Source organism: Nocardiopsis kunsanensis DSM 44524 (genome assembly GCF_000340965.1).
Classification (GTDB): Bacteria; Actinomycetota; Actinomycetes; order Streptosporangiales; family Streptosporangiaceae; genus Nocardiopsis; species Nocardiopsis kunsanensis.
In genome coordinates this window covers 1-113,845 of sequence record NZ_ANAY01000006.1, presented here as the reverse complement: position 1 = coordinate 113,845, position 113,845 = coordinate 1, and the positions used below count along the sequence as shown (strand labels likewise).

Here is a 113,845-nt window from a genome sequence, read left to right as displayed (position 1 = left end):
CGAGTTCCCCTGTGCTGACGGGGCGTCCGTTCAGTTCCATCGCCGAGCCATGATGTCACCTCGGCGCCTGCGCCGGAGCGGGTCCCACCCACACACGGCCTGTACCGGCCACCGAGGAGGGGCGTTGCGCTCCGGGACGGAGCGGTCCGCGACGAACACCCTTACCGGGGACCGCGCTTCCGGGCCCGCACGGGCCCACGGAGCCCGCACGGCCCCGCGCACACGGTGAGGCGGCGGGGGTGGTTGAGAACCGGCCCCGCCCGTTCCTTACCCTGGTGCCCTCGGACACGGAAACGGAAAAGCCCCGCCCACCCGGGCCGGAGACCGAGGAGCACGATGCCGCGAATCGACCTCAACGCCGATCTGGGGGAAGGGTTCGGACGCTGGGAACTGGGTGACGACCGAACCCTGCTCACCATGGTGACCAGCGCAAACGTCGCCTGCGGGTTCCACGCCGGTGACCCCACCGTGCTGCGCGGTGCCACCGCGGGCGCCGCCGAACACGGGGTGGCCGTCGGAGCCCAGGTCGGCTACCGTGACCTGGCCGGGTTCGGCCGCCGCTTCATCGACGTGTCCCCGAACGAACTCACCGACGAGATCGTCTACCAGCTCGGTGCCCTGAGCGCGTTCACGCATCTGGCCGGGGACCGGGTCCGCTACCTCAAACCGCACGGAGCCCTCTACAACGCGATCGTGCACCACACCGGACAGGCGCGCGCCGTCGTCGAGGCCGTGCGTTCCTACGACCCCGAACTGCCTGTGCTCGGGCTGCCCGGATCGGAGTTCCTGCGGCTGGCCGAGGACGCCGGCCTGCGTGTGTTCCGGGAGGCCTTCGCCGACCGTGCCTACACCCCCGAGGGCACCCTCGTCCCACGCCGTGAGGAGGGCGCGCTCCTGCACGAACCCGCCGAGATCGCCGACCGGTGCCTGCGCATCGCCCACGGGGAGACCGTGCACGCCGTCGACGGCACCGAACTGCGCCTGGACGCCGATTCCCTGTGCGTGCACGGCGACACCCCCGGAGCCGTCGAGGTCGCCCGTACCGTCGCCGCACGTCTGAGCGAGGAGGGCGTACAACTGCGCGCCTTCACCCGGACGGACCAGCGATGAGCGCGACCGACCGCTTCCACCCCCGGATCCTGCCGTGCGCCGACCGTGGACTCCTGCTCGAGGTCGCCGATCTGGACGAGGTCCTTGCGCTCCACGCCGCTCTGACCGCCCACACCCCGCCCGGGGTGACCGACGTCGTGCCCGCCGCCCGCACCGTGCTGCTGCGCCTGGCCCCCGACGCCGACCCCGGCCGGGTCACCGCTGCCCTCGACGGGCTGCGGCGCCCCTCCGCCGCCGGGACGGCCAGCGGCGAGACCCTGACCGTCCCGGTGCACTACGACGGTGAGGACCTCGACGACATCGCCGCACTCACCGGGCTCGGCGCCCGCGAGGTCGTGGACGCACACACCGCGGCGGTGTGGACCGTCGCCTTCTGCGGCTTCTCCCCGGGGTTCGGCTACCTGGTCGGCGGCGACCCCCGGCTCCACGTGCCCCGGCGACGTGAACCCCGCACCCGGGTACCCGGCGGCGCCGTCGCCCTCGCCGGGGAGTTCACCGGCGTCTATCCCCGTGTCTCACCCGGCGGATGGCAGCTCCTGGGCCGCACCGACCTGCGCACGTGGGACCCCGACCGCGATCCGCCGGGCCTGCTGCGGCCCGGGGTACGGGTCCGGTTCGAGGAGGCTCCGTGAGCACGCTCGAGGTACTGGCCACAGGGCCCCTGGCCACGGTCCAGGACCGCGGCCGCAGCGGTCGTGCCGCCCTCGGGGTGAGCCCTTCCGGCGCCGCCGACGCCGATTCCCACGCTCTCGCCAACCGGCTCGTGGCCAACCCGCCCGATGCCGCCACTTTCGAGTCCACCCTGGGCGGGCTGCACCTGCGCGCCCACGGCGCGGTCACCCTGGCCGTCACCGGGGCTCCCGCGCCCCTCCGGACGGACGGGCGCACCGTCGCCCCCAACTGCGTCCTGCGTCTGCCCGACGGTGCCGAACTCGCCCTGGGCACCCCGGACCGGGGACTGCGCACCTACGTGGCCGTGCGCGGAGGGCTCGACGTCCCGCCCGTCCTCGGGTCGCGCAGCACCGACGTGCTCTCGGGACTGGGGCCCGGAACCCTCGCCCCCGGGGCCCGGCTGCCGGTCGGCCCCGCACCCGAAGGGTGGCCCTGCACCGACCAGGCCCCCGTCGGCGAGATCGGCGCATCCGACGTGGTGTTGCGTGCCGTGCCCGGTCCACGCGCGGACTGGTTCACCGACGCCGCACTCGAGGCCCTGTTCACCGGCGGCTTCGAGGTCACCCCGCGCAGTGACCGGGTAGGCGCGCGCCTGTCCGGTCCGGTCCTGGAGCGGGTGGGTGAGGGGGAACTGCCCAGCGAGGGCATGGTCGCCGGTGCCCTGCAGGTACCGCCGGGGGGAGAGCCCGTGCTGTTCCTCGCGGACCACCCCGCCACCGGCGGATACCCCGTCATCGCCGTGGTCCCCGCCGCTGACCTTCCCGCGGCGGCCCAGGCGCGGCCCGGAACGCGGGTGCGGTTCCGCCCCGCGTAGAAGCACATGCGGCCACAGAATTCCGAATGTCCGTACCGTGTCCGCGCCCACTGTGGGAAGCTGGGCCGAAACCCACGGACACGGGGGAGAGGATGGTCGGCGGCCGGAACCGCTGCTCGCGCCGCGACCCGGGCCCGCCCCCGGTACCACGGCCCGTGCGGTCACTCTGCAGCCGGAGAGGCGATCCACCCCTGAGGCAGAATGGCCGGACAGCCACAAGAAGGAAGGCCTGCGTCGTGAGCCCCCACCCTCCGACCCCAGCAGGGCTCTGGCCCGTCCCGGACCCCGTCCCCGAACCCATCCGGGTCCTGGTCGTCGACGACCACGCCCTGTTCCGCCGCGGGCTGGTCTCCGTCCTGGGCGACGAGAAGGACATCGACGTCGTCGGAGAGGCCGGCGACGGCCAGGAGGCGGTCCGCCTGGCCGGAGAGCTGCACCCCGACGTCGTGCTCATGGACGTCATGATGCCGCACTCCTCGGGCATCGACGCCTGCCAGGAGATCCGTGACTCCGTGCCCCGGACACGGTTCATCATGCTCACCATGAGCGACGAGGAGTCCGACCTCTTCGACGCCCTCAAGGCCGGGGCCACCGGCTACCTCCTCAAGGAGATCGGGGTCGACGGGATCGCCGGTGCGGTGCGCTCCATCGCCGGTGGCCATTCCTTCGTGAACCCGTCCATGGCGACCCGCCTCATCGGGGAATTCGCCGAGCTGGCCAAGCAGGAGAGCCGCGCGGCGCCCGTCTCGGTACCGAACCTGACCCCGAGGGAGACCGAGGTCCTGCGGTTGCTGGCGCACTCGTTGAACAACCGGGAGATCGGGTCGCGGCTCTTCATCACCGAGAACACCGTGAAGAACCACGTGCGCAACGTCCTGGAGAAACTCCAGGTGCACTCGCGTACCGAGGCCGCCATTTACGCGGTCCGGGCCGACCTCACCTGAACAGGCCCCGGCAGGGCCCTCACACGGACCTCCTCCACACAGCTCCCGGCCCTCGCCGCACCCCGCGTTGCACGGAGCAAGGGCGGCCCCGGCCGTCGTGGGTGCTCCGGTGGGTCGAGTACTGCGGGCCGGTGTCGGTTCCGGTGAGAGCACTGCCGACGGGCCCGGGTCAGGCCGGTTCGCGGGCGCCCAGGCGACCGTCGCGCATCTCCAGCACCTGCTTCGCAGACCCCAGGAACTCCGTGTCGTGCGTGACCAGCAGCGTCGCCACGCCGAACGTCCGCGTCGCCTCGCTCAACAGATCCATGACACGGCCCCCGCGCTCCTGGTCCAGGGCGGCCGTCGGCTCGTCCACCAGGAGCGCGTCCGGACGGGCCGCCAGCGCACGGGCGATGTTGACCCGCTGGCGCTCACCCCCGGAGAGCTGGTGCGGGCGCCGGTGCGCCTTGCCCTCGAGCCCCACCGACGCCAGGGTCTCCAGTGCCGTTCTCCGGGCCTCGTGCAGCGGCCGCGACCGCATGTGCTCGGTCACCACGAGCTGCTCGGCCGCGGTCAGCGCACCGATCAGGTTCGGCTGCTGGAAGACGATCCCGATCCGGTTCAGCCGCAGCTGCGCCAACTCACGCGGGCGCATCCCGAGAGTGTCGGTGCCCCCGACCACGACCCGGCCCGAATCGGGACGGATCAGGGTCGCGGCCACCGCCAGCAGGCTCGACTTGCCCGAGCCGGACGGCCCCACGACCGCCGCCATCTCACCGGGCTCCACACGTACCGAGACCTCGTCCAGCGCCCTCACGACACCGTCGCCGTCGGGATAGGTCAGGTTCACGTCGGTCAGTTCCAGACTCATCGCACGCCTCCCAGGGCGATCAGCGGGTCGACAGAGGTGACCCGGCGCACGGCCAACGCGGCGCCGAGCATGCCCAGGACGATCAGTGCCGCCACCGGCACGATCGTCGTACTCGCGGTCAGGGAGAACGGAAGGACCCCTGCGGCCAGGGCTCCCACCCCGACACCGACGGCGCCGCCGAGCGCGGCACCGGCCGTGAGCACGATCAGCGCCTGGGCGAGCGCGTCGCGCAGCAGGTATCCGGTCGAGCCGCCCAACGCCTTGAGGATCGCCACGTCCCCGCTGCGCTGGATCGTCCACACCGTCAGGAATGCGCCCACGACCAGCGCGGAGATCGCGTACAGGAACCCCTGCATCGCCACCAGCGAGCTGTTCTCCGACGAGAACGACCCGATGGCGCTCATGCTGTCCGCCAGGGTGGCGGAGACCGTCCCCGCTTCGGTGTCGGAGGCCTCCGCCGCCTGCTCGCCGGCCCCGCCGGAGGCGATCACGCTCGCGACCGGTGCGTGGGCGCCCTCGGCGTGGCGTACCCGCGGGTCGATCCCGCGCCAGGTCCGCACGTCGGTCCAGACCGCGGGCGTGTGGCTGTAGTACTCGTCGGACACCACCGCGGCGACCTCCAACTCCCGGCCGTTCACCGCGACGGGACTGCCCTCGCTCAGGTCGTGGTCCTCGGCGAGCTCCTCACCCACCGCCAGGTACTCGCCCCGGGGCAGTTCCTCCGGGGCGAGCCGTCCCTCGGGCACCACACCGAACAGCGCCACGGCGGTGGACTCGTCCTCGGGCGTCTCCATCCTGGTCCGGGTGATGCCGACCGGCTCGGCCCAGCCGGAGGGGTCCGACCAGGTGTCGAGCTGGTCCCGGGTCACGGTGCTGTCGTCGTAGGACTCCTCGACCTCGCCACCACCGGAGGTCCCGAAGGCCACACGGTCGGCCGGCAGATTGCGTACCGCCGACGTGGACTGGTCCGCCAGGCCCGCGGTCAACCCGGACAACAGCACGATCAGCAGCGTGATGAGGGCGACGACGGAGCCCATGAGCGCGAACCGCCCCTTGGCGAAGCGGATGTCACGAAGGGCGACGAACACGTTGGCCCTCCTCTCTCGAAGAACATCGGATCGTCCCCAGATTCGGCCGCCGGCCCCCTTTCCCGCATCGGGGGAACGGTGCGCCGTGCGGAGCGGAAGGTTGTGCGCGAAGGTCCACCGAACGGTTGATGCCCGACCCCGGGAACACGTCGTACGCTGCCCTGATGCGCTACGGAGATCCGCCCGGCGTCGACACCGTCCTGTGGGTGCTGCGCCTGTTGCTGCACGCGAGCTTCTTGTTCCTGCTCGCGTTCGGCCTCACGCAGTACGTGCTGACCGAGGTCGGTGCCCCGGTTCCCGACCATCCGCGCTGGGCACACTGGGCCATCGTGGTCGGAGGGGTCCTGCTCGGTCTGGTCTACGCGTCCGGGGCCGTGTTCGCCCGAACCGGCACACCCCGTCCGCGTGTCCTGGTGTGGCTGGCGGCGGTGACGGTGCTGTGGGCACTGCTGGCCTCGGCCGGGCCGGAGTTCGTGTGGTTGGCGTTCCCGCTGTTCTTCCTGCACCTGAACCTGTTGCGCGGCGCCCACTCCGTCGTCGCGGTCGTGGCTGTCACCGCTTCCGTCGTGGCCGGGCAGGTCCTGCACTTCGGCGACCTCACCGTCGGCATGGTGCTGGGGCCCAGCCTCGGGGCCGTCTTCGCCGTCGCGATCGCCATCGGCTACCGGGCACTGCGCCACCAGAACGAGCAGCGCCTCGAACTCATCGACACCCTGACCCGCACCCGCGACGAACTCGCCGCGTCCCAACGCCGCACCGGGATCCTCGACGAACGCCAGCGTCTGTCCCGCGAGATCCACGACACCCTCGCCCAGGGACTGTCCAGCATCGTGCTGTTGCTGCGCTCGGCGGAGAACGCCCTGCCCGGCGAACCGGACCTGGCGGCCACCCGCGTCGCCGAAGCACGCGAGAGCGCCTCCACCAACCTGGAGGAGGCCCGACGGTTCGTCCGCGACCTCGCTCCGCCCTCCCTCGCCGGAGGGGACCTGCCGCAGGCCCTGCGCCGCCTGTGCGAACGCGAACGCGGCGTCGACTGCCGCTTCCGGACGGACGGTGAGCCCGTGCGGCTGCCCTCCGAGTACGACGTCGCCCTGTTGCGCGCTGCCCAGGCCAGCATCGGGAACGTCGCCGCGCACGCCCGTGCCGACACCGCTGTGGTCACCCTCGGCTACCTCGACGACCAGGTCACCCTGGACGTCTACGACGACGGGGCCGGGTTCCGGCCCGAGGAGGTGCACGCCCGACCCGACGGCACCGGGTACGGGTTGTCGGCCCTGCGCGAGCGGGTCACCGCTCTCGGCGGCCGCCTCGACGTGGAGTCCGCTCCAGGGGAAGGGACCGCCGTCGCCGTCCGTCTGCCGCTGACCCGTGAGGAGCCGTCGTGACCGAGAACCCGCTGCGGATCCTCCTGGTGGACGACCATCCCGTCGTCCGCCACGGGCTCAAGGCGATGTTCGCCGAGCAACCCGGTATGGAAGTGGTCGCCGAGGCCGCCGACGGGAGCGCCGCTCTCGACGTGCTCGGATCCGGAACGCAGGTCGACGTGGTGCTCATGGACCTGCGTATGGGGGAGGGCATGGACGGGGTGAACGCGACCCGCCGGATCGTGGGTCTGTCTTCACCGCCGCCCGTGCTCGTGCTGACCACCTACGACACCGATGCCGACATCCTGGCCGCCGTGGAGGCCGGGGCGACCGGATACATGCTCAAGGACGCCCCGCCCGAGCAGCTGTGCGCGGCCGTGCGTTCGGCCGCGCAGGGACAGACCGCGCTCGCCCCCGACGTGGCCAACCGGCTCATGGACCGGTTGCGCTCTCCCCGACCGGTGTTGAGCGGCCGTGAACTGGAGATCCTCGGACTGTTGGCGCGCGGGATGTCCAACCGGGCGATCTCGCGGGAACTCTTCATCAGCGAGGCCACGGTCAAGACCCACCTGGTGCACGTCTTCGACAAGCTGGGGGTGGACAACCGGACGGCCGCCATCACCACGGCGCTGCAGCGGGGCATCATCCGCGTCGAGTGAGCCCGCCCCGGGCCCGTACATGAGCGGTGCCGGCGGCCCTCCCGGGCCCTGCCTGCCGGCGGGCGCGACTACTGCGCGGTGTGGACGCCGAAGGTGCGGCGGTAGCGGCCGGGGGAGACACCGAGCTCGGCGTGCATGTGCTGACGCAGCGACGCACCCGTCCCGAACCCCGTCCGGCGGGCGATGTCGTCGACGGTCAGGCGCGTGCCCTCCAACAGCTCCCGTGCCCGGTCCAACCGGCGCGCGGTCAGCCACCGGCCGGGGGAGACCCCCGTCTCTTCCCGGAACCGGCGCGTGAAGGTCCGCACGCTCATCGACGCCACCGCCGCCATCTGCGCCAGGGTCGGCCGTTGCCCCAGGTGCTCGACCGCCCATGCCCGCGCCGCACCGGTCCGTGTCCCCTCGGGCTCGGGTACGGGACGGCGTACGTACTGGGCCTGTCCGCCGTCGCGGTGGGGCGGCACCACCGTTCCCCGCGCGACCTCGTTGGCCACCGCCGCCCCGTGGTCGGTGCGGATCATGTGCAGGCTCAGATCGATACCGGAGGCCACCCCCGCGGCGGTCAGGACCCGGCCGTTGTCGGTGTAGAGCACATCGGGGTCCAGTTCGATGTGCGGGTACATGGCCCGGAAGAACCCCGTGGACCGCCAGTGTGTGGTCACCCGGCATCCGTCCAACCACCCGAGCGCCGCCAGCACGAACGCAGCCGAACAGATCGAGGCCACCCGCGTACCGGGGCGCACCCGCCCCAGCGCCTCGGCCAGCTCCGGGGCGAGCGGGTCGTGCGGACGCTCCACGTAGTCCTCCTGAGCCGCCGGTACCAGGACCGTGTCGGCCTCGACCAGGGGGTCGGGGCCGTGCGGGACCGTGAACCCGAGGTCGGTGTCGGTCCGCACCGGACCCGGGGCGAGCGCACACGTGGCCACCTCGTACAGAGCTCGGCCCCCGGCGTCCCGAGCCTGACCGAACAGCCGGTGCACGATCCCGGTCTCGATCGGCAGGGCACCGTCGCGAACGAACACGGCCACCTTGTGCGGCGCGGTCCCTCCGAAAACACTCATGGCCGGATCCTTTCACACGTTGGCATTCCGGCCACTGTTCCGCGTCCGGTCCCACGGCGGAAGCTGGACCCATGAACACCCCTGACGCACCCGCCATCGCCCGAACGCCCCGCACCGGAACCGGACGCCGCGCCCACCGCGCCTGGTGGGTGGCGGCCGTCGCCCTCCTGGTCGTGGTCGGAGGGGCGGTCCTCACCGCCGCGGCCGGCCTGCTCGTGGAGCCCCTCCACACCGAGTACGCCTGGTCGCGCTCCTCGATCGCCCTGGCCTCGTCGGTCAACATGGTCCTCTACGGGCTCGTCGCCCCCTTCGCCGCCGCGCTCATGGACCGCTTCGGCCTGCACCGTATCGCCGTGGCCGCCCTCGCCCTGGTCGCCACGGGCACGCTCCTGACCACCGTGATGTCCAGCCCGTGGCAGTTCACCCTCTACTGGGGGCTCCTCGTCGGGGCCGGGACCGGTGCGGTGGCCATGACCTTCGCCGCTGCCGTCGCCCAGCGCTGGTTCGTGGCCCGCCGCGGGCTCGTCCTCGGGACACTGACCGGGGCGAGCGCCTTCGGGCAGATGGCCTTCCTCCCCGCGGTGGCGTGGACCGTGGACCACCAGGGCTGGCGCCCCGCCCTGGTCACCCTCGCCCTGACCGTCTTCGTCCTGGCAGCGCTGGCCGCACTCGTCCTGCGCGATCACCCCGCCGACGTCGGACTGCGTCCCTACGGCGCCGACCCGGCCGGCCCCGTGCACCGCCCCGAGCCTGCCCCGGGCGCCGCCCGCCGTACCGTCGCCGTCCTCGCCGGGGCCCTGCGTGGTCGCCGCTTCGCCCTGCTCGCCGGGGTGTTCATGGTCTGCGGGGCCTCCACCAACGGGCTCATGTGGACCCATTTCGTGCCCGCAGCGCAGGACCACGGGATGGCCGTCACCGTCGCCGCCGCGCTCGTCTCCGGCGTCGGGGTGTTCTCCCTGCTGGGCACGGTCGTCTCCGGCTGGCTCACCGACCGCGTCGACCCCCGGTGGCTGCTCGCCGGATACTTCGCCGGGCGTGCGCTGCTGCTGGCCGTGCTGCCGACCCTCCTCGGCCCGCACCCCGGCCCCGGCCTCATGGCCTTCGTCGTCGCCTTCGGGCTGTTGGACGTGGCCACCGTCCCTCCGGTCATCATGCTCTGCAACCGGTACTTCGGCGATGACGGAGCCATCGTGTTCGGCTGGGTCAACGCCACCCACCAGCTCGGTGCGGGCGCAGCCGCCGCCCTGGGCGGTACGATCCGCGACACCACCGGCGGATACGGCCCGCTGTGGCTGTTCGCCGCGCTGCTGTGCGGGCTCGCGGTCGCCATGGTCCACCGCCTGCCCGCCCGGGAGGACGGGCAGGGGCCGAGTTCCCGTGCGCCGCAGTAGGATCATCGCCCCACCCCAGCGCCCAGGACGAGGAGCCTCCGTTGAGCAGCGACCGCACCCAGGCCTTCGAAGGCCTCACCGACGCCTACCGGCGTTTCCGCCCCGGCTATCCCCGGGAGCTCCTCGACCGTCTGCGCGAGCACGTACGCGAGGGTGCCCGGCGTCGGCCCGAACCGTGGCTGCTGTTGGACGCGGGGTCGGGCACCGGGATCTCCACCCGTACCCTGCGTCACCTCTTCGGTGCCGGCCCCCGCGTGGTCGGTGTCGAACCGGGCAGGGACATGATCGGCACGGCCCGTGCTGCGGACGAGGGCGTGGAGTACGTGGCCGGACGCGCCGAACACCTGCCCTTCGCCGACGCCTCCGCCTCCCTCGTGCTGGCCGCGCAGGCCGTGCACTGGTTCGACCGGCCCGCCTTCTACACCGAGGCCGTTCGTGTCCTGGCCCCCGGCGGCACCGTCGCCGTCCTCAACAACGACCGCGACCACCGGGCCAGTGCCTATCTCGACGCCTACGAGGGGCTCATGGAGGAGCACGGCGACCACTACCGGCGCGACTACCGCGAGTTCGACACCGTCGCCGAGATGTCCGCGCTGCCCGGTCTGGAAGGGGCCGATCCGGCCACCGCGACCTGGGAACGTGAACTCGACACCGACCAGGTCCTGGGCGCGGCCCTGTCCTCCAGCAAGATGGCTGCCGTCGTGCGGAACCTGGGAGAGGAGCGCACGCGCGAGGCCATCACCGCCCTGGTCCGGGAGCACTTCCCCGACGGACGCGTCCGCATCCCCTACGTCACCAGGCTCTTCACCGCGCGCCGCACCGACGATCGAGGCCCGCTCGCTCACCATGTTTGAGGTGTTTTGCGTGGTTTGTCGCTTCCGTTGGGGCTAACCCGGGACACGTTCGGGAAGACTCCCGCCGCACCGGCCCCGTCAAGCCGGGCCGCAACCGAGCAGGGAAACCACGGCCGACCAGGGGGAGTACGCCACATGCCGCAGCTCATCGTTCTCGGGGTGCAGGACCGCGACACCGCCGACCGCGCACTCGAGATCGGCGCCGAACTCGACAAACGCGAACTCCTCCACCTGTCCGACGCCGCCTACGCCTACCAGGACGGCAAGGGACGCCCCCGCATCCACCAGACCGTCAACACCACCGGCATGGGTGCGGCCGGCGGCGCACTGTGGGGCACCCTCATCGGCCTCATCTTCCTCAACCCGGTTCTGGGGCTGGCGGTCGGCGCGGCCACCGGGGCGGTCGCCGGGAAGCTCACCGACATCGGTATCGACGACGACATGATCCGCCAGATCGGGTCCGAGCTCGAGGGCGGCAGGTGCGCGGTCTTCCTCCTCGCCGACGTCGAGACCGCCGACCGGGTGGTGGAGGCTTTCAAACCCCTGGATCCCACCGTCATCCAGACCAACCTGTCCAAGGAGAACGAGGAGGAACTCGTCGAAGCCCTGCGTTCCTGAACCCCGGCGGAGCGGCCGTGGTCCCGCACGCGCACCGGCCGCTCCTTCCCACCTGGTCCGGCCGACCACGCGTGCGGGGCCGGGTAACACGTCCGAGCACCGGGAGGGTGAGATGACCGGAGCCGACATCGGCCCGACCCACGCGCACACTCGCGCCCCCGACGAAGACTTCCTGGACGACGACTTCGCCGATGCCTACCGCGGTCTGCTGGGCCGACTCGTGCCCGGGAAGGTCTACGACGCCGTGGGCCGGGTGGTCTGGAACACCGACACCTACGCCTTCCTGGACGGCCCTTCCCCGGACAGTGTCCACCCCGGCCTGTGGCGGCAGGCGAAACTGTCCGCACACCAGGGATTGTTCGAGGTCACCGACGGCGTGTACCAGATCCGCGGCCTGGACCTGTCGAACATGACCCTGATCGAGGGCGACGAGGGCGTGGTGGTCGTGGACCCGCTGATGTCCACCGAGACCGCCGCGGCCGGGCTGGGCCTGTACCGCGAGTACCGGGGCGACCGTGCCGTGAGCGCCGTCGTCTACACGCACTCGCACGTGGACCACTTCGGCGGAGTGGGCGGGGTCGTCGACGGTGACGTGCCGATCCTGGCCCCGTCCGGGTTCATGGCCCACGCCATCACCGAGAACGTGCACGCGGGCCCGGCCATGGCGCGGCGCAGTGTCTTCCAGACCGGAGCACAGCTGCCCGTGGGGCCCACAGGGCACATCGGTGTCGGACTGGGGCTGGGGGCCTCCTCGGGGACGGTCACCCTCATCGCCCCCAACCGCACCATCACCCGCACCGGGCAGGAAGAGGTCGTCGACGGGGTCCGGCTCGTCTTCCAACTGACACCAGGCACCGAGGCGCCCTCGGAGATGAACTTCCTGCTGCCCGACCACCGCGCCCTGTGCATGGCCGAGAACGCCACCCACACCCTGCACAACATCCTCACCCTGCGCGGGGCCATGGTCCGCGACGCCCGCGTGTGGTCCAGCTACCTCGACGAGTCGGTCCATCTGTTCGCCCACGACGTCGACGTGCTCTTCGCTTCCCACCACTGGCCCACCTGGGGTACGGAGAACATCGTCGCCTTCCTCAGCGAACAGCGCGACCTCTATGCCTACCTGCACGACCAGACCCTGCGCATGATGAACCAGGGCATGGTGGGCTCCGAGATCGCCGAGAACTTCCGGATGCCGCCCAACCTGGAACGGCGCCGCCACACCCGTGGCTACTACGGTTCGGTCAGCCACAACGTCAAGGCCATCTACCAGAGCTACATGGGCTGGTTCGACGGCAACCCCGCCCACCTGTGGGAACACCCGCCCGAGGCGAACGCCCGCCGATACGTCGACTGCATGGGCGGCACGGACGAGGTCGTACGCAAGGCCGAACGCTACCGCGACGAGGGCGACGCCCGCTTCGCCGTCACCCTGCTCAACCACGTGGTCTTCGCCGACCCCGACCACCGGCAGGCCCGCGAGACCCTCGCCGACCTCTACGAACAGTTGGGATGGGGAGCGGAGTGCGGCCCCTGGCGCAACTTCTACCTCCAAGGCGCCGCCGAGCTGCGGGGGCGTACCCCCGAACCGCCCGCGAGCGCCGGTCTCATGGGGGTCTCACGCGGGTTGCCGGTCGCCCAGTTCTTCGAGGCCCTGGCCATCCGCGTCGACGGGCCCCGCGCCTGGAACGAGGCGTTCGCGATCGACTGGGTCCTGACCGACCAGGGCGCGACCTACCGCACCCGGCTCTCCAACGGGGCACTCACCATCACCGAGAACCCGCGTTCGGGAAGCGCCGAACTCACGGTCACACTGACCCGACCCGAACTCCCGGGCCTGCTCGTGGGCCGCCTCGACCTCGCCGACATGCGGGCCGAGGGGGAGACGGGGTTGCTCGGACGCCTCCTGGGCCTGCTCGACCCGCCCGACTACGGGTTCCCGATCGTCACCCCCTGAGCCGCTCACGACGCTCGAACACCCCGCGAGGAAGACGTACCGCGGCGGATGCACCGTGCAGCACGGGCCGGTCCCGCGCCATGCACACCGGGCCCGGCCTCAACGCCCCCGTCGGCGCTCCATCGTGACGATGTCCCGCCAGGTGCCGTGGTGTTCGCCCACACGCTCCAGGACCCCGAGCGTGCGGAACCCCGCAGCCCGGTGCAGGGTCAGGCTCGCCCGGTTCTCCGGGAAGATCGACGTGCGCAGTGTCCACAGTCCGCCCCGGTCGGCCTCGGCCACCTGGTGCCGTAGCAGCGCCCGGGCCACCCCCAGCCCCCGTGCCTTCTCCGCCACGTACACCGACGTCTCCACGACCCCGGCGTACACCGGCCGCCCCGATGTGGGTGCCGCCGCGGCCCAGCCGGCCACCTCGCCGTCGGCCTCGGCCACCCACCGGTGCCCGCGCAGCCACTTGTCCTCCAGCGCCCCGGCGTCGGGGACCCGGGTCTCGAAGGTAGCATCCCCGGTCGCGATGCCCTCGGCGTAGATCTGCCGCACCCGCTCCAGGTCCCCCGGTTCCATCGCGCGCAGGCGCACACCCGCGGCTACGGGCGCGGCCGGGGTGCCCAGGGGGACCTCCAGCAGCCCCAGCGTCGTGTCGACCGGGTTCGGGAAGGACCACCGCCCCTCACGTGCCACTCGCACGAGCCCTTCCGGGCTCCGCGTGACCAGACCGGCCGAGGCGAGCACATCCACGTGTTCCTCCACCGCTGTCGGTGCGATCCCCAGCACTTCGACGAGCGCACCCGAGGTGAGTCCTCCGGTCTCCATGGCCAGGGCGTGCAGGAGACGGAGACGGTCGGGGTCGGCCAGGGCAGCGAAACGGGCAGCGTGGGCGGAGGCCGCCCCGGGGGACAGCCGGGCGGTACGGGACTTCGCGGACATCCGAACATTCTGGCTGATCATCCGGTGTCCCACACCCGCGCAAGGATGTGGCACCTCCCACCGTCCTCCACACCCTCTGGTACGCCCGGAATCGCCACCGAACCCCGTACGTTGTGCTGTGACGGGGGCATCCCGTATGCCGATCGGTGCCCCCGGCCCCAGAACCTGGTAGAAGGAGCCGACCATGGCGCGCATCCTGTTCGTGATGACCGGTGCGGACCACTGGACACTCGACGACGGGACACAGCACCCCACGGGTTTCTGGGCGGAGGAGTTCGTCGCCCCGTACCAGATCTTCGTCGACGCCGGACACGAGGTCGAGGTGGCCACCCCCGACGGTGTCGTCCCCACGGTCGACCGTGCCAGCCTGGCGGCCGACGCCAACGGCGGCCAGGACAACGCCGACGCACTCGAACGGGCCGTCGAACAGAACACGGCCCTCCACGCCCCGAGCCGCCTGGAGGAGGTCGACCCCTCCGCCTACTCCGCCGTGTTCTACCCCGGAGGCCACGGCCCCATGGAAGACCTCGCCGACAACGCCGACTCCGCGCGGGTCCTGACCTACGCGGTGGACTCCGGGACCCCGCTGGGCGTGCTCTGCCACGCACCGGCCGCCCTCCTCGCCCCCCGGCGCGATGACGGCAGCCACGTCTTCTTGGGGTACCGCCTCACGTCCTTCACCAACGAGGAGGAGAAACAGGTCGGGCTCGCCGACAAGGCCGCCTGGCTCCTCCAGGACCGCCTGGAGGGCATCGGTGCCGACTTCACCGCAGGTGCCCCCTGGCAGCCGCACGTGGTCCACGACCGCACCCTCTTCACCGGACAGAACCCGGCGTCCTCGACCGCGCTCGCCGCCGAGGTGAGCCGTGCCCTGACCTGATCCGCGCCGGGACGGCACCGCCGCTCCCGCGCCTTCCCTGCGACCCCGCGGCGGCGTGTGCAACCGCGGCCCATTCAGACACGGAAAGGACCACCATGCCCACATCCCGGGAAGTCCACCTCGTCGCCCGACCGGTCGGCGAGCCCGAACCGACCGACTTCTCCCTCGTGGAGACCTCTGTCGATGAGCCCGGACCCGGCCAGGTACTGGTCCGCAACGACTGGGTCTCGGTCGACCCGTACATGCGCGGCCGGATGAACGACGTCAAGTCCTACGTGCCGCCGTTCCAGCTGAACGAGCCCATGGACGGCGGCGCCGTCGGCACGGTGGTCTCCTCCGGCTCCGACGACGTGCCCGTAGGGACCTCCGTGTCCCACATGGCCGGGTGGCGCGAGTACGCCCTCCTGCCCATCAAGGCGGTGCGTACCGTCGACACCTCCATCGCGCCCGCCCAGGCCTACCTGGGCGCACTCGGTATGGTCGGCCTGACCGCCTACGCCGGACTCACCGAGATCGCGAACCTGCGGGAGGGCGACACCGTGTTCGTCTCCGGCGCGGCCGGGGCGGTCGGCAGCCTGGCCGGCCAGATCGCCCGGCAGCTCGGCGCGAAGAGGGTCGTCGGTTCGGCCGGGGGACCGGAGAAGAAGCGCCGCCTCATCGAGGAGTTCGGCTTCGACGCGGCCATCGACTACCGCGAGGGGGAACTCACCCGCCGACTCGCCGAGGCCGCCCCCGACGGTGTCGACGTCTACTTCGACAACGTCGGCAGCGACCACCTGCAGGCCGCCCTCAACGTCATGAACGACTTCGGCCGTGTGGCCCTGTGCGGGGCGGTCGCGTCCTACAACGCCACCGAGCCCGTTCCCGGGCCGAGCAACCTCTTCCTCGCGGTCGGCAAGCGTCTGAACCTGCGCGGCTTCATCGTCGGCGACCACAACCACCTGGCGGAGGAATACGCTCGCCGGGCGGCCGGTTGGCTCGCCGAGGGAAAACTTCACACCGAGGAGACCGTCGTGGACGGGATCGAGAACTCCGTCCAGGCGTTCCTCGACATGATGCGCGGTGCCAACACCGGCAAGATGCTGGTACGGCTCCCGCAGTAAGAGACGGAAAGGCAACCTTTGCAGCACGTCACGCTGAACAACGGTCTCCGCATGCCGCAACTGGGGTTCGGTGTCTGGCAGGTGGCCGACGACCAGGCCCACGCCTCGGTCGCGGCCGCCCTGGAAGCCGGCTACCGCAGTATCGACACCGCCAGGGCCTACGACAACGAACGCGGTACGGGCAGGGCCATCGCCGAGTCCGGCCTGGCCCGTGAGGACGTCTTCCTCACCACCAAGCTGTGGAACGACGCACACGGCTACGACGAGGCCCTGCGTGCCTTCGACGAGAGCCTCGAGCGTCTGGGCACCGACTACGTCGACCTGTACCTGATCCACTGGCCCGTGCCGGAGCAGGACAAGTACGTCGACTCCTGGCGTGCCCTGGAGCGTATCTACGCCGACGGCCGCGCCAAGGCGATCGGTGTCTCCAACTTCACCCAGCAGAACCTCGACAAGCTCCTCCAGGAGGCCGGGGTCGTCCCCGTGCTCAACCAGATCGAGCTGCACCCCCGCTTCAACCAGGCCGCGATGCGCAAGGTCAACGCCGACCACAGGCTGCTCACCGAGGCCTGGAGCCCCTTGGGCCAGGGCAAGGGGCTGCTCGAGGACCAGACCCTGCGAGGCCTGGGCGACAAGCACGGCAAGACCCCTGCCCAGGTCGTCCTCCGGTGGCACCTGCAGGTCGGCAACGTCGCCATTCCCAAGTCCGTGACCCCGTCCCGGATCAAGGAGAACTTCGACGTGTTCGACTTCGAACTCGACGCCGAGGACGTCGAACGCATCAACGCGATGGACAACGGCGGCCGTATCGGCCCCGACCCCGCCGAGATGAACTTCGTCGGCTAGGCCGCAGCCTGACGGGGTGTGATCCCCTGGACCGTGCCGGCCGGGACCGGAGTCCCGGCCGGCACCCCGAGGGGGCGTTCCACCACCCGTGGGCAACGGGGGAGGGAGCGCCCCCTCCTGCTGTCCGGGGCCGTGCGCGGCACCCCCGTCCCGGACATGCGGCACCGGCCGGAAAGTCTCGGCACCCCCGTCGGATGGCCGGTAACGGACGCTGTCCGGACACCCGGAACAGGGTGAACCCGCTCCCCACGGGACACGCCGTCAGGGGTAGACCGGAGAGTGTGCACCCCGGTCGGTGACGGAGCCGCGACGGTCCCGGACCCGAGTGGCAATGGACCGTGCTGAGGCGTACAGTCCCTTCTTGGTGCGCCGGGAAACATGGCCGGTGATCACCGAACTCTTCCTACGCGAAAAGCCGGATCCATGACCGTCGTCCCTCTTCGCGCCGCGCGTGTCTACCGTTCCGAGAACGCCGAGCGGTCCGTGCACGCCTGGTGCCACGAAGCCCTGAACCAGTGGCCCGAACTCGGGCCCCTCCCTCCCATCGAGACCCGGTTGGGAAGGACCCAGGCCTTCAGCGCGGCCGGTGGCCCCGGAACCCCGGTGCTGGTGCTCTCCGGCACCAACTTCAACGCCGCCGCGACCGTGCCCGCGGCAAGGGTCCTGTCCGAGGACCGTCCGGTGCACCTGGTCGACCTCCCGGGCCAACCCGGCCTGAGCTGCGGCCGCCGCTCCGTGGGCGACCGCGCCGACTCCTACGCCGCCTGGATGGACGAACTCCTCCCGCAGATCACCGACCGGCCCGTGATCATCCTGGGCCACTCCCGCGGTGCCGCCATAACCCTGGCCTCCGCCCCCTCGCCCCTGGTGGCGGGGGTGGTACTGGTCAACCCCGCCGGGTTGACCGCGGCCGGCCTCTCCTCGGGGGCGATGAAGGCGACCCTGTCGTGGAGGATGCACCCCAACGAACACACCAGTGAGCGCCTGGTGGAGTTCCTCAGCGGACGGGGGCCCGACCCCGAGCGCGCGGAATGCACCTCCGAGACGGAGTGGCTCACGCTCGTGGCACGCCACTGCCGCACAGGTTCCACACCCAGCCCGCTGAACGCCGAGTCCTTCCACGCGTGGGCCGGCCACCGGGTCGTGGTGGCCACCGGCTCGCACGACCCGTTCTTCTCACCCGCCCGACTGCACGGGCCCGCCCGCCGGTTCCTCGACACCGACGTACGGGTCATCGAGGACACGGGGCACTTGTCCCTGTACGAACGCCCCGACCGTGTGGCCGAGATCCTCCGGGAGTTCGACCACTGAGGGCCGACCCGCCCGAACGCCGCGCACAGCAACGGCCCCCGGAGGGTCTACTGCGCAACCGCACCTACGCGAAGCTCCGGCGCACCGGTCCCGCGTGAGCCGGGCGAACGCCGAACAACCGCGTGGCGTTGCCGGAGAGGCTTCTGCGACGATGCCCCCATGAGCAGCGCCGAAACCGACGACACCCGTTTCCTCACCGACCTGGCCGACCGGCTGTACGCCCTGCCCGGCGTCGAGGCCGTCACCCTCGGCGGCTCACGGGCCGAGGGCACCCACCGCGCCGACAGCGACTGGGACCTGGCCCTCTACTACCGCTCCGGTTTCGACCCGCAGGACCTGAGCGACATCGGCTGGGACGGTAAGGTCTCCGGGATCGGCGAGTGGGACGGGGTCTTCAACGGCGGGGCCTGGCTGCGTGTGCACGGGCGCCCCGTGGACGTGCACTACCGGGACCTCGGTGTCGTCGAGCACGAGATCGCCGAAGCGGAACAGGGCCGCTTCCGTGTCGAACCGCTGATGTTCCACCTCGTGGGGATCCCCACCTACCTGCTGCTCGCCGAACTCGCCCTCGGACAGGTGCTGCACGGAGAGCTGCCCCGGCCCGGTTACCCGGAGGCCCTGCGCGCTGAGGCGCCCGGGGTGTGGCGGGGCTTCGCCGCCGCCAACCTCTCCTACGCCGAACACAACCACGCACCGTACGGACGGGTGACCCAGTGCGCCGGGCTCCTGGCCCAGGCGGCCGCGCAGGCCGCACACGGGGTCTGCGCCGCACGGGGGGAATGGGTCACCAACGACAAGACCCTGCTGTCCAAGGCCGGTCTGGAGGAGATGGACCTGATCATCGCGGGGATGACCGGGAACCCCGACGATCTGCGCGCCGCCGTCGCCGAGGCCAACCGGCTCGTGGCCACGGCCTGAGCCGCACGGCAACGGGGGAAGGGCCCACGTACGGGGTCAGGCCCGCGGGTTGCGGCGCAGGAAGTCGTCGGCGATCTCGTCGAAGGTCACCCAACGCACCCCCTCGTGGCCGCTGATGTACTCGATGAGGCGCTCGTGCATGAGCAGGTTCTGCGGGCGCCCCGACACGTCCGGGTGCACCGTCATCGGGAACACCGCGTGGTCGTACTCGCGGTGGACCCAGTCGAACTGGTCCCGCCACTGCTGTTCCAGGTCGCGCGGGTTCACGTACCCGTGGCTGTTCGGGTTGGCCTTGATGAACATCATCGGGGGCAGGTCGTCGAGCTCCCACGAGGCCGGGATCTCCACCAGGTCGGACTCCTCACCCCGCACCAACGGGTGCATCCAGTCCTCGGCCGGACGGTCGTAGTCGATCTTGGTCCACCGGTCGCCGACCCGTACGTAGTAGCACTGGAAGTCGTGGTGCATCAGCGAATGGTCGTACTTGAGGCCGCGCGTGATGAGCAACTGGTTGGTGACGTCGGAGAACTCCCACCACGGGGCCACGTACCCCGTGGGTTTGCAGCCCGTGCGCTGCTCGATCAGTGCGATGCAGTGGTCGAGGACATCGGCCTCCTGCTGGGCGCTCATCGCGAGCGGGTTCTCGTGGCTGTACCCGTGCACCCCGATCTCGTGGCCCGCGCGGAAACACGCCTCGAACTCCTCCGGGAAGGTCTCCACCGAGTGCCCCGGCCAGAACCACGTCGCGGTGATACCCGTGCGCTTGAACAGCTCCAGCATGCGCGGCACGGCGACCTCGCCGGCGAACATGCCCCGGGAGATGTCGCAGGGGGAGTCCTCACCCCCGTAGGAGCCCAGCCACCCGCCGACGGCGTCGACGTCCACGCCGTACGCAACCAGGATCTCCTTGGCCATGTTCTCCACCCACTTCGGTCGATGCTCGGGGATCGCGTGCATCATGTCCCCGGTTCCACGGTGGATCAAGGACCGAAACGGCCGCGGAATCAGCCGCGCTCGGGTACCGCACCCACCGCCGCCAGCCACGTCCGGCAGCGCTCGGTCACCCCGGAGGCACTGTCGGTGTGCGTCAGTGCGGCCGCCAGCAACAGGCGCGCCTGCCACGGTGACAGGTCGCCCATCAGTACGGCGCCCGCCCGCATCAGCTCCGCCCCGCCCTCGGCGTACAGGCCCGAGACCGGTCCCGAGCCCACCCGGCTCGCCAACCCCACCGGCACGCCCGAATCGAGCAGCTCCACACACGTCCGAGTCGTCTCCGGAGTCGGGTTTCCCGCCCCGAAACCGGCCACGACCACACCCCGCGCGCCGGCCGTCACCGACGCGCGCAGAGCCGTGGCGTCGGCACCCAGGTACTGAGCGACCACGTCCACCCGCGGCGGTTCCAGGTCCGGGCGCATCAGGGTCGGCACCTTCGGCGCCTGGGCATACAACCGGACCCCGTCGGCGTCCACCGCCGCCACCGGGGCGCGCCCGGGAGCACGGAACGCCTTCAGACCCAGAGTGTCCACCTTCCGTGTGCCCACCGCTGGCAGCACGTCCCCGTCGAAGACGACATTGACCCCCGTGCCGTCCGAACGCGGATCACCCACCCAGCGCAGGGCGGCGGCGAGGTTGCGGGGGCCGTCCGGGGCCGGATCGTCGTAGGGGCGCTGTGCTCCGGTGAAAGCGACCGGGACCGGGGAGTCGTGGGTGAGGGCCAGCAGGAAGGCGGCCTCCTCCATCGTGTCGGTGCCGTGGGTGACGACGACCCCGTCCACCTCCCGGGCCGCTTCGCGCACGGCCCGTGCCAGGGCCAGGACGTCGCCGACGCTCTCCGCGAAGCTGACCAGCCGGTGCACCTCGCGCGTCTGCACGCGGACCCCGCCGAACCCCCACACACGCTCGGCCGCGGAGAGGAGGTCGTCGGCACCGACCCCGACCGCGAGCCCTTGCTCGCCCGCGGTGGTGGCGATGGTGCCGCCGGTACTCAACAGGGCCAGAGTGCGCACGAGGACCTCCAAGTGATGGGTGTGGTCGGACCTTCGCATCTTCCGTGCGTTACCCGCTCGGGTCAAGGAACGGGTCCCGCTCCGTGCACCGGTTGGGACATCCCGACGCGGGGCATAAAAGTTAGTGAGTGCTCACTCACCAAGGAGGTTCCACGTTGTCCCCCGAGAACCGAACACCGCGCACCGACCTCCGTGTCGTCCTGATCGCCACGGCCGTCCTGTTCGTCGAACTCGCCGCCACCTAAGGAAGCCTCGCCGGAGAACCGCTCGACCTTCTCACGGGCTGGAGCACGACACGGGAGGTGGACCCCTTCGCGTTCGCCGCCGTCGTGACCGGCTGCGCGGCCCTGTACTGGTGCCGCGCGCGACCGGTCGCAGCCCTGGCGGTCTCCACAGCGGCCTTCGTGTTCTTCCTCTGGCGCGACCATGAACTCGGTTTGTTTCTGGCCCCGATGGCCGCCCTGTACGCGACAGCGGTGCACGGGGCGCCCCGTGCTTGGCCCCTGGCCGCGGTCGTGGCCGGGGTCGGTGCCTCCCTGCTGTGGGTCCACCGCCGGGTCGCGGAGGTGGCCGAACCCGGGGCCGCCCTCCTGGCGTGGGTAGCCTTCCCGACCGTGATACTGGTGTTCCTCGCCGGGTCGTATGCGGTCGGGGAGCTGGTGCGCTGCCACCGTGAGCTCGCCGCGGGCCCGGTTCCCGAATGTCGCTAGGAGCCCACCGCCGATGCCGGACCAGCAGTACACGCGCCGCCGTGGGAACGCTGAGACCACCCGCGCCCTTCTCCTCGACACTGCGGCCGACCTCATGCGGCGGATCGGCCTGCTCCACACGACCACCAAGCGCATCGCCTCGGAGGCGGGTTACTCCGAGGCGACGCTCTACAAACACTTCCCCGGCAAGGCCGAACTCGTGTTGGCGGTGCTGCGCCACCGGTTCCCGCCCTTCGTGGATGACCTGGCCGCCTTGTCCGACCGGGCGGGCAGGGGCCCGGTCGCGCAGAACCTGACCGGGGTGGTGGTCGGTGCCGTCCCCTTCTTCCGCCACGGTGCGCCGGTGTTGGGCTCACTGTTCGCCGAACCCGAACTGTTGCGCCGACACTGGGAGGAGATGGAGTCCCACGGCGCGGGTCCCCTCAATGTCAACCGTGCCGTGGCTTCGTACCTGCGGAACGAGCGCGGTCTCGGGCGGGTCCCGGCCCGCATCGATCCGGAGGCGGTGGCCTCCCTCCTGATCGGCGCCTGCTTCCAACGCGGGTTCTTCGAGGCGTTCTCCGGTGGCCGGCAGACTTTCCCGCCGTTGGAACAGCACGCGGTCGAGCTTGTGGCCGTCACGGGCCTGATCCCCGGCAAGTCCTGACCTCCGCGCAGGAACGTGGATGCTCGAACGCGAGGGCTCCTCCACCGCCACCACGACATGTTTCCTCATCGAGGCCCGCAGACCCTGATGTGCGGCCCGGGAAACGGCCCGGACCGCTCACGGTCGGGCCGCGCTCAGGCCTTGCCCTCCACGCGCTGGACCACCTCGTACCCCCACACCTCGCTGTCGCTCGCGGCCGGCTTCGGCTTGTCGCCGCCCCCGTGCGCGGACCCCTTCCCTCCCTCGGAGTGGCTGCGCTCGAAGTCCTGGCCGTTCACCCAGTTCTGGAAGTCCTCCTCGGACCGCCAGCGGGTGTAGACCAGGTACTTGTCGTTGCCCTCGACCGGGCGCAGGAGCTGGAACTCCTCGAACCCGGGCTGGTTCTCCACCATGCCCCCACGCTTGGCGAAACGCTCCTCCAGCGTGGCGCCGGCGCCCTCGGGAACGGTCAGGACGTTGAACTTGACGACGCTCACACGCGTCACCTCCACGGTCGTGTACGGCTCTTGCGACCAACCTAGAAGACAGGACGCGGAGGCCCCGCCTGCCCCACCCGAATACGGCCGGGCGATCCCTGGAGAGCACGGGACGGATGCCCGGATGCGTTGACCGAGGGCTTCTTTGTCCCTATGTTCCGGAGGGTGCCCCCTTCGCCGGTCCGCTTCTGGTTCGCCTCCGGTCTCCTCCTGCCCGGCACGGTGACGCTCGCCCTGGCCACCGTCGACGTCCACGCGGTGGCCGGCTCCGTCCCGTGGCCCGTCCACCTGGTCTGGATCTGGGCACTGTGCAGCGTCCTGGCCCTGCCCCTGGTGCGCCTGCACGAGATGGAACACCGCCGGGCCGGTGATGTCGCCCGGGACGGGTGCGACTGTGCGCACCGTTCCGACGGCCACGCCGCCCCACCGGCGGCTTCGCTGCGGGAGCGGGCCCTCGCCTCCGACTCTCCGGGCGCCTCTTCCGGGGGCCGGTCCGACCGGGGCCGAGCCACCTCCGTGCGTTTGCTGTCCCGCGTCCCGGCCCCCGGATGCGCGCGCCGCATTCTGGCCACGGTCGCCCTCGTGGTCACCGTGGTGGCCCTCGTACCGCTCTGGTGGGCGCCGGTGAGCCCCGCCGTGGGACCCGGGAACCCCCGGTTCATGGAATTCTCGCCCTACGGCTTCGCACTGGGCGCCACCGCCGTCGCCCTCGCCCTGTGCCTGTTCGCGGTCTCCCCGACCGCGTTCCGCGGGTCCCGCCGCTCCTGGGCAGCCGGCGCCGGGGCCGGTCTCGTCCTGGGGGCCGCGGCCGTGGCCCTGTCCATCCTGGTCACCGTCCTCCTCCCGCTCGACGCCACCACCGCCCCCTCGGACGAGGGCGACCACGACCTCGGCACCGGTCTGCCCGCCACCGTCGACGGCCTCGGATGGCGCTGGTCCACCCCCGACGGTGGTCCGGTCCTGGAGGTCGCCCCCGCACACACCGGGGTCCTCGTCCGTTCCGCCGGAGGGGTCGCCCTGCTGGACGGCGGCACCGGGGAGGAGCGTTGGCACTACCGCAGGTCCGGGGAGCAGGCCGTCGACATGCAGACCTCGCCCGGCGCCGACAACGTCATGCTCACCTACCCCGCCCGCGACATCGACGGCAGCCATGTCCAACGTCTCGTCGTGCTCGATGCGGACACCGGACAAGAGATCGGCGAGTACCGCAGTCCGAGCACGGCCGAGCCAGGGAAATACCAGTACCAAGGTGACCTCGCCCCGCTCGTGCACCGCGACGTGCTCACCACCCTGCGCAGCGAGGAAGGCCGCACGACCGTGGCCGGGTACGTGCCCGGGACCGGGCGCGAACGCTGGACCTACGAACCCATGGGCGACTGCTCCCGCCGCGGCCAGGACATCACCCGCCACGAGATCGTCGTCCTCCTCGAGTGCGACATGGACATCATGACCGGCGAGCGCGGGGGACGCGGTTCCGTCCGTACCCTGCACGGCCTCGTCCCCAGCACCGGGACCTGGCTGTGGCACACCGACGTGAACATGAGCTCGCCCAGCGACGAGGTGTGGGTCCACACCTCCGACGACGGCCACCTGTTCGCGTTCGCGTGGGCCTCCGAGGACGGGTCGGACAGCGGCAACGTCCTCTTCGGCCGCAACGGTGAGGTCGTGGCGCGCGACCTGCCGGGGTTCGGTGGCCCCACCGGGCACGAGGGAACCTGGAACTTCACCACCGACGGTTACCTGACCTGGGACGAGGACGGTGGCTCCGGCACCTACACCTGGCGGGGCCTGGACGGGGGCGAGCGGACCGCCTCGGCGGAACGGACCCCCGCGTCCGAGGACGAGCGAAAGGAACGCATCCGCCCCGTCCCGCTCGAGGACTCCCTGGTCACGGCCGTTCCCCGGGCTACGAAGGGCGAGTCCGAGACCGTCACCCTGACCGTGCGCCCCTGGGCCGAGGGGGAGGAGCCGGTCGAGGACTCGGCGGCCACCAAGGTCCACATCACCCTGGAACCCGCGTCCGGGGACGTGCCCGAGGACCAGATGGAGTCGTGGGTGTCCCTGCACGGGATCCGGGACGGGGTCGTTCTCGCCCGCCCCGGGAGCAGCGAGGTCGTCGGCATCGTCTGAGCCGGGGCGGAAGGGCCGGCCCGAGGGAGGCACTCAGCCCAGCACCACGTTCCCGGACTGGTCGACGTGCCAACCGGGGTTGTGCGCGACCTCCCACACGACACCGTTGGGGTCCTCGACGAACGCGTGGTGCACACCGCCGAACCCGCCGTACTCCGGAGCGCGCAGTACCCGGCCCCCGGCCTGCACCATGGCCTCGACCGTCCACGCGACTTCTTCCGGCCCCTCGACGTTGTGCGCCAGGGTCACCCCGGACACCGCGGCGCTGGTGGACATCGCCGGGCCCGCCGCTTCCGTGCCCGAGTCCTGCGTCCCGGCCAGATCGCGGTCGAACTTCACCGAGTCGAACAGACCGAGCACCGTCCCCGGAGCCACCTGGAAGAACAGGATCTCGCCCGGTACGTCGGCGAGCGGCTCCCAACCCAGACCGTCCCGGTAGAAGCGGCGGGCCGCGTCCAGGTCGGTCGTCGAGAGCGTCACGAAGTGGATCTGCTGCCTCATGGGGTCTCCGGGGCGGAACGGCGGACGTGTGTGCTCGCCCGCATTCTCACCCGGACCGCCCGGGTCCTGCCCCGGGCCACACCGGGGCCGACCGGATCGGGTCACCCGGCCGGTTCACAGCCCGTGCTTGCGCGCCACGATCCGCAGCATCAACGAACGCGGGAGCAGACGGCGCAGTGCGAACACCACCGGCGCGTTGCTCCCCACCGCGTACAACGGCCGCGGAGTGGGCGCGTCGATCGCCCGCAGCACCGTCCCCGCGACCCGCTCCGCAGAGATCCCCTCCGACTCGTTGGAGTTGAGTGCGCTCAGCATCGTCCGGTACTCCTCACGGAACGGGGAGCCCTCCCGCAGGTACTGTGTGCGCCGCTCGCTGATCCCGGTGTTGATCGAGCCCGGCTCGACCGTGCTCACCCCCACCCCGTAGGGGGAGACCTCCCGGCGCAGGGCGTTCGCGAACCCCTTGACCGCGGCCTTGGAGGCGACGTACGAGGAACGGTAGGCCAGCGGGAAACTTGCCAGCATCGACCCGACCACGACCACACGCCCGTACCCGCGCTCACGCATCCCCGGCAACACCAGCTGGGTGAGTCGCACCGCCCCGAACACGTTGATGCGGAACAACCGTTCCACCGCCTCGCCCGGGAGCTCCTCGAACGGCCCGCTCTGGCTCTCCCCGGCGTTGTTGACCAGGACGTCGACGGCGCCCACGTGTTCGGCACAGGCATCCACCGAGGCGTCGTCGGCCAGGTCCAGGGCCACGTACTCCACACCGGGAACCGGGTCGGTGATCGTCGCGGGGTCACGGCTGGTACCGACGACCCGGTAGCCCCGTTCGGCGAGGGCGGCGGTCACCGCGCGCCCGATACCCGAGGAGGCACCGGTGACCAGGGCGGTACGGGCAGATGGCTGGGACATGGGGTTCCTTCCGACGGGGACCACGGGGGCGAGGTGCTCGCGCCGGCACCGCGCACATGATCGCACGCTGCGCTGTCCTGTTCCTCGCCCCGGGGCGGCCCGGCGCCCCTCATGGAGAAGGGGGTGCTGCCCCGGGGGCGGTGCCCGTGCGTGCCCGGGTGCGGACGTGCCCCGTGTGCTCTGCACCGTGCCGGTTCCGGGACGGCGACCGGGGGAGGCCGGTCACTGCCGCTGCGGGTCGAACATGTCGATCGGCAGGTCGGTACGGCCGTGCTCGGCCAGATCCGCCAGCGCTGCGCCCACCGCCGAGGCGAACTTGAACCCGTGACCGGAGAACCCTCCGGCCAGTACCAGTCCGGGCAGCTCGGCACGGTGGCCGATGAGGAAGTCCTCGTCCGGGGTCATCGTGTACATGCACGCGGACATACGCTCGGGCGTCGTTGCGACCCCGTCCAACCGCGCGGCCAGGAGCCCCAACCTGGCTCCGTCCGCGGTGTCCGGCGCGCGCGGTCCCGTGTCCGGGTCGACCGGCTCGCCCCACTGGGCTCCCGGGAACCGTGCGCCGGGTGCCTCGGAGTGCACCCCGATCTTGACGGTGCGGCCGTCCAGACTCGGGAACCCGAACCAGAGTGTTCCGTCGGCTTCGTCGCGAGCGAAGACCTGGCCGCCGGTGTGCGGCTCGGGGGCACCGGTGATCGGGAACCAGCCCAGGACCCGGCGCTCCACCCGGATCCCCAGGTCCGGGAGCTGGGGAAGGAGCCGCGTGGTCCACGAACCCGCCGCGACCACGACCCGGCGTGCCCGGATCTCGGTTCCGCCCATCCACACGGTCGGCTGTTCGGGGTCGGGCACGATCCGGGTCACCGGTGCCTCGGTCAGGACCCGGGCCCCGGCTTCCCCCGCGAGACGGACGGCGGCCCCGATGGCGGCTTCCGGGAGCAGGACCCCGCCTTCCTGTTCGACGACGGCCTCCTCGCCCGGGGCGAACCGGTGGTGGGGGAAGCGTGCCTGTGCCTGTTCGGGGGACAGGTGCTCGTGCTCCAGGGCGTGGTGGGAGGCGGCCGTGAGCGCACCCGAGACGGCCCCCGAGTCCGGGGCCCCTGCCATGAGCGCCCCGGTACGCAGCAGCAGCTCTTGCCCCGAGGCCTGCTCCAGATCGGCCCACCGCTCCCAGGCCGCGCGGACGAACGGCACGTACTCGGCGCCCTCGACGTAGGCGGTACGGATGATGCGCGACTCACCGTGGCTGGAACCCCGGTCGTGCCCGGGGACGAACTGCTCCACCCCTACGGTCGGCACGCCCCGGCGCGCCAGGTGCCACAAGGCCTGCGACCCCATGGCGCCGAGCCCCACCACGACCGTGTCGGTCCGCAACGTCTCTCCCACGACCGTCTCCCTTCCATGCACCCCACCGGACACGAAAAACGGCGGGCCGACCCATCGTCGCAGGAAGGCCCGCCCGTGGAGACACGGGGACACCGTGGTCGTGCCGTGGGGTCAGCGCTTCGGCCCCAGCCAGGAGCACGGGCGGGGCTCACCGCGCGCCTGGCCCGGGTCCATGAGAAGTGACAGGCCCGTGCCGAACATCCACACGTCCTTGGCCACCGCGAGACCCGTGTCGCTGGGCCGGACGCTGTTGGGGCGCCGCATCCCGGGGGTGCGCAGGTACATGCCCAGGAGCGAGGCGCTGAACGCGGTCAGCCCGGCGGCGGCGATCTTCGTGGGCACGATCGGCAGCAGGAGAGCGGTACCCAGGGCGATCTCCGACGCCGACACCAGCTTGACGAAGGGCTTGGGCGCGATCTTGTCGAGGAACGGGTAGGCACTGACGGCCATGCCGTGCATGCCCTGGGCGGATTCCTCGTCGACAGCGCGCTTGTCCAGGCCCGAGCTGAGGATGAAGGCCCCCGTGGCGATGCGGGCCGGCATGTGGTGCGGTTCGACGGGCGGTCGTCTCATGGTGTTGCTCCCCCTGGGTCCTTGCTTCCGGCACCTGTGATGCTACTCAGGGTGACGGTTTTGCGGGGGTGCGACCTGCCGTGGGGCGACGGGGCGCGGTCGTGGGGTGTGGCCCGTGCCTGTGGTGGGTGTGCGCGCACGGTGCGATGCGGGTTCCTCACCCGTGGGGGCGCACCGTGCGGCGCGGGAAGGCCGCCGGGCCCGCTCGTGCGGACCCGGGAAGTGCGGGGGCTGCCGGTCAGTTGTCGCCGAGCAGCTCGTCCCTCGCGGCGTCGACGGCGGTGCCGCCGGGGTCCTCGACAGCGTCCGTGGCGGTCTCGACGCCGTCCTGGAGTCCTTCCGTGCTCTCCTGTACGCCTTCCATCGCTTCCTGGCCGTAGGACTGGGTGACGTCCTGAGCGAGCTCGCCCACCTCGCCGCCCAGGAGTCCCTTGAACCACTCGATCGCTTCGCCGATCATCGGCACTCCGTTCGGTTCCGTGTCCGGTGTGTGTCGCGTCCAGCCTGCAGTCTCTTCCCTCCCCGGATAAGGCCTGTGTAAAGGGCGGGAGGGCATGAAGGGGCCCCCGGTGCGGAGGGCACCGGGGGCCGGAGGGGGTGAAGGAGAAACGGCCCTCGTCGGCGGGGAGGGGCCGTCTCCGACAGGGGGTGCGGAGAGTTACGGAGCCGTTGTCCGCCTTCGAGAACCATCCTGCACCATCGGAGGGCCCGGTGAGGCGGAAACGGAGAATCTCGCCGAAGAATCTTCCGAAGACGCTGGAGAATGTCGCGCCATTGGGGAAAATTCGGCACTCGTCACCCTTTGCCTGTTATGTGACGGCCAACGGTGTACGCAAGTACACACGGTGCCGAGTGCGGGCATTGGGAGGGGAGAGTGCTGGCGGGTGGGCTCGGGGCGCCGGGGCGGGCGGGCAGGTACTGTGCCTTTGGTCACCCGAAGTGGCGTAGATCCTTATCCTTCCTTTAAGGTCGGGTAAATCGGAAATATCTGATGACCTGGTCACGAATCACCTTCAGGTGTCTCCCCGCACGCACGAAAGGGACCGTCGCAATGCACCGCTCCGCCGTCATCGCCTCTGCCGCTGTGGCCGTACTGGCGTTGACCGCCTGTGGTGCCCCGTCCGAGAACGAGGCGGACTCCGCGGACGGCGAGGACACACTGGTCGTCGGCGCGACCGCCGTCCCGGCCGGGGAGATCCTGGAGTTCATCGACGAGGAGCTCGCCGCAGAGGCCGGACTCTCCCTGGAGATCCAGGAGTTCTCCGACTACATCGCGCCCAACACCGCCCTTGCCGAGGGGCAGCTCGACGCGAACCTCTACCAGCACGAGCCCTACCTACTGGACTTCAACGAGGGCAACGACACCGACCTCACCGCCGTGCAGGAGGCCTACCTGCCGCCGCTGGGACTCTACTCCGAGCAGGTCGACTCGGTGGACCGGCTCGAGGACGGCGCCGAGGTCGCGCTGCCCAACGACCCCACCAACGAGTTCCGCGCACTCGTGCTGCTGGAGGAGAGCGGCCTCATCACCCTGGCCGACGGGACCGAGGAGGCCGACTTCTCGCTCTCCGACATCGAGGACAACCCCAAGGACCTGGACTTCCACGAGGTCGAGGCGCCCCAGCTACCGCGTTCACTCGGTGACGTGGACGCCGCGATCGTCAACAACAACTACGCGCAGGAGGCCGGGCTCGACTTCGAAGAGGACTCCATCCTCCTGGAAGAGGTCGAGGGAAACGACTACGTCAACGTCCTCGCGGCCCGCACCGAGAACGCCGACGACCCGCGCATCGACACCCTCGGCGACCTCCTGCTCGACGAGGAGACCCTCGAGTTCATCGAGGAGGAGTACCAGGGCAGCATCATCCCCGCCGAGGGCGACTGACCCCTCCGACCCCCGACCCCCACAGGCCGCCCCGTCCGCCCCCGCGACGGGGCGGTCCTGTGTCCGGGCGGGCCGGACCCGCCGACCTGCGCCCGCGTGGCGGACCCGGCCCGCCGCGGTCAGTCGAGCACCCCGCGGCGGTAGGCCTCGGCGACAGCGGCCGCCCGCTCCCGCACCCCGAGCTTGTCGTACACGTGCTGCAGGTGCGTCTTCACACTGGCCTCGCTGATGAACAGCCGGGAGGCGACCGCCCGGTTGGACGCACCGTCCGCGACCAGCTCCAGCACCTCCCGTTCACGGCGGCTCAGCAGCTGCCCCGAAGGTGTACGTACGCGCCCCATCAGATGGGAAGCGGCCGCGGGGGACAGCACCGACTCGCCCCGGTACACGGCCAGCACCCCGCGCACCAGCTCGTCGGGGGCGGCGTCCTTGAGCAGGTACCCGTGGGCCCCCGCCTCCACCGCGGGCAGGACGTCACGTTCACTGTCGAACGTGGTCAGTACCAGGACCCGCACGTGCGGGTCCCGCTCGCCCAGCTCGGTGATGGCACGCACCCCGGACATCCGGGGCATGCGCAGGTCCATGAGTACGACATCGACCTCATGGCCGCGCACGAGGTCGAGCACCTCCTGCCCGTCCGCAGCCTCGGCCACCACCTCGATGCCGTCCTCGGTCGAGAAGGTCCCGCGCAGACCGTCGCGCACGACCGGGTGGTCGTCGGCGATCAACAACCGGATCACGGCCCCACCTCCGGACCCGTGTCCGGGACCACCGGAACACTGGCGCTCACGGCCGTCCCCCTGCCGTCCTCGCTCTCGATCTCCACACTGCCTCCTATGCTCCGGATCCGCTGGCGCATACTGCTGAGCCCGAATCCGCCCGAGCGTCCCCGCGCCATGCCACGCCCGTCGTCACGCACGTCCAGCAGCACCACCTCGTCCAGGTAGGACAGGGTCACGACCGCCCGAGAGGCCTGCGCGTGCCGGGCGACATTGGTGAGGGCCTCCTGTGCCACCCGGAACAGGGCAGCCTCGATCGCCGGGCTCAACGCGACCGGATCGCCGGTGACCTCCGACGACACCCGGGTCCCGTGGGTCTCACCCCAACGGCGGACCAACTCCGCCAACGCGCTGGGCAGGTGCCCCTCGCTCAACTGCTGCGGACGCAGCGCCTCCACCGAACGCCGCGCCTCGGTCAGACTCTCCTTGGCCAGGGCCAGTGCGCGCTCCAGGTGGGTGGCGGCCGTCCCGGGGGTCCCCCACGTGCGCTGGGTCGCCTGGATCTGGGTGATGATGCCGGTCAGGCCCTGCGCGAGGGTGTCGTGGATCTCGCGTGCCATCCGCCCGCGCTCCTCCGCGATCCCGGCCTGGCGCACCTGGGTGAGCACCCGGGCGTGCAGGTCCGCGTTCTCGGCCAGAGCCTGCTCCAGCCGCTCGACCATCTGCCGGTGTTCCAGGTTCCTGCGGGCACCCATCTGACCCGCGACCAGACCCGCGCCGATCCCCAGTGTCTGGACGGCCACCACACCACCGAACAGGATCGTGTGCTGGAGCAGGGGCATGCCCGGGTCGGTCCCCGGAAGGCCCATCGTGCTCGAGTGCAGCACCAGGCTGGTCGCACCGACCGCCGCGAACGCCCACGCGGTCGGCAACAGCATCGCGTGGACGAACCCGGTGATCGTGAAGATCAGGAACAACTCGTCGTGCGCCAGCATGACCGAGCAGATCAGCAACAGGCCGCAGACGTGGACCAGGGCCGACCACCGGAACGGGAGCACGCCGGACACCCCGATGGTGACGGCCACACGGTGCCCGAACAGCAGCCAGAGAGCGGCCACCAGACCCAGCACCACCGTGGTGGTGTGCTCTGCGGCGGACTGCCCCGGCAGGGCCAGGACAGCGACCAACGAGGCCGTGAGGAGGACCCAGGGGACCACCACCAGGAACCTGCCCCACAGGGTCTGCCACGCCTCCGAGCCCTCAGCGTTCTCCGCACGGTCCCCGGTGGTGGTCATGGGCTCTCTACTCCCAACGGAACAGGCGGGCCGCCGCGGCTGCGGCGAGCACGGTGATACCCGCCATGACCGCCAGCTGTACCGCGTGCGGATTCGTGCTGTCGACCCGGCCCCACCACGCGTCCATGAGCAACTGAACGCCCGGCGGGGTGAACTCGCCCATGCGCACCAACACCTCCGGAAGGAGGAACCGCGGTAGGAACAACCCTCCGACCAGCATCACCACCAGGTACAGCAGCGTCGCCACCCCGTTGGCCGCACGTGCGCTCGGCACGACGGCGGCCACGAGCATGCCCGACGCGACCAAGGAAGCCGAACCGGTGACGAGGGCGACCGCGAACAGCAGGGGCCGCTGCGGGAGGCCGATGTCCAGGACCAGCCAGGAGGCCACCACCAGAACCAGGGACGACAGCGCCATCGTGGCCAACACGATGATCAACTGGGCGACCAGCAGGACCCCCGGGTGGACCGGGGTGGTCGACAACCGCCGCAGGACACCGTTCTCCCTGTAGGTGCCGATGACCGCCGGAAGGTGCGAGACCCCGACGAGGCACAGACCCAGGACCAGGGCGGTGGGTGCCCAGAAGTCGATGAAGCGCATCCCGCCGAAGTCGGGGGAGGGTTCACGCAGCGCCGGGATCGCCGCCATCCCGAACAGGACCACGCTCGGCATCGCCACCCCCAGCACGAGGGTCAGCGGTTCGCGCAGGAACAGCCGGACCTCGACGGCCAGCACACTGCGCAGCACGGCCGGGAGCGGCGGACGGCCCGGCGCCCCGGCCCTCTCGGTGGTGCTCACAGCAGATCCCCTCCTCCGGTCAGGGAGACGAAGGCGTCCTCGAGGGTCGCGCGGCCGCCGCCCCGCTCGTGTGAGGCCCGGGCCACCAGCCTCTCGGGTGTGTCCAGCGCCGCGACCCGGCCCCGGTCCACGACCGCGACCCGGTCGCACAGCCGCTCGGCCTCGTCCATGAAATGGGAGACGAGCACGATCGTGACCCCGCTGTCGCGCACGCGCTCCACCAGCTTCCAGGTCTCCCGGCGCGCACGCGGGTCCAACCCGGTGGTGAGCTCGTCCAGCACCGCGACACGGGGCCGCCCCACCAGGGCCAGGGCGATGGACAACCGTTGCTGCTGACCACCCGAGAGCGTCCGGTACTGGGCGCCGGCACGGTCGGTGATGTCCAGCATCGACAGGAGCTCCCCGACATCGGCCGGGTGCTGGTGGAAGGACGCGTACATGCGCAGAGCCTCGACCACCCGGATCCGGTCCGGCAGCCGCGCCTCCTGCAGCTGGATCCCGAGTACGCGCCGCAGCCGTGTGCGGTCGGTCGACGGGTCCAGCCCCAGGACCCGCAGGCGGCCCCGGTCGGGTTCCCGCACACCGGAGACACATTCCACGGTCGTGGTCTTGCCGGCACCGTTGGGCCCCAGGACCCCGAAGATCTCACCCTCGTCCACGGAGAAGGACACGTCCTCGACCGCGACCTTCTCCCCGTACCGCTTGCGCAGGTTCGCCACTTCGATGATTGCCATGGAACCCAGCGTGTGCCGGGAGCGGTCTCCGGCGGATCCCCTGGACAGCGGTGGATCCGGTGGATGCCGGCATCCACCGATCGGTGGATGCGCGCGCCCGGCCGGGCGGGTCCGTCCCGGCCGGGCGGTCGGTCAGGCGCGCTCCTCGGCGTCGGGACGCGGAGACAGGTCGTCCTCGGCCGTACCGGGCCCGTCCTCACGGTGGCGCCGGGAGAGCAGGTAGCCCAGTCCGAGGGTGATGGCGACACCGATCGCGGTGTACCAGGTGAACCCGACCAGATCCGGTGCGAAGAGGAACAGCGACGACATCGTCGCGACCGCGACGGCGAAGGAGACCACCGCATCCGTCTGCCGGGCCCTCGGTACCCACATCCCGAGGAAGAACGCGCCCAACAGCCCGCCGTAGGTCAGGCTCGCCACCGAGAGTCCGAGCTCCACCACGGGGTTGTCGGTGCCGGTGAACATCGCCGCCGCACCGATGAAGACCAGGCCCCAGCCGAGGGTGAACAGGCGGCTCATGCGCAGCGCACCGGCCTCGTCGAGGGAGCGGCGGGAGAACCGCTGGTACAGGTCGGACATGGTCGAGGACGACAGCGCCGACAGGGACGACGACAGGGTACTCATCGCCGCGGCCATGATCCCGGCGAGCATGAGCCCGGCGATCCCGACCGGCATCCCGTCGACGATGAAGGTCGGGAACAGCTCGTCGGAGTTGGCCAGGCCCATCTGGTCGACGGTCCGCTGCTCGTAGTAGGAGTACAGCGCCAGCCCCACGGTCAGGAACAGCGCGAACTGGAGGAAGACCACGACCCCGCTCATGACGAGGGCGAGCTGGGCGTCGCGCAGGCTCTTGCACCCGAGCAGGCGCTGCACGATCAGCTGGTCGGCGCCGTGGGAGGCCATGGACAGCAGGGCGCCGCCCACCAGCGCGGTGACGGTGGCGTAGGGGGAGGAGACGGGGTCGGAGGTGAAGTCCAGGAACTGGGTCTTGCCGGCCTCCTGCGCAACGCTCCAGAAGTTGACGTCCAGGCTCTGCACGATCACGGCCAGGGCGACGATCCCGCCGATCATGTAGACGCTCATCTGCAGTACGTCGACCCACACCACGGCCTTGATGCCGCCCACGAGCGTGTACAGGATCGTCGCGACACCGAGCAGCGCCACGATCGTGAAGTAGGACATCTCCAGCCCGAAGGCGTCGAGCACGATCTTCATCGGGATCGCGGCGGCGAAGAGGCGTACACCGTCGGCCAGCAGCCGGGTGAACAGGAACGTCACCGATGCGGTGCCCTGCATACCGCGCCCGAACCGCACCCCGAGGTAGGCGTAGGCGGTGGTCATGTCCCCGCTGTAGTAGCGGGGCAGCAGCACGAAGGCCACCACGAGCCGGCCGATGAAGTACCCGATCGCGACCTGCAGGAACGTGACGTTGTCCAGGAACGCGATACCTGGTGTGCTGATCACCGTCAGCGCGCTGGTCTCGGTGGCAACAACCGAAAGGCACACCGCCCACCAGGGCATCTGTCGGCTGCCGATGAAGTAGTCGCGGACCGTGCGTTGCTTGCCCGAGAGCCACAGCCCGAGCCAGGCCGAGGCCAACAGGTAGACGACGATGACCGCAAGGTCGATGGTGTGCACGCGGTGACCTCCGTGGCCGGTAGGGGGTGGGGAATCACCAGTCCGGGCCGACGACCTCCAGGTGCCGGGGGACGATGGTGGCGGGTTCGGGCAGGCGCAGCGGACCGGAACCCGGGGTGATGCGCCCGGCCGCGGTGGCCCGGCGCGCCCCCGTGCAGGAGGGGAGCGCTCCGGGGAGCCCGTGCCAGGTGAGGAAACCCAGCAGTGCGAACAGGTAGGCCTCCTTGGCGTCGCCGTCCAACCCCAGGTCCTCGGCGGGAACCGACCGTGCGGGGTGCAGGAGCTCGGCCAGGCGCGCGGACAGCACCGGGTTGCGTGCCCCGCCCCCGGACACGTGCACCTCGGTGACGGCGAACGGTTCGAGCGCGTCGGCCACGGTGCGGGCGGTCAGCTCGACCAGGGTCGCCAGGAGGTCGGGAGCCTCCACCGGCCCGTGCGCGGCGGTGTGCGCGTCCAGGACGGCGTCGAGGTAGGGGGCACCGAACAGCTCCAACCCCGTGGACTTGGGTGGGGCGAGCCCGTAGTAGGGGTCGGCCAGGAGACGGGCGAGCAGGTCGGGGTCGACCCGCCCCGCGGCGGCGATCCGCCCGTCGAGGTCCAGGTCGGTGCGGCCCTCGGTCACACGGCGGACGGCGGCGTCCATGAGGGCGTTGCCGGGGCCGGTGTCGAACGCTGTGGGCACCCCGGTGGAGGGCACGACCGTGGCGTTGGCGATACCGCCGATGTTGAGGGCCGCGGCCGACCCGCCCCGGCCGGTCAACAGGAGCGTGTCGAGCACTGCCGCCAGCGGGGCGCCCTGGCCCCCGGCGGCCACGTCGGCGGTGCGCAGGTCGGAGACCACGGGCAGTCCGGTGGCCTCGGCGATCCACGCGGGCTGGCCCAGCTGCAGGGTTCCGTGCACGGACGATCCCTCCACCCAGTGGAAGAGGGTCTGTCCGTGGGAGGCGATCAGCTCGGCCCGGCCACCGGCCAGGTCGGCGGCGGCCTCCCGTGCGGCCCCGGCGAACTCCTGGCCGATGCCGGTGTCGATCCGGCACACGGTCTCCACGGTCGTGGACCCCGGCGGGAGGGCGGAGCGCAGTTCCTCGCGGAGAGGAGCGGAGTAGGGGACGGTGCGGTGCCCGAGCGGCCGCAACCGGACGAGGTCCCCGTCGAGGGCGAATTGGCCGGCCGCGACGTCGATGCCGTCGGTGGAGGTGCCCGAGGACAGACCCAGCACTCGCACGCAGAACCCCCTCCGTCAAGAACAAACATCTACGGAGCCCACTTCGGCAAGAACGTTCGTCCAGGAATATCCCGCGCCTGGATGTCCACGCAACCCCCGGAGAGAGCCGTTCCGCACCCGTGCGGTACCGGACCCGGGAGCACGGCCCCGCCCGGACCGTTCCGCCGGCAGACCGACCACAGGAGCGACCGCTTCGGGGCGGACACGTGCGAGTGGCCCCGGCCGTAGGTGCGTGCGGCCTCACCGGCGAAGTGGTTCCCCGGTGCTCGTCCGCGGCCCCCGGGACCACCGCGATCCGGGCCCTGGGGGCCTCCGGGGCCTCCGGGGCCTCCGAGGAGCGGCGTGAGGGCTCAGACGAAGGGCAGCACCGAGCACACCGTCACCACCCCCAGGCCCAGGGCCATGTAGCGGTAGTTCTTGTACCAGGGTGTGCCCGCCAGCTCCTGCGACTCCTGGCGCCAGTTCTGCCGGCTCCAGGTGACGGCCTCGAGCTTCTCCGTCGGCGGGGCCGGGGTACTGAGCGAGATGGCCACGAAGACCAGCAGGCTCAGCAGGAACATGATGCCCGTCCCGTACAGGAACTGGAGGTTGCCCACACCCAGGAGCTCGAAGACCAGGAAGGCGGCCAGCCCGACCGGCACCATCGCCAGCGTCCACACACCCGCGGCCGTGGAGGCCCGCCTCCAGAACAGCCCGCCGAGCAGGACCACCACCAGCGGCATCGTCACGTACCCCAGGAAGGACTGGAAGTAGGCCACGATACCCGAGAACGTGGTGATCACCGGCGCCCACAGAGCGGCCACCACCAGGAAACCACCCACGAGGAACCGGCCGATGCTCAACAGCTGGCGTTCGGTGAACCTGTGGTTGCGGGTCTTGACGAAGTCGTTGACCACCAGGCTCGCGGCACCGTTCAGGACCGAGTCCAGGGTGGACATCAGGGCGAAGACCAGAGCGGCGACCACGAGCCCGCGCAGACCCACCGGGGCGAAGTCGAACACCAGCGCGGGCCAGACCAGGTCGCTGTTGGGGACCTCGGCAGGGTCGTAGAGGCCCCGGGCGAGCACCCCGGGGAAGATCAGGATCACCAGGACCGGGAGCTGCAGAGCCCCCGCGAACAGGGCACCCCAGCGTCCGTGGTCGATGTTCTTGGCTGCCAGGACACGTTGGACGACGATGTGGTTGGCCACCCACACGTAGAAGGAGAGCCAGATCGCACCGGTGAAGATACCGGGCCAGGGAACGAGGTCGTCGTCCGGCGGCGGGGCGACGGTGAAGCCCCCCTCCGGTGCGAGCTCGGGCAGGGTCGACCAGTCGTAGCCGAACTCGGCGAAGACCATGACGAACAGCGCGGACCCGGCGGCGAACAGCACCACGCCTTGGATGGTGTCGGTGATCATCACCGACTTCAGGCCGCCGATGAGCACGTACCCGCCGCCCAGCACGGCGATGATGACGATGTGCACGCCCAGAGGCACCTCGGGGAACAGCAGGGACATCACCAGCGATCCGGCGAACATCGCGCCCGCACTGTCGAGGAACATGGCCGTGACCACGGTGAAACCCGAGAAGGCGTAGCGGGCACGGCGGTCGTACCGGCGCTCCAGGAACTCCGGGACGGTGGTGATCCGCGACTGCAGGTAGAAGGGCAGGATCAGCAGCGCGAACACCAGCAGGACCAGCGTGGCCATCCACTCGAAGTTCCACACCTGGATGCCGCTCTCGAACCCGGCGCCCGCCAGGCCGAGGTATTGGGTGCCGCTGAACTGGGTCGCGTACAGGGAGAACCCGACCACGGGCCAGACCATGCTCCGGCTCGCGAGGAAGTAGCTCTCGGAACCTTCCTGTCCGCGGCCGACCCAGAGGGCGACAGCGATCACGGCGATCACGAAGACCACGAGGACGGTCAGGTCGATGGGGCCGAGGGTGAAGTCGGGCATCGCTGCTCACCCCTGTTCCGGGTCGATGGTGCGCTCGGCGGTCCCGTGCCGGCCGTCCCTGACCACCAGGACCGAGCAGTGCGCATCACGCGCCAGGGGCAGGGAGAGATCGCCCAGGACCAGCCGGTCGGCCGATCGCGCCCCGCGTACCCCGACGACGATGAGCCCGGCCCGTAGTTCCTCGGAGACCCGTAGGACCGACCGTTCCGGTCGCCGCGTGAGCCTGAGTTCGGTGTGGACGGACGGGATTCCCCGTTCGGCCAGCTCCTCGCGCCGCCTCCGGAGGAACGCCTCACCCTGGCTGTTGAGCCGTTCCTCCTGCGCGGGTACCGCGGTGACCCCGGTGACGCTGGGGGAGCGGACCTTGACGTGGACCAGGGCCAGGCGGGATCCGGTGGCCTCCGTCAACCGGGCCGCGGTGGCCACGGCCCGGTCGGACTCGGGCGAGCCGTCGTCGGCCACCAGGACCAGGGTGGGGAAGGAAACCATCAGCGGACTCCGCTCACGAGTACTGTCCGGAACCGGCCCGGCCTGCGGTGGTGTGTTGTGTCCGCTGGTGTCGGGCCCTCCTATTCAGTCCCAGAAGTCGGCGCCGTGTTCGAGTTTCCTCACGGAGTGTCATCGAAGAACTGTGGTTCGGGCCGTCCCTTCACGGCTGCGGCGCTCGAGGTGCGGGGACCGGGGAACGGGGAACGGGGTGCACGGATGGCGGAGCGGACGGTACTGGGGATCTGCGGAAGCCTGCGCAGAGGTTCCTACAACGCCGCGCTGTTGGACCTGGTGGAAGAGGTCTCCGGCGGCGTCCGTGTGGTCGGGGCCGATCTCGCCGGACGCCTGCCCCTGTTCGATCCCGACATGGAGAACGACGAGACGGCCTGGCCCGAGGAAGTGCGTGAGTTCCGCGCATGCGCAGCGGAGGCCGAGGGTGTGGTCATCGCGACCCCGGAGTATGCGCACGGCCCGGCCGGGATCACCAAGAACGCGCTGGACTGGCTCGTGGGTTCGGGTGGGTTGATGGGGCGCCCGACCCTGCTGGCCAGTGCTTCGCCCGGTCAGGCCGGAGGGATGCGTGCACACACCCCGCTCATGCCGACGCTGACGTTGCTGGGCGCGATCCTGGTGGACTGTGCCGTGGTCTCGCGTGCGGGCACACGCACGGACGCGTCGGGGCGTTTCACCGAACCTGCGGTCGTCGGCCGTGTGCGGTTGGCGGTCGGTGAGCTGGAGGAGGCGTTGGGACACGCAGCGCACAAGCGCGCGCCCGGGGTGCTGTGAGCCGACTCACGAGTGCGTACCTGACCACCGGATTGTATGTGCATGCAGGATCGTGCATACTTATATTCATGTCCAAGGTACTCACCTCTCTGCCTGTCGGTGAACGTGTCGGCATCGCCTTCTCCGGCGGCCTCGACACCTCGGTGGCGGTCGCGTGGATGCGCGAGAAGGGCGCCGTCCCCTGCACCTACACCGCCGACATCGGCCAGTACGACGAAACCGATATGCCCTCGGTGGCCGAACGCGCCAACGACTACGGCGCGGAGGTCGCGCGACTGGTCGACGGGCGCGCCGCCCTGGTGGAAGAGGGCCTTGCCGCCCTGGCCTGCGGGGCGTTCCACATCCGCTCCGGCGGGCGTTCCTACTTCAACACCACGCCGCTCGGGCGCGCGGTCACCGGGACCCTCCTGGTGCGCGCCATGCTCGAGGACGACGTGCAGATCTGGGGCGACGGCTCCACCTTCAAGGGCAACGACATCGAGCGGTTCTACCGCTACGGCCTGCTCGCCAACCCCGGCCTGCGCATCTACAAGCCCTGGCTCGACGCGGACTTCGTCAGCGAGCTCGGCGGCCGCAAGGAGATGTCGGAGTGGCTGGTCGAGCGCGGCCTGCCCTACCGCGACAGCACCGAGAAGGCCTACTCCACCGACGCCAACATCTGGGGCGCCACCCACGAGGCCAAGTCCCTGGAGCACCTCGACACCGGCATCGAGATCGTCGACCCCATCATGGGCGTGCGTTTCTGGGACCCCGAGGTCGAGATCCCGACCGAGGACGTCACCATCGGTTTCCAGCAGGGCCGTCCGGTAACCATCAACGGCAAGAGCTTCGACTCCGCCGTCGACCTGGTCCTGGAGGCCAACACCATCGGCGGCCGCCACGGTCTGGGCATGTCCGACCAGATCGAGAACCGCATCATCGAGGCCAAGAGCCGCGGCATCTACGAGGCCCCCGGCATGGCGCTGCTGCACACCGCCTACGAGCGCCTGGTCAACGCCATCCACAACGAGGACACCATCGAGGCCTACCACACCGACGGCCGCCGTCTGGGCCGCCTCATGTACGAGGGACGCTGGCTGGAGCCGCAGGCCCTGATGATGCGCGAGTCCCTGCAGCGCTGGGTCGGCGCTGCCGTCACCGGTGAGGTCACGTTGCGCCTGCGCCGCGGTGAGGACTACTCGATCATGGACACCACCGGGCCCGCGTTCAGCTACCACCCGGACAAGCTGTCCATGGAGCGCACCGAGGACTCCGCGTTCGGCCCCATCGACCGCATCGGTCAGCTCACCATGCGCAACCTGGACATCGCCGACTCCCGCTCCAAGCTGGAGGACTACTCCCGCCTCGGCCTGGTCGGCGACTCCACGCAGCCCAACACCGTCGGCGCGGCCCAGGCCGCCTCGACGGGCCTCATCGGCGCGATGTCCGAGGGCGGCGCCGAGGCCATCGCCTCGCGCGGCCAGGGTTCGGACGACAGCGACATGCTCGACCACGTGGCTCTGGAGTCCGGCAACGACTGAGGACCAGGGCCTTCTCGACAGCCGACGGGCCGCCCCGCCCGGGGAACCCCGGACGGGGCGGCCCGTTCCGTAGCCGACCCTGTGGTGGCGCTCAGGGCCGAGATCCCAGCTAGAGCCAGACCGCCGTGTCGATCTCCAGGTCGTAGAACTCGTGTGCGCCCTCGCGCGCGTCCAGGCCCCACCCGGCACGCATCCGCTGCGGCAGCAGGAGTCCGTCGACCTCCTGCTCCCCGCTGAACACGACCGTGAACCGGTGGAAGTCGTACCCGTGCCCGTCCGGGTCGCCCCACCGCGGCAGCGCGATCCACTCCAGCCGGCCCTTGGGGCTCACCCGGATCGTGATCCGGTGGACCACGCCGTCGACGACCACCTCGGCGTGTGCGGTGTCGTCGTCGACATCGTCCCAGTGCACCTGCGGCAGCAGCGCCGCGGCCGGGGTGAGAGCCAGATCCGCGGCCAGCCGCCCCGCCGTGCTCCGGGCGACGTCCTGGTCCTCGACGGAGAGCACCGGTACCAAACCACCGGCAGACCACCGCAGCCGCCCGGTACCGGCGTGGTAGAGGTCGAAACCGTGCAGCGGCACCGGGCCCGTCCGTACGGCACCCGCCCACACGTACCCGCGGGCCGCACTGAGCAGCTGTCGGGCGCGCACCCGGCGCCAACCCCCCAACCAGACACGGCCGTGCATGGTCAGCACGACGGTGGTCGACAGCGGGGCGCCCGGGGCGATGCAGTGCCCCGTCCACCGCCGCACCGGGGCGGGCAGGCCCTCGACCGAGGCGGGATCGAAACCCTCGGTGGCCGGGGTCTGCGGGATCAGGGCGTCCCAGGTCGGTGCGGCTGTTCGGGCTTCCGGGGGCGCCGGCAGAGTCACCATGGCCCCGACCCTAGAGCGCACTGCCCCGAGGCCGGGCAGAGCCGCGCCGTGCACCGCGGAGCGGCTCTGCCCCGTGACGTGTGTGCACTTGTACCTGGGGTAGTCGGTGGGCGGGAGGCACGTGAGAGAGCTGTTCACGAGGGGGCACGACCATGTCAGTCACCACTGGCACCGACCGGGTCGAGGGGTCCGGAGCATTCGACGACTACGAGCGCGTGGCGGTGGTCACGGGCGCGGACAGCGGGATCGGGCGGGCGAGTGCGATCCGTCTCGCCCAGGCCGGTTTCGACATCGGCGTCACCTACCACGAGGACACCGAGGGCATCAGCCGGACCGAGCACGAAGTCCGCAAGGCGGGTCGCCGCCTGGCTATCCGCCGGCACGACCTCGCCGAACCGCGGCGGGGGGCCGACGCCGTCGGTGAGCTGATCGAGGAGCTCGGCGGTGTGGGGGTCCTGGTCAACAACGCGGGTCGGGGGTCGAACCAACCCCTGTTGGAGACCGACTACGAACATTGGCGCGAAGTCCTGTCCGTGGACCTGGACGGCGCGTTCCTGTGCTCGCAGATCGCCGGACGCCACATGCGCGATGTCGGGCGGGGCGGACGCATCATCAACGTCACCAGCGTCCACGAGGAGTACCCGAGGGTCAACGCCGGGGCCTACTGCGCCGCCAAGGGCGGGATGAAGCTCCTCACCAGGACCTTGGCGCTGGAGCTCAGCCTGTACGGCATCACTGCGAACAACGTGGTGCCGGGCGAGATCGCCACCCCCATGACCGGTCAGCACGAGCAACCGCCGGAGCTGGACACACGGGCCGGTTATCCGCTGGCACGGCCCGGCCACGCCTACGAGGTGGCGGCCGCCGTGGCTTTCCTCGCTCAGCCCGAGGCCTCCTACGTCACCGGGACCTCGCTCTTCGTCGACGGTGGCCTGACCATGATGGGACCGCAGGCTGCCGAAGCCCTTCAAGACGGCACCTGGCGGGCCGGCTGAGATCCGGGGGTCGGAACACGGGTGCGTTGGACAGCCGTGTGAGACGGGTGCGACGCGTACGGCGCACCCGTCCCCCCTCAGGCCCCCGGCTTCTCGTACGGGGACGGGAACGGGAACCGGTGCTCCAGGAACGAGCGCAGCATGCCGCTCACCCGCTCCTCCGCCTCCGGAGGTGTGTCCAGGTCGTTGAGGCAGAAGAAGTCGACCTTCTCGCCCTCCTCCAGGCGCGCGAGTTCGGCCGCGGCGTCCTCCCCGCCGACGTCGATGTAGCGCAACCGGTACTCTTCGGGCACCGCCTGCCCGGTCAACAGCGCGTAGTGGTGGTGCAGGGTCGCGGCGAACGCGACGTCCTCGGGGGAGCGGAACCGTGACCGCACGGTGCGTTCGGCCTCCTCGGCGTAGCGCTTCTCCAGCTCCAGCATGACCTCGCGGATCTGCGGGTGCGGCACATGCTTGAACTTGTGTGTGATGTGGCGGCCGAAACTCTCGTGCAGCAGGTGCCGCACGTTCTTGCCGGCCGAGTTGGGCGCGACCTCGTCACGCAGCGGGGGCCCGACCCCGAGCTGGAACGGGGAGAAGGGCAACCGTGCGATCCCACTGGCGTGGAAGAAGTCCTCCGAGTGCGCCGGACCGGCGAGGAACACGTCGTCGTTGAAGTACAGGTACCGCTCGGCGAGGCCCTCGATGTGGTGCAGCCGCGCCTCGATGGCGTGGGAGTTGAACGTCGGCAGCGCCTCGGGGGCGTCGAAGATGTCGCGGTGGTCCACCACGGTGATCCCCTCCGCCGCCGGGTCCAACCAGTCGGGCACCTGGGAGTCGGTGACCAGGTACACGTGGCGCACGAACGGCGCGTACATGTGCAGCGACCGCAGTGAGTACCGCAACTCCTGCCGGTCCACGAACCGGGACCGGTTGCCCGCCAGGGCCGGGACCGCGGCGTCGTCGTGCCGGGCGCGTTCGGCGGCGTGCTCGGGGTCGGCACCGTCCACCCAGGTGTAGACCACGTCCACGGGGAAGTCGACATCGTCGACCATCCGCCAGGTGAAGGGTTCATAGGTGGGGTGTTCGCGCCCGCGCACACGCACGGTCGCGGGTGTGCGCGCTTCGAGGGGCAGCAGGTCGCAGACCCGGTTGCGGCGCGGGGCCACCAGGGCCCCGGACATCGCCTGTCGGGGGAGCACGGCGCGCAGCTTCGACAAGATCTCGTCCGCGTTGTCCCGGGCGGCGATGGTTTCTCCATCGCGCCAGAACTCCACGTCGCAGCCGTACTCGAACCCGCCCATGACGCGGCCGGCGGGGGAGAGGAGGTATTCGGCGAAACGGATCGTCAGGCCGGATTTGACGTCGGCGTCCAGGGCCCCATCGACGTAGGCGCTCTCACCCTCGACCCCGCCGCCCCGCAACGGTGCGGCGGCATGGACCGCGCTCGAGTCGTACAGATCGCGCATGGCATCGAGGAACTGTTTGCGCTGTTTCCGGTGGACACCGACGACGTGGCGCAGGGGTGAGCGCCCTCTGACCAGGAAGTGAGAGACCTCGGCCTGCTCGAGGGCGCGGGTGACCAGCTCCAGGTTGTGCGCGGCGGCGTCGGCGGCGGTGAACCCACCGACCACACGTCCGATCCGCTCCTGCCCGTGGTACTCGAAGGCGCGGGTGTCGGGGGCGGACTCCAGGAGATCGTGGCGCCGCTGGGCGGTCTTCGCCAGGCGCCGTTCCTCGGCGACGGCCTCTCGTGCGGTGCGGCGTTCCTCCTCACGGCGCGTTCGGACCTTCCGGGGAACGAGCAGTGCTCCGGTCCGTCGGATGCGGGAACTCAGGGCCATGTGTCGGGTCTTCCGTGTGTTGGGGGAATGGGGGACGCGGAGTCCTGCGACAGGTAGGTCGCCGCGGGCACGGCGCCCCAAAACGGGACGAAGGGTGCTTCCGCTGCGTTGGCGGGCCAGAGGGAAAGAGAACGATTCGTTGTCTTCCGGAAACACCGCCAATGGCCCTCCGTTGAACGGTCCGTGACAGACCGCATGCGTGTGCGGTACGCCCGCAGGGGCGTTCACCGCCGCGGACACGGCGGCCGACGGAGGTGGTGCGGCCCGTTGGACGTGTAAACCGGCGAGTTGACGCGTGTCCGATGGCACACGGGGGTGCGGATGTCTAGCGTGGGGCCCACTATGCCGACATTGCTCAGACGTGGTCTGAACCTGCTCCGAACGCTCAACGTCCGTGTGCAGGACCTCGAATCAGGCAGCGTGGTGGTCAGCCGCCGCCACGGGTACGAGGTCGTCCCTCTGGGGCGCGGGAGCTGGGTCGTGCGGCGTGGGAGACCCGACGACGTGCATCACGACCACAAGGCCGTCATGGCCCACCTGGCCGCCGAACACGTGGTCTCCCTCCTGCACCACTACCGGGTCGGATGCGTGCTGGACGTGGGCGCCAACACCGGGCAGTACGCCAAGCAGCTGCGCCGGTACGGCTACCGGGGGCGGATCGTCTCCTTCGAACCCGTGCCCGAGATCACGGAGAAGCTCCGCACGGCCGCGGCCGACGACCCCGACTGGCACGTGTACCCGTACGCGCTCGGGCGGGAGGACCGGACCGACACCATCAACGTCGTGTACGGATCCATGAGTTCCATGCTCGGGCCGAGCGACTTCGGGACCACACGCTACAAACGGTTCCGGGACAGCCGGGAGGAGAAGATCGAGGTACGCCGCCTCGACGGTCTGCTCGACAAGGTCCTCGACGGCCTCGACGACCCCCGCCCCTACCTCAAGATGGACACCCAGGGCTTCGACCTGGAGGCCTACGCCGGCGGCGGGGAACGGGTGCACGAGTTCGTGGGCCTGCAGTCGGAGGTCGCGCTGATGCAGATCTACGAGGGCATGCCGCGGATGGACGAGGCCGTGTCCGTGTACGAGGCCGACGGGTTCGAGATCACCGGGATGTATCCGGTGACGCGGGAGGAGACGACCGGTCGGGTCCTGGAGTTCGACTGTGTGATGGCACGCGCGGACAAGTTGTAGGCGCGTACCCGGTCGGGGCTCGCCGGCCAGCCGTACCGGAACCCGTCACGGACCCGGTCCAACGCCTCGGCCGTGGTCCAGTGCTCCTGCTGTGCCACGGCCGTCTCCCGGTCGTCGTGGTGCTGTCCGGGACAGCTGCGCAACCGAATTTCCCGTGCCGTGTGCGGTCCCGGAACGCGTGTGGTCCATGTGGGCAACAACCACGCGGACGCCGAGCTGTACACCGTGACGCGCAGGCTCTGCCCGCGTTCCCTCGGTCGCCTCGTCCGACCACCGCGGAGACCTCGGGTTGTGCACCAAGAAAGAGTGAGTGTACAGTCACTCATATGCCGAGAGAGATGACGTCCACCGCCGAGGCCAGAAAGGCGACCGTGATCGCCAGTGCGATCCACGTCTTCGCCGCTTCCGGCTACTTGGGTACACCGATCACGGCCGTGGCCGAGCATGCGGGGATTTCTCCGGCGTACGTGTTCAAGCTCTTCCCGGGCAAGAAGCAGTTGTTCGTCGCCGCGCTCGATCGGTGCTTCGAGCTGATCCAGGAGGCACTCGCCGAGGGTGCGGAGGCCGCCTCCTCGGTCGAGACCGAGGACGTCCTGGACGCCATGGGGGGCGCCTACGCGGACCTCATCGCAGACCGCGACCTGCTGATGTTGCAGGTGCATGCGCTTTCGGCTGCGGACGTGCCGGAGATCCGGGAAGCGATGAGGCGCGGAACGGCCGACCTCACGCGATTCGCTGCGGACCGCTCCGGCGGTGGTGCGCGTCAGGTGCAACGGTTCATCGCGACCGGCCAATTGTGCCACCTGGTCACCATGTTGGAGCTGGACCAGGTCGACCAGCCCTGGGCGCGGACCCTGGACCTTGGCATTCGCCACGCCGGCCCCGGACCCCGCGACGACGAGGGGGAAGGCGTGGACTGAGCAGGTTTTCGCGACCGTCCTCTTCGCCGACCGAAGATCTTCCCGGCTCACTGTCGGGGTTCTTCTGCATCCTGGAAGTGATTGACCGATCACTCACTATAGAAGCAGTCGTCAGAACCAACAGAGGAAGGTGTCCCTCATGTCCCTGCAACAACGCCACGTGGTCCTGGGGGCGGGACCGGCCGGCCGCACGCTCGCCCGGTATCTCGCCGCAGACGGAAACACGGTTCGTATCGTCAGCCGGAACACGGTCGACCTCGGCCCGGCCGTCGAGTCCCTTGCAGCCGACCTCATGGACCCGGGCCAGGCCCTGGCTGCCACCGAGGGAGCGACAGTGCTCTACCACTGCGTCAACGTGCCCTACCAGCACCAGGTCGAGTCGATGCCCCGCCTGGCGCACTCGATCGTCGCCGCGGCCACACGACACGGTGCCCAGTTGGTCGTGCTGGACACTCTCTACCCCTACGGCGAGAGGGACGGCGAGGCGATCACCGAGTCCACCCCGTGGGCCGCCACCAGCCGGAAGGGATGCATGCGTGCCGAGCTGGACCGGTACTACCTGGAGCGGCACATGGCCGGTGACGTCCGGGTCGCTCTCGGTCGCTCGGCCGACTTCTTCGGCCCCGAGGTCCTCAACTCCACGCTCGGCGGGGCGTTCTTCCCCAGTGCCCTCACCGGGGAGCCGGCCCTCGCGTTCGGTGACATCGCTCTGCCGCACAGTTACACATTCATGCCGGACGTGGCCGCAGGTCTGGCGATCCTCGGTGGGGCTGCCGACGACGCCTGGGGCCGGGTCTGGCACCTGCCCACGGTGCCCGCGGTGAGCACGGAGGCCGTCCACGCGCTGGTCGCGGAGCTCCTCGGCCGCCCGATCGAGGCCACGGTGCTCCCCGAAGCACGCCCCTACGGGCCCTTCGACGCCGAGTTCATGGCCGAGTACGCCGAGATGTTCTACCAGCACCGCATCCCGCAGAACATGGTCTCGGAGGCCTTCGAGACACGCTTCGAGGTTTCACCCACGCCGCTGCGCCAGGCACTCGCGCACACACTCGACTGGTACGCCGACCAGGTGAGTGCCGGGTAACGGCCGACACGGTGAAGGCCTCCGGTCCGGAACCGGAGGCCTTCACCGCTGCGGGTTACTCGCGGCCGGCCGCGCCGAGCAGCGCGTGCCACTCCGCGGTCGGGAAGGCCAGGTGGCCGAGCTCCCGGTGCTGGGTGTCCCGGACAGCCGCGCCCTCGGAGAACCCGGCGACCTCGATGCAGTCCTGGGTCTGCCCGCCGCTGTAGCTGCTCTTGCGGAAGTTCAGGGCATGGGGTGTTTCTGGCATCGGTGCTCTTTCACAAGGACGACAAACGGTTCCGGATCAGCTCGCGCGACTCATCCACGGACAAGGCTGACCTCTGTACGTAGTCGAACCGGCGTGTGTACTGGCGGACTTGCTCGGAAGACTCCAGGTACAGCTCTTCCGTCGCGACCTCCAGATACACCACTGGTGGGTCCGGCATCGGAAAGTCCATGACCACGAAGTGCGCGGTCATGGCAGCGTGCAGGCCACCCGTGACAGGGAGGATCTGGATGCCGACGTTCGGCCGGTGGCTGACGTCGACAAGGTACTCCAGCTGATCACGTAGATCGGGCGTGATGTGTAGAAGGGCGGACTCATCGATGACGGTCCAGAACGCGGGTGGGTTCGCTCTGGAGAAGATCGCCTTACGAAGCATGCGCGCTTCGACCCGCCGGTCGATGTCGTCCGGCTCCCCCATGGAGCCGGCCACAGCTATGGCACGGGCGTAGGACTCGGTCTGGAGCAGCCCGGGGACAGTCATCGACTGGTAAGACCGGATGGAGGACGCTTCGGACTCCAGGCCGATGAGTTGCCCGGTACCGAGCACGTTCTCGTACGTCGCCCACCAGCCCTTCTGGCCGGCCTCTCTCACCAAGTCGGCGTACCCGGCGCGCTCGGCCGGGTCCGTGACGCCGTAGATGTCCAGGAGCAGGTGCACATCATCCGCGGACAGGCGTTTCCAGTCGCCCGTCTCCAGTCTGTTCACCTTGGATTCGGACCAGCCGCGGGTCTTGCCGCTGCGCTTCTTGGCTTCCGCGGCGACAGCCTTCGCAGTGAGGCCGGCCCCCTCGCGCTGCTCGTAGAGGAGGCGGCTGAGACGCCGTCGGCGCAGGGTCGGGCTGACGATGTCGCTCTCCTTCTTCGCAGGCCTCAGTTGGTGGCCTGATCTTATGACGGCTCCTTCGGAATCCGACATTTAGCGCCTCTCTCGCATGGTTATGGCTGACCCTCAAAAATATCTAACTACCTTAAAAATTTGGGGCTTGCAAATTTATATGCGAGAGGTCAGCATGGAGCCATCAGAAGCCCGCCGGTCCTTCATCCGGCACCTGACCCAGGAGGTGTGCGCCCATGGCGCCTCGCTACCTGTCCCTGTCCGACCTCGAGCACGTACGCCGACGCGCAGAAGAGAACCTCCGCCCGCGCCGCTCTCACCACAGGCGCCGCCCGCGCCGCGCGAACCGGGTGCGCACCTACGTGTCCGACCCCGCCGGAGATCTCGCCCCGCTCGCGCTGGCGGTGCGCCGCTACCTCGCGCTGGGGGCCGCATGAAGTAGCGCGACCTGTCCGAATGCGGCGCCCGCACCACCCTGGACGGCCGCCCCCGCCTGTGCGTGCGCATCACCCGCCACGAGGGCCTGCACCAGGACCTGACCGGACAGGCCTGGGAAACCGAACACGAGACCCTGGCCCGCCTGCGCGCCCGGTGGGGACACCGGTGGCACATCGTCTACACCGGCCGCACCTGGATCGCCACCACCTACCACCGCCCCGGCCACTGCACGCAGGTCGAGAGCGCCCCCACACCAGGGCAGCTGGAGGAGCAGCTCACCCGGGCGCTCGCACCGAGGGCACCCGTCGTGCCCCCGCCGAGGAGCGCAGGCGGGTGAGCGCGATGCAGCCTCCAGAAAAAGGAAGCCCGAGCCGGGCGAAGAACTACGACGAGTCCGACCCCGACAACCGGCTACTCAACCGCGAGGAACGCCGCGCACTCCGCGACCAGGACCGGCGCTTCGCGGAGCGCCGCCGGGCCTGTGGAGACCGCGCCCAGAACCTCGGGATCCGATGGCCGTCGGATACATGAAGGGTTAAGCCCCAGCGCACGTGCACCGTGCAAGACCTCCTTCCCCGGCAGGGACCCAGATGCTCGGCCCCAGCGCAGGTGCACGGTGCTGGGTCTCCCTTCCTTCAAGCTCTCTCTTCTTTTTCGGGGTGTGTTCGTGGTTTGCGTCTGCGCTCCCGTGTCCCGCTCCTGTGGCCGGACTTCGTCTGGGGTCGGGGTCCACACCCCCTGACGCTCGGCTTTGCGCATGCCTTCTCCCACTCCTGTGGGGAGGGGCCTTCCCCCGGCCGAGCTCAAGGACAGGGCGCGGGCTCACGCGTCCCCCGTGCGTAGGTGCCTGAGGGGCTCCGGGCCTCCAGAGACCGCGTAAGAACGGCTCGGGAGACCACCGCGCGGAACGCGCATAGGGGGCCTTCGGCCAAAGGGGCGACGCACCGAGCGAGGACTGTGGCTGAGCAGACCTGCCGCTTGCGGGGGAGGGGAGCCCTTGCACCGTGCACGTGCTCTGGGGCTCGGCCCCTCGTGTGGCTGATCATGCTTGTTTCTTGTGGCTGGGGGCGGTCTTGCACCGTGCACCTGCCCTGGGGCTCGGCCTTTTGTGCGGAAGGTATGAGCCCAGGGGTGCCCCTCCTCGCTCGCGCCGAGGCACACGCCCACCGGGGCTCCCCGCCTTCTTCGTTCTCCGTTCATCTGCACCCCTCGCGGGGGTGTTGTGCCCCTGGGAGGATCACCTCGTGGACGGGAGCACACGGCCCCGTGCGGGTGTGTCGCTCGCCGCCGAGCCCAGCCCTGACGTGGAAGGGTGCCCCCCGTGAACCGTTTCCCCCCGAGGCTCTCCGGTCGATCGGCCGGCTTTCCCGTGGCCGCCGCGGTGGCCACGCTCCTGCTACCCGTGCCCCTGCTCGTGCCCGCGTCCCCCGCGGACGCGGAGGCCCCCATCCCCGGAGCCGCCGAAGAACACATCGCCACCGGGGTCGACCTCGTCGCCGGCCCCGTCCCGGCCGGCGATCCGGAGAACGGCGAGGAACAGTACGCCAACCTCCTCACCGTCGACCTCACCGAGGACACCACCGTCCAGCACGTCGACGGCGGCAGTCTCACCTGCCCCGCGACCGTGCCGGAGATGGCGGCTGCCGCCGAAGCCCCGGAGGGCTCCACCGTCGTCGCCGCGGTCAACGGGGGTTTCTTCGACATCGGAGCCACCCAGGCCCCCAGCGGCGCCGGGATGCGCGACGGACACGCGTTGACCTCACCGGACGAGGGTTTCACCAATGCCCTGGTCATCGACGCCGACGGTGCCGGAAGCGTGCGGGAAGTCGCGTTCGAAGGCACCGTCTCGTCGCCGTCCGGGGACCTCGGCCTCGACGCGCTGAACACCTCGACCGTGCCGGCCGACGGCCTCGGCCTGTACACGTCGGACTGGGGTGCACACCCCCGGGAACACGTCGTGCACGGACCGGAGGGCGGAGCCGGGGCCGGCCCTGAGGGACACGTGGCCGATCCCGCGGACGCGGGAGACGGGGACACGGGAGCCGATGACGGGGACTCCGGACCCGTCGCCGAGGCCGTGGTCTCCGACGGCACCGTCGACCGGATCACCGACACACCCGGCAGCGGACCGATCGGCACCGACGAGCAGGTACTCGTGGCCCGGGGCGCCTCGGCCGAGGCGATCGCCGCACTCGCCGAGGGCGACCGGATCGATATCGAGCACACCCTCACCGCCGACGGTACCGACGAGCCCCGGACCGTCCTGGGCGGGCGCCACGTCCTGGTCCGCGACGGCGCCCCCGTGCCCGTCGACGACGACTCCCGCGCGCCGCGCACCGCCGTCGGGTTCTCCGAGGACGGCACCGACCTGCACGTGGTCACCACGGACGGACGCAACCCCTCCACCGCCGGCTCCACACTCACGGAGGTCGCCGAACTGCTCGCCGGCGCCGGTGCCGACCAGGCACTGGAACTGGACGGCGGCGGATCCTCGACCCTTCCGGTCCGAGAACCCGGAGGAGTGCGCCCGGAACTGCGCAACCGCCCCGGGGACGAGCCCCGGGAAGTGCCCAACGGTCTGGTGGTCACCGCACCCGAAGGGTCGGCGCAGACCTCCGGCCTGTGGATGCGTACCGCCCTGGAACCCCGCCCCCAGCACGGTGACCCCGCGCCGTACCAGGAGGATCCGCGGCGCGTGTTCACCGGGATGCACCGTACCCTCGCCGCCACCGGACACGACGAGGCCTTCGGCCCTTCCGGTCCCGGCGCCCCCGACACCCCGGACGACCGCACCGGCGAGCTGGAACTGTCCGCCCCGGACGGCCACGGCGACGGCCCTCGCTACGTCGCCGGCAGTCCCGGCCCGGTCACCGTGACCGGCACGGCCGGCACCCTCGAAGGCAGCGTCGGCCTCGAGGTGCTGCCCGCGCCGGACACACTCCGGTCCACGCCGGGACACCTGGGACTGGCCTCCGCCGGCGACACCGCCTCTTTCGTGCTCACAGGTGTCACAGATGCGGGGGAGGCCGCACCGGTCGAACCGGTCGACGCCGAGGTCGAGGCCGATCCCGACCTGGCCGAGGTCGTGGCCCACGAGGACGGCCGTTTCGAGGTGCGGGCACAGGCCGACGAGGGCGCGGGCACCGTCACCGTGACCGCAGGCGGTACGAGCACCGAGGTCCCCGTCTCCGTCGGAACACGGACGGGCCCGGCCTGGCCCTGGCCTACGACTTCACCCGCGACATCCGCACCCGTGACGCCTCGGTCTTCCCGCCCGAACCGCTCGTCCTCGACCACCAGGCGTTCGCCTTCACCGTGGGTGTGCGCGGAGACGGCAGCGGCGCGCGTCTGATGCTCAGCCTGACCGACGACCACGGTGTGGGCCACGCCCTCGAAGGCCCGGCTGTCGACTGGGAGGGCTGGCGCGACGTGCGGTTCGAGGTGCCCGAGACCGCCGGGCACCCCCTCACGCTCTCGAGGGGCTACCTCCTGGAGCAGGATCCCGGCCGCACCTACACCGGTGAGGTGGTGCTCGACGGCATCCACGCCGAGACCGCGCCCGAGGCGCTGCCCGACGGCTGAGCGGCGGCCGGTCCCGGGGCCGGCCGCGGGGAAGCGTCCCCTGCCGTTCCCTCGGTGCCTTCCGGGCGTGGTCCGGTGGTCCACCGGTCGTTTCCGCCCTCCCGGTCTGCGCCGTGGCGTGGTATCGCATCAGGGACCCGCACACTGCGGACATCGGCCCCGGAAACCGGAACCGGCCCCGACCAAGGACGGTGGTCGGGGCCGGTGGGGCCGATGAAAGGTGCGGGTCCGCCGCGACCGATGGCCGCGCGGGTCAGATCACTGGAAGCCGGCAGGGATGGACATGAGGTCGATCCCCCACATCGCCGGCAGCATGAAGAGCACGCCCAGGAGAACGAAGAACAGGGCGATCAGATTCAGCCAGAACCCGGTCTTGACCATGTCCATGATCGAGACTCTTCCGGTACCGAACATGATCGCGTTCGGAGGGGTGCCCACCGGGAGCATGAACGCGCAGTTCGCGGCCATCGCGCAGGGGACCATCAGCGCGTACGGGTGGATGTCCAGAGAGACCGCGAAGGCCGCCATGACCGGGAGGATCATCGTTCCCGTAGCGGCGTTCGAGGTGATCTCGGTCAGGAACAGAACGAGCGCGGCTGACACGATGATGATCAGGACCACGTTGATGCCGTCGAGCGTGCGCAGCTGGTCGCCGATCCACGCGGAGAGGCCGGTTTCGACGAACCCCGCAGCGATGGCCAGGCCGCCGCCGAACAGCAGGAGAATGCCCCAGGGGATCTTCTTCGAGTCCTCCCACTGGAGGATCCTCTTCTCCTCGCGGTTGCTGGTCGGCAAGGTGAACAGGACCACCGTCGCGACGACCGCGATCACGCCGTCACTGATACCCGGAACGAGGCCTTCCCAGATGAAGGAACGCGTGACCCACATGAACGCCACTGCGAGGAACACGCCGAGCACGGTCTTTTCCTCGGTGGACATCGTGCCGAGAGCTCTCTTCTCTCCCCGGATGCTCTCCTCGCCACCAGGAAGGTGCTTGAACCCGACCTTGAACTTGATGCCCGTCAGGTAGAACCATGCGATGGCCAGGAGGACGACGACGATCGGAACACCGAACATCATCCAGGTGCCGAACCCGATGCTCTCACCGTAGATCCTCCCGACGGTCGCGGAGAGGATGGCGAGCGGCGGCGTTCCGATGAGCGTGCCGAGACCGCCGATGGTGGCCGCGTAGCCGATGCCGAAGACGACGGACTTCTCGAACTTCGACAGGTCGGATGCGTGTTCCCCGCCGCGTAGGGAGCGGGAGGCCTGGTAAACGACCGCCAGACCGACGGGGATCATCATCATGGTCGCGGCCGTGTTGGAGACCCACATCGACAGGAAGCCTGTCGCGACCATGAAGCCGAGGATGATGCGGCGCGGGCTCGTACCGATCGCGGAGACGATCGAGAGGGCGATGCGCTGATGGAGGTTCCATTTCTCCATCGCGATCGCGAGCGAGAAACCGCCGAGGAACAGGAAAATGATGTCGTCGCCGTACGCGGCGACCACCTCGTCGCCGTCCACCGCGCCGGTCAGCGGCAGGAGCGCGACCGGGAGCAAGGACGTGACCGGGATGGGGATCGCCTCGGTGATCCACCAGGTCGCGACCCAGAGGGTGGAGGCCAGGACCCCTCTCCCCTCGGGGGAGAGCCCTTCCGGGTCGAAGAAGGCGAGCGTCACCAGGAACAGCAGCGGTCCGAGGATCAACCCGGTGATGCGTGCGGGCGTGTACCCGGGGCCGGGGGCGCCGGATTCCTGGGGTGTCTCCGGACTCTCGGCTGCTTGCGAGCTCTCGGCCGCTGCCGAGGTCCTCACGTCGGCACGGTCTGCAGCGGGGCCGCCGGTGGCTCCGCTGCCGGCCTTCACCAGCTCAGTTCGCGGTGCTTTCCTGCGCCAGGAGAAGGTCAGGAGTTCTTTGAGCTCTCGGTGTGACACCCACAGGTTCCCCCACAGGGAATGCAGGTAGGAGGTTGTCATTGCTGTACCTTCTTCGGTCTTTTGCTCGGCTCGACTTGCTGCGGGGGATCGGGTCGGGCAGGCGGGGTGAGAATCGGCCGTGAAGGGGAACGAGGCCTGGGGTGCTCCGCAAGGGGGGTGGAGAGCCCGATGGCATTGCGGAGCCGGGTTCGGAGGCAGCGCCTGTCGTTCGGGCGGTCGTTCAGGCTGTCTCGGGGGCGACCGTCCGTGGTCGTGAGAACGGCGGTGCCCTGACCGATGCCCCCTGCGGGGCTCATCGGCCGTGGGCGGTCACTCGTGCAGGCCTCGGAGGACCTTGTAGAACTCCGCCTTGCCCTCGAGCCCGATACCCGGAAGGTCGCCCGGTGCCACACGGCCGTCGGCGATCACCGCGTCGTCGGTGAAGCCGCCCGTGGGCTGGAACTCTCCGGGGTAGGACTCGTTGCCGCCCAGCTTGAGGGACGCGGCGATGTGCAGCGAGAACTGGTGCCCGCCGTGCGGGATGCACCGCCGGGAGGACCACCCGTGCTGGGCGAGCATGTCCAGGAACCGGCGGTACTCCGTCAGCCCGTAGCTCAGCGCCGGGTCGACCTGGACGAAGTCGCGGTCCGGGCGCATGCCGCCGTAGCGGATCAGGTTCCGGGCGTCCTGCAGTGAGAACAGGTTCTCGCCGGTCGCGATGGGGTTGCGGTAGTTCTCCGACAGCGTCGCGTTGAGACCGTAGTCCAGCGGGTCACCGACCTCCTCGTACCAGAAGAGGCCGTACGGGTCGATGGCCTTGCCGTACTCCAGGGCGGTCTGCAGGTCGAACTTGCCGTTGGCGTCCACCATCAGCCGGGAGCCGTCGCCGCCCAGGACGTCGATGACCGCCTCGATACGCCGGAGGTCCTCGGCCAGGTCGGCCCCGCCGATCTTCATCTTGACGATCTCGTACCCGGAGTCGAGGAAGCCCCGCATCTCGTTCTGCAGGTCCTCCAGGCTCTTGCCGGGTGCGTAGTAGCCGCCGGCGGCGTAGACGAAGACGTCCTCGTCCGGGGCGCCGTCACCGTAGTGGTCGGAGATCCACCGGTACAGCGGCACACCCGCGGCCTTGGCGGCGAGGTCGTGCAGCGCCATGTCCACCACGCCGACGGCGACGGAGCGTTCACCGTGTCCGCCGGGCTTCTCGTTGCGCATCATGACGTCCCACGCCTGGGCGGGCGAGAGCTCGCCGTTCTCGTCCAGCAGCTCTTCCGGAGCGGCGTTCTGCAGCCGCGGCAGCATCCGCTCGCTCAGGATGGCGGTGGCGTTGTACCGGCCGTTGGAGTTGAAGCCGTAACCCACCAGCGGCTTGCCGTCGACCACCACGTCGCTGACCAGAGCCAGGACCGTGCAGTCCATCTTGCTGAAGTCGATGTAGGCGTTGCGCATCGACGAGCTGATCGGGATGGTGCCGACGTGAGCGGAAACGATTTTCATGGTCCTCTTCCTGCCAGTACTCTTATAAGAGGCTTATAAGTTATCCGGAGCATATGCTGACTGAGACCGGGGCCACAAGCCCGCGAGCGAAAATGACGAGAGGCCGAGATGACCAGCGCGAACGTCTTCTCCAGCAAGGGCGGGCTGGCCTACACCGAGCTGCGCCAGAGGATCACCTCCGGTGGGCTCGCCCCAGGATCACGCCTGTCCCAGTACGAACTGGCGGAAGAGATGGGGATGAGCATCACCCCTCTGCGCGAGGCGATCAGGCGGCTGGCGAGTGAGGACTGGGTCGTGATGGACGCCCACCGAGACGTCCGCGTGGCCCCCATGAGCGCCTCCGAGGCGCGTGAGCTGTTGGAGGTCCGCCTCTCGCTGGAACCCTCCGCCACCGAGCTCGCCGCGCAACGCCGCACGGAACGGGAGATCGCCACGATGCAGGCGGCCGCCGAGGAACTCCTGCCCGTCACCCGGACCTGGGGCGAGGAAGCCATCACCGCGCACCGGGCCTTCCACCGGGCGATCTACGCCGCGTCCCACAACAAAGTGATGATCCGACTCCTGGACGACCTGTGGGACAAGGCCGACCGGTACCGGCGGATCGGTCTCGAGCTGCCCGCGGGGGCCGAACCGCGCACCATCGATCTGAAGCAGCACCACCAGATCCTGGAACTGGTCATCGACGGCGACGGTGCCGCCGCAGCCGAACTGGTGCGCTCCCACGTCCGCAACAGTCTCGGAGCCACGGTCACGGGCACCCTCGAGGACCGCGAGCGTGCTTAGGGACCCTTCTGTTCGTGCGGTCCCCGTTCCGAGGGACGAGGGGAACCCGTGCGTCGTCCCCGGCGTTCCCCGGAAGGGCCCACCCCAGAGCGGCAGAAAGGACACCGCAATGACCAATCCGGAGGAGAACCCGGACACCCACGTGTGCGTCGACGGCGGCCTTCCCGGGCCATGGTCGGAGCACGCGGGCCGGGCCCCGGTCGAGATCATCACCGCCCGCGCCGTGCCCCTGGGCGGGCCACGCGCCATGAACGTGCGCCGTACGCTGCCGCAACGGCAGCGTTCCCTGATCGGAGCGTGGTGCTTCATCGACCACTACGGGCCGGACGAGGTCTCGGCCACCGGCGGCATGGACGTGGCTCCGCACCCGCACACGGGGCTGCAGACGCTCAGCTGGCTGTTCGAGGGGACCGTCTCCCACATCGACTCCGGTGGCAACAGCGCCCACGTCCTTCCCGGAGAGATGAACCTGATGACGGCGGGGGCGGGCATCTGCCACTCCGAGACCTCCACGCCGGACACCAGCCGGCTCCACGGGCTGCAGCTCTGGATCGCCCTCCCGGAGGAGGTGCGTGACAGACCGGGCCGCGAGTTCGAGCACTTCGTTCCCGAACCCGTCGGGTTCGACGGGGGATCCGCGCTCGTGTTCCTCGGATCACTGCTGGGGGCGGAGGCGCCGGTGAGCATGCACACGCCGCTGGTGGGGGCCGAGATCAGGCTCGATCCCGGCGCAGTCCTCGATCTGCAGGTCGACCCCGGGTTCGAGCACGGCCTTCTGGTGGACACGGGTGAGGCCCTCACCCTCGAAGGCGTGCACGTGCCCAAGGACGCCGTGGGCTACACCGGAGTGGAGAACCGGACCCTGCGGATCGCCAACGACGGCGACGGGCCGGCCAGGACCGTGCTGGTGGGAGGCGCCCCCTTCACCGAGGAGGTCCTCATGTGGTGGAACTTCCTGGGTCGCTCGACGGAGGAGATCGAGCAGTACCGCGAAGAATGGCAGAACCACGGCGAACGGTTCGGCCGCGTCGAGGGCTACGTGGGCCACGGCGGCCCGGGAAAGAACCGCGAGGGGATGGACCGGATCCCGGCCCCGGAACTGCCCCCGGTCCGGATTCGGCCGAGGAAGAACCCTCCGCCCCACGCACGGTTCCAGGGCTGAGCTGCCTCACGGGCGCCCGCGTCCTCGTCCCCGGACGCCGGCGTCCGCCGTGGTCATTCTGCACAGGAGTCACAATAAGCACGAAAGTTGTGTTTCCTGAGCATTCGGTATAAAGCGCTCAAAGCTGGACAGTCTCATGGTATCGGGATTCGGTTGAGTTCTGGTGTGCTGCTGGTGTGCTGAGGACGATCGATCTCCGGTGGCCGGAAAGAGGATTTATCCCGGGTCTGCTGAAATCCACCTTTACATGCAACAATGTAGCGAGTGGCTACTCAAGCACCTGAACAGCTCACTGCCGAAGTACGAAGACGTGCCCAGCTCTGGACTGCCGGCCTGCTCCTCTCGGTGGGGCTCAGCGCGGTGCTGTGTGTCGGCATCGGCCCTGCCCCGGTCCCGCCCCAGACGACGGCGGCGGTGGTGGCCCAGAAGATCGGATGGGCCGGTGATACCGGGGCGACCCCGGCAGAGGTCTCCATCGTCATCGACATCCGACTGCCCCGCGTGGTCATGGGCCTGGCCGTGGGGGCCGCACTGGCGATGAGCGGCGCGGTGCTGCAGGGCATGATCCGCAACGTGTTGGCCGACCCCTACGTTCTCGGTATCTCTTCGGGTGCGTCCACGGGCGCCGCCGGAGCGATCCTCTTCGGTCTCGGCGCGGGCATCGGACAGTACGCACTGCCGGTCAGCGCCTTCTTGGGCGCCATGGGCGCCTCACTCCTGGTCTTCTGGCTCGGGCACGCAGGCGGACAGGCGACCTCCGTACGCCTGCTCCTCGGCGGGATTGCCGTGGGTTACGCGCTCTCCGCGGGCACGAGCTTCCTGGTCTTCTCCTCCGACGACGCCGAGGGATCCCGCACCGTCATGTTCTGGCTGCTCGGGTCGCTGTCCCTGGCGCGTTGGGACGTGCTGTTGGCCGCCGTCACCGGTGTCGTGGCCGTGGGGGCCGTGGTGCTGATGCTGCTCTCGCGCCGCCTGGACGCGTTGGCCGTCGGTGACGAGACGGCCCGTGCTCTGGGGGTCGGCCCCGCCGCGACCCGGCTCCAGCTGCTGACAGTGGTCTCGGTCTGCACGGGAGCAGCTGTCGCCGGGGCCGGAGTCATCGGCTTCGTCGGACTCGTCGTGCCGCACCTGGCCCGCCGCCTGGTGGGCACAGTCCACGCCCGACTGTTGCCGGTCACGGCGCTGTTGGGCAGCGGGTTGCTGATCTGGGCCGATGCCCTGTCCCGAGTACTCATGCAGCCGCGCGAACTGCCGATCGGAATCATCACCGCACTGATCGGCGCCCCGTTCCTGCTCCTGCTGATCCGCCGAATGTACGCCGAGAACACCTAGGGGCCGCTTCCGTGCCCCGGCATCCGAGGAAGCCCCCGAGAGAGGAAGACCATGGGGTCCAGCACCGCCGCTACCACCGCTACAGCCGCGGCCCGCCTGACGTGCCTCTCCGTCGTCGCCGTCCTGGTGACGACCGCTTGTGGGGACGACGGAACCGCCGAAGGTGAAGGCGGGCGCAGCTCGCCCGAGGGTTATCCGATCACCATCGACAACTGCGGCCACGAGGTCGTGTTCGAGGCCCCGCCGGAGCGCGTGGTCCTGCTCGAGTCCGCACCGGTGACGATCCTCGACGGTATCGGGGTCTTCGAGCGTGTGCAGTCCCGCGCCGGCTTCTTCCCCCTGGAGTACTACGACGGCGAACTGGCGCAGAAGGTCCAGGGCGCAGAGGCATTCTCCGAGGACATGGACGCCTCCGGACATCTGATGATCTCTCAGGAGGAGGTCGTCGCCCAAGGACCGGACCTGGTCCTGGGGCTGCCGGACGGGGTCACCCGTGCGGGCCTGGAAGATGCCGGCAGTGCCGTCCTGACCCAGGAGCTCTACTGCGAGGGCAATGGTGGGGAGGCGTCCTTCGACGACGTCCACGCCGAGATCGACCGTTACGGCGAGATCTTCGACCGCGGCCAGGAGGCCGAGGGGCTCAGCAACGAACTGTCCGACCGCGTCGCTGCGGTCGAGGAGCGGACCCGGGACGAGGACCGCACCGCTGCGGTGCTCTACCCCTCCGCCGGTGGAGGGCCGCTGTACACCTATGGCACGGCGTCGATGGCCCATCCGCAGCTGGATGCCGCGGGTTTCGAGAACGTCTTCGCCGACATGGACGAGCGTGTCTTCGAGGTTCAGACCGAGGAACTCATCGACCGCGATCCGGACGTCCTCGTCGTCCTCCACCAGGGCGGGAGAGAAGAAGCTCAGGAGGCGCTCCTGCAGCGCTCCGGCATCGAGAGCGTCGCAGCGGTCTCGGAGGGCGACATCCGGTACCAGCTGTTCAACTTCACCGAACCGGCCTCCCCCCTGGTCGTCGACGGGCTCGAACACATCGCCGAACACTTCAGCGCGCGGGGTTGAGCCGCGATGACACAGATCCTTTCCGCGCCCGCAGTGGGGGAGAGAAGTCCCCACCCCTTGCTCGCAGCACGCGGCATCGGCCATTCCTACGGAAGGAGGCCCGTACTGACCGGGGTGGACCTCCAGGTACGCCGCGGCGAGCTCCTCGGGCTGCTCGGGCCGAACGGCGGTGGTAAGACCACACTGTTGCGAACCCTGTTCGGCGCCCTGCGTCCGCTGGAGGGGACCGTCATGTTCGACGGCCGGCCACTGGAGCAGTTGAACCCCCGACAGATCGCGCAACGTATCGCGGTGGTGGTGCAGGAACCGCAGAGCGAGTTGATGCTCTCCGTCGCGGACATGGCCCTCCTCGGCCGCACACCGCATCTGGGTATGTTCTCCCGCCGCAGTTCACGGGACGATGCGATCGCCGCCGCTGCGTTGGAGAAGGTCGGGGCCCTGGGGCTGGCGCACCGCGAGGTGTCCGAACTCTCCGGTGGGGAGAAGCAGCGGGTCCTGATCGCCCGAGCCCTGGTGCAGGAAGCCGACTGCCTGCTGCTGGACGAGCCCACCAATCACCTCGACATCGGCTATCAACACCAGGTCCTCGATCTGGTGCGGAGTTTGGGGATGACCGCGGTGGTGGTCCTGCACGATCTCAACCTCGCGGCTCGGTACTGTGACCGCCTGGTGCTGCTGGACCGGGGCAGGGTGCGCGCGGACGGCGAGGCCCGGGAAGTCCTGCAGCCCGAGTTGATCGGGGCCCTCTACGGGGTGGGGGCGGAACGGACAGCAGCCTACGACGAGGTTCCACAGTTGCTCTTCCGTCGCCCCGAGGGGGCAGGAGACGACACATGATTCCGGTCGGCCGCGGGAGGTTCCTGTGTACGGGGCCGCCCGAGTCGGGGAGTTCGACGGCCGCCGGCGCAGGCGCCGGGGACCCGTGCCGGCATCACCGCCGGACTACCTTCCCCGGCAGTCTCCGCATCGTCCGAGCAGGGTGCTGCCGTGCAGGTCGATCTCGAAGCCGGAGGTCGCTCTCATCCGTTCCCGGGCCGGGGCGATCTCCTCGAGCACCTCGGTGGGCAGCGCCACCACGGCCTGACACCCGACACAGTGGCCGTGCAGGTGGCTGTCGGTTCTCAGGTGGTAGCCGGTGGCTCCACCGGGCAGGCGCTGGTGCACGACGATCCCGGCTGCGGCGAACCGTTCCAAGGTCCTGTAGACCGTGGTCCGGTGGGCCGTACCGGTCTGACGGGAATCGGTCATGCGGCTGACGACCTCGTCCGCGCTCAGATGCTCCGGGGAACCGGCCAGCACCGTGAGCATGTCACGCCGTGCAGGCGTGATCCGCTCGCCTGCTACGCGCAGGCGAGCGACGGCCTGCGCGACGAGCGCTTCGGTGTCCTGGTGGTGGGGGGCGTGTGGTTGCATTCTCGCCCCATTGTACATTCCGGGCAAGTGTGAAAGCCATGCACTTACTGTACGAAAGCGACGCTGCCCCCGGTAATTTCAGTGCAGTTGGTTCCGGGTGGTTCCTGTGCATTCTGGGTGAGAAAACCTTGTATGAAGTACTCTTATTGTGCATGCGATTGATGTCTGGTTCTGTTGTGTCGGTGATGTCGGTATCGGGGTGCGAAAGAACGGTATCCGTATCATCGAGGGTGGATCCTGCGCGGGTGGAAATTGGAGTTCGGTGGGCATGTCTGTGCTGTCTGCGCGGGAGAGGTCTCTATGCTCGAAGAGTCGAGAGGGGCTCAGAAGAATGACCGGTGCGGCTGGTTCGTGTCCCGAGTTCTGGGGTCCGGTTCGTATAGGAATTCCGGGGCGTCCCGGGTCGTTTCCGTGCTGCACTTCGTCGAGGAGGAAACCGTGTTTCTTGCCCTCCATGAGCAGGAGAGCCTCATGGTTTATACGGCCAGTAGATTGGCGTGGGAACGGCGGGGGAGAGGCCTGCGGCTCAACCTTCCCGAAGCGACGGCCGTCATCTCATCGGCACTGTACGAGGGCGCCCGCGACGGCCGGTCGGTGGCCGACCTGATGGAGTACGGCCGCACAGTGCTGGGCCGTGAAGATGTGATGGACGGAGTGCCGGAAATGCTGGCCCAGGTGCAGATCGAGGCCACCTTCCCCGATGGCACGAAGCTCGTGACCGTGACGGGACCGATCCCATGAGCGACGCACACCAGAACCGGCAGCACCCCTCCGACGCACCGGGCCGTGACTACCCCCGGAAGGACGCCCCGGAACGCAGGAGTTTCGGTTCGGACGCCGACCGCTCCCACTCGACGGGGTACTCCGGCCCCTCGGAACCGCGGCGCCCCGGTACGGGCATGCGCCAGGCGCCGTTGCGTGAGGACACAGCCGAGGACACGAGAAGAGCCGGCATCATCCCGGGCGAACTGCTGCTCCAGGACGACCCGGTGACCATCAACCGGGGCCGGGAGGTCACCGAGGTCCGGGTCTCGAACACTTCCGACCGCCCGATCCAGGTCGGGAGCCACTACCACTTCGCCGAGGCCAACGCCGCCCTCGACTTCGATCGTGACGCGGCCTGGGGACGCCGACTGAACGTGCTCTCCGGAGGTGCGACGCGCTTCGAACCAGGAGCCGTCGTCGAAGTGGAGCTGGTCCCGCTCCGCGGGCGCCGTATCGTTCCAGGCCTCCGGGGCCTGTGCGGAGGAGAGCTGGATGGCTGAGATCTCACGTGCCGAGTACACCTCGTCCTACGGCCCGACCGCCGGGGACCGTGTACGCCTGGCCGACACCAACCTGACGATCGAGGTCGAGGAGGACCGTTGCGCAGGCGGTGACGAGGTCGTCTTCGGCGGCGGGAAGACCATCCGTGAATCGATGGGACAGTCCGCCGCCACCCGGGCCGACGGCACCCCGGACCTGGTCGTCACCGGTGCGGTGGTCCTGGACCACTGGGGTGTGGTCAAGGCCGATGTCGGGGTCCGGGACGGTCGCATCTGCGGCATCGGCAAGGCCGGAAACCCGGACATCATGGACGGCGTCGACCCCGCCCTGGTGATCGGCCCCTCCACGGAGGTCATGGCCGGGAACGGCATGATCATGACCGCCGGCGCCATCGACACCCACGTGCACTACGTGGGGCCCGACATGTTCCGCGTCGCGCTCCAGACCGGCACCACCACGGTGGTCGGTGGCGGTACGGGGCCCTTCGAAGGGTCCAAGGCGACGTTGGCGACACCGGGCCAGTGGTGGCTGCACCGCATGTTCGAAGCCATGGACCCGTGGCCGGTGAACTACCTGATGCTCGGCCTCGGCAACACCGTCTCCCAGGAGGCGCACTGGGAACAGCTCCGTGCCGGCGCGGGCGGACTGAAGGTCCATGAGGACTGGGGCGCCACCCCGGCCGTCGTCGACGCCGCCCTGCGCACCGCCGACGACTCCGGCATCCAGGTCGCCATCCACTCGGACACGCTCAACGAGGCCGGGTTCGTCGAGGACCTCAGGCGCGCGGTCGACGGCCGGACGTTCCACTCGTACCACACCGAAGGTGCAGGTGGCGGCCACGCTCCCGACATCATCCGGATCGCCGGTGACCCCAACGTACTCCCGGCATCGACCAACCCGACGCGCCCCTTCACAGTCAACACGGTCGACGAACACCTGGACATGGTGATGGCGGCCCATCACCTGAACCCGCAGGTGCCCAACGACCTGGCCTTCGCGGAGTCCCGCGTGCGTGCCGGCACGATCGCCGCCGAGGACGTCCTGCAGGACATCGGCGCGCTCTCGATCTTCTCCTCCGACGCCCAGGCCATGGGCCGCATCGGAGAGGTCGTCTCCCGCACCTGGCAGACCGCCCACCGGATGAAGGAACTGCGCGGGGCCCTGCCCGGGGACGGCCACGCGGACAACCACAGGGCCCGCCGGTACGTCGCCAAGTACACGATCTGCCCGGCAGTGGCCCACGGCCTGGAGCCGCACATCGGTTCGGTCGAGGTCGGCAAGATGGCCGACGTGGTGCTGTGGCAACCGGCGCTGTTCGGCATGCGTCCGCAGGTGGTCGTCAAGGGCGGCATGGCCGCCTCGGCCGCGCTGGGCGACCCCAACGCCTCTGTGCCCACCCCGCAGCCGGTCATGCCGCGCGGCGGTTTCAACGACCACACCCGCGCGGCCGCATCCACCTCGGTGGCGTTCGTGTCCCAGGCCGCTCTCGACGCGGGTCTGCCGGAAAAACTCGACATCGACCGCCGGATGGTCGCCGTGGAGTCCGTCCGCGGCCGCACGAAGGCGGACATGCCGGAGAACACCGCGCTGCCGGAGATCTCGGTGAACCCGGACACCTACGGGGTGACCGTCGACGGTGAGCTCGTCGAGCACCGGCCGACCTCCGAGGTCCCGATGGGACAGCGCTACTACCTGTTCTGAACCGGTGCCGGCTGCGAGGAGAGGACGGAGGCCGTACGGGATGACACACGGCACGGCGGGGTTGCTGCTGCTCGCCGACGGGCGCCTGCCCGCCGGCGGGTACGCCCACTCCGGTGGCCTCGAGGCGGCCGTCCGCACCGGCAGGGTCCGTGACACAGCGGACCTCGGGCGCTTCCTCACCGGGCGTGCGACGACGACAGGCGCGACGAACGCCGCCTTCGCCGCGGCCGCCTGTGCGGCCCTCCGGGGAGCGGGGGCCGACGCGGAACCAGGCGAGGAACAACAGACCCTGACCCGGTTGGCGGTGCTCGACACAGAGCTGGACGCCCGCACCCCTTCGCCCGCGCTGCGGAGGGTCTCCCATGCCCTGGGACGCCAACTGTTGCGCGCTCTGAAGGCCGTGAACCCGCATCCGCTGCAGCAGCGGATGCAGCAGGGCCCCAACCACCCGGTGGCTTTCGGGGCGGGAGCGGCGATGCTGGGCCTCACCCCGGTCGATGCCGCCCGGGGCGTACTCCACGAGAGCGTTTCCGGCCCGTCCTCGGCGGTGGTGAAGCTGATGAGCGCCGACCCGTTCGACGCTTACCGGACCATCGCCGAACTGCGCGGCCTCCTCGACGAGATCGCCGAGGACGCCGCCGGCCGGGCCCTGGACCACCCGGAGGACCTGCCTTCCTACGGCGCCCCGTTGTCGGACCACCTGGCCGAAGACCACGAGACCCACGAGACGAGGCTCTTTGCGTCCTGACACCCAGGCCCCTCCGCCAAGTGCACGGGGGACGAGGACGTCACCGTCATGGATGACCGCGTCGGCAGCGCTGACCTGTGAGCTCGACGGGCGGGGCGTCAACCGGCTGAGCCGCCTGCGGTCGGAGGGCCAGCTGGTACTTCGGCCCACCCATGCCAAGGGCTTCGAACCCTGGGCCCACAGCCGGGGAGAGGTCGCCCGCGTCTCACTGTCCTCGGGCACGGCGGGCCCGCTCGGCGGTGACCGGCTGCACCTCGACGTGGTCATCGGCGACGGCGCCTCGCTGGTGCTCAACGAGATCTCCGCGACCCTGGCGCTTCCGGGGACGACCGGGGGCCGGTCCCTGATGTCGATCGACGTCAGGGTCGGTGAAGGGGCCACCTTCATCTGGCTCCCGGAACCGGTGATCGCCGCACGCGGCTGCGATCACCGGCAGGAGACGCGCGTGCGACTGGCCGGGAGCGCGCGTTTCCTGCTGCGTGAGGAACTCATCGCGGGACGGCACGGTGAACGGCCGGGCACCCTCGCCCAACGGGTGCGCGCCACCCGCGGGGGCGGGGCCCTCTACGACCAGGAGTTGCGCATCGGCGCACGGCACACCGGATGGGACACCCCCGCAGTGGCCGGTACCGCCGGATGCGTGGGCAACACCCTGGTGGTGGACCCCGGCAGCACCATCGGCACGGGCACCGCGGCGCCGGGGACGCGTTCCGACGTCGTCGACGGGTCCACGGCGCTCATGGGGATCGCCCCCGACACCGTCCAGATCAGCTCGGTGGGACGGGACAACCTCGCCGTCAGCCGCTCCACCTCGGCTGCTCTGGAAATGCTGGGGCCGCCGTGGTCCCCGGACCGGGACGGGGACCCGTAGGCGAAAAGGTGCTCTCCCGGCCCCCGGAGCCGAGCAACACCACCGAGTACGAACAGGAGAACCATGGGCAGCGAGAACACCGTCGAGGAACAGGGCACCGACACACCGGGGGCCCGGTCGTTGCGCCTGGGGGTGGCCGGGCCGGTCGGCACGGGCAAGAGCTCGGTGATCGCCGCGCTGTGCCGGGCGCTGTCCGAGGAGATGCGCATCGGGGTCGTCACCAACGACATCTACACCGACGAGGACGCACGCTTCCTCAAGGCCGAGGGGGTGCTGCCGGAAGAGCGGATCCGCGCCGTCGAAACCGGAGCCTGCCCGCACACCGCCATCCGTGACGACGTCACCATGAACCTGCTCGCCGTCGAGGACCTGGAACAGGACTTCGCTCCGCTGGACATCGTCCTGGTCGAGTCCGGTGGGGACAACCTCACCGCCACGTTCTCGCCATCGCTCGTGGACGCGCAGCTCTTCGTCCTCGACGTGGCCGGCGGCGGCGACGTGGCACGCAAGGGGGGACCGGGTATCGGACGCGCGGACCTGGTGGTCGTCAACAAGGTCGACCTGGCCGACCATGTCGGCGTCGATGTCCCGCAGATGGTCGATGACGCCACACGTGCCCGGGAGGGCGCCCCGGTGCTGGCACTCTCGGGGAAGCGCTGGGGCACGGTCGAGCAGCTGTGCGAGTGGGTGCGCGGCCTCCACCGCCGGCACCTCTCCGGCACCCACGTTCCCACCGACCCCGGGCCCATGGCCCCGCACTTCCACGCGGACGAGGAGGGCGGCTACCTCCACAGCCACGTGTAGCTCCGCACGCGAAGACCGCGTACCGGTCCGGACCGGATCCCTGTTGCGTGGGGCCGGTGGGGCCGAGCGCCACCGGCCCCTCCCGCTCGCACGGGCGTGCACACGGACACCCGTGCGAGCGGGAGGGCCTTCCAGGGGAGGGTCAGGCGAGGGCCCCGGTCAGAGCGGGCAGGTAACCCTCGGCGTGGCCGGCGTCGTTGGGGTGGTAGGACTCGTCGAGGGGCACGGTCGTGCCGTTGAGCCAGGGATCGTCCGCGCAGACCCCGTGGCCGTCGAAGTTGTCGCGGACGTCGACGTGGGTCAGCCCGGCCGCGGTGGCGTGGTCGGCGATGGCGTCCCCGAGGGTGTCGGCCATCTGGTTCAGCCTCTCGCGTTTGGGCTCGCCGATACTGCCGAAGCCGCACGAGCCCATCTCGAACAGGCGCGGGTAGCCCAGAACCACGACCTGCGCCGAGGGCGCGGCCTCGGTGATGGCGGTGTAGGTCTCCTCCAGGAGACCGGGCAACACGTCACGGACCTCGTTCTCGGCTTCCTCACCCACCTCGTCGCAGTCGGCGTTGCTGCCGGTGCGACAGGTGGTGATGACGTCGGCGAACCCGACGTCGTTGCCGCCGATGGTGATGGTGACCAGGTCGGTGCCCTGTTCCAGCGCGGAGATCTGGTTGGCGAGGACGTCGTCGGTGGTGGCGCCGGCACAGGCGACGAAATCGTAGGACGCGGTCGCATTCGACGCGGCCCAGAGTTCCGGATAGGCCGCAGGCCCCCGTTTGCAAGCCGAGTCGTCGTAGTCACGGGTTCCCAGTCCGGAAGAGTAGGAATCACCGAGCGCGACATAGTTGATATCTGCGGTTTCTGCGGCGGCGGGGGCGGTGAAAAGCAGGGGGATGAGGGCCAGGCCGGATACGGCCGACAAGGCATGCCTGGTGGCCAAGGGGGACTCCGTTCGAGCGGGGGGAACTGGAGGATGTGCGGGGGTTGCGTTCTCAACGCCGACGGGGGAGCCGGCGTGGTACGCGTTGAGTGGTCGAGGGCCGATAATTGTGAGGGCAATTACTGCCGACCGGCATATTATGTTGGCCTGTGTGGACACGCAAGGGTCTGTGGAACGGGAAAAACACGACCCCGAGCGGCGGATCCGGGTTTTTGTAATGCGGCGGTGGGGAACGTCGGCCGGACACGGCAACGGCCGCCCCGTCCCCACCGCGCGCACCCGTGCACACACGTGGCGCCGGGCCGGGTCTGCAACGAAGCAGCGGACCCGACCCGGCGCAGGACTCACCTCGAGGGGTCGGCGATCTTCCCGTGGCCGAGCGCGCCCCAGAAGTCGCCGCGCACGTAGCGCTGCTCAGGCTCGGGGACGAAGTCCCAAGGGTTCACCCGGCCCTTCTGCAGCGCCTCGGCGACCAGACGGCGGCTCTCCTGGCTCGTCAGCACATCGGACTCCAAGCTGGGGAGGTCGTACTGCTCCTCGAGCTCTGCCCGCATCTTCCGGACGGTCTCCGCGTACTCGGGATCGGCCGCGCGGTTCTGCAGTTCCTCCGGGTCCACCGACAGGTCGAAGAGCTGCTCCGGATCGCCGGGGCACAGGACGTACTTCAGGTGCCCCCGCACCATCGTCAGCTGGGGCCGGAACGTGCCTTCTGCGAGGTACTCGATCACGATGCCGCGGTCCTCGGGGCCGGCCTCGCCCGCGCGCTCCTGGCGTGCGGTCTCGAGCAACGACTGCCCGTCCTGTTCACCCGCCCCAGGCGCCCCGGACAGTTCCAACAGGGTGGGCATCAGGTCGAGCAGGCAGACCGTGTTGGCGAAGCGGCCCCTGGGCACCAGGTGTTCGGGCCCGTGCACGATCATCGGTACCCGCGAGGACTGCTCGTACGGGGACATCTTGTACCAGAGGCCCTTCTCGCCCAGCATGTCGCCGTGGTCGCTCGTGACGATGATGACGGTGTTGTCGGCGAGGCCGAGCTCCTCCACGCGGTCACGGATGCGGCCGATGTGGTCGTCGATGTAGCTCACCGCCGCGTAGTACGCACGGCGGGCCCTGCGGACCTCGTCGATACCGGGCTCCCGACGGTCGAACCCGCTCATCGCCCGCAGGCGGTGGCTGTGCGGGTCCTGCTCGGGGTCGGGGACCTCGGGGTGGGCCGGATCGGGGATCGCCTCGTCGGCGAACCGGTCCCAGTGCTCACGCGGCGGCTCGTACGGGTCGTGCGGGTGGATGAACGAGGTGACCATCAGGAAGGGCAGGTCCTCCCCGGCAGCCTGGTTGGCCCGGACCCTGTCGTTGAGGTGACGCAGGGTCCGGAAACCGACCTCGTCGTCGAAGTCCTGCTGCACCGTGGCCTTCGAGACACCGGCGGTGAACACGGCATCGGCGTCGTGGTACCACTGGAGCCGGTCCGCCAGAGGACGGTTCCAGTCGGGAACCATGTCGAGGTCGGCCGGGTAGACGTCCGTGGTCAGCCTCTCCTCGAAACCGTGCTGCTGATCCGGCCCGATGAAGTGCATCCTCCCGATCAGCGACGTGTGGTACCCGGATGCCCGCAGCCGGTGGGCGAAGGTCGGTTCGGAGGCCGCGAAGTCGTCCCCGTTGTCGTAACAACCGATCGCCGAGGGCAGACGGCCGGTCATCATCGACGCACGCGAAGGCGCGCACAACGGGGTGTTACAGTACGCGCGGTCGAACACCGCCCCCTCATCGGCGAGGGCATCGATGTTCGGGGTCTTCGCCGCCTGATCCCCGTACGCACCGAGGGCCTGGGCCGCCATCTGGTCGGCCTGTACGACGATGATGTTCGGTCGGTTCTGAGACATGGGTATTCCTTTCAACGAGACGGAACGAAGGGGTTCCAATGAGTTGCTGCGGTCCCGTACGCGAGACGGTCGACCAGCGGCCGGGGGGTTCGGGAAGCGCCGACAGGAAGGTGCTGGAGCGCCTTGCCGCTGCCGCGGACGGCGAGCTGCGGATGAACGGCCTCGCAGGAGGCACGTTCCTCATGGGCAGCACGGACCGGTTCGCCTATCCCGAGGACGGAGAGGGCCCTGTCCGACAGGAGCGGGTGGCGCCCTTCGCCATCGCGCCGACGACCGTGACAGTGGCCGAGTTCGCCGCCTTCGTGCTCGACACCGGCCACCGCACCGATGCCGAGAAGTGGGGGGACTCCCTGGTGTTCCAGGGGCTGTTGCCGGAGAAGCTGCGCAGCAGTGCCCCGGCGGTCGCGCAGACGCCGTGGTGGCGTCAGGTCGAAGGTGCCTGCTGGCACCGGCCCGAAGGCCCCGGGTCCTCGGCGGAGTCCCGCGCCCGACACCCGGTCACCCATGTGTCGCAGCGGGACGCGAGGGCCTACGCCGAGTGGGTCGGTTCCCGGCTCCCGTCGGAGGCCGAGTGGGAGTTCGCCTCGCGTGGCGGCCTCGAACAACAGCCTTTTCCCTGGGGCGCCGTACGGGAACCCGACGGGACGGTGCGCATGAACACCTTCCCCGGTGATTTCCCGGACGGCCCGACCGGACCGGTCGGTACCGTTCCGGCCGCGTCGTTCGCCCCCAACGCCTACGGGCTGTACAACACCACGGGCAATGTCTGGGAGTGGACCAGCGGTGTCTTCGGCGGGAGCGATGGACGGCCTGTACTGCGGGGCGGTTCCTACATGTGCCACGCCTCGTACTGCCGTCGGTACCGGACCTCCGCGCGCACCGCGGTGACCGCGGACACGACCCTGGGCCACACGGGTTTCCGACTGGCCCTCGACGCCGGCTGAACGGCGGGCGCCGAGGGCGGTGAGGTCAGTGCTCCTCATTGCCGGTCGCGGTCTCCGACACCTTCGGCGCGAGTGCTTTCCCGCGCCGTTGCGAGCTCTGCGGCGGGGACCTCCGGGATCTCACCGGTGGCCGCGTCGTAGCCGTCGGCCCATTCCCCGGTCACGAAGTCGTAGCCGACCGGCTCGCCGTCTTCGTTGGTGCGCTGGTACCAACCGGTGTAGCTCTCGTCGGTGGAGTCGATACCGGCGCCGGCCCCGTCACCGGGGCGGGCTTCCACGACCTTCAGGCAGAAGTCGTCACCGTACCGGTCGACCCCTTCGGTCACGGCGTTGTTCACCGCGGTCTCGACGTAGCGCATCCGCAGGGCGAGAGGGTCGGTGCGCAGTTCCTTGAACCACGCGACGACGGACACCAGCAGCACGAGCGCGAACGGCACTGCCGTGACGATCACGAGTTGCTGCAGGCCTTCCAACGCCATCACATCGCCGAGAAGCAGCATCACGATCGCGATGCCCGACATGACCAGGCCCCAGAAGACGACCACCCAGAGGCGGGGATTCTGGTCCCCTTGCGAAGTGAGCATGCCCATCACGACGGACGCGGAGTCGGCGGCGGTGATGAAGAAGATCGCGAGCACCAGGATCACGACATAAGGCAGCCATTCGATGTACGGGAGGTTGTCGATGAGGGCGAACAGCACTTCGGGTGCGGGCATGTCCCCGGTGATACCGGGTGCGCCGTCCCGATACATCCAGATGGAGGTACCGCCCATCACTCCGTAGGCGACGAAGAGCAGCGACGACGGGATGATGATTGTTCCGAGGGTGAACTGGCGGATGCTGCGGCCGCGGGAGATACGTGCGAGGAAGATGCCGACAAAAGGCGACCAGGAGATCCACCACGCCCAGTAGTAGACGGTCCACAGCGATTGGAATTCCTGTGTTTCCGGGCCCCAGGAGAGCGACCGGCCCATCATGTCGAACATGGAGCCGATGTACTCCATGACCGCCGAGGGAAGCAGGTTCAGGAGGAACAGGGTGGGGCCGAGGAAGAGGACGATCGCAACGATGCCGATCGTGAGCACGATGTTGAGGTTCGACAGGTAGCGGATGCCCCGGGCCACACCCGAGACGGCCGAGACGACGAACCCGACGGTCAGGACCGCGATGATGACGACCAGGGTGTTGTTCGTGAGTTCCCCGGAACCGGACACGATGCTGACGCCGGAGCCGATCTGCATCGCCGCGATACCGAGAGCGGCGGCGGTTCCGAAGAGCGTGGCGACGATCGCGAAGATGTCGACGAGTTTTCCGGCGAAGCCCTCGGTGAGCCTCCGGCCGAACAGTGCGCGGAAGACCGAGGACATGAGCATGGAACGGCCGCGGCGGTAGGCGGCGTAGGCGACAGCGCCGCCGACCAGCGCGTAGACGGCCCACGCGTGGAAGCCCCAGTGGTAGTACATCTGGGCCAGGGCCGTGTGCATGGCCTCGACCGACTCGGGCTCGTTGGTCAGCGGAGGCGGTGAGACGAAGTAGCCGAGCGGTTCGGAGGGGCCCCAGAAGAGGACCGCCACGCCCAGTCCGGCGGCGAACAGCATGGCCGTCCAGGAGAACGTGCTGAACTCGGGCCGTTCCCCGTCCTTGCCCAGCGGGATCTTCCCGTAGGGGGAGAGCGCTATGCCTACGGTGGAGGCGAGCACGATGATGGCCACGACATTGAACATCCAGCCGAGGTTGTCGGTCGACCAGTAGAAGGCGGTCTCGGCCACTGCGGCGACGTTGCCCGGTGCCAGGATGCCCCAGACGACAAAAGCGACGGTCAGCGAGCCCGCAAGCGCGAACACGAGCCAGTCGATCCGGTAGCGGCGGCGCTGCTCGTCGATCGCAATGCCTGGAACGAGGACCGGGTGTGTGTCGTGGGGATACTTGGGATGCCAGTAGTCCAAGCTGCCGAAGGCGTTGTAACCCGCCCGGGCCTTCGGGTCCGAGGCTTCTTCTTTTCCTCTTTCGTTCTTGTGCGCTTTCTTGCGGTGGTCCGGTTGCTCTCCACCTTTATGCGGTTTTTCGGGCATGATTAAAACAGCCCCCCATGAGCTTTCAAGTAGAGGTGCAGATCGGGCCTGGGTAGGCGCGGACGCACGTTGAGAAAGTGAATCAAAGAGATTTGAGAATCGGCGGTCATTTCGCCGGGTCCCGCCAGAGGCGGCAGCCATTGCCGCAGAGCGCGCACAGAAGTGCGCACACGTGTCTCCGTGGGGAATATTGGTGCCGGGCGTCAGGCAGCGTTCCTGTCGGCGCTGACTCGGTGTCCCGGAGCGCGCTCGTTTACGGCTCTCCGCCGAACCAGCCGATGGCGACACCCGCCCACGAGTCGTTCTCGTGGCCGACGGTGTCGGTCCGGGCGTGGGAGCGGGCCTGCTCACGCAGTACGGCTCGGACCGTAGGGCGCCTCGTGGGCCCGTGCCCGGGGCGGCGCTGCTCCAACGATGCGAATTCCGACATAATTGAATATATTAACTGTACAGTAGGATACTGTCAACTTACTGACTCGAAATTCGATATCCTAATTTCCCTGCACGCCTGTTTCGGGGGTGGGTGCAGGATCGTTGTTGTCATTCTTGGATCGGGTTTTGTCGTGCCTGTTGTATTGCGGTCCGAGTTCTGCCCGGACACTTGCCCAGAATGGTATCGGGTGCCGCAGTCGAGAAAGGTCGGTAACTCTCGAGTCCTGGCCCCGGAATCTTCACGGCAGGTGCGCTCGTGTGTGGCCGCATGTCTTGAAGTATGCACGCGGATTCGCAGCCGGGCGCTGAAAGGGCGAACTCGTCCAAGACGACCCGCGCACGGTGCCGGCCGTTCTGGGAGTGATCTCCACGACCCTTCACCGTCACGAATACACACCTTCACCAGGAAACCGATCCATCGGGACCGCTGCCCGGAGGAGTCGGTGCGGCGCTCAGGACAGCGGGACTGCTTTGCGTCGGGACGGGGGAGTGGTGGCCTCAGGGGCGACAAGGCAGTCTTGTCACGGGACCGGGTGCGTGCGGACGGCAGAGGACGGCCCTTGGCCGGTGGAAAGGTGGTGCCTGATGGAGGCCCGAGACGGGACCTGCGCCGAGGCGTTGGGCAAGTTGGTCGAGCAGGGGGTGATCGACCACGAGCAGGCCGACGCGGTGGCCGCCGCCCTGAGAGCGACCGAGGAGAGCCCCCGGGCGAGGGTCCGCTGGGCGGAGGTGCTGGGCTACGTCGGCGGCGGGCTCGTACTGGCGGCCGTGGGCACGTTCATGGTTACCGCGTGGGACGTCTGGGAGACCGGGACGCGGACCACACTGCTCACGATGGTCGCCGCCGTGCTCGCCGTCGCGGGTTTCGCAATGGCCGGCGGCCCGGCCCTGCTGCGCCGGTCGGCGGAGGTGTCCCGGGCCCGCCGAAGGATTGGCGGCGCTCTGTTCGCGCTGGCGGCGCTCTCCGCGGCCTTCGCCGTCGCCGAAGCCGTCGGGCAAGCGCTGCCCCCCGGGTTCGTGCCCAGCGAGGCCACCTGGGCATCCGCCGTCGGGTTGGCCGTCGCCGCGGCCGCCTACGCGCTGCTGCGCTCCGCACCCGGGCTCGTGGCCGTCTGGGGCATGAGCGCATTCCTCGTCGGTTTCGGGGTGCAGGAGGCGGTCCGCGAGATCGTCGGCCCGGTCGAAGGGGACGGCTTCACCTCCACCGGGACGGGATGGCAGATCGCCTCCTCAGCGGCCGGTACCGGTCTGCTCCTCCTCGGCGCGGCAGGGTGCGCCCTCGCAGTGGTGGGCGTGCTGCGCGAGCGAGGGACCGCGGTCGGACTCGGCGCGGTGACCTCCTACACGGGCGCCCTGATGCTGGAAACGCCGGTGAACCACGCCGCCGAGCTCGCCGTCGCGGCGGCCCTGTTCACCTTGTTCGCGCTCTGGCGCACGACGGCACGCGGCCCCGGTGCGGCGCTCGTGTTCGGGGTGCTCGCCGCCACCGTCGCGGTCCCGCGGCTCGTCTGGGAGCTCACCGACGGCGAGGTATCGGCCGCCGGTGTCCTGTTCGTCGCCGGTGCCGTGCTGCTCATCGCCAGCGCGGCCGGCATCCGACTGCGCCACCGGGCCACCGCGAGACCGGACCGCCCCCGTACAGGGCTGTTGTGAGCACCTCACCGCCGGTGTCGTACGAGAAGACGTGACGATCGGGGAGGTGCTGTCGGCCCTCGAGGAAAACACCGGATGATCGCCGATTCGTCGATGCTCCGCCTGCTAACGGAGGGGGAGGTCGGCGCCGTGTTCGTCCTCAGGGCGAGGGCCGAAGATCCTCCGTTCGGCCTCGTTGATCCGTACGTCGTTGATGCTGGCTTCGCGCCGTTCCATCAGCCCTTGCGTGCTGAACTGCCACAACTCGTTGCCGTAGCTGCGCCACCACTGGCCTGACGTGTCGTGCCACTCGTACTGGAACCGGACCGAAATACGGTTCCCCCGGAAGCCCCACAGGCTCTTGCGCAGCGCGTAATCGAGCTCTCGCTCCCACTTGGCGGTCAGGAAGCCGATGATCTCTTCGTGGCCGGTCAGGAACAGGTCCCTGTTACGCCAGACCGAATCGGGTGTGTAGGCCGAGACCACGCGGTGTGGATCGCGGGTGTTCCACGCGTCCTCGGCCGCCTGCACCTTCTGGAGCGCGGTCTCCTCGGTGAACGGTGGGAAGGGAGGTCGAGGTTGGTTCACGGCACCTTCTCTCTCGGGGAGAACGTTCGTCCCCGACGGGTCCCGCTCACCGTAGGGAACGCTGTTCCCAGCTGCAAGGAGGCCCACGCGGGGGGGGGGGAGCCGATCAGCGAGGAACAGGGGCTTGTGTCCGCGAAGCATGCTTCTGCGAGGGCGGCCCCGGGAACTGAGCACGAACGTCCGCTAGTGGTCGGCCCCGGTCCCCGCCGCCCGACCCAGCGGTACGGGTCTCGGGACCCTTCGCAGTAGAACTCGCAGATGTCCAGGCACCCCGATCGGGCAAGTCTGCTCTGTTTCGGCCCGGTGCGCCTCGGAAGCAGAGACATCGCCGAATATTTCCGGCAAGAGGTGGTGGCGGAGTCGGCACACCGCCACTCGTTCGTGGTCTCACCGGAGCGTCGGTCGAACTTCGGGCTGCCCGTAGTGGTACTCCAGTGGTGCCCGAGGCCGATCCGGTGGTCGACCCCGGGATCCGTGCGTTGCCGTACCGGTCCGGTGCACCGTGTCACCCGAACGTGGCCCCGAGAGGAACCCCCGACCCTCGTCCGCGGCCGGGTGCGGCGAGTTGAGAGACAGGGGCCACAGACGTGCCCCGCGACAGTCCAGAGGTACATGCATGACGGAACAGGTCGATCGAGGAGACCAGCCCCCCAGGAGTAAAGGCATCGACCGACGAACACTGTTGCGGGCCGGCGGGGTGCTGGGAGCAACCGGTGCCTTGGGAGCTGTCGGCGCCCCCGCCCACGGGATCGGTCGCCCCGACAACTGGCTGTACCCGGGAGATGAGGGCTACGACGGGGCGGTGGCCGGGTTCAACACCACGGTGACGCGCAGGCCGGAAGCGGTGGTCCTGGCCCGCGACGCGCAGGACGTGCAGAAGGCCGTGCGGTACGCAGGACGCCATGACCTGCCGGTGTGCGTGATGGCGACGGGGCACCAGGCATCGGTCTCCTTCGACGGCGGCATCCTCGTCTCGACCGCGGAGATGGACCGGATCCGGGTGGACGAGCGGTCCTCCTCGGTGCGGATCGGCCCCGGAGCCCAGTGGGGCCCCATCGCGGAGGCCGCTGCGCCCCACGGGCTGGCGGGACTCGCAGGCTCGTCGGTGAGCGTCGGCGCCGTCGGCTACACGCTCGGTGGCGGGCTGAGCCCCACGTTCGGCCGGCTGCACGGATACGCCGCGGACCACGTGTCGCGCTTCGAGATCGTGACCGCCGATGGCGAACTGCGGGTGGCCACACCGGAGCGCGCGCAGGACCTGTTCTGGGCAGCCCGGGGAGGAAAGGGCAACTTCGGGATCGTCACCTCGCTCGACTTCGGACTCTTCCCCGTCCGGACGCTCTACGCCGGCGCGATCCTCTACCCCGCTGAGGCGGCGTCCGACGTGCTTCCGTTCTGGCGTGACTGGGCCGCAGCAGCCCCGGAGAGCGTGACGACCTCGGCGGCGTTCATGAGGACCCCGCCGGACGCGCCGCTGCCGGAGGACGTGCGTGGTCGGCTCGTGGTGAGCGTGCGGGTGTCCTTCGTGGGGGATGCGGCGGAAGGCGCCGGGATCGTGGCACCGCTCCGGGGCGTCGCCCCCGTCCTGCTGGACACCGTCGACGAGATGCCCTTCACCAACTGGGACCTTATCCACAGCGACCCGGAGGGGCCGATCCCGGCCCATGAGCGCACGGGTCTTCTGTGTGAGCTGCCTGACGAGGCCATCGAGACGATGATCGGCCTGGCCGGGTCCGCCTCGGACTCGCCGATGGACCTGGTGGAGGTGCGCCAGCTCGGCGGCGCCCTGGCACGCGAACCCGAGGTGCCGAGCGCTGTGGGGCATCGCGATGCCGCCTTCACGTTCTTCACCATCGGAGTGGTGCCGCCGGAGCAGGCCGAGGGGGTACGCGACTACGGCGCTCTGCTCATCGAGGCGATGGAACCATGGAGTACCGGCGGTGCCTACGTCAACTTCCTGTCCGGCGACGAGGCGGATCCGGCCGACGTCCGGCGCGCGTACACGCCCGAGGTATACGAACGCCTGGTGTCGGTGAAGTCGGACGTCGACAGCCGGAACATGTTCCGGCTCACGCACAACATCCCGCCGGGCTGACGGCTGCAACGGCGGGGTCCGTCGGAGTGCCCCCTGCGGGAGCGGAGCCCCGTCCGTCGAATGGCTGGTGAGGGAAGCACGATCCGCGCTCGGTTCCGGGCCGGTGCTGCCCCGGCAGAAGCACGGATCTGCGGGGATGGGGTTCCCTCCCGCTTCGTGGCACACAACACGGGAAGCATCTTTCTTATCTTGTACATCTGTACTGGAAGAAGAGGGCGCACCATGTCGCTGTCGACCACGCGCCCCGCACCGTGCCGGGGCCATGGATGAGCGCGCGCAAGGATCCCGAGGGCCGCCGCCGGGCGATGATCGAGGCCGCCGTGCAGGAGATGACCGTGCACAGCCCGGCCGTCCTGACCGATCGGCGGGTCGCTGAACGCGCGCAGGTTCCGCTGAGGCCACCACCTACTACTTCGCCACCCTGGACGATCTACGTGTGGCCGCACTGGAGGCCATCGCCGAGCAGTTGTGCCTCTACCTGGCCGACCGGGACCGGGTGCTGGCGGAGAACGTCCTGTACTTCGCGGGAGTGCACCAGCCCGACCTGAGGCCGCTGTCGCGGCGGTGGGTCCACGGCATGACCACGATCCTGTCGAACCACACCTCACCGGCAGCGGCCCGGGCAACGGCGGTGTACATGGACGGCGCTGTCCTGTACGCCCTGCTCAACGACACCCCCCCTGGACCAGGAGGAGCTGCGCGCGGCGATCGACCTCGCGCTGTGGAGCACACACGGAGCATTTCTCGGCCCCCACCGGGGCCCGTCAGTGTGAGAATCTGCCTGGGACGAGAGAATGCACCCCGTCTGACCTGGGGTTTTGTTGCGCACCCGGCAGGGTTCGAACCTGCGACCATCGGATTAGAAGTCCGGTGCTTTGCTGTCTCCTGGGGTTAGTTCGTGGTGTTGCGTGTCACCCCGACCGATTCGTGGTGTTGCCGGATGACATGCCATGCCGCCCGGTGTCACGTCAGTACGGGACCGCGGAGCACAAACGGAGCACACACCGGCCGCTGGCAGCATCCGATGGCACCTCGCAGGGCCCTCACGAGCGGGGAACCACCTTCTGTCACACGGCGAAAAGATAGGCATCCACACCTCCAGCAGATGGTCCATACCGTCCACACCCTGCGTCCCAGCCAGGCCCAGGAACTGGACGGGGCCGGTGCAAAACTGTCGGTGGTGACGGTGGTGGTGTGGACGGATGGAGCAGACCCGCCAGTTCCTGGGCTTTCACCCGAGGGGCCAAGGAGTGCGGGCAGGTGCCCTCGATGGGATCGATCGGGGGGCTGCTACGACTCGGATCGCGTCAGCCGCTGCGACGGCGCCGGAAGGAATGCCTCCTTCGGGATCGGCCGGAGTGCGATTGACTTGGTTACCGCGGCCTCGAGGAGGCTGCGCGCATCGTCGTTCTTGGCCTCCACGTGCCCGAACCTACGTGAGTTGAATCGCGAGGGCTTGGCGGTCCATGACAGTTCGACACCGCCGCACCGTTCGTGTGTCAGTGGCCCCGCCCATACTTGGAGGGCGCGCAGCGATCATCGACGGTGGCTGCCCTTCCGGGAGTCGGAGACCGGGGGTTCCAAAGCGGAAGCGCTCACGACGATGATCGGAGCGGATTGGCTGACGAGCGAGGAACGGTACCCGAAAGCGAACCGTATCTGCTGGCGCAGGTGCGCGAGTCATTCGGTCGAGTGGTGTACAGCCACAAGACCCATGAGAAGCAGGCGGACATATGCTTCGGCAAGCACCGGTGGCAGCAGGGCGTGCTCATCGCCCTCACCGCGATCAGCTCCGGCACCTTCCTGGCCGCCATGGTCGGATTGTTGGGCAACCCGGTGCTGACCACTTTCGCGACCTCGTCCATCGCGCTGCTTGTGAGCTGGATGAGCCTCGGAGCGAAGACCTTCAAGTTCGAGGAGGAGTCCAACGCCCACCGAGACATAGCCTCGCGGCTGTGGGACGTCCGCGAGTCCTACATCTCGCTCATCGCCGACCTGATGTCCAGCACCGTCTCCGAGGTGGAGGCCAGGGAGCGCCGCGACGAACTCCAGCAGTTCACGCGCGACGTGTACACCGACGCGCCCAGGACAAGCACCAAGGCGTTCAAGCGGGCTCAGGACGGACTGAAAAACAACGAAGAGATGACGTTCACGTCCCGCGAGATCGACCTCTTGCTCCCCGAGACGCTCCGGCTCGACGAAGGCGAGGCCCATTCATGAAGACGTCCGAGATCTTCGATGCCCTACTCGAGAACCTTAAAGTGGGCAAGACAGCTACCATGATCGCAGCCCGCCGGGACGAGATCACCAAGGCGCTTAATAAGGACTTCCGGTCCAAGGAAGGCCGTACCGACTACAAGCTCATGGTCGGCTCGTTTGGTCGGCACACAGCCATCAAGGGCGTGTCTGACCTCGACATGATCTTCATACTCCCGCCAGGGATCCGCTCGGACTACAGCAGCGACACCGGACCACGCCGGATGCTCGAGCGCGTCCGGGACGACCTCAAGACGCGGTACAAGGACACTGAGATCCGCGTCGACCAGTGCGTCGTGCGAGTGCAGTTCACGAGCAACGCTTTCAAGTTCGAGGTCCAGCCGGCATTCAAGAACTCTGACGGCAGTTTCGACTACCCGGACACGGTTGCCGAGGGTTGGAAGGTCACCAAGCCGCGCGAGGAGATCGCTGCGACCAAGGAGTGCAACGACCGCACGTCGACGAATATGCGCCACCTGGCACGGATGGCGCGGGCATGGAAGAATGCGAACGGCGTGAACATGGGCGGCCTGCTCATCGACACCCTGGTGCATAATTTCTTCGCGCAGACCGATGACTACGACTCGGCGGGGACGGGCTCGTTCGACCTTATGGCCCGCGACTTCTTCGCGTTCCTCAAGGACGAGCCGGAGAAGGACTACTACCTGGCGCTGGGCAGTAGACAGCGGGTCAACGTGAAAGCGAAGTTCCAACCGAAGGCCAAGAAGGCGTACGGTCACTGCCTCGATGCGATCGAGAAGGCAGGGAAGGCGGCGGCGAACAAGAAGTGGCGCGAGATCTTCGGGACGTCCGTGCCTCTGGCCGTCAGCGAGGGAGCCAAATCGTACCGGGACACCGAGGAGTTCATCGAGGACCGGTACTCGGTCGACATCTCAGGGACGGTCCTGATCGACTGCGAGGTCACGCAGAACGGCTGGCGACCGACTCGGCTGAGAGAGATGCTGCGCACGGGCGTGCCACTCAAGTCCAACAAGGGACTGAAGTTCTTGGTCACCAGCTGCACCGTCCCGCAGCCGTATGAGCTCAAGTGGAAGGTGCTCAATCGAGGTCCCGAGGCTGAGCGCCGGAACACGGTCCGCGGTCAGATCGTCGGGTCGAGCAAGCCGGGCGTTCGCCTGGAACACTCCGACTTCAAGGGTGAGCACGTTGTCGAGTGCTACGTCGTCAAGGGCGGCGTCGTCGTCGCTCGCGACCGCATCGGCGTCCCGATCAGCAACACCAGCGTTAAGCCGAATAGTGATTCGTAGGTGCCTTATGCCGGTACATGACGAGGCCTTTGAGGCCCGGCGGGGTCCTCGTTCTCAGAAGACTGTTCTGGAAGGCGGAATCGCAAGCAACACCGGGAAGCGTTCAACCCTCACTCGGAAACACCGACTCGAACAGGCCAGCAGCATCGGCGATCTCCCTGGTCGGCATCCGGAGTTCGCCGTTGGTCACAACGTCGTTGCCGACCTCGGTGAGGACCAAGAGACCTCCGCTGAGCTGGCGTGGGTAACTGTTCAGGTGTCCCAGAGAAGGCTCAGACGGCTTGGGGCATCGAGCACAGGCCGTCGGCCAGGTTGACAAGAGCGTCGAAGCTCTGACAAGGCTTGTGGCGGTGCACTGGCTGACAGGAACTGGCGCGGGTTCATGTCCTGTGCCGGTTCCTAGCGAAGCACCCCTCCTCAACCACGCACCCGAGGCACACATCGAAGCCAGAAGCCTTAACGTGATCAGGTGGGGACGGTGAGGCTATAGGATCGGGTCGTGACTACCGTTGACCTGCGAGATGCCACTGAACGGCTCCCCGCCTCCATGCGTGAAGCCATCACGCATGGAGAAGTCTTCACCCGCAGATGGGTCGTTGAACTCATCCTGGACCTGGTGGGCTACACCCCAGAACGTGACCTCGCCACGTTCACGATCGTAGAGCCCGCATGCGGAGGTGGAGCGTTCCTCGGTCCGATCGTGCGACGGCTTAGCGCATCCTGCAAGCGCCACAACCGTGACCTAGGCGAAGCCGAGCAAGCGCTGCGAGCGTTCGACCTTCTCGAAGCGAACGTCCAGATTAGCCGCGACCTAGTCCGTGCCGAAATGCAGGCCGAAGGGTGGGATGGATCGTCGGTTGAGAGTGTTGTACAAGCCTGGATTTTCCAGGGTGACTACCTTCTGACAGCCCACAGCGGCCAGGCCGTGGACTTTGTCGTCGGCAACCCGCCCTATATCCGCCTCGAAGATGTCCCTCGCGAGCGCATGGCGCTATACCGGGCAGCATGTCCTACCATGGGCGGTCGTGCTGACATCTACGTAGGTTTCTTCGAAGCCGCATTGCGCACCCTTCGAGCACATGGTCAACTCGGGTTCATCTGCGCGGACCGATGGATGCACAACCAGTACGGAGCACGTCTACGCAAGCTAGTAACCGCCGGTTTCAGCGTTGACTTCGTGCTGACCATGCATGACGTGGACGCCTTCGAGGAACAAGTATCCGCATACCCCGCCATCACCATCATCAGCAAGCGACAACAGGGCAGCGCTGTGGCAGCCGACACCAGGAAGGGTTTCTCCCAGGCTGAGGCACGGGAGCTCTACAACTGGAACCTGGAATCCGAAAGCCAGGTCATCGAGCAACCGACCTACCAAGCAGCACGGCTGCCGCACTGGTTCTCCGGAACCGAACTCTGGCCCGCAGCTTCCCCAGCACGCCTGGCTATGCTGGAAGACCTCAACGACCGGTTCAGCGTTCTAGAAGACCGCACGGTCGGCACACGAGTCGGCATTGGGGTAGCCACCGGCGCGGACAAAGTCTTCATCACCACCGATGCCAACCTTGTGGAGGAAGACCGGCTCTTGCCGTTGGCTATGGTCCGCGACACCAAGACCGGCACCTACCAGTGGCAGGGGTACTACCTGGTCAACCCCTGGACCCGGCACGGGGCTCTGGTTGACTTGGATCGGTTCCCGCGCTTGCGGGATTACCTCGCACGGAACGCTGCCCAACTTCGCAAACGCTATGTCGCGGTCCAGCAGCCTGAGCGCTGGTACAAGACCATCGACAAGATTGATCATGCCTTGGTGGGCAAGCCGAAGCTTTTGCTGCCGGACATGAAGACCACCATCCATCCGGTGCTCGACAAAGAGGGCGTCTACCCTCACCATAACCTCTACTACATCGTCTCTGACGTTTGGGACCTGGAGGTTCTGGGAGGGCTGTTGATCTCCAAGGTCGCACAGGCCTTCGTGCAGGCCTACGCGGTCAAGATGCGTGGTGGAACTTTGCGGTTCCAGGCCCAGTACTTGCGCAAGATCCGGGTTCCTCAAGCGTCCGACTTGAGCGATAAGGTCCGGTTGCAGCTGGTCGAGGCCTTCAGAAACCGTGACGTGGAAGCAGCAACCCAAGCGGCGCTGGAAGCCTACGGCCTGGATCATCTTCCCGACTAGGAGGACAGGTTGGCCGTCACCCGTCAGGACTTCGAGGACGCCATCGCCCAATACTGGGGCATGAAAAGCGAGCAGAACGATCTTTCCAAGATCAAAGGAGCGGTCGGTGCTGGAACAGCTAGTTCCGTGCGGGCCGGCAAACACTTCGACAGCGTCGCAGGGCTGATCGCGAAGTTCTTCCTCGAAGCTGGTTACCCCAAAGATTCTATTCGGGTTGAGAAGAAGCAAGGCCTGGAGCTTCCTGGTTACTTTCGACCGCAGAAACAGTGGGACGTGGTAGTCAGTATGCAGGACACGCTGGTGGCAGCTTTCGAACTCAAAGCGCTTGGTGGCCCTTCATTTGGCAACAACTACAATAACCGAGTAGAAGAAGCGCTGGGTAGTGCCGTCGACCTCCGGCATGCCGCTTTGGCGAAGCTGTATCCAGGTGAGAAGCCGTGGTTGGGATACTTCTTTATCATGGAAGATGCCAAAGGTTCCCAGGGTCCGGTTAGTATCGCGAAAAAGGGAGCTCTCCCGCCTGAATCCATATGGCATGGGACATCCTACCAGGACAGGTTCGGTATTTTCTGCCAGCGGCTAGTTGACGAATCGCTGTATGATTCTGTTTGCTACGTTACATCCTCAAAAAACTCTCCGGCGCCATCTGAGCCGGTGGAAAAGCTTAACTGGGCGCACTTTGCGGCTGGGGTGCGCAGCAGAATTTCTTACCTGGGGGAGTTGGGGTATCCCAACGAGGCGTGAAAAATGGCCAGGAGGAGATTTGGTGCGCCTGCGGAGGCCACGGCATGTATTGCCTCTATGAGTGTGTGTCGGAGTGAAAGTGCAGGTAGTAAGAGGTCATCTCATTTGGATTCTCTGTAGCCCGACCCCATGTCGATGGTCGAGTGACTGGTGCCGGACGGGTTGCGGGAGCTGTTCCAAAAGGTGGTGCCCCAAGCACCCACCAGACCTCAGGGCGGCGGCCGGCGTAGATGCGGCGACTGCGAGGTTCTGGCCGCGATCGTCTTCGTGACCACCACCGGCTGCACCTGGGCCCGGCTCCCACCGGTGTTCGGCCCCTCAAGGCTCACCGCGCACCGCCGTTTCACCGGGTGGAGCCGGGCCCGCGTCTGGGCCGAGCTGCACCGTCTGGTGCTGGACGAACTCGGCTCCCGTGGTGAAGTGGACTGGTCGCGGTGCGCGATCGACTCGGTGAACATACGCGTACTCAAGGGGGCCTGACCGGCCCAAACCTTGTCGACCGGGGAAAGAAAGGCGCAAAGATCCACCTGATCATCGGGGAGGATTGCCTCTCTCGATGGTCATCGGAGTGAATCTGTACGACAGCCAGGCGCTGCAACCTCTGGTGCGAGGAACAGCACCGGTGCGTTCCCGTCGCGGTCGCCGACGGCGCGGGTCGGCCAAGTTCCACGGCGACAAGGGATACGACTACGACCTTCTGCGCCGATGGTTCCGCGAACGCGGGATCGTCCACCGCCTGGCTCGCAAGGGGGTGGATTCTTCGCAACGGTTGGGCCGGCATCGGTGGCAGGTCGAGCGCACCATGGCCCCTGGCCCGACCACAAGCGTTGGAAGTAGTTGACGCGCTGGACGCACCGGCGAGAGAATCTCCCGGCTACTTATCGGGCCATCGCCGGATTGGTCTCGGACCGCACCGCGAACGTCTGACAAGCATCGCGGATGGGATGACCATGCCCCACCCGCTATTACGCACCAACTCGTTAGTAGGTGTCATGGCCAGGTCAGTAGCGGATGTGGCGAACTGCTCAGCTGTCAGTTCCTGTAGGGCACGCCGAAGCTGCCTTAGGAGTTCATCGGGAAGGGTGCTCGGCCCGAGCCCTGCCTCGTCGCGCACCTTCGACAAGCACTCCCGCTGGGTCCCCGCGAGGTCGACGCGTATGTCATCCAGTAGGTCCCGGGCTGCGTAGCCGTCGGTCGATGCGGTCTCGACCATCCGGTCCAAGAACCCCTCGGCGAGCGGCTGGTCACGGGCGAGAAGCGGAAACGCGGTGAGGCCGGCGCGGGTGGCGAACAGCGGCGTGTCCAGTCCGTGGATGGTATCGACCAGCTCTTGGCCCCCTTCCGCTTCCTGGTCGCAACGCAGACGTAGGAGAAGCTGTACGCAGCGTTCCCAGGGTTCGTGGACCTCGCTCTCCTCGAGCAGCCTCAGGGTTTGCGCAGTTTCGCCGTCGTAGAGCCGGGCCAGGATGGTGACCTGGCGTCCGTCGAACAGCCTCTGGCCGAGGCCGCCGAGCAGACGTGCCTGCTCGGCGGCCTCCTGCCATCGGCCCTGCGCGGCCAGGGCCCGCATACCGTCGCCCAGGTACACGCTCCATGCCCACCGGTAGACCTCGGCGCGCTCGCTCTCGGTTCGGGTGATCCGGTCCAAGGGCAGCATGCGGTCGTGGACCCGCACCGGTGTCCCGTCACGCAGACCGCGCAGAAGCCCTTCCAGGATGTGCAGGGCTTGGTCGGGCTGCCCGGCTCGGATCTCGAGCCGGGCCAGGTTCACCACCGGTTCCAGCGCCCGGCAGGCGCGGTCGCTGGTGAGTGGGAGGTCGCCGAGGTAGTGCTCGGCGTGCTCCCAACACCAGGTGCGCGCCAGGTCCGGTATGTGGGCGTCCGAGGCGATCAGCGCTGCCCCGTTGAATGCTCGCGCCAGCCCGTTGGCGGCTTCCTGACCGTTACCTTCGTGGGCGAGCTGGGCGTCGCGCAGGATGCGCTCCACCCGTGTGCCGATCGGCTCGGCCGGTGGACGCTTGCGTGGGACCAGAGGGAACCAGCGGTCCTGATTCACCGGGCGGGCTCCCAGGTGACGACGAGGGTGGAGTGCTCTCGGTGCAGAACCCGGCGCGTGAGCGTGGGAGCGCCACTCTCGCGTGTGTAGGACAGCGTGAACGCGAGCTCGTCGTGGCGGTGCGGGTCCCATTCGCGGGCCAGGTCGGCCATGTCCTCGGCCAGCGGCCGGGCGGCCGGGCCGTGGGCGATGACGCCGAGTTCGTGGCGGCTCTCCTCGGTGGGGGCAGGGCGCATGGTCAGGTAGGCCAGGCCCCGTTCACCGACCGGTACCGCGGCCATGTCACCCCACGGGAGGCCTGGGGACACGAGGTCGGTGTCGATGGCGGTGCGCTGGACGGGCATGCGCGAGAGCCGGTTGGGCAGATGGGTCGCCAGCCACAGCCACAGGGTGTCCAGCGGCTGGCCCTTGCCGAAGGTGACGCCGCTCCACACGGTTTCGAAGGGCTCGGCGAGGATGCCGCGGACCTGTTCGGGGTGGATGCTCTGGTCCTGGTTGGCCTGCACATGAACTGTGGCGTCCTCGTCCAGGGCCAGAACCGTGCGCCGGTCGTCGCCGATATCGCCGCGCAGGGGCATGAACGTGCACAAGGCGCTCTCGAGGGAGGACCAGCGGTCGCCGTCGGCCTCGAAGACGATGGAGCGGCTCACGTCCCCAGCGATACGGACCGGGGTGATCAACCGTCCGCCCGGCGCCAGCTGATCCACCCACGCCCGGGGCACCTCGTGTGAGCCCACGGTGGCGATGATGCGGTCGAAGGGCGCCCCGTCGGGGTGGCCGAGGGCCCCGTCGCCCAGCAGGGCTTCGACGTTGGTGATGCCGTGTTCCTTCAGGCGCGTTTGCGCTCCTTCGACGAGGTCGTCGTCCACGTCGATGGTGGTCACCGACCCTTCCGGTCCGGTCAGGTGGCCCAGGAGCGCGGCGTTGTATCCGGTGCCGGCGCCGAGTTCGAGCACCCGCATGCCGGGTTCGATGGCGGCCTGTTCCAGCATCATGGCGACCACACCGGGTTGGGAACCGCAGCTGATCGAGGCACCGGTCTCGTCGTACTTGATGTGTACAGGTGCGTTGGTGTAGGCCTCCTCGAGGGTGGCGTGGGGCAGGAAGGCATGGCGTGGCACGGCGCGGAAGGCCTCCTCCACGCGCGGGCTGCGGATCGAGCCGTTCTCGCGCAGCTGGTCGACCAGCCGGGTGTGCAGTTCCTCGAACTGGGTCGGAGAAGTGGTGGTCGGGGTGTGGTCGGTCATGAGTACCTCGTGAGCGGTCGCGGTCAGGATGTGTTGGTCGCGGTAGGACAAGTCCCACCGGTTGAAGGAGAAGATCAGGAGATGGGCCAGGACGGCCCGGAGCCCTCGGGACAGGCGGCCGCGCTGGGCGAGGTCGGCCAGGCGGCGTCCGGTCTCGGTGAAGGTCTGGGCCCAGTTTTTCCAGGGGTGGGCCGGACTCTCGGGGGAGAAACAGCGGGGGTCGGTGGTGGCCAGGGTGCGTACGTGTGAGCGCAGCACCGCGTCGGGGCGGAAGGCCTCGGGCAGAGGGCGCAGCGCGCTCAGGCGTGCCCAGGTATCGGCCTGTTCGAAGGGGTCCAGGCCGGCGCCGCGCAGCAGTGTCGAGCCCAACAGGAGGCCGCTCTCCCGGGGCCCCAGGACCTCGTGGCCGGAGCTGACCAGTTCCAGGTAGGCCAAGAGGTGGCGGCTGTCCTGGTGGAAGAGGCCGTGGGCTTGTTCCAGTCCGGCGGCGCCTCCGAAGGCGGAGGTCTCGGGCTCGTAGAGGGTGTGCGTCCAGGTTGTGACGTGCCCGGATCGGCGCAGGTCTTCCAGGAGCGCGTCGATGAAGGCGCGGGCCTGGCGTGTGCCGGTGTAGCGCAGGCGCCAGTGCGGGTGCTTGCGCAGGAACCACCACCGGGTCAGGTCGGAGGCGGCCCCGTGCTGGTCCAGTGCGGACAGCAAGGTCTGCCCGCCCTGTTCGGCCTGGGGCCAGTGGGCCCATTCGATGAGTACCTGGGGGTGGTCGTCATGCTGCACGGTCGTGCTCCTCGTCCTCGAGCAGGAGGAAGCCCGCCCACCCCACGGAGGAAGAGCGGGACAGGGTGTGCAGGGCCAGCCCGGTACCCGCGGCTCCTTCCAACAGGCCGATGCCGGACGTGGCCAGCAGCTTCTCGGCCGTTACGTCCGGCGCGGCATGCGCAAGCTCCGGAAACAGTGGGGGAGGGGCGGAGTGACTACTGGCTCGGGCGAGGATCGCGAGACCGGCCTGGCCGTGGCACAGCGAGTGGTCCACGATCGCCTGCTCTTGCGGCAGGCGGGTGAGAACCCGTGTGAGCACTTGGTCGGCGGCCCGCGAACGAGCTTCATCACCCAGGGCGGACGCGGCGACGGATTGGGCATAGGCGATCCCGGCTGCGCCGTAACACCAGGACGGACGCTGCGGGCCCCTCAGGGATTCTCCGCGTAGGTGCTCGAGGGTGACCCAGTACGGCCACCACGTACCTTCCGCGCCGGTCTGCTCCCACCGGTCCAGCCACGCCAGGATGCGATCGATGGCCTCCACCTGTCCGGGGACCTCGATGCCCCGGACCAACGCGCGCGAGAGCAGGATCAGCGGCCCACAGATCCCGTGCGCGATCCCGGTGTTGGCGTGCCCGCCCGCGAAGGCCGGGTCCTCGGTACCTGCGGGGCCGACCGGGGCCCACCACCCCGGCACCTGGACTCCGTCGACGTCGGCTGGCTCTGTCACCGACACCAGGTAGGACAGCACCCTCTGAACCAGCGGCATCGGCCCGCAGCCGCTCAAGAGCAGTGCGCCGAGCCCGCTCAGTCCACGGATCGTGTCGAACTCGGCCAGAACCGGCAGCCCTCGCGTGGCGCGTGCGTGTTCGGTCTCGCCCACACGATCGCGCACGAGGTGTGTCACGGCCGTCTGAAGCCGCTCGTGGTCAGGACCTGAGGAAGGCCGCACCTGGTGTGCGCGCTCCAGTACGAAGGCGAGCGCCGGGGCCCCGTAGTACAGGTGGGCGGCCGGCGAGGCATCCACCCCCTCGGCCACGGCACATTCCAACCACGTCTGCGCTCGCTCCCACGGCCCTTCCCCGGTGCGGGCGCGTTCGATGTGCAACAGGGCCACGCCGAGCGCGCCGTGGGCCAGGGACTGGGGCCACCAGCTGTCACCGGCCCAATACCGCGCCTGCTCGGGAGTGGCCAGCCGTTCGGCGATGTGCGCGGCCACGGCCGAGGCGTGTTCGACATCAGTGCTCGTCACGCTGTACCCCCTCGGACGAGTTGCAGCAGGACGTCCACGGGGCGTCCGTGGGACCACCCGTGGGAGTTCTCCGACGGGGCTTCGGTCAGGACCGCACGGCTTTGGGACCTCAGGTGTGAACGAAGCAGGTGGAGATGGCCCGGATGTGCCAGGTCCAGGCGTAGGCGTTGGTCACCGGCACCCAGCTCGACCCTCCGGGGCAGGCCACGGCCTCGGGACCAGGACTGCCATGCCTTCTTCCACTCGTTCCACGGTCGGTCGGCCCGTGGAAGATCGGCGGCCCGCACCCGCCACCGTGCATGGGAGAGCACGAGCCGGCCCGACCGAAGACGCGGCACGAAGGGCAGATCACGGGCCAGGCCCCAGTCGAAGCCGGTCAGTACGGCGCGGCCGGCCCGGGGCAGTTCGGCCAAGAAACGGGCCATCGCAGGTGCGTGGACCCAGTTCAAGGAGTGCGGAACCACCGGTTCGACCCGACGTTGCAGGCGCCTGGACCAAAGGAAAAGCTCCTCACCGTCGTCACCGACTGCGAGACCGTCCGGGGTCAACGCCCCAGCGGTCCAGGGGAACTCGTCCACGTGGAGCACGTGCTCCAACAGCTGGGGCGTGCGGGCGACGTGGGCGTCCGAGGCCCGCTTCGGCGGGAACGAGAGCTGGACCGGCAGAGCTCGCCCCACCCCGTGGAAGGCTCGCCGGGCGTGCGCGCACTGGCCGGTCAGGCCGATGAACCGCCCGGCCATGGTGTACATGCCTCGGGAGGCACCCAGCACCGCCAGACCGAACCGGCCGCTGTCCAACGCCGCCGGCGAGGGTGAGTCCACGCGCAGGTGAAGCTCGGTGTGGTCGGGAGGGCTCGCCCGAGTACCGGGTGCCAGGTCGTGGAGGAGCTGATCGTCCAGGACGACTTCTGCGGCCCCACGCAGGGCGGCCTCCTGCGCCAAGGCGAGGAGTCGCCGGTCCCGCTCGGTCGTGATGTTCCGAGCGGGTGCACCGTAACCGGGAGGGGGACCCAACCCGTGTTCCGGATGGAGGAGTTCCCTGACCGGCACGAGGGAGCCGTGGTAGCGGTCGACGAAGCGTTCACGGTACCCCTCCCAGACGGGAAGCCCCTCCGGGTGAGCGGACAGGGCAGCCAACAGGTGCGCGGCGTGCTCGGCTGCGCTTGTGACCGACGGGGGAAGATCGACCTTCACATCCGCGAGGGCGTCCACCCCGATCGACTGTGTACCGGAGATCGAGGCCAGCTCTTCGCTGACCTTGTGCATCCGGTCCCAGGAGGCGCCCGCACGATTGCACACAGCCAACAAATCCGCGGTTTGCTCAAGGCGGAGGCCTTCCGGGGCCGGGCGGGCTCCCCGTGCCAGGTGGCGCAGGGGATCCGCCTCGGTCTGGGACGGGCTCAGGTCCGTCATCAACGCACCGGCCCGCACCATCTGAAGGACCATGTCCTCGGCCTCCTGCGCGGGGGCGTCGGGATGGAGTGAACACACGGACTCGACCAGTGCACCCCAACGGACAGGGCGGCGAGCCCGCTCGAGTGCGTGCAGTACCTCCGGGGTGGCTTTGATGCGCGCCTCGTCCGAGCGGGCATGGTCCGGCCGCCCGCACTGCGGTACGACCACCTCGTCGCCCTGGAGCACCACGGAGTGCGCGGCCACGACACAAGCGTTGGCGCGCACCTCGGGCAGCGCGCTCCTCTGGTCGGCGACCTCACGCACCCACGCCCCACCCGGTTGTAGGAAGTACCAGTGGTCCTCGCCGAACCGGGCACCGGAGGAGTCAGCGAAGTTGCCGGAGGCGACGCCGGCGATCAACCCGAAGGGGGTGGTGCGGTGTCGGCAACGCACGACGTAGCCCAGCACGGCCCGGACGGTCTTGCGGGCCTTTCGGACGTCGACGCTGTCGGGTCCGGCCGCCAGGAGCGTGGTGACGGATCGGTCCAGGTCGGTGGAAGCGTGACTGATGGCCTCGGCGAACCCGGGAGAGTGCCACACCCGCCGGAGCCACTCCACCCATGCCGGGACGTCCGAGCTCGACAGGTCGGGGTCCTCGATCTCCGGGAGGCGCAGGAGGCCCGCACGCACCATCGGTCGGCCGGTGACTCGCCACTCGGACCTGCCGCGCTCGCCCATGTGCCCTCCCGTCTGATCGCGGTCCGCTCCCGTGCGAGGAGCGGACCAACCTCGTGGCCCTCGTACTCAGTCCGACGTGCTGGTGGTACAGGCGGAGGGGCAGGAACTTCCGCAACCGTCGTCGGTGAGATTGATCAGGGGCGCTGTGTCGCTCTGCTCGATCAGACGGATGTCCAAGGCGAAAGGCGTAGCGGAGCTCACCTGCGGCTGCTCGGTCCGAGGTGCAGACTGCATTCGTGCCTCCATGGTCGAGAGGAAAGTGGGGCACGGGAAAGACTAGGAACACTGGGAGTGGTCTTGAAGGGGTTTCTCGCCTGAGAATAAATTCACGCTACGGAATGTCCGTTTACGCGTGTCGGCGGAACTCCTGGGCGAGTTCTTCGAGGAATGTCCGAGTGTGGTGGGGGTCGAGTGCGTGTTCCTGGAAGAAGTCGAAGATCTCGCGACTGTAAGCGATGTCCTTGGGATCGCGCAGCGCGAGCTTGCCGGTGTGGACCTCGATGGTGACCAGGCGGTCGTCGTAGAGGGTGAAACCGTTCAGAGGGCCGCTCGGAACCTGAACTGGAGGATGGGCGGGGACCACCCGGATGTCCACCGTGTCCAGGTAGGTCAGTGAACGGATACGGTCCATCTGCAACGCCATCACCGATGGGCCGCACAGCGGAAAACGCAGCGCCGCCTCGGTGAGGACGAACTCGAACTGGGGTGCTTGCTCGTGGAGGGCCTGCTGCCGTTCGAGGCGGCGGGCGAGAGCGCTCTCCCACTCGGCCCCGCGGCTCACGAGCGGATGCGACAGGGTCTGGCGTGCGTATTCGGGGGTTTGGAGCAGGCCGGTGATCATGCAGGGCAGGAAGAAGCGGATCCGTTTTGCCCTGGACTCGATCGCCGCCAGATCGCGCTGGGCCTCACCGAGCCCCCGTTGGAGCGCCGTGCGAAACCCTTGGTAGTCGGAGTTGGCTGCTCGGGCCAGGTCCAGAAGACGGATACTGTCCGCGCTCTGGAGCGGGAAGCCGAGCGCGGTGAGGATGTGCTCGACGTCGGTGACCGAGGGGCGGATGCGTCCGTTCTCGATCTTGCTGATCTTGGCCTGGCTCATGCCGGCGTGCGCAGCGAGGCGGGCACCGGTCAGGCCAGCAGCACGACGTAGCCTTCGGAGTGCTTCGGCGAGATCGTCGCGCTGCTGGCCGGTGTGGGCAGGCTCCAGGGTCAATCAGCCGACCTTGTAGTACTCGGTGAGGGGCATGGCGTGCTCCAGCGCCAGGTTCTTGTACCGCACGTAGGGGGCGGGGTCGGTGTTCTCCAACAGTTCCCTGCCCAACTGGGTGCCGTCGGCAGCGTAGTGCATCAGGACGATGTGTTCATCGTCGAGCAGCCAGAAGTCCTGGGCGGGCAGACCCGGGTCGGGGGTCGTGGTGAAGTCGAGCAGGTGTACCTCTTCACCGGCTTGGACGCTGAAGGCATACCCCCACTCGCACTGGAACCTCAGGTGTTCGTTCAGGGGGCTGGTGACGGTGTGGACCCGTCGCATCCTGCGACCCGCGCGAGCATGGCCTCGGACTTTCACCAGGTAGGGGTCGGTGTGCAGTTCCGCTGCGGGGCGCTCCTCGCCGGACCGCCATCGACGCAGCTCTTCCTCCTCCTCGGGCACCGTGTAGCCGGGCCGGGTCTCGAGCCGGAACCGCTCGTGCTGAAAGGAGTGGACGAACCGGCTCCAGTCCTCACCGTCCAAGAGCACGTGCGGCCTCCTCGATCAGGTGCCGGGGAATGGTCACGGCGACCTCTCCTTCGGAGAAGCTCATCCCCTCGGTGGCGGTCAGGAGCATGCCCTGGACGACGACCTCGCCCCCCGAGGTGTAGATGGCCGGGCAGTCATCGCGGTTGCAGTCGCCGGCGATCTTTTTCATAGCCACGAATTCCTCTTTCCGTCGAGCGCGGCAGTAATTTACCTTAGATTTCGAAATAAATAAGAGTCAAGGTCGCCCTGATTATTCATGCCCGGGAAATAACGAGACGCAGCGTGGAGCCCTATTCGTCGGGGCGGTCGGATCTCGCGGGTGATTCCCAGCGGCTTCAGGGCGGCGTGGAGGCACCGCCCGTGGCCGGACTGACCGACTGGCTCGCTGGCCGGGCCTGTACAGGCTCCGTCAGTCACGAAGAGAGCACGTCGAGCTGAGAACGGACCCTGCTGGCGTCGGGGTGACCGAGCTGCTCGTGTAGGGCCAATGCCGCGTGGAGTTCGGCGCGCTCGTGCTCAGGATCGGTGGTGAGGGTGGCGACCTTCTCGTGCATCTGCGCCTGGCGGTGCAGAGCCCCGTCCTCGCTCATCTGGGCCACACCGGTCTGGGCGATCATCAGCAGTGCGGACCGTTCGCCCACGGTCAGTACCCGGTCCTCCTCTGCGGCGTGGGCAAGGGAGACCTCGATCAGAGCCGACGCGCTGCGGGCCATCTGATACCGGTCCGGAACCTCCAAGCCGGCCTGGGTCCGGTGAGCGCGGACAACCAGTTCCAAGGCCTGTCCGTGGGTGCCTTGGGCGGAGAGGCCCTCCGCGAGTTTGCGGAGCTGCATGGACAACCCTCGCCGATGGCCGCGCTGTCCATGGAGCCGCACGGACTCGCGCAGATGCCAGACCGCCCGGTCGACATCACCCAGGTCGAGGTAGGCGTCACCGAGCCCTTCGTGGCCCGTGGCGATACCCGCTCGGTGCCCGGCGGCCTCGTATGCGTCCAGAGCGGCTTGGGCGTGCTCCAGCTTCTGCTCAGGGGTTTCCGCGACCAAGGCGAGGCGGCGGTGCACGATGCCCACGGCGGCTGGGTTCTCCAGCTCTTGGGCGGCCCGCAGGGACGCGGCGAACAGGGGGCGGCTGACCTCCAGTGGACGGCGTCGGTTGAAGTAGGTGCCCAGCAGGTCGGCCAGCTGCCAGGCCTCGGGCCGGAGCAGGTCGGCAAGCATCTCCACGACGGGGAGCAAGGTGGGAAGTTCGGCGTCAGCCCAGGCCAGCGCCTCTCCCTCGGTCGTGAACCACACCGTCCCTTGCTCCCGTTGAGCGTTGCGTGCCAGCCCGGCAGCCTCGTTGTCGATGCGGTATCGCCACGGGTTGAGGTGGTCCTCCACGGCCGCGGACCTCAGCCGGTAGTACCTGGCAATCCGGCCCACCCCCTGGACGCGGTCGTCGGTCGTGGCGCGCTGGATCAGGGCGGGACGGACCTGATCGTGGACCGACCACCGGTCATCCTCGGTGCGCTGGAGGACCCCGGCCTCGGTGAGGGCAGCCAGCACGCGGGCGGCTTCCTCGGGGACTACGTCGAGCAAGGCAGCAGTACATGGGTTGGTGAGGTGCCCGGGGTGCATGGCGAGGTAGGTGGCGGCCCGTGCGGTGGTGTCGGGCAACGCATCGAGCAGCCGGTCGACGTGTGCGGTCACGTGTTCCTCCTGGGGGGTGAAGCGCGGATTCGTGTGCTCTGCGAGGTAGGCGGCGGTGAGGGTCGCTGCGAGGGGGAGTCCGCCAGTGGTAGCTACAGCGGCCTCCAGGACCGGGGTGGGCGGGGGGTCGTCGAGTAGCCCGTGGATGAGCGCGGTCGTGGCTTGGGGATCCAGGGGTGGCATGTGGATACACCGGCCTCCGTGAGCGACCAGTCCCCAGAGTTGTGCCTGCGCCGTGGCGAGCCCGGCACATTCATCGCCGACCGGGAACAGAACGGCGGCATCCTCGGGGGTGGCGTTATCGATCAGGACGAACAGGTGCTTGTCGGCGGTGAGGGTGCGCCATAGCGCTTCTACCTGTGCAGGGTCCTCGGGCAGGTGCGGATGTCCGAGCGCGTGTAGCCATCCCCGAAGCACGGCCTCCGGCCCTGTACGGGACAGGTCCGCATGCAAACACCCGTTCGGCCATGCGTGCCGGGCTGCCCACTCCACAGCCACGGCTGTCTTACCGATCCCGGAGGGGCCCTCCACCCCGACCCAGAGCGGCCCGTGACGGACGGCCCAGGCCTGATCGAGGTAGGCGGTGATGCGCTCCCGATCCACGAACAGGCGGCGGGCCGGAAGCTGCCGGGGCACTGGCGGGGCAGGGTTCGGATACTGGACGTGGACGTTGCCGTGCACGTCTCGCGCCTGCACTGCGACATGGGAGGAGCCGGTGATGGTATTGGTCATGGCCGTGTCCTGTCGTGGTCTGTGGCGAGGTTCGGCCGGGCCCGAGAGGACGGGTCTCGGGCCCGACCCCTGGGACCCTCCCCACGGAGTGGGAGGGGCCCGGTTGGTGGCCGCACGCCCTGGACCGGTGGGCCGGGCGTGCGGCCGGATCAGAGGGCGGCCGCCGGGTGGCTGGCCAAGGTATGCAGCTCGACCAGTTGGTCGGTGACCGCTTCGGCCAGGACCGTGTCGGCCAGCTCCCACGCGCCTGTGCCCGCCTCCTCTACACGCAGCCGAGTGCGGTCGACCGCGCTCAGGTCCAGAATCGGCCCCGCCCACAAATGGGGGCTGATCGCGTGGACCAGTACGCGACGCGGCCCTTCCTCGCCCTGGTCCTGGCACATCGCGGTGGTCGCGCTGCGGACGTCGGGGGCCTTCAAGCGCATGCGCAAGGCGCGGTCCGTGCAGGGCTCTTGGTTCGTACACCAGGTGCCCTCGGCGCGTGTGCGGTGCATCGCCAGGGCCAGCACGCTGGTCCACAGGCCTTGCTCATGCATCCGACGCACCAGTCGGCCGGTGGCGATGAACCCCTGGTCGCTAGGGGGTAGGAGCTGCCGCTGGTGGGCTCGCCGCAGACCCATGTGCAGCAGGTCCAGAGCCTGCAGGACGCTGACCTGTTCACCCACGTGCTTCATGCGCTGGGTGCGCCGACGTATCTGCGTTGTGGTGGTCACCCTCATTTCGCCCTTTCTTCGGTGTGTGTGGCATGGGGGGTGAGTCACAAGTGCCGGGGCCCGGCTCTTTGGGGAGCCAAGTGCCGGGCCCCGGCAAGGGCGCCGCGCTACGAGCCCGGATGAGGGAGGGGCGAGCACGGCGCCCTGCATGGGGGCGGTCCCAGGGGTTGCTGGGTGAACAGGTGCGCACACCGCACCGCCGCGCAGCGGTGCTGGGCTTGCGGGGGTGTGGTGTGCGCGGGGGTCACTGCGGTCCTTTCGGCTCAGCAGGGGGTCAGGCAGCGCGGGTGGGCTGGTTCAGGTTGTGCTGTTCGGCCTGCTGGAGCAGGCCGGCCCAGTCGGAGACCTCGGGGCGTCGGCGTCGCAGGGCACGCCGTTCGCGCTCGGTCATGCCGCCCCAGACCCCGCACTCGATGCGGTTGTCGAGGGCATAGGCCAAACAGGCGGTGCGCAGGGGGCACGGGTAGCACACGCGTTTGACCAGGTTCTGGGCGGCGCCGGTCACGAACATGGCATCCGGGTCGAGGCCGCGATCACGGCAGCGGGCTCTGGAATCGGTCAGGGGGTCGGGCATGAGCGGTCCTACGGGTGGGGTGGTCGGTCGTGATTGGTTCCGTTGTGGAGGGGCCGGTCGGCGGCGTGCTGCTTCCCAAGCAAGGCCGCCGACCGGCGGGCGCCGCCAAGGGAGGGTCTGGTGGCGCCCGGTCTGGCTCACCCGGTCTTGGGTGGCGGGGCTGCTGGCATTGCGGTGTATACGGCCTGGGCGATGGAGGCGATGGTCGGCTCGTGCTCGCCCACCTGGGAGGCGTCCACAGGCAGGTGGGAGGAGAGCAACGAACGCAGACTGAGCCGGTCCATGGAGTTGAGACCGAGCCGCTCCAGTGGGGTCTGGCGGTCCTGTTCGCCCACGGACACGGGCGCGAGCCCTTGGACCAAATGGTGGACCTGGAGCGTGAGCTCGGCCAGACGCTCCTGCCCGCTCAGCTCGGCCACGCGTTGGCCCCACGAGGGCGTGGTGGTGTCTTCGTCCCAGGGGGCCGGTTCCATTTCCACGGGCGGGGCCGCAGGGTAGGGCCAGGCCAAGGCCGCGCCGTGGGTGTGCAGCGCGCCGACCGCTTGTGCCAGGGAGTCTGGTTCGTGGCCGGGGGCGGTGATGGTCAGGTTCAGGTGGTGGCGGGCGCGGGTCTGCGTGGTGGGCACGGCCAGGACCGGGTTCGGGCTGGCCTCGACCACGAGCAGGGGCCCGGATCGGGACATGTGTGTGATGGCCTGTTCCCATTGCACGGGCGAGCGCACCTGACGGGCCCAGTAGGCCGCATCCAGGCCGGTTCCCTCCACGGCGGTGCCGGTGCAGGTGGAGACCATCGTGCGGTAGCCCGCCTGGGGCCGGAGCCCCTCAAGGTCGTGTTGGAGCAGGGGCAGGTAGCGCTCCACCTCCCGGGAGTGGGCCGGGGGCGCCCCGGGCAGGCGGCGGGGGCGTGCCCCGCGCTCCTCCAAGGTGGCGGCCAGGCGCTCCAGCGCGCGATGGGAGCCGGAGAACACGGTCAAGTGGGGGCCGTTGTGGGCGGCTACTTCCACCCCGTACTCCAGGGCCAGGTCCAGGGCCGGGACCGGGCCGATCTCGGCGGTGAGCATGCCCCCGCGATGGGTGATGCGCTCTAACAACTGCGATCGGGCACACACCAGGGCGGCGGCCTGGCCCAGGTCCAGGGCACCGCTCACGTGGGCGGCGGCGACCTCGCCGGCCGAGTGGCCCACGACCGCGTCGATGTCCATGTCATAGCGGCTGATCAGCGTGATGGCCCAGGCCACCTGGACCGCCCACGTGGCCTGTTGGGTGGCGGCCAACCCGTCGGGGGCCGCGCTCAGGGGGTGCCAGCGGGTACCGCCCAGCTCAGCCAGGTTCAGCAGGACGAAGTCCAGATCATGGGCGAAGTCAGGGTCGGTCCGGTAGAGCTGCCGACCCATCTCGGGGGCGCTCGCGCCGTGCCCGCCGAAGGCCAGCACCACCCGGGGCCTCTGCCCTGCGGGCGTGGTGGCGGGACCGGAGACCGCCGGATGGGGGTGGCCGCGCTTCAGGGCGTGGAGCCCTTCCCATGCCTGGGTGCTCGTGCCGGCGACGACGCAGGCGCGGGTCCTGCCCCGGTCCAGCCGCCGGGCGCCGTGAGCGACGACCTGGCCCAGACCGGGCGGCTCAGGGCCTTGGAGCGCGTCGGCCAGAGCCCCGGCGCGCTCGCGTACGGCCTCCGGGGTGGGCCCGCTCACCGGCAACGCCAAGGCCCCTGTGGTCGCGGCTTGCTTCGGGCGGGAGGGGGCGGCCCGCAGAACGGCGGTCCCGAGGGCCCCGGAGAACCCGAGCGAGGACACCATCGCCCTGCGCTCACAACCGTCCCCGGGCCAAGGCTCAGCAGCGGTGGGCACCCGCAGACCGAGCTCGGCCAACCGGGGACGGGGCGTGGTGTGGCCCGCTGTGGCGGGCACCTGCCCGTGGTGCAGACTCAGCGCAGCCGCCACCACCGAGGTCAAACCGGCACCCCCTTCGGCGTGGCCCCACAAGCCCTTGACCGAACCCAGCGCCACCGGATCGCTCTCAGAGCGCTTCAGGGCGTGTGCCCAGGCTCGGGATTCGACCCGGTCGCCGGCCTCGGTGGCCGTTCCGTGCGCCAGCGCATAACCGATCGCCTCCGGCCCCAGGCCAGCCTCGGCCACCGTGTCGGCATACAGCTCGCGCTGGGCTGACAGAGACGGTGCGCCCACCGCGGCCGCGCGCCCGTCGGCGCCGGTGCGGGTGTGTTCGATGAGGGCGTAGACGCGGTCGCGCTCCTGCTGGGCCAGGGTGGGGGCGCGCAACACGATCGCCACGGCGGCCTCGCCGCGCACGAACCCGTCCGCCTTCTCGTCGAAAGGCCGGCACACCCCGGTGGGGGAGAGGACTCCGCCGGTGTGGAAAGCACGGGCCACCGGGGCGGAGCGGGCGGTGTTGAGGGCGATGACCAGGGCGGTCTCCACCCGCCCGGTGGCGATGTCACGGCGGGCGGCATCCAGCGCGTAGAGGCTGGAGGAACAGCTGGTGTCCATGGTCTGCACGGGGCCGCGGGTGTTGAGCCAGCGCATGATCGGGGTCGCGATCATCCCCGCCCCGCCTGCGGTGATCTCGGGCAGGCTCGGCCGCATGCGGGGGGCGAAGGTGCGCAGGGCCTCGTCGGGGCTGGAAGTGGCCACATACAGGCCGGTGTCGGGTCCGGCGAGCCGGTCGGCGGGCAGGCCCGCATCGGCCAGGGCTTCGTGGACCACCTGCATGGCCAGCGCCTGGGTGGGGGAGAGCAGCGCTGCTTCGCCCGAGCGCAGGCCGCCGAACACCTCAGGGGGCACGGCGCTGGGTAGGTTCAGGTGGGCCACCGGCCAGGGAGCGTCGGGCCGGTCGCCTGGGTGCAGATCGGTGGCGATCTGCTCCCAGTCCGGGGCGGGGTAGCGGCTGGTGGCAGATTCGGCCGTGAGCAGGGCCTGCCAGGTTTGGGCGGGCCCGCGGGTGTCGGGGCGGCCCTGGCCTGCGGGCAGGCGGGCGCCGATGCCGGTCAGGGCGCAGGCGGTGGTCGGCGCGGCGCTCATCGGGTGGCCTCGAACAAAGCGGTCACGCCCTGCACGCGCACGGTGGCCTGGCCGGGGCCGAACACGCGTTCCAGGACCTGGTGCAGGTCGGCGGCGGTGTCACCGGGGTTGGTGAAGGCGCCGGTGCGGTTGTAGGCGGCGCGCATGCGGGCGCCGAGCCGGGAGATGGGCGCCGGGTCGTTTCGGCCCAGGACGGTTGTGCCGAACAGGCGCCCGCCCCGGTGCAGAACCCGGCGTGCTTCGGTGAAAAAGGCCAGCTTGTCACCGAAGCCGGTGCCGGGCAGACAGTGCAGGAGCATGCTGGAGCCCACCGAGCCTACGTTTTCCTCCTCCAGCGGCCAGGGTGCGGTCGCGGACTGTTCGTGCACGTTCACCTGCCAACCTCGCCGGTCGAGCCGGTCATGGCTCACACGCAGGCAGTCGCGGTTGAGGTCGATCAAATCGACCCGGCGCGGGCCGAGCCGGCGCAGCCAGTGGGCGTTGCCGGGGCCGACCTCCACGTGGGCGGGTGCGGTGTGGGTGCGGTACAGGTCCCGGATCATGGAGTTGGAGATCCCCCACATCCACGGGTGGGAGAAGCCAATGACCAGGGGGGTGTACAGCAGGCGCATGTTGCGGTGGCTGTACAGGGACGGGTTGGGGCGGGCCGGGGGCAGACCGTGGCCGGGGCCGGGCCGGGCCCAGGAGGGCTGGTCCTCGTGGGGGGCGGGCATGCAGATCCTCCAACAGGGGATAAGGGTGTAAGGGGGTGGGAGGTGGTCAGAGCCGTAGGCTCTTGTGGGGGTCGTTGAGGCCTTCGGACCAGGCGGCGGCACCCTCACGTGTGGACACCGCGGCGCGGAACGCCTCGACGGTGCCCTCGGGCAGGGCGCCGGACCAGTAGCCGTTGACGAACGCACCGAAGTTGCGTGTGTGGGCGCCGTGCAGCGCCCAGTAGGCCTCCCACGTTCCGGCCAGCGCCTGGGGCTCGCGCAGCTGCTCGGGGGAGAGGTGGCGCAGTTGCTCGCGCATGGTGGTGGCCACCAGGGTGGAGGCGGCCGCGCCTTGGGCCGAGACGTGTTCGACCGTGTTGGTGACATCGCCGATGCCCAGCACCGGGACTCCGTCGATCTCGGCGATGGGGCGGCGTACTTGCGGTTCGAGGCGGCGCAGCAACGCTGACTTCTCCCGCACCTGCGCGGTCTGGAAGACCTTGACCAGGGCTGGATCGATCTCCTCCAGCCGTGGCCAGAGCCAGCGCCAAGCGGCCAGGGCCTGGGTGCCGTGGCGGCCCAGGTACTCCGAGACGATCGGATCCTCCCCCGGCTCCAGGGGGTCTGCGCCCGGGGGACGGGCCAGTTCTCGCACAACCGGTGCGGTTGTGGGATCCAAAGCGCCGCCTGGACGTGCCAGGACCTGCACGCACATGGCCCGGTAGGGGCGTACCTGGGTCGGCCGGGCGTCCACATTCAGGTGTGCTCTGACCTGCTCGGCCGTGAGCGGGGTGTGCGTGAGCACGGGGTAGACCATGATCTCCCCGTCGGGGCAGGTGACCACGCGGGCGTCCTGGTCCTGCCAGGTCTCTGCATCGTCCAGATGTACTTGGGTGACCACCCGGGCGCTGGCACCGCCGGCGTGGGCGGAATCCGGTTCGAACAGCCCGGCCAGGGCCGGGTCGGCGCCGGTGGCCACCACGATCAGATCCGCGAGCCGGTAGCGCACCAGCGAGGCGAGGTCGGCGAGGCTCACGTCGCCGGGCTGAACGGCCGCCCCGGGCAGGTCGGCCAGGTGCTGGCGCCAGTAGGCACTGGTCAACCGGGTGTCGATGCTGGTGGCGGCCACCGGCATGCGCACCGGAGTGTTGCCCCGTCCGGGCAGGGGCAGCTCGGTCGTGGGCAGCGGCGCGGCGAATGACCACGAGTGGGCCGGGTCGGGGTCGGCCATGTGCATGGCTACCGTCTCGATCGGCGGGGCGTCCGCGGTCCACAGGTCCAGACCGAGCTCGTGTTCATGTCCGCGCACCAGGGGCATCGTGAGCTGGGTCAGCCCCGTGCGTCCGCCCAGATTCTCGGCCATGGTGCCCCGAGTCATTACGCGCACGTGCCACCCGTCCGCGCCCAACCCGGTCGCCAGGGTCAGCGCTGAGCGCCCGCCCCCGATGATCACTGCTTTCCTGGGCCTGGTCGTGTTCATGGGTGTTCTCCCAGCAAGGGGGTAATCAGATCCGCCAGGACGAGCCGGGCGGTGGCGGGGGTGTTCAGATCGGCTTGGATCACGGCGGTCTGCTCCGGTAGAGCCCACGTGGTTCGCGCCAGGCAGGGGTCGGTGGTGACCACGCCGGTGGGCAGGTCGTCGGCGAGCTCGTGGAGCACCCGTGGCGGAGGGTGGGAGAGGTCAGCGACCGCGATGGCGGCGACCGCGTGCCGGCGCACGTCCCCCCAACCGGGGTCCTCGGGTCTGAGCCACGGGACCGCCTGCACCATCAGGTGCAGCTCGTCGCTGATCGGGATGGAGCCGAGGACGGCACGCCCCGCGCTGAGCCGTACGTGCCGGGGTTCGCACCAGCTGTGGATGAGCGTGTCCCGTCCGTGCCAGGCGGGGCCGACCATCAAGAGTTTGACTACGCGTGTGTGGCGGATCGGCCGGGCCCCTTTGGCCCAGCGCACGATTTGATCCAGGTCGTCCTGGTCGCCGCTGGCCATCAAAACGCGGTGGGTCAGCAGGTCGGTGACGGCGACAGCGGCCACCCCGACTGTGTCCTGCCAGGGCAGGTAGGAGGCCACCTCGCCCACGGTCGCGGGGCGGCCCAGCCGGCGGCAGGCCGCCAGCACCCGTGCGGTCAACTCCTCATCCGGCTGGTAGGTGGAGGGCAGGGCCGGGTGCGGGTAGATGACCGTGGTGTCGGTGGCTACCGGTACCGGGGGCCGGGCCGTCGGTCGACTCAGAGCCATGGTCGTCATCGCAGGCCCCCAGCACGCACCGCCGGCTTTTCGTGGGTCGCGCGCACACGAGCGTGCTGGGCCGCGAACTGCGTCATGGCGTAGGCCTTGTGCGGGTCCGGAGCGGGTTCGGAGAACAAGACCGCGAGCAGTGCGCTGTCGTTGAGTTCGATCACCAGCAGACGCTCCTGGCTGCTGCGCAGCGACAGCAGCTCTGTGTCTCCGCGCTGGCTCATCCTGCTGACTTCGAGGCAGCCTCCCCACAAGCTCTGAACCACGGCTGTGAACCGCTCGAACAGTTCCTGGCCCCCCTCGCCGCTACGGGCCAGGTGCAGCCCGTCCCTGCCCACGATCCAGGCCAGACGAGCTTGGAGAGACTCACGCAGTGTTTCCAGGTCCTCGGGCAGGTGCGAGTGGGCCGCGCGTAGGTCCTCGGGTGCGGTCCGGCTCCACCGCGGTGAGAGCCCGGGTGGGGCAGAGGTCGCTGTGTCCATGGCCATACCCTGGAACACCGTGGCGCGCGCACGTGGTGCGCAGCGCGCAACTCCTTTCGTTCGAAAAGAGGAGCGATGTTCGAAACAGGCGCCCTGACATCGTGTTTTCATGTCATTTCTGCGCCACTGCAGTGAAAACCTGAGACGAGATGTGAGAGGCTGCCCGCTGTTGCGCGGCCCTCACGCGCGGCACACCCCCCGATGCGCGAGCGAGGAACCAGTGATCTGCACCCGGTGCGGGCATCCCCGCAGTGGCCAGGCAGGTGCGTGCGTGTGCGTGCCGGCATGGATCTGGGAAGCCGGCGAAGTGGCACGCGCCGTGGCTGCGCGCGATGCCGCTGCGGTCCTGGCCTACCTCTGGCGCGAAGTCGGTCTGTCCCGCCGGGACCTGGCCCAGTTGTGCGACGTGGACCCCTCCACGGTCACCCGAGCCGTCAACGGACAGGGCGGCCTGAGCAACCCACGGCGCGCTGCTGAAGTATTGGAGCGTCTCGGCGCGCCCCAGAGTCGGCACCCTGTGGCTCCCGCTCCCGAACCCTCGGGGTTGCAGGAACTACTCGGTGACCACGCCAGCGACCAGACCATCGCCCGGTTGGAGCACCACGTCACCGAGTTGGCCACCGCCTACGTCAGCCAACACCACACCCAGCTCACCGGGCCGCTGCACCAAGCCCGCGAACACGCTCTCGACCTCCTCCGCCGAGGAACCCGGCCCCGACACACCCGGGATCTCCTCGTCCTGCTGGGAACAGTCGAACTGCTACTGGGCTACGCAGCCCACGACGCGGGACAGAGCGCAACCGCGCGGGCCCACCTTGCCGACGCCGACACCTGCGCCACCCACGCCGAACACCGCTCGCTCCTGAGCTGGGTCGCCGGAACCCGGGCCCTGGTCGCCGACCGCCACAGCACCTCTGAGGCGACCGAACTGGCCACACGCGCCCAGGCCCTGACCCACGGCCCGCACTCCTGGGTCAGGGTCAGCGCCATCACCGCCCGCGCCGCCGCACGCAGAGGAGACGCACCCGCGGCCCAGGCCGGGCTGGAACACCTGCTGACCGCATCCCCCAACGCGCTCTCGGCAGACCCGGACTCTGAAGACTTGAGTGTGCGCCACGGCGGTCTCTTCGTCTTCTCACCTGCCAAAGCCAGTTACTACGCGGGTGCCACCCTGGCCCTGCTGGGCGATGCCGACGGTGCCCTCGCCTACGCGAGCACCGCTGTCCAAACCTACGAGGCCGGGCCTGCCTCCCACCGCAGCTACGGCGACCTCACCCTGGCCCAGGTCGACGTGATCACCGCCCACCTGATGCGGGGGGATCCTGCCGGCACCCACGAAGCCATCACCCACCTGGAGCGGATCGCCCAATCCAGCCCCGGCCACATTCACCAGCTCCAGCAGGCACTGCGAACATGCCGTGACGTGGTAGCGAACAGTCCCCTCTCCTCAGTCGAAAAGCGACAACTCACCCGAGCGCTGAACCGCGTGGGCGTACGCTGGCACACATGAGCCACCCCTCCCAGGACTCTCAGGCCCCCCTCCTCGACCAGGTTGCCGCCACCCTGGGCGTGGACCGGACCCAGATCGGCGAACACTTGGTGCGCGACCACGCCACGAGCGTGTGGGCCTGGCCCGAGGCAGGCCTGCTCGTACGTATTAGCCCCGCACACCACACACCCGCGCTCCACAGAGCCCTGGCCCTGACCCACTGGCTGCACGAGCAGAGCGTGCCCGTGACCGCCCCCGCCCACCACGAGCTCATCGAGGACACCACCCGTGTGGCCTCGGTGTGGACGCACTACACGCACCACCCCACCCAGGCCCCCACCCCGGCCGACCTCGGCGCGCTCCTGGGCCGCCTGCACCGGGCCGGGGAAGCGCCTGTGGACCTGCCGGCCCATGATCCTCTGGCCTCGTTGCTGGCCACACTGGAGCAGCCCCGGCACCTGCCCCAGCCCACTGTCGCCGACCTGCGTGCCCGCGCCCATGACCTGCGCCAGGCCTATAACGCGCTGGAGACCCGCCTGGGCACCGGCCTGCTGCACGGCGATGCCTGGCTCGGCAACGTTCTCGTCGACGCCGACGGTACGGCGCGGTTGTGCGACTGGGACGAAGCCGCAGTGGGGCCGAGAGAGATCGATCTGGCCAACCTTCACCAAGGGCGCAGGTTCGGCCGCACCGATGAGGATCTCGATGCGTTCGCCGCAGCATATGGGGACGACCTGCGCGACTGGGACGGCCTGCCCGTACTCGTCTCCATCCGCGATCTGCACACCATGGGCGCCTACATCCGCGCCGCCGATGGAGGAGACCAAAAGGCAGCTGATCAGCTGGAGCGGCGCATCAGCACCCTGGATGAGCCCGAAGCGTCGTGGGTCTCACGCTGACTCACCTCCCCGACGCGTCCGGGTCTGCCCGTGTCGGAGAAGGCCGTAGGCAGCGTGCAGGTCCCTGCCCCGAGCCTTGGGGCCTGGATCCCCAGACCCGCAATCGTGCGCTTGGCCGGTGGCTGAGACCCAGCTGCGATATATCGGCGGTGCGCGCGGTCGCATCCCCGGGGCCGTGGCCGCACTCGTCGCGGCCGACCTCATGGAATATGAGGAAGGTGCGCTGCGATTCGTTCACCACAGGGTGCGTGCTCACGCCAGGGAGCGGGCCGAGGCCGAGCACGGCGAAACCGAAGGCGCTCTCGTCTTCACCCGCATGCTGAGCTCCGTCCCGGGCCAGTGAGCGGGCAGGCTGTAGGCGAGCCGGATGCGAACGGTTTCGCCGCAGCCGCCCGCGCCTATGGCCGTGTCGCGATGATCGCCTCGGTCCGCACCGTCTCGTCGTAGACCCCGTCAGGGTTGTGGGTGAGGAGAGCTTCGCGTAGGTCGGTGTCGAAAGCGGGCATCTGGTCACCGAGTTGTGCAGGGCTGGAGTAGCTGAAGCTGTATTGCAGCCCCACCACTTCATCCAGAGTGCGTGTGATAGTCCGCTCCCAGCGGTGCGTCTCGACCTGGGAGAAAACGCTGCGCTCTAGAACCTGCTGATGGCGTTCGGGTGGATGAGTGTAGGTGCTCCGGCCCGCCCTGCGGTGGGGGCCCAGGTAGCGGGTGCGCACGTCGTCGATCACCGCCTTCCAACTGGGCGCCTCGACTTCGCCGGGGGCTCCTCCCGATGCCAGGACCACGCCCCCGCTTGGGGTGATGAGGGAGTCGAGGCTGCGTAGGACGTGGTCGCGGTCCATCCAGTGGAACGCGGCCCCCATCACCACCAGACCTAGTGTTGGACCGAGGCCCAGTGTGTGCACCTGTGTCGAGTCGCCGCGGATCCAGCTGATGTTGTCCAACCCCCGCTGCTCAGCCAAAGCTTGCCCCTCGGCGAGCATCCCCGGCTCGGGGTCCACGGCCAGGACCTGCCCGACTCGCTCGGCTAGGGGGAGGGCGAGTACCCCGATGCCGGTGCCCAGGTCCAAGATCCGTGAGTTAGTGCCGAGGTCGAAGCGGTCGGCGAGCAGATCGTAGAGCTCCGGGGCGTATCCGGGGCGGTAGTGGTAGTAGGGGGCGGTCGAGGCGAAGAGTTCTTCGGGTGTGTGTTCCATACACTCATTCTCCCTGGTCATCAGTCTCTTACTGGCGCTAGTGGTTCATGCCGGGGGGTGTTCGGCCCAGCGCCGCAGAGGGTCTGCTCCGCTGCCCTCCGGCGCGATGGACCCGTCGGTGTTGCGGTCGTAGTGGCCGCTCAGGAGCTGGTTCTCGATCGGGCTCAGAGACCGGAGATCCAGGTTCTGGGGTGGGTCGTCCAGGGGCGCGAGCCAGCGGTAGCCGTACTGCATCATCACGGCCAGCCGGGTGTGTCCGGAGGTGTTGAGCCCGCCGGCGTGCCAGGTGCGGTTCTCGAACAAGAGCACATCGCGTGGTCCCAGGCGGGGGCTGACCGCGCCGGGTGGGTCGATCTGGCCCTCGGGGACTTCGATCGCTCCGGGGTTCCGGTGGCTTCCGGGCAGGACCATGGTGGTCCCGGTATCGGGTCCGGAGGCGGTTAGGAACGTCGCGGCCTTGATAGCCAGTCGCGGTACCTGTTCGGTGCCCAGATCTCGGGTGGCCGCGCCCATGTCACGGTGCCACCCGTGCCGTTCCGGGACCCGGATAGTACGCCGCGAGGCCGGGAGGAGTGAAGGCAAGGCGATCAGGTGGCTGGACATCAGGTGCAGGTTCGCTCCCAATAGGGCGACCGCGGTCTGCAGCACGGCGGGGACGGACACCAGGGGTAGGAAGGCCTGGTCCATGTCGACGACGCCTCGGAAGCCGTCCTTTCCGTCGGAGGAGCGATCGCGCCCGCGCGTCCGATCGCTGGTCAGCAGTGCTTCGGCGGCCTCACGCGCTGCGGTGTGGACCTGGGGGGCCACGGCCTCGCGCAGGATGAGGTAGCCCTGTTGCTCGAAGGCGGCCACGTCGGTGGAGTTCAACATCCTTGGTACTCCTCGATCATTGATCGGGCACGCTCGCGGAGCGCCTCGACCGTCAATGCGCTGTGCGCGAGTTGTTCGCCGTGGGTTCCGGGCCGGGTGGGTTCGCGGTAGCCGACGATGTGGAACCGGTCGGTGGGTCCTCGCTCGTGCAAACAGTTGCGTACCGTTCCGGGATAGGTAGGTGTAGCGATCAGCACGGGGGCGTGAGCGGGGAACAGGTGCGTGAAGTCGTTGTCGCTGAGGGCGTGGGGAGCGCGCCCGAGAGCGGAGAGGTCGTGCACGTGGACGCGGCGCAGCACCAGCTTGGGATCGTGTTCGAGCAGGGCCTGCTGACCGGCGCTGATCTGGCGGGCGCACAGGTCTCCGACCGAGGCCAGGACCAGTTGCGTTACGGCGTGCTGGGGGCCTTGCGTCCATACTGCGGCGCCGGTGGCCTCTTCCGTGAGGGCGTGCTCCAGGGGGAAAGTCGTGCTGGAGTACTTGTCGTAGATCAGCACGTTGACGTGTCCGCGGTCAGTGAGCATGTGCGCCAGCGTGCGAGCCGCTCGTATCGGGTCGGCGGGGGTGTACACGCGCACACGCGGGTCGCGGATTTCCAGGAGTGAGGTGACTAGGCCTGGGTTGCGGTGGGTGTAGGTGTTGCGCCAGCCCAGTGAGGTGATCAGATAGTTGACCGACGGTTGCTCGCCGGTCAGGCGCAGGTGTTTGAGGTGTTGGGTAAGCAGGCTGGTGTTGATCGGGGCGAAGGCCTCGTAGCTAGCCAGGAGCGCATGGCGCCCGGTCTCGGTGTAGCCCTGGAGCCAGGCATGGCAAATCTCCTCGTTGAGGATCTCCGCTACCCATGGCGGAGGAGGCTCCCCCTGGCCGGTGGGCAGGAGGCGGTTGGAACGCAGCTCGTCGGGACTGAAGAGCCGGAAAGCACCGTGGGCGGCGCGGTTGGTGAGAGCCTCGGAGATGGTGTTCGGGCTCCTTGTCGCGTCGGGCATAGGGGTACGGGAGCGTGGATGCGGCGCGCTGGGCTTGGTCGGTAGCGCGGTTCGGACCTTCCGGGTGGGAGCGCCGTCGTGGGTGAACAGTTCGGCGGGGTGGTAGGAGGCCAGCCAGCGGGCCAGTACGCGGAACTCGTCGGGGTCGCTGCGGGGGTCGCTCAGGGGGGTCTTGTGCATGGCCGGTGTGCCAAGGAGCGGGCGTCCCTTGACCGAGGCGGGGCCGGTGTGGCCCTTGGGTGTGGTCAGCACCAGCACGGGAGCACCGGTTGATCCCAGCGGGCGCAGGAGCTGGAGGGCACGATCGAGTTCTGTGCGCAGGTCAGAGCCATCGGTGATGAGGGGGGTGTAGCCCAGCCCGGTGAAGTAAGAACGCACCTGGTGTGGGGGCATGGAGGCCAGGAGGGATGGGCCGCCCATGCGTAGGCCATTGAGGAGCACTACGGGCAGGACATGGCCGTGCTCGCCGCCTTCGGGGAGGGCCCGGTGTGCGGTCCATGCCGCAGCGGTGAGTCCGGTTTCGGCTTCGCCGTCGCCGATCAGGGGGATCGCCAGGCGGTGGGGCGCATCCATGGCCATGCCCTGGGCCACCGCCAGGGCGGGACCCAACTGCCCGCCCATGTAGCGAATCCCGGGGATGAGCGCGGTGATCTCACCTCCATGGCGCCCCTCGGGGAAGCTTCCTACCAAGCTGTTCAGGGCGTCGGTGGACCAGACAGGCCCGGACCCGGCGCCCCTGAGCGCGCCGGTGAGATAGGCGTGGGCCAGTGCGGAGGGGCCGGCGTGGCCGGCGCCATGCACGAGAACAGCCTCGCCCTCGCTGGGAGCGGCGATCAGTGTGGACAGGTGGGCGAGGGCGAGGTTGACCGGTGGGCTCACGCCCCAGTGCCCCTGGGGGGACTCCTTCACGTCCGCTGGCGTCAGCGTGTGGTGCGGGGGCGCGTGCTGTAGGTAGAGCTGAGCGGCACACAGATAGTTCAGCGCTCGCCAAGCCTGGTCAACCGCGTCCGCGCAGGCTCGTACACGTTGGTGGACGCGGTGCCAGTCGGGGCGTAGATAGGGCATCAAGTGTGCTCCGTCCTGGCCCGGATGGCGGTAACGGCGCTGGTCAGGCGCGCGGTCCTCACCTGGGGGGTGCGCGCCTCCCGCAGCAGATTCAGGATCTGGGTCTGTTCGTGCTCGGGCAGGGCTTTCCAGTCCAACCCGAGTTCGTCCAGCCGCCTGGCCAGGTCGCCGGGCAGGCGGTGGGGGGAAGGGGCGCGTACCCCCTGGAGCCGTAGCGCGGTTGGCCCGGTGATGGGTGTACGGGCGCCGACGAGGATGGCTTGCCCCTGCTGGGACAGGACCAGTTCGGTGCGGGGGCGCCGACCGGGTGCGCTGATGCGCAGACGGGTGCCCCGCAAGCCCTCGGGGCCCCGGCACGGCAGGGCGATGGTGCCGGGCTGCGGGCCCGGATGGGCGATGACCACCAGAGACGCACCAGGCTCGGGCAGAGCAGACAGTACCTGGGGTGAGGGCGAGTCCGGGACTAGGTGGGTCAGGGTCATACCACCGCCCTGGGGAGCGTCCTGAGCTCGGGAGGCCTTGTACAGAAACAGGGCCCGGTCGACCTCGGTGAGAACGCGGTCGGTGAAGGCGTGCCTCCATCCGGACGGGCGCCGGTCGGGCAGGGTGGAGCCGGTGATGAGGGTGTAGCCGAAGCTGACCGTCACGGGCAGGCGTTCCGCGAGCATGTCACGAAGGTTTCCCAGCCGGGACGCGAAATCGTCATGGCCCTCGACCGTGGCGGCGACGATGACCTCATCTCCGCCGAACGTGGCGGCGCACCCGTACTCCCAGGGCTGCTGACGAAACCACGCACGTGTGGTGGCCCCCAGCAGTGACATCACCCGGTTGCCTTCCAAGTGCCCGAAGGAGCCGGTGTCGGCATTGGTCTGTTCGACATGCCCTTTGAGGCCGTCGACGTCGCCGATGGCGACCGCGACCGTTTCCCCTTCAGCCAGGGCTGTGTGCAGAGCGCGGGGCAGATGGCTGTGGAAATCGGGGAACGCGACCAGCCCGGTGACCGCGTCCTCACGGCTGCCCGCGCACCACTGGCGCAGGGGTAGCTGCGAGGAGTCGAAGAGCGGGACCGCGGGCAACTCTGTTGGATCTGTGTCGTGGGACGAGCGTGTGTTCATCCGTCACCTTCCAGGAGGCGGGGCAGGTCAGCAAGGGTGGCCGCATATGCCGCACCCGGCGGGCACCGGTGTGGGTTGGCTCCGGTGCGGTCCAGCCACACCGCGGACCACCCACAGGCCAGCGCGGCTGCGGCGTCCGACCGGGCCGAGTCACCCACGTGCACCAGTTCGTGCGCGGCACTGTTCGTGGCGTGTTCGATGTGGCGGAAGAGGTCGCTGTCGGGTTTGGTGGCGCCAACGTCGGCGCTGTAGACGACGTGGTCGACCACACCGCCCAGAGCGGCGACCGGATCGGCCGGGACGGTGCAGCCCAGGCTGTTGGTCACGGCCACGAGGCGCAGGCCCCGGCTGCGAAGCCGGTCCAGCGCGGGGGCAGCATCCGGGTAGAGCGGAGGCGCTGTGGCCCGGTCTCGGGCTCGCTTCAGCACCTGGTGGAGCCGGGCCGGGTTGGTGGAGGTGAATCGGGTCGCGAGCTCTTCAGCGAGCTGGCCGGGGGTGCAGCGTCGGCGTTTGGCAAGTTCACCCATGAGCGCGCGGGCACGGGGCAGGTCCAGGCCGAGCAGGCGGGCCAGGGTGGCGGTGGTCGATGTTCGATCCACGGGAACCAGGGTTCCGCCCAGGTCGACGGTGAGGGTGCGGATCACGCGATCACCACCTGCGGCGCGGTGGAGGCCGGCACCGCGGGTGGAGCGCTCAACCCGGGGCAGGTGGGCGCGGGCAGGGTCCCGTCGGCAGGTTGGAGGGCCTCGGTGAACACGTGCTGGCGCAAGGGTTCGAGGGTCAGGTGCCATTCCAGGGCCGGAACGGCCACGGCAGTGCAGACCGAGGCCAGGGCGAGGGAGGCAGCGACGCGGTCTCCGTGGGGCAGGGTGGGCACGCCCAGTGCTGCGGCTGTGTCGATGGCGTGCAGCGAGGTTGCCAGCCCGCCGCACCAGGCCGGCTCTAGCTGGAACACGTCCAAGAGGGCGTTGGTGAGCAGCGCGTGCTGGTCCCGGGCCGTCAGGGTGTGCTCGCCCCCGGCCAACGCCACACCCCAGTGGTCGGCTGCCCCGTGTAGTCGGGCCAGATCTGCGGTGTGGGGGGTCAGGTCTTCGGCGACGGCGACATCGAGGTCACCGAGCACCGGCAACAACCTTTTGGCCTGGTCGACGCGACATCGTCCCAGCCCGTCGATCATGAACCGTGCCTGCGTTCCTGCGGCCTCCCGCAATGGAGCCAAGACCGCTGCGAGCGCGGCCGGGCCTTCGTCTACCAGGTTCCGGGGTAGGGGCCATTTCTGCCCCCACCACCCTTCCTGGGAGATCCACGCTGCGGCTTCTGGCGCGGCCGGATGAGCCGGATCCAGGCCCAAAGCGCTGGCGTATAGGGGCACCTGACTGCGCACAGGTCCGCCCAACAAAGCGGGAACTGGCTCGCCTACGAGGCGTGAGGCCAGATCCCAGCACGCCATCTCCACTGCGGACGCAGCCTGGCTGGCATGCGCGCCATGACGGTGGCGCCCTAGATGAGTAATTCCAAGGGGTCAGTGGTCATAGGCCGTCAGGGAGCGTAGGACGG

106 protein-coding genes and 2 pseudogenes (1 of these 108 cut by a window edge) are annotated in these 113,845 nt (G+C 69.3%); 53 read left to right on the top strand and 55 right to left on the bottom strand.

The features are described from left to right. A protein-coding gene (locus tag D456_RS0104925; protein WP_017575046.1) for an aminotransferase class IV crosses the window boundary here: on the bottom strand, positions 1-40 show its 5' end (the start). Its footprint begins 752 nt before the window's first position; 40 of the gene's 792 nt are visible here — the first part of the coding sequence; the start codon lies at positions 38-40; its stop codon lies beyond the left edge, outside the window. Between the two features lie 296 nt (positions 41-336). Here D456_RS0104925 and D456_RS0104920 point away from each other — a divergent pair, with 296 nt between their 5' ends. From D456_RS0104920 to D456_RS0104905, 4 genes are all read left to right on the top strand, one after another. Next, on the top strand, positions 337-1,110 hold the full coding sequence (locus D456_RS0104920) for a LamB/YcsF family protein (RefSeq protein WP_017575045.1): 774 nt from the start codon (positions 337-339) through the stop codon (positions 1,108-1,110). Continuing rightward, a complete protein-coding gene (locus D456_RS0104915) occupies positions 1,107-1,742 on the top strand; it encodes a 5-oxoprolinase subunit B family protein (protein ID WP_017575044.1) in 636 nt (211 codons plus the stop codon). Before D456_RS0104920 ends, D456_RS0104915 begins: the two co-directional genes overlap by 4 nt. Continuing rightward, on the top strand, positions 1,739-2,596 hold the full coding sequence (locus D456_RS0104910; protein ID WP_017575043.1) for a 5-oxoprolinase subunit C family protein: 858 nt from the start codon (positions 1,739-1,741) through the stop codon (positions 2,594-2,596). Before D456_RS0104915 ends, D456_RS0104910 begins: the two co-directional genes overlap by 4 nt. Positions 2,597-2,832: 236 nt before the next feature. Further along, positions 2,833-3,540, top strand: a complete 708-nt coding sequence (locus D456_RS0104905) for a response regulator (protein ID WP_017575042.1) — start codon at positions 2,833-2,835, stop codon at positions 3,538-3,540. 169 nt (positions 3,541-3,709) lie between these two features. Here the strand turns inward: D456_RS0104905 and D456_RS0104900 are convergent, their stop codons facing one another. Continuing rightward, on the bottom strand, positions 3,710-4,390 hold the full coding sequence (locus tag D456_RS0104900) for an ABC transporter ATP-binding protein (protein ID WP_017575041.1): 681 nt from the start codon (positions 4,388-4,390) through the stop codon (positions 3,710-3,712). After that, a complete protein-coding gene (locus D456_RS0104895) occupies positions 4,387-5,478 on the bottom strand; it encodes an FtsX-like permease family protein (protein WP_017575040.1) in 1,092 nt (363 codons plus the stop codon). The genes D456_RS0104900 and D456_RS0104895 overlap by 4 nt, the downstream gene beginning before the upstream one ends. Before the next feature lie 164 nt (positions 5,479-5,642). On the opposite strand from D456_RS0104895, the gene D456_RS0104890 reads away from it, so the two are divergent. Beyond that, the gene (locus D456_RS0104890; protein ID WP_026115580.1) at positions 5,643-6,863 is read left to right on the top strand and encodes a sensor histidine kinase; all 1,221 of its coding nucleotides are present in this window, start codon (positions 5,643-5,645) and stop codon (positions 6,861-6,863) included. Then, positions 6,860-7,501, top strand: coding sequence for a response regulator (locus tag D456_RS0104885; protein ID WP_017575038.1), 642 nt, complete (start codon positions 6,860-6,862; stop codon positions 7,499-7,501). The genes D456_RS0104890 and D456_RS0104885 overlap by 4 nt, the downstream gene beginning before the upstream one ends. Positions 7,502-7,569: 68 nt before the next feature. Here the strand turns inward: D456_RS0104885 and D456_RS0104880 are convergent, their stop codons facing one another. Then, positions 7,570-8,562 (bottom strand): GlxA family transcriptional regulator, encoded by a 993-nt coding sequence (locus tag D456_RS0104880; RefSeq protein WP_017575037.1) that lies wholly within the window; start codon positions 8,560-8,562, stop codon positions 7,570-7,572. A 71-nt stretch (positions 8,563-8,633) separates the two neighbouring features. Here D456_RS0104880 and D456_RS0104875 point away from each other — a divergent pair, with 71 nt between their 5' ends. From D456_RS0104875 to D456_RS0104860, 4 genes are all read left to right on the top strand, one after another. Beyond that, complete coding sequence (locus D456_RS0104875) at positions 8,634-9,953, top strand: MFS transporter (protein WP_017575036.1); 1,320 nt, start codon at positions 8,634-8,636, stop codon at positions 9,951-9,953. Between the two features lie 41 nt (positions 9,954-9,994). Continuing rightward, positions 9,995-10,807 (top strand): class I SAM-dependent methyltransferase, encoded by an 813-nt coding sequence (locus tag D456_RS0104870; RefSeq protein WP_017575035.1) that lies wholly within the window; start codon positions 9,995-9,997, stop codon positions 10,805-10,807. 135 nt (positions 10,808-10,942) lie between these two features. Next, positions 10,943-11,425, top strand: coding sequence for a DUF1269 domain-containing protein (locus tag D456_RS0104865; protein WP_017575034.1), 483 nt, complete (start codon positions 10,943-10,945; stop codon positions 11,423-11,425). Positions 11,426-11,537: 112 nt separating this feature from the next. Further along, on the top strand, positions 11,538-13,379 hold the full coding sequence (locus D456_RS0104860; RefSeq protein ID WP_017575033.1) for an alkyl/aryl-sulfatase: 1,842 nt from the start codon (positions 11,538-11,540) through the stop codon (positions 13,377-13,379). 99 nt (positions 13,380-13,478) lie between these two features. Here D456_RS0104860 and D456_RS0104855 read toward each other — a convergent pair whose 3' ends face one another. Then, positions 13,479-14,306: a helix-turn-helix domain-containing GNAT family N-acetyltransferase gene (locus D456_RS0104855; RefSeq protein WP_017575032.1), complete on the bottom strand. Its 828-nt coding sequence runs from the start codon at positions 14,304-14,306 to the stop codon at positions 13,479-13,481. Between the two features lie 184 nt (positions 14,307-14,490). Between D456_RS0104855 and D456_RS0104850 the strand changes: the two genes are divergently transcribed. From D456_RS0104850 to D456_RS0104830, 5 genes are all read left to right on the top strand, one after another. Further along, positions 14,491-15,186 carry a type 1 glutamine amidotransferase domain-containing protein gene (locus tag D456_RS0104850; RefSeq protein ID WP_017575031.1) on the top strand — a complete coding sequence of 232 codons (696 nt, stop codon included), beginning with the start codon at positions 14,491-14,493 and terminating at the stop codon, positions 15,184-15,186. Positions 15,187-15,281: 95 nt separating this feature from the next. Then, the gene (locus D456_RS0104845) at positions 15,282-16,289 is read left to right on the top strand and encodes an NADP-dependent oxidoreductase (RefSeq protein ID WP_017575030.1); all 1,008 of its coding nucleotides are present in this window, start codon (positions 15,282-15,284) and stop codon (positions 16,287-16,289) included. A gap of 18 nt (positions 16,290-16,307) precedes the next feature. After that, positions 16,308-17,135 carry an aldo/keto reductase gene (locus D456_RS0104840; protein WP_017575029.1) on the top strand — a complete coding sequence of 276 codons (828 nt, stop codon included), beginning with the start codon at positions 16,308-16,310 and terminating at the stop codon, positions 17,133-17,135. A 423-nt stretch (positions 17,136-17,558) separates the two neighbouring features. Further along, a complete protein-coding gene (locus D456_RS0104835) occupies positions 17,559-18,446 on the top strand; it encodes an alpha/beta fold hydrolase (RefSeq protein ID WP_017575028.1) in 888 nt (295 codons plus the stop codon). A gap of 159 nt (positions 18,447-18,605) precedes the next feature. Continuing rightward, on the top strand, positions 18,606-19,364 hold the full coding sequence (locus D456_RS0104830; protein WP_017575027.1) for a nucleotidyltransferase domain-containing protein: 759 nt from the start codon (positions 18,606-18,608) through the stop codon (positions 19,362-19,364). 36 nt (positions 19,365-19,400) lie between these two features. Here D456_RS0104830 and D456_RS0104825 read toward each other — a convergent pair whose 3' ends face one another. Together D456_RS0104825 and D456_RS0104820 are read right to left on the bottom strand one after the other, a co-directional pair. Beyond that, complete coding sequence (locus tag D456_RS0104825; protein WP_017575026.1) at positions 19,401-20,324, bottom strand: polysaccharide deacetylase family protein; 924 nt, start codon at positions 20,322-20,324, stop codon at positions 19,401-19,403. Positions 20,325-20,368: 44 nt separating this feature from the next. Next, the gene (locus D456_RS0104820) at positions 20,369-21,409 is read right to left on the bottom strand and encodes an asparaginase (RefSeq protein ID WP_230480013.1); all 1,041 of its coding nucleotides are present in this window, start codon (positions 21,407-21,409) and stop codon (positions 20,369-20,371) included. A 257-nt stretch (positions 21,410-21,666) separates the two neighbouring features. Between D456_RS0104820 and D456_RS23670 the strand changes: the two are divergent. Both D456_RS23670 and D456_RS0104810 read left to right on the top strand, forming a co-directional pair. Continuing rightward, positions 21,667-22,080: pseudogene (locus D456_RS23670) on the top strand (hypothetical protein); the annotation flags it as partial. A 13-nt stretch (positions 22,081-22,093) separates the two neighbouring features. Further along, on the top strand, positions 22,094-22,726 hold the full coding sequence (locus tag D456_RS0104810) for a TetR/AcrR family transcriptional regulator (protein ID WP_017575022.1): 633 nt from the start codon (positions 22,094-22,096) through the stop codon (positions 22,724-22,726). A 134-nt stretch (positions 22,727-22,860) separates the two neighbouring features. On the opposite strand, the gene D456_RS0104805 is transcribed toward D456_RS0104810, so the two are convergent. Continuing rightward, positions 22,861-23,202: an antibiotic biosynthesis monooxygenase family protein gene (locus tag D456_RS0104805; RefSeq protein WP_017575021.1), complete on the bottom strand. Its 342-nt coding sequence runs from the start codon at positions 23,200-23,202 to the stop codon at positions 22,861-22,863. Between the two features lie 165 nt (positions 23,203-23,367). Here D456_RS0104805 and D456_RS0104800 point away from each other — a divergent pair, with 165 nt between their 5' ends. Continuing rightward, positions 23,368-25,332, top strand: a complete 1,965-nt coding sequence (locus D456_RS0104800; protein ID WP_230480012.1) for an outer membrane protein assembly factor BamB family protein — start codon at positions 23,368-23,370, stop codon at positions 25,330-25,332. Between the two features lie 33 nt (positions 25,333-25,365). Here D456_RS0104800 and D456_RS0104795 read toward each other — a convergent pair whose 3' ends face one another. The 5 genes from D456_RS0104795 to D456_RS0104775 form a co-directional block, all read right to left on the bottom strand. Further along, positions 25,366-25,833 (bottom strand): VOC family protein, encoded by a 468-nt coding sequence (locus D456_RS0104795; RefSeq protein WP_017575019.1) that lies wholly within the window; start codon positions 25,831-25,833, stop codon positions 25,366-25,368. Between the two features lie 114 nt (positions 25,834-25,947). Beyond that, positions 25,948-26,751: an SDR family oxidoreductase gene (locus D456_RS0104790; RefSeq protein WP_017575018.1), complete on the bottom strand. Its 804-nt coding sequence runs from the start codon at positions 26,749-26,751 to the stop codon at positions 25,948-25,950. Between the two features lie 222 nt (positions 26,752-26,973). After that, positions 26,974-28,137: an N-methyl-L-tryptophan oxidase gene (solA, locus tag D456_RS0104785; RefSeq protein ID WP_017575017.1), complete on the bottom strand. Its 1,164-nt coding sequence runs from the start codon at positions 28,135-28,137 to the stop codon at positions 26,974-26,976. Positions 28,138-28,248: 111 nt separating this feature from the next. Beyond that, complete coding sequence (locus D456_RS0104780; RefSeq protein ID WP_051049403.1) at positions 28,249-28,710, bottom strand: hypothetical protein; 462 nt, start codon at positions 28,708-28,710, stop codon at positions 28,249-28,251. Between the two features lie 238 nt (positions 28,711-28,948). Then, a complete protein-coding gene (locus D456_RS0104775) occupies positions 28,949-29,170 on the bottom strand; it encodes a hypothetical protein (protein WP_017575015.1) in 222 nt (73 codons plus the stop codon). Positions 29,171-29,761: 591 nt separating this feature from the next. Here D456_RS0104775 and D456_RS0104770 point away from each other — a divergent pair. Then, positions 29,762-30,595 (top strand): MetQ/NlpA family ABC transporter substrate-binding protein, encoded by an 834-nt coding sequence (locus D456_RS0104770; protein WP_017575014.1) that lies wholly within the window; start codon positions 29,762-29,764, stop codon positions 30,593-30,595. Between the two features lie 119 nt (positions 30,596-30,714). On the opposite strand, the gene D456_RS0104765 is transcribed toward D456_RS0104770, so the two are convergent. From D456_RS0104765 to D456_RS0104730, 8 genes are all read right to left on the bottom strand, one after another. After that, on the bottom strand, positions 30,715-31,335 hold the full coding sequence (locus tag D456_RS0104765) for a response regulator transcription factor (protein WP_017575013.1): 621 nt from the start codon (positions 31,333-31,335) through the stop codon (positions 30,715-30,717). Further along, a complete protein-coding gene (locus D456_RS0104760; RefSeq protein ID WP_017575012.1) occupies positions 31,332-32,609 on the bottom strand; it encodes a sensor histidine kinase in 1,278 nt (425 codons plus the stop codon). The genes D456_RS0104765 and D456_RS0104760 overlap by 4 nt, the downstream gene beginning before the upstream one ends. Positions 32,610-32,616: 7 nt before the next feature. Next, on the bottom strand, positions 32,617-33,408 hold the full coding sequence (locus D456_RS26510; RefSeq protein WP_017575011.1) for an ABC transporter permease: 792 nt from the start codon (positions 33,406-33,408) through the stop codon (positions 32,617-32,619). Further along, positions 33,405-34,142 carry an ABC transporter ATP-binding protein gene (locus tag D456_RS26505; protein WP_017575010.1) on the bottom strand — a complete coding sequence of 246 codons (738 nt, stop codon included), beginning with the start codon at positions 34,140-34,142 and terminating at the stop codon, positions 33,405-33,407. Before D456_RS26505 ends, D456_RS26510 begins: the two co-directional genes overlap by 4 nt. A gap of 132 nt (positions 34,143-34,274) precedes the next feature. Next, on the bottom strand, positions 34,275-35,780 hold the full coding sequence (locus D456_RS0104745) for a sodium:solute symporter (protein WP_017575009.1): 1,506 nt from the start codon (positions 35,778-35,780) through the stop codon (positions 34,275-34,277). A gap of 34 nt (positions 35,781-35,814) precedes the next feature. Next, complete coding sequence (locus tag D456_RS0104740; protein ID WP_026115577.1) at positions 35,815-37,005, bottom strand: anhydro-N-acetylmuramic acid kinase; 1,191 nt, start codon at positions 37,003-37,005, stop codon at positions 35,815-35,817. Between the two features lie 350 nt (positions 37,006-37,355). Then, a complete protein-coding gene (locus D456_RS0104735; RefSeq protein ID WP_017575007.1) occupies positions 37,356-38,945 on the bottom strand; it encodes a sodium:solute symporter family transporter in 1,590 nt (529 codons plus the stop codon). A gap of 6 nt (positions 38,946-38,951) precedes the next feature. Further along, positions 38,952-39,434, bottom strand: a complete 483-nt coding sequence (locus tag D456_RS0104730) for a universal stress protein (RefSeq protein ID WP_017575006.1) — start codon at positions 39,432-39,434, stop codon at positions 38,952-38,954. 216 nt (positions 39,435-39,650) lie between these two features. On the opposite strand from D456_RS0104730, the gene D456_RS0104725 reads away from it, so the two are divergent. Further along, positions 39,651-40,220: an NADPH-dependent FMN reductase gene (locus tag D456_RS0104725; RefSeq protein WP_017575005.1), complete on the top strand. Its 570-nt coding sequence runs from the start codon at positions 39,651-39,653 to the stop codon at positions 40,218-40,220. Between the two features lie 68 nt (positions 40,221-40,288). Continuing rightward, positions 40,289-41,740, top strand: coding sequence for an argininosuccinate synthase (argG, locus tag D456_RS0104720; RefSeq protein WP_017575004.1), 1,452 nt, complete (start codon positions 40,289-40,291; stop codon positions 41,738-41,740). 109 nt (positions 41,741-41,849) lie between these two features. On the opposite strand, the gene D456_RS0104715 is transcribed toward argG, so the two are convergent. Next, positions 41,850-42,617, bottom strand: coding sequence for a DUF6544 family protein (locus D456_RS0104715; protein WP_017575003.1), 768 nt, complete (start codon positions 42,615-42,617; stop codon positions 41,850-41,852). A gap of 152 nt (positions 42,618-42,769) precedes the next feature. On the opposite strand from D456_RS0104715, the gene D456_RS0104710 reads away from it, so the two are divergent. After that, positions 42,770-43,612, top strand: a complete 843-nt coding sequence (locus D456_RS0104710; RefSeq protein ID WP_017575002.1) for an SDR family oxidoreductase — start codon at positions 42,770-42,772, stop codon at positions 43,610-43,612. A 77-nt stretch (positions 43,613-43,689) separates the two neighbouring features. Here the strand turns inward: D456_RS0104710 and D456_RS0104705 are convergent, their stop codons facing one another. Beyond that, positions 43,690-45,435 (bottom strand): stealth conserved region 3 domain-containing protein, encoded by a 1,746-nt coding sequence (locus tag D456_RS0104705; RefSeq protein WP_017575001.1) that lies wholly within the window; start codon positions 45,433-45,435, stop codon positions 43,690-43,692. 342 nt (positions 45,436-45,777) lie between these two features. Between D456_RS0104705 and D456_RS0104700 the strand changes: the two genes are divergently transcribed. The 3 genes from D456_RS0104700 to D456_RS0104690 all read left to right on the top strand — a co-directional run bounded on the left by D456_RS0104700 (position 45,778) and on the right by D456_RS0104690 (position 48,633). Beyond that, a complete protein-coding gene (locus D456_RS0104700; protein ID WP_026115575.1) occupies positions 45,778-46,629 on the top strand; it encodes an FkbM family methyltransferase in 852 nt (283 codons plus the stop codon). 326 nt (positions 46,630-46,955) lie between these two features. After that, entirely contained in the window at positions 46,956-47,549 is a 594-nt protein-coding gene (locus tag D456_RS0104695) for a TetR/AcrR family transcriptional regulator (RefSeq protein WP_017574999.1), read from the top strand. Positions 47,550-47,688: 139 nt separating this feature from the next. Next, the gene (locus D456_RS0104690; RefSeq protein WP_017574998.1) at positions 47,689-48,633 is read left to right on the top strand and encodes an NAD-dependent epimerase/dehydratase family protein; all 945 of its coding nucleotides are present in this window, start codon (positions 47,689-47,691) and stop codon (positions 48,631-48,633) included. 55 nt (positions 48,634-48,688) lie between these two features. On the opposite strand, the gene D456_RS0104685 is transcribed toward D456_RS0104690, so the two are convergent. Together D456_RS0104685 and D456_RS0104680 are read right to left on the bottom strand one after the other, a co-directional pair. Continuing rightward, entirely contained in the window at positions 48,689-48,880 is a 192-nt protein-coding gene (locus tag D456_RS0104685) for a DUF397 domain-containing protein (protein ID WP_017574997.1), read from the bottom strand. Positions 48,881-48,890: 10 nt separating this feature from the next. Next, positions 48,891-49,814 (bottom strand): helix-turn-helix domain-containing protein, encoded by a 924-nt coding sequence (locus D456_RS0104680; RefSeq protein WP_017574996.1) that lies wholly within the window; start codon positions 49,812-49,814, stop codon positions 48,891-48,893. 155 nt (positions 49,815-49,969) lie between these two features. Here D456_RS0104680 and D456_RS0104675 point away from each other — a divergent pair, with 155 nt between their 5' ends. The 5 genes from D456_RS0104675 to D456_RS27420 all read left to right on the top strand — a co-directional run bounded on the left by D456_RS0104675 (position 49,970) and on the right by D456_RS27420 (position 53,753). After that, on the top strand, positions 49,970-50,170 hold the full coding sequence (locus D456_RS0104675) for a hypothetical protein (RefSeq protein ID WP_017574995.1): 201 nt from the start codon (positions 49,970-49,972) through the stop codon (positions 50,168-50,170). A 62-nt stretch (positions 50,171-50,232) separates the two neighbouring features. Beyond that, on the top strand, positions 50,233-50,508 hold the full coding sequence (locus D456_RS0104670) for a hypothetical protein (protein ID WP_017574994.1): 276 nt from the start codon (positions 50,233-50,235) through the stop codon (positions 50,506-50,508). Positions 50,509-50,513: 5 nt separating this feature from the next. Then, positions 50,514-50,702 carry a hypothetical protein gene (locus D456_RS25470; protein ID WP_239643779.1) on the top strand — a complete coding sequence of 63 codons (189 nt, stop codon included), beginning with the start codon at positions 50,514-50,516 and terminating at the stop codon, positions 50,700-50,702. Between the two features lie 790 nt (positions 50,703-51,492). Then, positions 51,493-53,523 carry a phosphodiester glycosidase family protein gene (locus tag D456_RS23665; protein WP_239643777.1) on the top strand — a complete coding sequence of 677 codons (2,031 nt, stop codon included), beginning with the start codon at positions 51,493-51,495 and terminating at the stop codon, positions 53,521-53,523. Next, complete coding sequence (locus D456_RS27420) at positions 53,523-53,753, top strand: hypothetical protein (protein ID WP_239643776.1); 231 nt, start codon at positions 53,523-53,525, stop codon at positions 53,751-53,753. The genes D456_RS23665 and D456_RS27420 overlap by 1 nt, the downstream gene beginning before the upstream one ends. A gap of 258 nt (positions 53,754-54,011) precedes the next feature. On the opposite strand, the gene D456_RS0104660 is transcribed toward D456_RS27420, so the two are convergent. Further along, entirely contained in the window at positions 54,012-55,733 is a 1,722-nt protein-coding gene (locus tag D456_RS0104660; RefSeq protein WP_017574993.1) for an SLC13 family permease, read from the bottom strand. 270 nt (positions 55,734-56,003) lie between these two features. Further along, positions 56,004-57,170 (bottom strand): mandelate racemase/muconate lactonizing enzyme family protein, encoded by a 1,167-nt coding sequence (locus tag D456_RS0104655; RefSeq protein ID WP_017574992.1) that lies wholly within the window; start codon positions 57,168-57,170, stop codon positions 56,004-56,006. Between the two features lie 108 nt (positions 57,171-57,278). Between D456_RS0104655 and D456_RS0104650 the strand changes: the two genes are divergently transcribed. The 5 genes from D456_RS0104650 (at position 57,279) to D456_RS0104630 (ending at position 62,352) form a co-directional block, all read left to right on the top strand. Continuing rightward, positions 57,279-57,953, top strand: a complete 675-nt coding sequence (locus D456_RS0104650; RefSeq protein ID WP_017574991.1) for a GntR family transcriptional regulator — start codon at positions 57,279-57,281, stop codon at positions 57,951-57,953. Between the two features lie 109 nt (positions 57,954-58,062). Then, positions 58,063-59,115, top strand: coding sequence for a pirin family protein (locus tag D456_RS0104645; RefSeq protein WP_017574990.1), 1,053 nt, complete (start codon positions 58,063-58,065; stop codon positions 59,113-59,115). Between the two features lie 264 nt (positions 59,116-59,379). Then, complete coding sequence (locus D456_RS0104640) at positions 59,380-60,447, top strand: FecCD family ABC transporter permease (protein ID WP_026115573.1); 1,068 nt, start codon at positions 59,380-59,382, stop codon at positions 60,445-60,447. A gap of 51 nt (positions 60,448-60,498) precedes the next feature. Beyond that, on the top strand, positions 60,499-61,515 hold the full coding sequence (locus D456_RS0104635; protein WP_017574988.1) for an ABC transporter substrate-binding protein: 1,017 nt from the start codon (positions 60,499-60,501) through the stop codon (positions 61,513-61,515). A gap of 57 nt (positions 61,516-61,572) precedes the next feature. After that, positions 61,573-62,352, top strand: coding sequence for an ABC transporter ATP-binding protein (locus D456_RS0104630; protein WP_026115572.1), 780 nt, complete (start codon positions 61,573-61,575; stop codon positions 62,350-62,352). Positions 62,353-62,457: 105 nt separating this feature from the next. Here the strand turns inward: D456_RS0104630 and D456_RS23660 are convergent, their stop codons facing one another. Next, a complete protein-coding gene (locus D456_RS23660) occupies positions 62,458-62,928 on the bottom strand; it encodes a Fur family transcriptional regulator (RefSeq protein ID WP_017574986.1) in 471 nt (156 codons plus the stop codon). Between the two features lie 411 nt (positions 62,929-63,339). On the opposite strand from D456_RS23660, the gene D456_RS27415 reads away from it, so the two are divergent. From D456_RS27415 to ureG, 6 genes are all read left to right on the top strand, one after another. Next, positions 63,340-63,669, top strand: coding sequence for an urease subunit gamma (locus tag D456_RS27415; protein ID WP_017574985.1), 330 nt, complete (start codon positions 63,340-63,342; stop codon positions 63,667-63,669). Beyond that, positions 63,666-64,193: an urease subunit beta gene (locus D456_RS28120; RefSeq protein WP_017574984.1), complete on the top strand. Its 528-nt coding sequence runs from the start codon at positions 63,666-63,668 to the stop codon at positions 64,191-64,193. Before D456_RS27415 ends, D456_RS28120 begins: the two co-directional genes overlap by 4 nt. Then, on the top strand, positions 64,186-65,895 hold the full coding sequence (locus D456_RS0104610) for an urease subunit alpha (protein WP_017574983.1): 1,710 nt from the start codon (positions 64,186-64,188) through the stop codon (positions 65,893-65,895). Before D456_RS28120 ends, D456_RS0104610 begins: the two co-directional genes overlap by 8 nt. A gap of 40 nt (positions 65,896-65,935) precedes the next feature. Beyond that, positions 65,936-66,643 (top strand): urease accessory protein UreF, encoded by a 708-nt coding sequence (locus tag D456_RS0104605; protein ID WP_017574982.1) that lies wholly within the window; start codon positions 65,936-65,938, stop codon positions 66,641-66,643. Positions 66,644-66,695: 52 nt separating this feature from the next. After that, on the top strand, positions 66,696-67,514 hold the full coding sequence (locus D456_RS23655) for an urease accessory protein UreD (protein WP_017574981.1): 819 nt from the start codon (positions 66,696-66,698) through the stop codon (positions 67,512-67,514). Positions 67,515-67,577: 63 nt separating this feature from the next. Then, positions 67,578-68,318, top strand: coding sequence for an urease accessory protein UreG (ureG, locus tag D456_RS0104595; protein ID WP_017574980.1), 741 nt, complete (start codon positions 67,578-67,580; stop codon positions 68,316-68,318). A 142-nt stretch (positions 68,319-68,460) separates the two neighbouring features. Here the strand turns inward: ureG and D456_RS23650 are convergent, their stop codons facing one another. Both D456_RS23650 and betC read right to left on the bottom strand, forming a co-directional pair. After that, positions 68,461-69,249 carry an SGNH/GDSL hydrolase family protein gene (locus D456_RS23650; protein ID WP_051049402.1) on the bottom strand — a complete coding sequence of 263 codons (789 nt, stop codon included), beginning with the start codon at positions 69,247-69,249 and terminating at the stop codon, positions 68,461-68,463. 344 nt (positions 69,250-69,593) lie between these two features. Beyond that, the gene (gene betC, locus D456_RS0104585; RefSeq protein WP_017574978.1) at positions 69,594-71,132 is read right to left on the bottom strand and encodes a choline-sulfatase; all 1,539 of its coding nucleotides are present in this window, start codon (positions 71,130-71,132) and stop codon (positions 69,594-69,596) included. A gap of 38 nt (positions 71,133-71,170) precedes the next feature. Here betC and D456_RS0104580 point away from each other — a divergent pair, with 38 nt between their 5' ends. After that, positions 71,171-72,076 (top strand): formylglycine-generating enzyme family protein, encoded by a 906-nt coding sequence (locus D456_RS0104580; RefSeq protein ID WP_017574977.1) that lies wholly within the window; start codon positions 71,171-71,173, stop codon positions 72,074-72,076. Positions 72,077-72,111: 35 nt separating this feature from the next. On the opposite strand, the gene D456_RS0104575 is transcribed toward D456_RS0104580, so the two are convergent. Together D456_RS0104575 and D456_RS26805 are read right to left on the bottom strand one after the other, a co-directional pair. Then, positions 72,112-74,148: a BCCT family transporter gene (locus D456_RS0104575; RefSeq protein ID WP_026115569.1), complete on the bottom strand. Its 2,037-nt coding sequence runs from the start codon at positions 74,146-74,148 to the stop codon at positions 72,112-72,114. Positions 74,149-74,401: 253 nt separating this feature from the next. After that, positions 74,402-74,578 carry a hypothetical protein gene (locus tag D456_RS26805; protein ID WP_160166716.1) on the bottom strand — a complete coding sequence of 59 codons (177 nt, stop codon included), beginning with the start codon at positions 74,576-74,578 and terminating at the stop codon, positions 74,402-74,404. A gap of 587 nt (positions 74,579-75,165) precedes the next feature. Here D456_RS26805 and D456_RS0104565 point away from each other — a divergent pair. Further along, the gene (locus D456_RS0104565; protein ID WP_017574974.1) at positions 75,166-76,233 is read left to right on the top strand and encodes a DUF2157 domain-containing protein; all 1,068 of its coding nucleotides are present in this window, start codon (positions 75,166-75,168) and stop codon (positions 76,231-76,233) included. Between the two features lie 105 nt (positions 76,234-76,338). Here the strand turns inward: D456_RS0104565 and D456_RS0104560 are convergent, their stop codons facing one another. Then, positions 76,339-76,800, bottom strand: coding sequence for a nuclear transport factor 2 family protein (locus D456_RS0104560; protein WP_017574973.1), 462 nt, complete (start codon positions 76,798-76,800; stop codon positions 76,339-76,341). Positions 76,801-77,416: 616 nt separating this feature from the next. Here D456_RS0104560 and D456_RS0104555 point away from each other — a divergent pair. From D456_RS0104555 to D456_RS26495, 7 genes and pseudogenes are all read left to right on the top strand, one after another. Beyond that, entirely contained in the window at positions 77,417-78,895 is a 1,479-nt protein-coding gene (locus D456_RS0104555) for an FAD-binding oxidoreductase (RefSeq protein WP_026115568.1), read from the top strand. A gap of 436 nt (positions 78,896-79,331) precedes the next feature. Next, the gene (locus D456_RS27995) at positions 79,332-79,790 is read left to right on the top strand and encodes a hypothetical protein (RefSeq protein ID WP_394297267.1); all 459 of its coding nucleotides are present in this window, start codon (positions 79,332-79,334) and stop codon (positions 79,788-79,790) included. 776 nt (positions 79,791-80,566) lie between these two features. Beyond that, positions 80,567-81,115, top strand: coding sequence for an SLATT domain-containing protein (locus tag D456_RS0104545; protein WP_204366769.1), 549 nt, complete (start codon positions 80,567-80,569; stop codon positions 81,113-81,115). After that, a complete protein-coding gene (locus tag D456_RS0104540) occupies positions 81,112-82,419 on the top strand; it encodes a nucleotide-binding domain-containing protein (protein WP_017574969.1) in 1,308 nt (435 codons plus the stop codon). Before D456_RS0104545 ends, D456_RS0104540 begins: the two co-directional genes overlap by 4 nt. A 499-nt stretch (positions 82,420-82,918) precedes the next feature. Then, complete coding sequence (locus D456_RS0104530; RefSeq protein WP_204366768.1) at positions 82,919-84,592, top strand: Eco57I restriction-modification methylase domain-containing protein; 1,674 nt, start codon at positions 82,919-82,921, stop codon at positions 84,590-84,592. 9 nt (positions 84,593-84,601) lie between these two features. Further along, positions 84,602-85,336, top strand: a complete 735-nt coding sequence (locus D456_RS25465) for a PaeR7I family type II restriction endonuclease (RefSeq protein ID WP_083904511.1) — start codon at positions 84,602-84,604, stop codon at positions 85,334-85,336. Between the two features lie 147 nt (positions 85,337-85,483). Then, positions 85,484-86,144: pseudogene (locus D456_RS26495) on the top strand (IS5 family transposase); the annotation flags it as partial. 66 nt (positions 86,145-86,210) lie between these two features. Here the strand turns inward: D456_RS26495 and D456_RS0104520 are convergent. The 16 genes from D456_RS0104520 to D456_RS0104445 form a co-directional block, all read right to left on the bottom strand. Continuing rightward, on the bottom strand, positions 86,211-87,392 hold the full coding sequence (locus D456_RS0104520) for a hypothetical protein (protein WP_017574965.1): 1,182 nt from the start codon (positions 87,390-87,392) through the stop codon (positions 86,211-86,213). Beyond that, positions 87,389-89,413, bottom strand: coding sequence for a methyltransferase, FxLD system (gene fxlM, locus D456_RS0104515; protein ID WP_017574964.1), 2,025 nt, complete (start codon positions 89,411-89,413; stop codon positions 87,389-87,391). The genes D456_RS0104520 and fxlM overlap by 4 nt, the downstream gene beginning before the upstream one ends. Further along, positions 89,403-90,647 (bottom strand): lanthionine synthetase C family protein, encoded by a 1,245-nt coding sequence (locus D456_RS0104510; protein WP_017574963.1) that lies wholly within the window; start codon positions 90,645-90,647, stop codon positions 89,403-89,405. The genes fxlM and D456_RS0104510 overlap by 11 nt, the downstream gene beginning before the upstream one ends. After that, complete coding sequence (locus D456_RS0104505; protein WP_017574962.1) at positions 90,644-92,779, bottom strand: lantibiotic dehydratase family protein; 2,136 nt, start codon at positions 92,777-92,779, stop codon at positions 90,644-90,646. Before D456_RS0104505 ends, D456_RS0104510 begins: the two co-directional genes overlap by 4 nt. Positions 92,780-92,845: 66 nt before the next feature. Further along, complete coding sequence (locus D456_RS25455; protein ID WP_204366767.1) at positions 92,846-93,013, bottom strand: FxLD family lanthipeptide; 168 nt, start codon at positions 93,011-93,013, stop codon at positions 92,846-92,848. Between the two features lie 112 nt (positions 93,014-93,125). After that, a complete protein-coding gene (locus D456_RS0104495; RefSeq protein ID WP_017574960.1) occupies positions 93,126-93,989 on the bottom strand; it encodes a helix-turn-helix domain-containing protein in 864 nt (287 codons plus the stop codon). Beyond that, positions 93,990-94,514 carry a DUF6879 family protein gene (locus D456_RS0104490; protein WP_017574959.1) on the bottom strand — a complete coding sequence of 175 codons (525 nt, stop codon included), beginning with the start codon at positions 94,512-94,514 and terminating at the stop codon, positions 93,990-93,992. Further along, on the bottom strand, positions 94,498-94,683 hold the full coding sequence (locus D456_RS0104485; protein WP_017574958.1) for a hypothetical protein: 186 nt from the start codon (positions 94,681-94,683) through the stop codon (positions 94,498-94,500). Before D456_RS0104485 ends, D456_RS0104490 begins: the two co-directional genes overlap by 17 nt. Before the next feature lie 244 nt (positions 94,684-94,927). Next, a complete protein-coding gene (locus tag D456_RS0104480; RefSeq protein WP_017574957.1) occupies positions 94,928-96,934 on the bottom strand; it encodes a tetratricopeptide repeat protein in 2,007 nt (668 codons plus the stop codon). Between the two features lie 149 nt (positions 96,935-97,083). Continuing rightward, positions 97,084-97,647, bottom strand: coding sequence for a hypothetical protein (locus D456_RS0104475; protein ID WP_152442492.1), 564 nt, complete (start codon positions 97,645-97,647; stop codon positions 97,084-97,086). Between the two features lie 274 nt (positions 97,648-97,921). Beyond that, positions 97,922-98,221 (bottom strand): WhiB family transcriptional regulator, encoded by a 300-nt coding sequence (locus D456_RS0104470; protein WP_017574955.1) that lies wholly within the window; start codon positions 98,219-98,221, stop codon positions 97,922-97,924. A gap of 137 nt (positions 98,222-98,358) precedes the next feature. Beyond that, a complete protein-coding gene (locus D456_RS23645; RefSeq protein ID WP_051049401.1) occupies positions 98,359-101,256 on the bottom strand; it encodes a beta-ketoacyl synthase N-terminal-like domain-containing protein in 2,898 nt (965 codons plus the stop codon). Continuing rightward, positions 101,253-101,969: a class I SAM-dependent methyltransferase gene (locus D456_RS0104460; RefSeq protein ID WP_017574954.1), complete on the bottom strand. Its 717-nt coding sequence runs from the start codon at positions 101,967-101,969 to the stop codon at positions 101,253-101,255. The genes D456_RS23645 and D456_RS0104460 overlap by 4 nt, the downstream gene beginning before the upstream one ends. A 46-nt stretch (positions 101,970-102,015) precedes the next feature. Then, positions 102,016-103,428 (bottom strand): hypothetical protein, encoded by a 1,413-nt coding sequence (locus D456_RS0104455; protein WP_152442491.1) that lies wholly within the window; start codon positions 103,426-103,428, stop codon positions 102,016-102,018. Beyond that, positions 103,425-104,186 (bottom strand): hypothetical protein, encoded by a 762-nt coding sequence (locus D456_RS0104450; RefSeq protein ID WP_152442490.1) that lies wholly within the window; start codon positions 104,184-104,186, stop codon positions 103,425-103,427. The genes D456_RS0104455 and D456_RS0104450 overlap by 4 nt, the downstream gene beginning before the upstream one ends. Positions 104,187-104,191: 5 nt before the next feature. Further along, complete coding sequence (locus tag D456_RS0104445) at positions 104,192-104,668, bottom strand: roadblock/LC7 domain-containing protein (RefSeq protein ID WP_160166715.1); 477 nt, start codon at positions 104,666-104,668, stop codon at positions 104,192-104,194. Positions 104,669-104,945: 277 nt separating this feature from the next. Here D456_RS0104445 and D456_RS24980 point away from each other — a divergent pair, with 277 nt between their 5' ends. The 3 genes from D456_RS24980 (at position 104,946) to D456_RS0104430 (ending at position 107,399) form a co-directional block, all read left to right on the top strand. After that, entirely contained in the window at positions 104,946-106,178 is a 1,233-nt protein-coding gene (locus D456_RS24980; RefSeq protein ID WP_017574950.1) for a hypothetical protein, read from the top strand. Next, on the top strand, positions 106,175-107,056 hold the full coding sequence (locus D456_RS0104435; protein WP_017574949.1) for a phosphotransferase enzyme family protein: 882 nt from the start codon (positions 106,175-106,177) through the stop codon (positions 107,054-107,056). The genes D456_RS24980 and D456_RS0104435 overlap by 4 nt, the downstream gene beginning before the upstream one ends. 118 nt (positions 107,057-107,174) lie before the next feature. Further along, complete coding sequence (locus tag D456_RS0104430) at positions 107,175-107,399, top strand: hypothetical protein (protein ID WP_017574948.1); 225 nt, start codon at positions 107,175-107,177, stop codon at positions 107,397-107,399. 55 nt (positions 107,400-107,454) lie between these two features. Here the strand turns inward: D456_RS0104430 and D456_RS0104425 are convergent, their stop codons facing one another. The 6 genes from D456_RS0104425 to D456_RS23630 are packed head-to-tail and all read right to left on the bottom strand — an operon-like array spanning position 107,455 to position 113,738. After that, the gene (locus D456_RS0104425) at positions 107,455-108,252 is read right to left on the bottom strand and encodes a class I SAM-dependent methyltransferase (RefSeq protein WP_017574947.1); all 798 of its coding nucleotides are present in this window, start codon (positions 108,250-108,252) and stop codon (positions 107,455-107,457) included. 45 nt (positions 108,253-108,297) lie between these two features. Further along, a complete protein-coding gene (locus D456_RS0104420; RefSeq protein ID WP_017574946.1) occupies positions 108,298-109,122 on the bottom strand; it encodes a phytanoyl-CoA dioxygenase family protein in 825 nt (274 codons plus the stop codon). Then, the gene (locus D456_RS0104415; RefSeq protein WP_083904508.1) at positions 109,116-111,173 is read right to left on the bottom strand and encodes a phosphoketolase family protein; all 2,058 of its coding nucleotides are present in this window, start codon (positions 111,171-111,173) and stop codon (positions 109,116-109,118) included. The genes D456_RS0104420 and D456_RS0104415 overlap by 7 nt, the downstream gene beginning before the upstream one ends. Next, positions 111,173-112,288, bottom strand: coding sequence for a nucleotidyl cyclase domain-containing protein (locus D456_RS0104410; protein ID WP_026115563.1), 1,116 nt, complete (start codon positions 112,286-112,288; stop codon positions 111,173-111,175). Before D456_RS0104410 ends, D456_RS0104415 begins: the two co-directional genes overlap by 1 nt. Beyond that, positions 112,285-112,932 carry an HAD family hydrolase gene (locus tag D456_RS23635; RefSeq protein ID WP_017574943.1) on the bottom strand — a complete coding sequence of 216 codons (648 nt, stop codon included), beginning with the start codon at positions 112,930-112,932 and terminating at the stop codon, positions 112,285-112,287. Before D456_RS23635 ends, D456_RS0104410 begins: the two co-directional genes overlap by 4 nt. After that, entirely contained in the window at positions 112,929-113,738 is an 810-nt protein-coding gene (locus tag D456_RS23630) for an enolase C-terminal domain-like protein (protein ID WP_086002056.1), read from the bottom strand. Before D456_RS23630 ends, D456_RS23635 begins: the two co-directional genes overlap by 4 nt. Between the last annotated feature and the right edge of the window lie 107 nt (positions 113,739-113,845).

Coding starts and splice junctions, on each gene's coding strand:
- D456_RS0104900 (WP_017575041.1), bottom strand. CDS start 4,390: ATGAGTCTGGAACTGACCGACGTGAACCTGACCTATCCCGACGGCGAC.
- D456_RS0104685 (WP_017574997.1), bottom strand. CDS start 48,880: ATGCCAGAAACACCCCATGCCCTGAACTTCCGCAAGAGCAGCTACAGC.
- D456_RS28120 (WP_017574984.1), top strand. CDS start 63,666: ATGAGCGACGCACACCAGAACCGGCAGCACCCCTCCGACGCACCGGGC.
- D456_RS0104580 (WP_017574977.1), top strand. CDS start 71,171: ATGAGTTGCTGCGGTCCCGTACGCGAGACGGTCGACCAGCGGCCGGGG.
- D456_RS0104790 (WP_017575018.1), bottom strand. CDS start 26,751: ATGTCCCAGCCATCTGCCCGTACCGCCCTGGTCACCGGTGCCTCCTCG.
- D456_RS0104650 (WP_017574991.1), top strand. CDS start 57,279: ATGACCAGCGCGAACGTCTTCTCCAGCAAGGGCGGGCTGGCCTACACC.
- D456_RS0104810 (WP_017575022.1), top strand. CDS start 22,094: ATGCCGGACCAGCAGTACACGCGCCGCCGTGGGAACGCTGAGACCACC.
- D456_RS0104575 (WP_026115569.1), bottom strand. CDS start 74,148: ATGCCCGAAAAACCGCATAAAGGTGGAGAGCAACCGGACCACCGCAAG.
- D456_RS0104505 (WP_017574962.1), bottom strand. CDS start 92,779: ATGGGCGAGCGCGGCAGGTCCGAGTGGCGAGTCACCGGCCGACCGATG.
- D456_RS0104425 (WP_017574947.1), bottom strand. CDS start 108,252: ATGGAACACACACCCGAAGAACTCTTCGCCTCGACCGCCCCCTACTAC.
- D456_RS25470 (WP_239643779.1), top strand. CDS start 50,514: ATGCAGCCTCCAGAAAAAGGAAGCCCGAGCCGGGCGAAGAACTACGAC.
- D456_RS0104635 (WP_017574988.1), top strand. CDS start 60,499: ATGGGGTCCAGCACCGCCGCTACCACCGCTACAGCCGCGGCCCGCCTG.
- D456_RS0104855 (WP_017575032.1), bottom strand. CDS start 14,306: ATGTCCGCGAAGTCCCGTACCGCCCGGCTGTCCCCCGGGGCGGCCTCC.
- D456_RS0104715 (WP_017575003.1), bottom strand. CDS start 42,617: ATGGTGACTCTGCCGGCGCCCCCGGAAGCCCGAACAGCCGCACCGACC.
- D456_RS0104725 (WP_017575005.1), top strand. CDS start 39,651: ATGGCGGAGCGGACGGTACTGGGGATCTGCGGAAGCCTGCGCAGAGGT.
- D456_RS23630 (WP_086002056.1), bottom strand. CDS start 113,738: ATGGCGTGCTGGGATCTGGCCTCACGCCTCGTAGGCGAGCCAGTTCCC.
- D456_RS0104655 (WP_017574992.1), bottom strand. CDS start 57,170: ATGAAAATCGTTTCCGCTCACGTCGGCACCATCCCGATCAGCTCGTCG.
- D456_RS0104825 (WP_017575026.1), bottom strand. CDS start 20,324: ATGATGCACGCGATCCCCGAGCATCGACCGAAGTGGGTGGAGAACATG.
- D456_RS0104730 (WP_017575006.1), bottom strand. CDS start 39,434: ATGGTTTCCTTCCCCACCCTGGTCCTGGTGGCCGACGACGGCTCGCCC.
- D456_RS0104435 (WP_017574949.1), top strand. CDS start 106,175: ATGAGCCACCCCTCCCAGGACTCTCAGGCCCCCCTCCTCGACCAGGTT.
- D456_RS0104645 (WP_017574990.1), top strand. CDS start 58,063: ATGACCAATCCGGAGGAGAACCCGGACACCCACGTGTGCGTCGACGGC.
- D456_RS0104875 (WP_017575036.1), top strand. CDS start 8,634: ATGAACACCCCTGACGCACCCGCCATCGCCCGAACGCCCCGCACCGGA.
- D456_RS0104445 (WP_160166715.1), bottom strand. CDS start 104,668: ATGGACACAGCGACCTCTGCCCCACCCGGGCTCTCACCGCGGTGGAGC.
- D456_RS0104410 (WP_026115563.1), bottom strand. CDS start 112,288: ATGAACACACGCTCGTCCCACGACACAGATCCAACAGAGTTGCCCGCG.
- D456_RS0104795 (WP_017575019.1), bottom strand. CDS start 25,833: ATGAGGCAGCAGATCCACTTCGTGACGCTCTCGACGACCGACCTGGAC.
- argG (WP_017575004.1), top strand. CDS start 40,289: ATGTCCAAGGTACTCACCTCTCTGCCTGTCGGTGAACGTGTCGGCATC.
- D456_RS0104485 (WP_017574958.1), bottom strand. CDS start 94,683: ATGAAAAAGATCGCCGGCGACTGCAACCGCGATGACTGCCCGGCCATC.
- betC (WP_017574978.1), bottom strand. CDS start 71,132: ATGTCTCAGAACCGACCGAACATCATCGTCGTACAGGCCGACCAGATG.
- D456_RS0104460 (WP_017574954.1), bottom strand. CDS start 101,969: ATGCCCGCCCCCCACGAGGACCAGCCCTCCTGGGCCCGGCCCGGCCCC.
- D456_RS23660 (WP_017574986.1), bottom strand. CDS start 62,928: ATGCAACCACACGCCCCCCACCACCAGGACACCGAAGCGCTCGTCGCG.
- D456_RS0104540 (WP_017574969.1), top strand. CDS start 81,112: ATGAAGACGTCCGAGATCTTCGATGCCCTACTCGAGAACCTTAAAGTG.
- ureG (WP_017574980.1), top strand. CDS start 67,578: ATGGGCAGCGAGAACACCGTCGAGGAACAGGGCACCGACACACCGGGG.
- D456_RS0104705 (WP_017575001.1), bottom strand. CDS start 45,435: ATGGCCCTGAGTTCCCGCATCCGACGGACCGGAGCACTGCTCGTTCCC.
- D456_RS0104455 (WP_152442491.1), bottom strand. CDS start 103,428: ATGAACACGACCAGGCCCAGGAAAGCAGTGATCATCGGGGGCGGGCGC.
- D456_RS0104690 (WP_017574998.1), top strand. CDS start 47,689: ATGTCCCTGCAACAACGCCACGTGGTCCTGGGGGCGGGACCGGCCGGC.
- D456_RS0104775 (WP_017575015.1), bottom strand. CDS start 29,170: ATGATCGGCGAAGCGATCGAGTGGTTCAAGGGACTCCTGGGCGGCGAG.
- D456_RS0104710 (WP_017575002.1), top strand. CDS start 42,770: ATGTCAGTCACCACTGGCACCGACCGGGTCGAGGGGTCCGGAGCATTC.
- D456_RS0104480 (WP_017574957.1), bottom strand. CDS start 96,934: ATGACCAATACCATCACCGGCTCCTCCCATGTCGCAGTGCAGGCGCGA.
- D456_RS0104920 (WP_017575045.1), top strand. CDS start 337: ATGCCGCGAATCGACCTCAACGCCGATCTGGGGGAAGGGTTCGGACGC.
- D456_RS0104695 (WP_017574999.1), top strand. CDS start 46,956: ATGCCGAGAGAGATGACGTCCACCGCCGAGGCCAGAAAGGCGACCGTG.
- D456_RS25455 (WP_204366767.1), bottom strand. CDS start 93,013: ATGCAGTCTGCACCTCGGACCGAGCAGCCGCAGGTGAGCTCCGCTACG.
- D456_RS0104610 (WP_017574983.1), top strand. CDS start 64,186: ATGGCTGAGATCTCACGTGCCGAGTACACCTCGTCCTACGGCCCGACC.
- D456_RS0104760 (WP_017575012.1), bottom strand. CDS start 32,609: ATGACCACCACCGGGGACCGTGCGGAGAACGCTGAGGGCTCGGAGGCG.
- D456_RS26505 (WP_017575010.1), bottom strand. CDS start 34,142: ATGGCAATCATCGAAGTGGCGAACCTGCGCAAGCGGTACGGGGAGAAG.
- D456_RS23645 (WP_051049401.1), bottom strand. CDS start 101,256: ATGAGCGCCGCGCCGACCACCGCCTGCGCCCTGACCGGCATCGGCGCC.
- D456_RS0104820 (WP_230480013.1), bottom strand. CDS start 21,409: ATGCGAAGGTCCGACCACACCCATCACTTGGAGGTCCTCGTGCGCACT.
- D456_RS26805 (WP_160166716.1), bottom strand. CDS start 74,578: ATGTCGGAATTCGCATCGTTGGAGCAGCGCCGCCCCGGGCACGGGCCC.
- D456_RS0104675 (WP_017574995.1), top strand. CDS start 49,970: ATGGCGCCTCGCTACCTGTCCCTGTCCGACCTCGAGCACGTACGCCGA.
- D456_RS0104890 (WP_026115580.1), top strand. CDS start 5,643: ATGCGCTACGGAGATCCGCCCGGCGTCGACACCGTCCTGTGGGTGCTG.
- D456_RS0104565 (WP_017574974.1), top strand. CDS start 75,166: ATGGAGGCCCGAGACGGGACCTGCGCCGAGGCGTTGGGCAAGTTGGTC.
- D456_RS0104865 (WP_017575034.1), top strand. CDS start 10,943: ATGCCGCAGCTCATCGTTCTCGGGGTGCAGGACCGCGACACCGCCGAC.
- D456_RS0104605 (WP_017574982.1), top strand. CDS start 65,936: ATGACACACGGCACGGCGGGGTTGCTGCTGCTCGCCGACGGGCGCCTG.
- D456_RS0104880 (WP_017575037.1), bottom strand. CDS start 8,562: ATGAGTGTTTTCGGAGGGACCGCGCCGCACAAGGTGGCCGTGTTCGTT.
- D456_RS0104770 (WP_017575014.1), top strand. CDS start 29,762: ATGCACCGCTCCGCCGTCATCGCCTCTGCCGCTGTGGCCGTACTGGCG.
- D456_RS0104680 (WP_017574996.1), bottom strand. CDS start 49,814: ATGTCGGATTCCGAAGGAGCCGTCATAAGATCAGGCCACCAACTGAGG.
- D456_RS0104450 (WP_152442490.1), bottom strand. CDS start 104,186: ATGGCTCTGAGTCGACCGACGGCCCGGCCCCCGGTACCGGTAGCCACC.
- D456_RS0104835 (WP_017575028.1), top strand. CDS start 17,559: ATGACCGTCGTCCCTCTTCGCGCCGCGCGTGTCTACCGTTCCGAGAAC.
- D456_RS0104780 (WP_051049403.1), bottom strand. CDS start 28,710: ATGAGACGACCGCCCGTCGAACCGCACCACATGCCGGCCCGCATCGCC.
- D456_RS23655 (WP_017574981.1), top strand. CDS start 66,696: ATGACCGCGTCGGCAGCGCTGACCTGTGAGCTCGACGGGCGGGGCGTC.
- D456_RS0104700 (WP_026115575.1), top strand. CDS start 45,778: ATGCCGACATTGCTCAGACGTGGTCTGAACCTGCTCCGAACGCTCAAC.
- D456_RS0104470 (WP_017574955.1), bottom strand. CDS start 98,221: ATGCCCGACCCCCTGACCGATTCCAGAGCCCGCTGCCGTGATCGCGGC.
- D456_RS0104555 (WP_026115568.1), top strand. CDS start 77,417: ATGACGGAACAGGTCGATCGAGGAGACCAGCCCCCCAGGAGTAAAGGC.
- D456_RS27420 (WP_239643776.1), top strand. CDS start 53,523: ATGCTCAGCCTGACCGACGACCACGGTGTGGGCCACGCCCTCGAAGGC.
- D456_RS0104860 (WP_017575033.1), top strand. CDS start 11,538: ATGACCGGAGCCGACATCGGCCCGACCCACGCGCACACTCGCGCCCCC.
- D456_RS0104415 (WP_083904508.1), bottom strand. CDS start 111,173: ATGCCCTATCTACGCCCCGACTGGCACCGCGTCCACCAACGTGTACGA.
- D456_RS0104915 (WP_017575044.1), top strand. CDS start 1,107: ATGAGCGCGACCGACCGCTTCCACCCCCGGATCCTGCCGTGCGCCGAC.
- D456_RS0104735 (WP_017575007.1), bottom strand. CDS start 38,945: ATGCCCGACTTCACCCTCGGCCCCATCGACCTGACCGTCCTCGTGGTC.
- D456_RS0104850 (WP_017575031.1), top strand. CDS start 14,491: ATGGCGCGCATCCTGTTCGTGATGACCGGTGCGGACCACTGGACACTC.
- D456_RS0104845 (WP_017575030.1), top strand. CDS start 15,282: ATGCCCACATCCCGGGAAGTCCACCTCGTCGCCCGACCGGTCGGCGAG.
- D456_RS0104420 (WP_017574946.1), bottom strand. CDS start 109,122: ATGTTGAACTCCACCGACGTGGCCGCCTTCGAGCAACAGGGCTACCTC.
- D456_RS0104830 (WP_017575027.1), top strand. CDS start 18,606: ATGAGCAGCGCCGAAACCGACGACACCCGTTTCCTCACCGACCTGGCC.
- D456_RS0104660 (WP_017574993.1), bottom strand. CDS start 55,733: ATGACAACCTCCTACCTGCATTCCCTGTGGGGGAACCTGTGGGTGTCA.